Below are 115343 nucleotides of genomic sequence, written 5' to 3'. Positions count from 1 at the left end.
TTGTATACAAAAAATCAACCTACTTACTAAAACAGGTGTACTTCAGTATATAATCGCCCTTAAATACCGCCCTTTGTATACAGTGATGTATTTAGCATTGAAGCATTTATTCCATTTGTATACAATAGAGTTGAGGTGTTCAAACATGACTGCATATGAATATATAAAACAAGCCATCTTACATGGTGAATTTCCACCAAAAATGCGATTAACCGAAGAATTTTTAGCAAAAAAGTTACAAATCAGCCGAACGCCGATCCGCGAGGCTTTGAAACAATTGGAATCAGAAGGACTAACGGTGTCGATGAAAAGAGGCGTACGTGTCCGTCATTTCACGAAAAAGGATGTTCAGCAAATTTATGACTTAAGGACACTTTTAGAGGGGTACGCAGCTGCCCAAGCCGCCATCCATCGCACAGACTCAGACATCCAAGAAATGAAAACAGCCAATGAAGTGTACGAGCAAGCCATCAACAGCTATCTTGAATCTGGCGAGACAACCATTGAATATATTTTAGAGATCAATCACAGATTCCACGACACCATTATAAAAGCATCGCAAAATCAACATATTCATTCTCATATATCTAAAGTTGTCGTCGTTCCGTTAATTTTCCGGTCCTTCTATTGGTTTAACGAATACCAGTTAAGACACTCGCTGGATGTTCATAAAACGATCCTTCAGGCCATAAAGGCACAAGATACGGAGCGGGCTCGCGTGGCGATGCATGAGCATATTTACCATGGAAGGGATCAGGTGCTCATTCACATTGATGATATTGACCACCATTATTCGACGAATGAAGAAGTCCAATGAGTGAATGAATAGTTTTTCCCTAAATATAAAATCTTCTCATTGCTAACAAAAGCAATGAGAAGATTTCATGTAGCTCACTGTTTATGTAAAGTGGATTTGTGCTCAAAGTAGTGGTGCAAATCTACTTTACATACATGACAGAAAAATTTATTTATTTTGTATTACCTCTCGTTTATTCAGCGATTGAATAGGACGGTTATTATTTGGAAAGATTTGTTTGAACTCTTCAATCTGTTCTTTAGACATTTCAATTGGGTTCTCAAAGACAATCCATTTTACACCCTCGGAACATGGTGGTGTTGTTAAAGACCCACTATAATAGAACGTTGAACTACTTTCCGGTATAAGCTTCATTAACTCAATAGATTCTTTCATCTTTATGTCCTTCTCCATCGTTTCCGTTGGAAGTTCACCCCAAATACTAGAAAGCTCCTTGTTCTCTGTCCCTTCTTCTATCATGAGGGTAATCACGGCCAATTCATCATTAGCACTTTGATGAACCAAATGCATTTCCATCGGCAAATTTTCGCCATTAAGCTGGTGCTCACTTGGTGTATGGAAATGAAATTGGTTCAGCTCATACTTTGCCCCATCCATTGTGATAAAATTACTCTTTTTTTCAGCGGGAAGATTGAATTGAATACTATGGCCATTATTGATCACACTTGGTGTGGCTTGTTCATACTGAAATTGGACTTCCGGTACGTTCTGATCTTCCTCCACCTCTGAGAATTTAATGTTTACCGGCGATTGTTTATCACCTTCTTCACATGCAGCAAACTCATTTGATAGATTCCCCAATGTTTGGGACCAGTATCTCCTTCATATGCCCAATCGACTGGTTTAGGTTCTGATGCCTGTTCCGTTTGCTGATCCGTTTGAGCGTTTTCTTTTGTTTCAGCAGGTTCCGTTTCTTCCTCTGTAGTTGTCTTGGAAGAACAAGCTGAGATAACCAAAACTAGGACTAGAAAAATAGTGTAATAATAATACTTTTTCACTTTCCTTTTCCTCCTTCAACAGAATTTAAAATCACTTGAAGGGGTTACTCCTTGAATACTCCATCTATTATAGAACCCCAACCTGATCCCCTAATATTTTCCCATATTAGAAGCACCTCTGAAACCGTGTATTTTTAACTACGTTTCAGAAATGCTTCTTCTACTCTCATTTTTATTTTATTCACAGTCACTTGGATATCACGGCTCAATCACTTCCAGTTATGTTGAAGTCATCTTTCACCGTTGCTAGTACGGTATGTGTGTTTACTTCTTGATTCTCAAGCACTTCCAAAGAAGCTATAAGACCGCTTGTCCCTATTTTTATTTCCTCTAATAACCCATCCTTGTCTTTAACTACAAATAACTTTTCCCACTCATACACATAATCATTTTTCCGTATGAGGATTTTTTCAACTTTACCATTACAAGGACTGTAAACGGTTTCCATATTCTGTTTCAACTCTTATCTTCCTTCCTAATCTATTTATCACAAAATCTCTACCGTCAGGGATGTTGAGACTTAATTCAAGTCGTTTTCAGATGGAAATCACTCCTGTAATCAATGCGACAATAGTCATAACAACAGTTACCAAACCTGCCCACTTTAACATCATTTTCTGGAGGTCACCAAACTCAACACCGGCCATCCCCACTAATAAATAAGTCGAAGGCACAAGCGGACTCAGTAAATGAACCGGCAAACCAAGAAGAGAGGCTCGGCCAATTTCTTCTGGACTAATACCATAGGTGGCCGCCGCTTCTGCAAGTACCGGGAGTACTCCGAAATGAAAAGCATCATTTGACATGAAAAAGGTAAAAGGTGTACTTGCAATCGCTGTTATTACGGCAAAATACGGTCCTAATGCATCCGGAATGACTGTAATTAACGAGTTTGCCATGGCATCGACCATCTTCGTCCCTGTAAGGATCCCCGTAAAGATACCTGCAGCAAATATCAGGGACACAACAGACAGTACATTACCTGCGTATGTCGAAATCCTTTCTTTCTGCTCTTCCATGTGTGGATATCATGAAAACAGCGATCATTAAAAATCCAAGTAAAGCCGACATTATTACTTATTGCTATTCTAAGCGCTTAGATTCCGAAAAATCAAACAACTGCAGTTATTCACGAATGGTTGGTACCGTTTTCAAAGCTTAATTAATACCATAAAGCATCTTTCCTGTTATGTAACGGTTTTGATTGTATTGTCTTTAAAAACTGTTTTGGTTCTTTTTTGTTAATTTTGGCCACAAAAAAGGCACAATGGCTAAAAATCCATTGTGCACATAAAGCAAGTGCTTTGTGCCCTAGCTAAGGTACTTACGTTCTGGTCGGCCCACTGACCCATACTCGACTTCTGAGCGACACTTGTTGATGGAAATTAAATATTCTAAGTACCGTCTCGCCGTAGTCCTTGAGGCCCCATCCTTTTTCCGATTTCCTCTGCAGACAAACCATCCTGACTGTTTCTGAGAACCTCCAATATTTTATGGAGGGTCTCCGCATCAATTCCTGTCGGCAAATCCTGAGACTCTTTTGGCTTAGCTTCTTCCGAATTCTTGAATAGTCTGTCCACATCAGTTTGATTTACTTCCTCTTTGTTCAGTAATACGTTCCTGCTTTGAATATACTTTTTAATCATATCTGTAAAGCGGTCCAGGGGAACGGGTTTAATTAAATAATTTTGCACGCCGTTTCGCATTGCTTTTTCAAGAAATGCTTTATCTGTCGCCGCCGTAATCATAATGACATCAAGGTCTTCAAAATCCTGCCGTATCCTACGGAGAATGTCCGTCCCTAGCTGATCCGGCAAATAGATATCAAGTAATAAAAGGTCTGTTTTGTTAGTACGCAAAAGTTCCAGGGTTTTCTCGGCATTTAACGCCTTGCCCACAACCTCAACCTCAGGTATTTTCTTAAGAAATTTTTCATGAACATCGGCTACACGAAAGTCATCTTCTGCAATTGCCACCTTCACTTTTTTCATCATGATCCTCCTATGATTGTTTTTGGAAGGTATACCGTAAACACTGTACCTGTTCCTATTTCACTGTGAAATTCAACCATCCCTTGAAGTTGATTGACGGCTGCCTTCACATTGGCAAGCCCATACCCTCTCGGCTCAAGAGATTCTTTATCTGTAAAACCTCTGTTAAAAAGTAAGGCCTTATTTTCCTCGGGAATCCCCGCTCCATTGTCGTGGATTTCGAAAATAATATCATTCCCGAGATCAGTAGCAAAGAACGTTACTTGTGGATGTTGATCATGATTCGCAACCGCTTCAAACGCATTGTCTACAAGGTTCCCAATGATCACGATGAGGTGGGTCAAGTTAATATGACTGGGCAGTCCCTGCAGTGAACTGTTTGAATCAATCTCAAATCCAATTTTCTTCTCTGAAGCCTTCCCAATTTTCCCTAGTAAAATCGCTTGGACCTTGCTATCTTCAATTTGGTTAAAAAGAATACGATTTTTCACCTCAACATTCGCCGTTTCATTTTGGATCATCTCAACCGCTTCTTCATACTCACCGAGTTGCAATAAACTTGACAGCACGTACAATTTGTTCGTAAATTCATGGGTTTGGGCTCGTAAATCTTCAGAATAGCTTTTGACTTCAGAAATCGTATGGAGCATTTGTTCGATTTCTGTTTTATCACGAAAAGAAGCGACTACCCCTTTCACCTGATCTTTATGGAAAATCGGTGTCCGGTTTATAATTAATGTCTTATCTTCCAATAACAATTCCTGGTCCATTTGAGGTTTTCCCGTCTTAAAAATTTGATAAAGGTGGGAGCTGGGCAAGAGGTTTTCAATTTTCAAGTGACGAAAGCCTCCAGAAATATTCAATAGCTTTTTCGCGGTCTGATTCATCATCGTTACTCTTCCTGCTTCGTCATAGGACAACAAGCCTTCCCTAGTAGATTGCAAAATGGCATCTTTTTCTGTGTGCAATGTAGCAATTTGGTAAGGTTCCAGCCCCATTGTATCCTTTCGAATATTCCGTGATAACATGACGCTTCCGGCAACCGCTAAGAGGAGTACGATCAATGATTTAAATGAAACCCTAAGCACATTATGAAAAATTTGCTCTTTAATATCCTTCATGAGAAAACCAACCGATACAATCCCAATGACTTGACCATTTTCACTAAAAATTGGGGATTTCCCTCGCAGCGAAGGTCCTAATGATCCTACAGCTCTTGACGTATAATATTCCTCTTCAACAAGAGCCCGGTAATTATCCTCCCCGACCATTTTCTCCCCAATTCGTTCAGGTACAGGGTGGGAATAACGAATGCCTTCTTTATTGCCAACCACAATGAACTCCGCCCCGATTTCCTCTCTAATTCTCTCTGCTGTGGGTTGAATGATTCCTTCAGACCCCTTCGTTTGAAGGGCTTCAATAACTTCAGGCATAAACGAAATCGTCTTAGAAATTTTCAAAGCCAACTGGGCTTTCTGTTTTTCAATCTCTTTCGCCTCCAAATAAGTAAAGGAGGCTGTCAATAGAATGATAATAAAAAGTACAAGTGACAGAACCAGAACTAGTATTTTAGTTTGCAGCGATAGTCTCAAAGATTTCAACTTCCTCCTGCGTCTATATTTCCCTTTTTTCGTTTAATCGCAATTTTGGCAACAGGATTAATTTTTCATTTTTCAAACTCGCTTTTCAAATCCATATTACCATAGAAGAGCAAATGAAGTGCGCACAGCTTTTCATAGAGTTAGATAGACTTTCACTCAGATGTGCGAATCAGTGAAGCTCTACAGAGCATTTATCATAACGCTTTACTCTTTTATGTTAGCTAAAAGGGAATGTTTTCGTTTGTAAATGTACACAAGGCCACTGGATGTAGCGAAAGAAGAAAGCCAAGTTCAGGCGTATTTACACAGAAAGAAGTCTTATAAAGAGTTTTGTGGAAGACAGCAAGTAGCTTCTTCAACATCTTCACATCACAATCAGCTCGTGTTGTTTTCAGTACATAAGCTGTTTCATGAGCAAAATTCCCTCTGGGGACCGGAAAAACCGAGCAACGAAGAAATTCACCGTTTATCATTTGGTGACTTTTTGAACTATTAGTCTAACTATTGAGAAAGTTAAACTAACTAAAGTAATCGAATTAGCACGATGTTGTTCCTTTAAATAAGTACCTTATTATAACAGGACCCTTCTTCATTAACACAATGGCTTTCATGCTATTGTGCATTTTGTGTACACAAAATAGTCAAAATAGTCAAATCATTTTATTAAGCCAATAAACTCACAACCGTTACATAACTCGTGCAATGTTTTATGATCAAAAGAGAGATTAGAATAAAGTAATAGTAGGTTACTCACACACATTTATGTAAGCGTTTTAAGTAACTGTATTTTATCACTAGTGGTTCATTAAACCTCTTTATCAAAAAAATTCGCGTTTTAGAAAGGAGACAATTTATGCTTAGTTTAATTGGATTTCTTACCATACTAGCTATTGTTCTACTCTTAATTAGCGGGCGAATCTCACCGATTGTCGGATTAGTGCTCGTGCCAATAATCGGAGCAATCATTGCTGGATTCAGTGTAGGGGAACTGGGCACCTTTTTTGAAGAGGGTATCGGTTCTGTTATGGAAGTTGTTATCATGTTCGTATTTGCGATTTTATTTTTCGGTGTTATGCAAGACGCCGGTCTTTTTGATCCTATGATTAAAAAAATGGTGGCGGTTTCAGGCGGAAATGTTATTTCAGTAGCTGTCGGAACAGTGATCGTGGCAGCGATCGCTCACCTGGATGGATCCGGTGCTTCAACTTTCTTAATCACCTTACCAGCATTATTACCATTGTATAAACGCTTAAATATGAGTCCTTACTTACTGTTATTACTAGTAGGGACAAGTGCCAGTATTATGAATATGGCACCTTGGGGAGGGCCAATAGGTCGAACAGCTTCAGTCTTAAATATGGACCCAACTGACTTATGGCGCCCTCTCATCCCTCTTCAAATTGTGGGCATGGTGTTGTTAATGGGGATGGCTGTCATTTTAGCGATTCGCGAAAAAAAGCGTATTGCCAGATTCCAATTAGTAGCAAGTTCCTCAGAAGTGGCGGCAGCAACGGAGGCCCCACCTGTTATTGATGGTGGTCAAAATAATACCAATAGCAAAAATAGCTCGCTGTTACGTCCCAACCTAATATGGCTGAACCTCGGCTTGACCTTAGGGGTCATTGGCGTGCTCGTATGGGGTGTTATCCCGGCTGGTTTTGTCTTTATGATAGGGTTAAGCATTGCACTCCCGCTCAATTATCCGCAAGTAAACGACCAAATGAATCGCATAAAAGCACACGCTCCAAGCGCTCTATTAATGGCAGCAATTATCATGGCCGCTGGCTCGTTTTTGGGAATTTTAAACGGAACGGGTATGTTGGAGGCAATGTCAGAGGATCTGGTGAAAATTATACCATCTTTTGTTCTCCCTTATTTACATCTGATTATCGGATTACTCGGAGTGCCGTTTTCCTTGTTGTTAAGCACAGACGCTTTTTACTTTGCCCTATTCCCAATCATTGAACAAATTACTACTGACTTTGGCATTACATCTATTACGACGGCTCACACTATGATTATCGGTAACATTATCGGGACCTTTATCAGTCCATTCGCACCAGCTCTTTGGCTTGCTCTTGGTCTAACTGGCTTAGAGATGGGACGCCATATCCGCTATTCCTTGTTTTGGATGTGGGGATTCAGTGTTGTCTTATTAATGGCGGCTTTTCTAATGGGAATCGTTCCCTTTAGCTGATCGTAAATGAACACAATAGTCAGGGGCCACTGTAAAAGAAAGCAAATCGTCATATAGTGTAATGATTCCACTCAGTGGCTCCTTCAATGGGTCGATTAACCATATTATCAAATTGAAGTTGTATCATCTTCGGGCCTCGATGGCATGCATATACAGGAAGCGATAGCCATTTTCACAGTCAGCATCAAATGAATACTGAAGCTCATGAAGTAAAAAAGGAAGAAATACCTCCTCAAATATGAAACTCCGGTTCATTATTGGGAAAAATATTCCAAAATGAACCAGGGTTTTCGTTTAATTCAATTAACAATCAAACCAAAATCCTGAACGACTCAGCTTTTTTAAATAGAGCCATTATGAAATTGATTCATATATGTCCAAACAGAAAAAAATAAAATGTAGATACCCCTCTTATCTAGAAACATAAAAGCTCACCATTGCTTAGGAAGGCAATGGTGAGCTTTTAATGGTCTGCTATGGATAAAAACTAAATAGAGTTTTAAGTAAGTTTAATCGTGCAGTCCCCCAGTTTTCCTTCACGCCATAACAAAGACAACTCATCCCCATCAGACACCTCGCCCACACCTTGAGGAGTCCCCGTAAAAATCACATCTCCCTCTCCAAGACCTAAGTGCAGCGCAGTATAATCGATCAATGTCTGTAAATCAAAAATTAAATGTTGGATCGTACCAAGCTGAACCTGTTCCCCATTTAATAAAAGGCTGAAATTGCTTTTTTCACATTGCTCCACACCAGGAAAATCAATAAATTCACTTAAGACGGCCGAGTTTGAAAAACCCTTTGCCAATACCCAGGGGTGACCTTTTTTCTTCAAATCACTTTGGACATCGCGTAAGGTAAAATCGATACCAATTGCCATACGATCAACGAGTTCATCAACTTTCATCCCTTTTTTATACGGTTGTCCAATCCGAATCACTAACTCGGCTTCATAATGGACAGCTCCCCGATCGCCTGGAAGAGTAATCTCTTCTCCGTTTGCTTTCACAAGGGAGTGAGTAGGCTTAGAAAAAAGCAGTGGAGATGTGGGAACTTGATTATTGAGTTCATGAGCATGTTCGACGTAGTTTCGGCCAACACAATAAATGTTGCGGATTTCATCCATTCTTATCATCCTTTATTCTTTTACATTCTTTCAATCTACTTTAGCGCTTTTAGTCTAGTAACGATTGCATCTGAAACTTCCGTCGTACTCGATGTTCCGCCAATATCAGGAGTCTTAATCCCATCCTGTAAAACTTCCTCAATCACTTGTAGTAATGTATTTCCTAGTTCATGTTCACCAAAATGATCCAACATCATTTTCCCTGTCCAAATTTGCCCGATTGGGTTAGCAATTCCTTTACCATAAATATCAGGCGCCGAACCATGTACAGGTTCAAACATCGAAGGATATTTTCCATTCATATTAATGTTTGCAGCTGGCGCAATCCCAATGCTTCCCATAATCGCCGCCCCCACATCTGTTAGAATGTCTCCAAACAAATTACTTGCAACAATCACATCAAATTCTTGCGGACGCGTGACAAAGAAGGACGCTAACGCATCAATATGATTAGAAGCCGTCTTCACATCCGGGTATTTCTCTGCAACACTCTCGAAAACACTGTCCCAGAATGGCATAGAATGAACAATCCCATTTGACTTGGTGGCACTCGTCACATGGCCTCTACGACTTTGGGCAAGCTGGAAGCCATACTCCACAGCCCGCTCAATCCCTTTTCTCGTAAAAATAGCATTTTGGATAGCCAGTTCATCTTCCCCACGATGGATCCTTCCCCCAGCTTCACTGTACTCCCCTTCACTATTTTCACGAACCACCATTAAGTCAAAATCATTGGGATGCACTAGTGGGGACTGGATCCCTTTCATTTGCTTAGCCGGCCGAATATTAATTACTTGCTCAAACTCGCGTCTAATCTTAACGAGCAACCCCCACAAGGAAATGTGATCAGGTACCAGATTAGGATCGCCTACAGCACTTAAAAATACGGCATCACTTTCTTGCAACTGATCCAACCCATCCTCTGGCATCATTTCGTTATGTTCTATGTAATAATCACAGCTCCATGGATAATGCTTAAAGGAAAAGGACAGTCCACCGTGAACGTCAGCGACGGTTTCTAGTACTTTAAGGGCTTCCGGCATGACTTCTTTTCCAATTCCATCACCTGCGATAACAGAAACGTCTATCTTTTTCATACGATTCACTCCTCCAAGAAAATTAAATCTTCTTTTATATTCTCATGTTTTCTCAAAATTTAAAAATATTATCTAATTAAAGAATACCAATCGATGCCAACAGAATAACAACAGCAACAGAAATGACCGGGATAAGTACGGCTACAACGAAGATATCTTTGTAGCTGTCTTTGTGGGTCATACCAGTAATAGCAAATAACGTCAATACCGCTCCGTTATGCGGCAGGGCGTCCAGTCCGCCGGATGACAGAGAGGCGATACGGTGGAAGGCTTCTGGGCTAATCCCGGTATTCTGGGCAATTTGATAATATTTGTCCCCTAGTGCTTCGAGGGCGATCCCCATCCCGCCGGAAGCTGAACCTGTTGCACCTGCGAGGACGTTGACGGCGATGGCTTCTGAGATCAGTGGGTTTCCTTTTACGCCCATTAATAATTCCGTTAGACGCTGGAAACCTGGGACTTCTTTTACAACTGTACCGAAACCGACGGCTGCGCTAGTGTTGATAATCGCAATGACTGAGCCGTTGGCGCCGCTGTTGATTGATTTGATGAAGCGTTTGAATTTGGTGACGTTCAACAGCATAATTAAAATGATTCCTGCTATGAGAGCGGTTACAACATCCCATCTAAAAATATTCAATATAATAAGTACGGTTAATAGTGGCAGGATCGACAATAGGAAATTCGGGTCGTCTCCGTCTTCCACTTCAACGATTTTTTTATCTTTTGGTTCTGTGAAGACTTCACCTTTGGCTGTGAGTTTCTTTTCCTGCCAGCGTAAATACAAGTACCCTCCGACAGCCATTATAATCGCAGCAATGATCCCCATGGCTGGTGCGGCCGTCGGATCTGTTTGGAAATATTCCATTGGGATCAGGTTTTGAATTTGTGGTGTTCCTGGAATAGCGGTCATGGTAAAGGTGAAGGCACCTAATGCCACTGTCGCCGGGATTAGTTTTCTGCTGATGTTCGCCTCACGAAAAAGGGAAAGGGCGAGTGGGTAGACAGCGAATACGACGACAAACAGGCTGACCCCTCCATAAGTAAGAACGGCAGCGGAGACGAGCACACCGAGAATCGCTCGACTTGTGCCAATGACTTTTGTCAACGCAACGGCCACCGATCGGGCCATCCCGGTATCCTCCATTAATTTTCCAAAAATAGCTCCAAGCATAAAGACAGGGAACCAGTCTTTCGCAAATCCGACAAATCCGCCCATATAGGTGTCTGTATAGGCTTCTAATAAATCGAGTCCGCCTGTGATCGCCACAACTCCTGCGGCGATCGGAGCCACCCAGATGATGGACCAGCCCAGATAGGCGAGTACCATCAACACGACAAGACCTAGTAAAATTCCAAACATTACGATTCCTCCAATCGTTTAATCGTTGCTAGTAGACCTTTTATCTGTACGATTCTTATAACCGTTACGCTTATGACCTCCCTCGATTCGCGGGGAGATCAGGGGTGGCTAAGTTATTGCGCCGTGTACCCGCCATCAATCACAACAGCCTGGCCCGTGACTCCTTTTGACTTGTCACTTGCCAGAAACAAGGTATAGTCTGCAATTTCCTGAACAGTCAACAGCCGCTTTTGCGGAACGAGCGGGTAAATAACTTCTTCCAGCACCTTCTCGATTGACACGTCGCGATTCTTGGCCAGATCCTCCAGTTGGTTGCGGACGAGCGGGGTGTCGACATAACCTGGGCAGACGGCGTTTACAGTGATGCCATGTTCCGCTCCTTCTAATGCCGTAACCTTGGTTAATCCGATGACGCCATGCTTCGAGCTGTTGTAAGCAGCTTTCCCAGCAAAACCGATCAGCCCGTTGATCGAAGACATATTAATGATTCGGCCTGAACCTTGTTTTTTCATAATTGGGAAGACATGTTTTGTCGCCATAAACGGGGCTACGAGCATGACTTTCGTAATAAATTCGAATTTATCGGTTGGAAAGTCCTCAATCGCGGCCACATGCTGCAAACCGGCGTTGTTAAGCAAGACATCAAGTCTTCCGTATTTTGCAACCGTCTGATCGATCGCTTGTTGTAATTCCTCTTCCTTTGTGACGTCACATTTGAGGCCAATGCATTCATAGCCTGCCTCCGTTAGCTTCTCGACCGCTTCGTTTACTTTTTCTTCATTAATATCACTGAACACGACTTTGGCACCGTTTTTTGCAAATTCAACGCCGATTTCGTAGCCGATTCCACTACCCGCTCCTGTAATAAACACGATTTTGTTATCTACCATTACCCCTCACCTCTCCTTAGGAAAATTGTTAGTATGCCGCTGATAGAAGGTTCTCGCAGAGTGTCAAATCTGCTCCTGTCGAGTTAACCACATCTTCTACCGTCCATCCCTCTGCGACCTCGACAAGTACAAGCCCTTTTTCCGTTACATCAATGACGGCACGGTCGGTAATGAGCCGATTTACCACACATTTACCTGTTAAAGGAAGTTCGCATTCCTTCAATATTTTTGGTTCTCCATGCTTATTTACGTGATCCATGATAATGACGATTTTCTTTGCTCCATGGACGATATCCATTGCACCACCCATGCCTTTGATCATTTTTCCAGGAATCATCCAATTGGCCAAGTCCCCCGATTGCGAAACTTCCATGCCACCAAGAATAGCCAGATCAAGGTGCTCCCCACGGATCATGGCAAACGATTCAGCACTGCTGCAGTAGGAAGCCCCAACGGACGCGGTGACGGTCTCTTTTCCGGCATTGATTAAGTCAGGATCAACTTCTTCCTTGTAAGGTGATCTGCCGATTCCGAGCAACCCGTTCTCTGATTGGAGAACAACCTCTTTATCTGCTTGGATATAATTGGCCACCATCGTCGGCATTCCGATGCCTAAGTTAACGTAGTAACCGCTTTCAATTTCCTGTTCGGCTCGTCTGGCAATCTTTTCTCTCACTATTGCTTTATCCATTGCTTTTCCCTCCTGTTAGGCGTGTTGGCGTAATGTAAGCCGCTCAATTCTTTTCTCTTGCTGCCCTTCGACCAAACCTTGCACGTAAATTCCCGGTGTGTGGATATGTTCTGGGTCTAGTGCTCCTAGCTCAACCAATTCCTCCACTTCAGCAATCGTCATCTGTCCGGCCGCTGCCATCATCGGATTAAAATTACGAGCTGTTTTATTGTAGATCAGGTTTCCATTCCGATCTCCTCTAGCTGCTCGAACTAACGTGAAATCTGCCTTCAATCCTGTGACCAGCATATAATCCTTGCCGTCAAAATTACGGATTTCTTGCCCTTCTGCCAGCGGTGTTCCCACGCCTGCCTGGGTATAAAAAGCTGGGATTCCTGCTCCACCAGCCCGGATTCGTTCGGCCAATGTCCCTTGCGGAGTCAGCTCCACCTCGAGCTCACCCGCCAACACCTGACGTTCAAATTCTTTGTTCTCTCCAACATATGAACCGATCATCTTGTCAATCTGTTTATTTTTGAGGAGTAAACCAAGCCCCCAGTCATCCACGCCACAATTATTCGAAATCACCGTTAGATGCTTCACGTTCCTTTCTACCAACGAGAGTATCAAGTTCTCCGGGATCCCCACCAATCCAAATCCCCCGACCATGATCGTCGAATGGTCTTTGATTTCTTTTACTGCTTCTTCAAATGATGTGTAAATCGTCTTCATCATGTCACACTCCCTTCCACCATCTAATAATGCAAGAAGCGTGCCAACTTTAATTCTATAGATAAAACTAATCATGAAGCGGGATTCACTCCTGAGTAAGGTGTGGTCTCGTTACGGATTTCTGGAAAAGCAGATCAACTCCTACCCCAATAGTAATGAAAACCCTTACTCACAGAGCAAAAAATAAACCATTCCAGCATCTCGGAATGGTTTTTCGGATTTTCGGAATGATTTATAACTCGTACTGCTTATTTTTTTCAAAATTGACACCGTTGAAAGAAGGTTCAAATTTATTCATTGAACTCAACATGGTTTGGATGGCCGACTCATATTACGAGAGAAGCTGTTCAAATTGCTTGAGAACGGGAGGTGAGGCTCCCTGGTAAAACGTTTGAATCACCTCCCTGTCCGTTAAGGGAGCCTTTTAAATCGATGTATACTTGTCTTCACGCGTGCTAAGGGTCAGGCGTCTTTATTCAAGCTCCTTCCCGACGAACTTCTACTCTTAACAGTCCGCTTCCTTTTCTGCTTATTGGTTCTATTCCTTTGAATTATCAGACATGTCGCAATTCCTATACAAACATCAACAAGTAGGAATCCGATCCCCATCAGGGTTGAAAATTCAAAACCAATGATCAGTGTGTAAAGATTTAACACTATAATGGCAGATAATATCATGTAGCCTTTTCTCTTATCTTGAAGGAATATCGTAGAAAATATCACTATTGCCAAACTAAAGGCTACTAGATGCCCTACGAAAGCTGTCGAATAAAATACAATATCGCTGTTCAAGCTACCACCTCCACTTACAACTGGTACTATTTTACCAATTTAACAAACCACCAAGCAATGATCATGATTAAACCAAACTATGTAAAAAATGAACACTTACAAAGAACCGCTTCTTCTAGCCTATTTGTTGTTAAGACTACTTTGTTAAAAAACAAACACCAAGCCTGCCCCTACCCATACGGTGGATTGCACTTTGCTCTTCTTTGTCTTATGTTGAACGTTTTCATAGCAAAGTGAACGTTAATTCCAATTCCTGCAAAAATGATCATGACCTACAATAATTAACTCCCCCCTTCTCTCAGACCACACCACTATACTGGCAGAGCTAAAAAGTACAAAAAGGCATTATCACAGATAATATCTTTATTCGAGACTTAACCCAACATAAATAATTAGAGAGACAGCGATAAATCCCGAGAAAAACATAATTTTGTGGAACCTTAGACCAGTTCTTCATCCACCCCCAACGTTTTCGATCGACATCAACCCAAAAGAAATCAACTAAAACTGCTAACACAATGAGTAAAAAAGCCGAGAAAGCACCCATATGGTTGTTATCCTCCTTGTTCTTGCTCATATTTTAGCTATGGATATCGTTGGTATTTATAATTTTCATCTTCCTGTTCTTCCTGGAATGTATGTTTTTACTCAAGCCACAGCATTACTCCAATCGCTACCATAAAAGTTAACCCAACCTCTATAAGTGAAACCTTGTAATTTACTCGATTCTTAGTAATCTTCCATTCTACATAGGACTGCAAACCAAGTTGACTTATGATTAACACCATCGAAATTAGAAACAAGACACGGTTCTGACCCGGAAATATGATTACGCATCCAATAAGGGACATCACAAAAAAGATTCGTAATGTCCAATCCCAATTTTTGTGAAATTCGTTAATGTGGTTATACGAAAACCAGTTCTTTTTATCGGCCCCCATTTTCCGTCGCAGTAAGGCAGGAATGCCGCCTATAAGAATCGCAACGGCTCCCAGGATGGTAAGCAATTTCAGCCAAAACCAGGGCGGTAGTCCGTAGTGCTCCATGGATCATCAGCTCCTCATTCTCCATTTCCACCTATTTTACGAATGTGGGCGGCTGGAAGTTTCAAGATCCTCGGAGATGCATAAGAAAAACCTGTCACTATTCCAACAAGGAACTTCTCATCACTTTTCACTCCAACGGAAAAAGCGTGACGCTAGGATGGTGGAAACAATTCCTATCACAATCAGAACACTGACTTCTAAGCCATACTCCGTAATAGGGGCTTCGCTCCACGTTCCCCGCAATAATTGAATCACATAATAAAGTGGTAGAGCTTTTGCTGCATATTGAAGAACGGTTGGCATGAATTCAAGTGGAAATGTCGCTCCAGATAAAAATAGCATGAGGTTCAGGAACAAAGCACTGATCGCTGCGGCAGCCTGCGTATTTTTGGCAAGTGATGTCAAAAACAATGCAAATGGGAAAAAGGCGAGAATACTGATGACCAGTCCAAGCAAGGTACTGCCGATGTAGGCTGGTAAGGTGAGATCATACATCAGCATGCCGAACACCAGGAGCAGTATGGCGGATATGGTGAAAATGATGGTTCCCTGAAACGTATGGGCTGCGAGGATTTTCCAAGGCTGGAGCGGGGTCGATTGATACCGTCTCAACACACCTGTCTCCCGATATCCGGCTAATACGGTGCCGAGAGTAAAGAATGATGTTGTCACGATGTTGACACCGATCCAGGAAGGGACAAACATTTCTGCGAAAGCTAACCTGTTCATCTGATCTCCAACGAACATAGAACCGAAGAGCCAGATCATGGCAACTGGAAATAAAAATGTCCAGAACACATTGAGTCGATCCCGAAAAAACATTTTCGTTTCGATAGCAGCGAGCTTCACGAATGCATTCATCTTATTGCCCCTTTTCCAAGTAGTGAATGAATAAATCGTCTAGTGATCCTTTTTCAAACTTGAAGTCGGTCAGGGTGAGCTGCTTATCCTGACAGTAATTAAAAATGTGGCAGGCGGTCTTTTGCTGGTCATCACTATACACTTTAAACCTCCCGCCTTCTCTTTCCACACGTATAACACCAGGCAGCGACACCACATCATCATAGTCTAATCCATCACTTTCACAGATGAGGGACTGCCCTGCTGCCTGATTTAATAAAGCTTCAGGGGTATTGAGCGCCTTTATTTGCCCGTTATAGACCATGGCGACACGATCACAGAGTTTTTCCGCTTCCTCCATATAATGGGTCGTCATAACAATGGTAGATCCTTGCCCTCTCAGCAGTCGAATCATCGACCACATTTCCCTTCGCGCATGTGGATCAAGTCCCATACTTGGTTCGTCCAGAAATAGAAGTTCTGGTTTGTGCAGAGTTGCGAGTGCAAGCGTCACACGCTGCTGCCAGCCTCCGGATAGATCTTCGAAGTGGGCATCCATCTTTTCGTCCAAACCTAATAACTCTATCAAATAATCTCTCTGGGTCGTTTTTTCATAAAAAGACGAAAAAAGGTCGAGCGCTTCTTTTACCTTCATCTTCTTCTGAATAGCCGTCGCTTGGAACTGGACACCAATCCGTTTATTTAATTCCCTTAGGTGCTTACTGGGAACAAGTCCGAGGACTTCAATGTTGCCGTTGGTCGGCTTACTGATCCCTTCAAGCATTTGGAGCGTGGTCGTTTTCCCTGCACCATTTGGACCTATGACCCCAAAGATTTCCCCTTTTTGCACTGAAAAAGACATATCTTTGACTGCCTGAACGTCGCCAAAAGATTTGGATACATTCTTAACCGTTATGACATGCTCCATAATTCCCTCTCCCTTGAATGAAACCGAGATTTTTCACGTATGAAACCCATGCTTACTGCCATGAAAATGTCAGGGTAGGATCGCACAGCTTTTTTAGTAATACGTTTTACGCAGGAGAATGTTTCATGATTTTGTAAAAATAAAACCTCTCACCAGTTAAAACTAATGAGAGGTTTAAAATGCTATTCATTGCATGTAATCCATTAACGCTCCGGAGTCAGGCGTCTTTATTATACGTTCACCTTTTCAGCATATAGAATGTACAAAATCGAATTAAACTGGATGGATTCTACATGATATCCTCGTTTTCTAAACCAGTTTATAAGTTTTGAACGATCGGCGTAATATTCGTCGTGTATCGCCTCAACTGCCTCCCTATTCCCTTCCTGCTCAAACTGTGCCAGTACTCGATCCTTCTCTTCCGCATTTTTAAACATCAAATCTGCTAGAGCAATGCGTCCATTTTCCGCTAAAACACGATCCATCTCGCCCAGTGCCAGTTCCTTCTCCTGGTCAGGAATATGGTGTAAGGCGTAGCTGGAAACGACAAAGTCAACCTTGTTATCCATGACGGGCAAGGACAGAAAATGGCCGTGCCGCAAATCCATCTTAGGATGTTTCTTAGAGCATACCTTTAACATTTCTTCTGACTGGTCGATCCCAATCATATTCGATCCCTTTTCTAAGAATCTGGCTGCTAAATTACCTGTTCCTGTCCCTATATCCACTCCCCATTCCCCGGGCACGGCCTCAATTATTTCATTCACCTTCGCCAACGCCTCGTGATAATGTTCATGAACATTAAAACGATAGCCAGTCGTTTTAAGGGTTTGATCATATTCTTCAGCTTGATCATTAAAATTCCATTGATCCTCCCAGCTTTTACGCAATTGTTTCATAGTTTTGAGCTGATGGGCCAATATAAAAATGTCCTCGGTTGAGAGAGTAGATTCCTTTTGTTTAATTAGCATTTCATCTACAGTTGTAATCATATCCTTGATTTGAAGCCATTCTTCATACAGAACGGAGCGTTGGAGATCTAAATAGGCTTTCCTATCAACCTCGCCTTCCAGCGCTTCTTTGATCTGCCCTGTTGACATGCCTATTTCTCTTAGCGCCAAAATGGTTTGCAGCTTCCACAAATCCACTTCCTTATAATAACGATAGTCATTTTCACCTTTCCGCGGCCTCACTAAGCCTTTTTCTTCATAAAAACGAATCGTTCTAGCCGTCGTATGTAATGTTCTGGCTGCTTCCGTAATTTTCACTTGGTTCATCCTCCCTTTCCTACTCCCAACCATAAAGGTTGCCGTGACGTTAAGGTAAAGCACTTTTTTAAAGAAATTCACAAAAAAGTAAAATTGACGCCTTCCCCGAAGTGAAGACGCCATGTACGTTTTATTCCAATTGACTTTATATAGAGGGATAACCGTTGTGGTCTTCGTAAACATAAGAGGTATCCGTTTCGATAATAACCATCACAACGAATATAATCACGGTCGCCGTCCTTAGAGATTACAATGCTGCCCTCAACATCAAAAAAGAAGGCATACGTTTATTAGCGAATACCTAACAAATAAATAAACTCTTGGAACAAGAGGGTTAGCTTGGTCAACTTAGTCAGCTAATAAAAGTGACTATTACCCAAGAAGCCTACACTTCAAGCAATCCGTAAAGGGGGAAGTGGTGGGTAGTTCACAACCCTAATTTCTCAGTATTGTCTAGTTAACGAAGTCATCTATGCTAAAGACTTTGATTTTCGTGGGAAGTGAGCCTATCCCCCTTGTGAAGCCAATCTATTGTGTACCTCTATTGAAACATGAAACCCCGATAAATCCTTTCCAATCTCCACTACTAAAATGACGCCTCTCGGAATGGTTTATAACCCGTATTTTTTCACTTTGTCGTACAGACTTGATTTTCCTATCCTAAGCAGTTCAGCTGCTTTCGTTTTATCTCCCTGAACTTTTTTTAACGTCCGCTCAATCACCTGGCGCTCCGTCGTTTCCATGATCGCTTTTAAGCTTTGTTGATCATGTAATAGATATGCATCTGGCTTAATATGATCAGGCAAATCGTCAAGCTCAATCATTTCATTACTCGTCAAATGGACGGCAGCCTCAATGACATTTTCAAGCTCCCGAACATTCCCAGGCCAATGATATTGCAAAAAGCAATCATACACCGTTTCCTCGAAATCGATGACCCGTTTCCCGGTGAGTTGAGTCACTTTTTCCAGTAAATATTTTGCCAGTACCCGGAGATCTTCCGGCCGTTTTCGCAATGGCGGTACATCAACCTGTACGACATTGATTCTGTAAAACAAATCCTCGCGAAATTTTTGAACCTCAATCAATCCCTCTAACGGCTGATTCGTCGCCGCGATAATTCTAACATCTACCTTCTGCGGATGAACCGATCCAATTGCGTCCATTTCCCCCTCCTGCAAGACACGCAGGATTTTCACCTGTGCTTGCAGCGGCATATCGCCAATTTCATCGAGAAACAGCGTCCCGCCATTGGCCAACTGGAATTTCCCCGGCTTGCCTCCCTTTTTCGCACCGGTAAAAGCACCCTCCTGATAACCGAACAACTCAGACTCCAGTAAATGCTCCGGAATAGCCGCACAATTAACTTTGACAAACGGCTTCGTATTTCGCTCACTCAAATGATGGATACTGTGAGCAAACAGCTCTTTTCCTGTCCCACTTTCTCCTCTTAACAAAACAGATACATTCCCAGGGGCCACCTTCTTAATTTTGTCTTTCAGAAGGTGCATCTCCGAAGAACTGCTGACGATATCATGCAAGGAATACGAGACACCGCTCAGCTTCTTCATTTGGTTACGATACGTTTCCAACTCCAGCAATAGGTCTCTGATATGACTGTTCAGCTTCAGCCATTCCTCGGTATCACGGAACAGAACCATCCCTAGTGCTCCGACCACTTTTCCATCAGCTCGGAGCGGAATTCGGTGGGCAATCATATAATTTCCCCGAATATATTGGAGATCCGCTATTTCTTCTTTCTCTGTCTGGACCACAAGATGCATCCGGGTATTCTCAATCACTTCCGTGACGTGTTTGCCGGGAACGAGCTTTTTATCCACCTCAAGGAAATCACAATAACTATCATTCATGTAGGAGACGAACCCGTCACGATCGACGACAACGACACAATGATTGACGTTGCCGAAAATGGTTTCCAAGATGCCGTCTCGATAGTTCTCTAGTATCTCTAACATTCCTCCACGCTCCTGCTGAAATCTTTTGTTGTCTATTTTATCATGAAATCGGTTACAAACACTATTTGATCTGAGAGCGTCTTGGCACTGAAGTTGAATGTAGCCAAACTTCATTTAACCTTAGTTCACAGACAAATATTTTATAAGCTATGCTTTCTTAAAAATAAGAAGCACTTTCTGACATAAATAGACACTGGCAACGAAAAATCATATGGTTAGCCGTTGGTTAAATGAAAAATGGTTTCAACGTAAATTTTAGGTTCCCCTTCTTTCAAGCCTAATTACTTCGCTTCATCCTTTTTAAGCTTATCGGAACGAAGATATAAATCCGAAAACCTACCTTAACCCTAGGAAAAGAATCATGGTTCACTCTGAAGAAGGACTGCGCTAAGAGAAATCATTAAGATACAGTCGAAATACAACGTTAAGAACCTATGAAAAAGCCCAATCTCTCTTAGTTTATAAAGAGAAATTGGGCTTTTATATTTCCTTTAGATTCCAGTGAAAAACAGGCTTGATCATCTTGTTCCTACTGTACTGTAGTTCACTGCTTGTTATTGAACTCTACTTGCTTTATCCTCTTCTTCCAAGAACTTAATGAAATAGTTCAACATTTTCAAGGGTTATCCTTTATTTGAGAAATATATTCCTCTTTACTTTGATCTGAAATAAGATGACTCTTCTGAATACGTTCGATGATATAATCCGTACTTCGTTTCTTCATTTCTTTTCTCTGAAGCCTTGCCTCTTTATAAAGTGCCATACCGACTGCCCCAATAAGCGCATAGAAGCCTATTGTAAACATCGAGCTCATATGACTCGGAACAATAAAGACTAAACTAAACAGATTAATGACGGAAATGGCTATTAATAGGAAAGAACCTAACGTATATTTAGACACTTTTTTCATCGTTGGCAAGATGAGTTCCTGTATTTGCTTCAGCTCTCTATTTACAAAATTCGGCATATCTATCTTTGAAAAATTCATAAAATCCCTTCCTTTATTTTAGTAAATGATCATTTTCTCAGGACGATTTATAAACGAGTTCTTGCATTCATAATTATTATCTATTTGGATGAGTTATTACATTGAATTGTTCCTTTTGAAGAATATCAAGATAATTTGGCTTCTTGCATAATTCTACATTTACACCTTGTTTTCGCAAATTAGCAGCCATCCGCTTCATTTTTTCCAGAGATAATTTATATACTTTCAATTTGACACCTCTCCATTTTGGTCATTTTTTCTATTAAAAAAAGCGAGACCTTTGCCACTGATAGGCAAAGGTCTCGCTAAACAATTGCTTGTTAATAAAGCCGATGGTGTTAACCATGTAATGACGACTTTATTTTGGAATTGGTACAACCAACTCCAACGCTACTCCCCTTCAAAAAGTCACCAAATGATAAACGGCAACTTTTGAACATACACTTATATAATTAAGTTAGGTTTCAATTTAATTTTGTACTTCTATCTTATCACAACTATTGCAATTTCACAAAGCATAGACCATCACAGGCAACCTGCCTATGCAGCTAAAAGTATTCCCACTTTCGCCCAAAGCTGCATATACTGTCTCTGTATAATTAGAGGAGGTATGTAGATGTTTAGACACTCACAACAGCCACCCCCATTCATTCCGGCCCAATACCACGATCACCCCAATAACTATGTTCGGCAACGGCCAAATGTACAGGAGGTTATGCAAATCCTCCGTACGCAGCACAACAACTTGTATGCGCAGCTAGAGCAAGCAGGTATGAACCGTGGCATTATTGATTATGTATTTTCCCTTGCTGTCAGCTTTACCCTTAACCAAGCCAACACCAATCAAACGGCCAGCCAAATCTACAATCAATTCCAAAATCGCGTTCCCTGGCTTAATTTTTTCTTCAGGCAATATAATATTTCACCGAATGTCACCCAGCAAATTTTAACACGTGTCATTCAAATCACCTTGGATGCCATTGGAAATGGTGGAGGTCAACCACAACCTGGTCCGAACTGGTCAGAGTGGGAAAGCTTAGGAGGAATCTTAACTTCCGGTCCCGCGGCAGCTTCATGGCAGCCAAATCGTCTTGACGTCTTTGCCAGGGGCACTGGAGATCGTCTGTATCACAAATGGTGGAACGGCCGCCAATGGAGCGACTGGGAGAATCTTGGCGGTACCTTAACCTCATCACCAGCAGCCGTTTCCTGGGACCTAACCGAATAGATGTGTTTGCTAGGGGAACCGATGACAGCCTCTATCATAAATGGTGGAATGGAAACCAGTGGAGCGATTGGGAAAGCCTCGGAGGCACCTTAACCAGTGCACCTGCTGTTTCTTCACGCCGTTCAAACCAGCTTGACGTCTTTGTTAGAGGAACAAATCAGAGACTTTATAAGAAAACATGGAACGGTTCTCAATGGGAAGAATGGGAAGACCTTGGGGCTCTCTAACTTCAGCGCCAGCCGCTGTTTCCTGGGGACCTAACCGAATTGACGTCTTTGCCAGGGGGCAAAATAAAGATTTAATTCACAAATGGTGGAACGGTTCCACTTGGAGCAACTGGGAAAGCCTTGGAGGAACCCTGACATCAGGCCCAGCTGTTTCTTCCACACGTCCAAACCAATTGCAAGTATTCGTTCGAGGAACAAACCGAAACCTTTATCTAAAAACATGGAATGGCTCCAGTTGGTCTAATTGGCAAAACCTTGGAGGGTCACTGAACTCTGAGCCGGCAGCGGTGTCCTGGGGACCAAACCGTACCGATGTATTTGCTAGAGGAAATAATCAAAACCTGATCCACTTATATCGCGGGCAATAATTTAAAAAAATGAGGGTAGCTGTCTTTTCTCACCCGAACGAAACAGCTACCCGGATTTTGTGCCGGGACTTTTTAAACACTCTTCGCCCTCCCTTAAAAGGGAAAGGAACTTAACCTAATAACTTAAGGCTTCTGACTTCCTTTCTAATTCCATCGCCCGGTAAAAACAGACTAAATCTGAATCTCTTTAACTAGTTGACTTAATCGAGCTTCATCCATAGAAGACAGACGATGTTCCACCTCACAAAAGGAAAGTCCATTGGTTACTTCATTAGGAACAATCACACAAGACATCCCCGCCTTTTTCGCTGCCAAAGCACCATTGGATGAATCCTCGAATACTAGGCACTCTTCAGGTTCTACATGTAAAGCCTCGGCTGCCTTCAAATAAAGAGCTGGGTCAGGTTTCACTTTTTCCACATCATCGGCTGTTTTAATACATTGGAATTCATCAAAGATTCCCAAGTTCTTTAAATGGGTAGACACCCATTGATAATGAGAGCTTGAGGCCAGACCAACTCTTAATCCCATTTCCTTTGACTCGCTTAAATAATCCTCTACCCCTGGCCTGCATGCCATCGTTTTCAAACGTTCCCGGAAGCGGTTGTCTGTCTCTCTTTTAAGCAGCGGCCTATCTTAGCAGATATTTTCTTGTCATTTTACATACCGAGATTCACCCTCACTTGTCTTTTGATTTTTCTCTCTCCCATGTTTTAAGTAATAATAAAGATAACAAGCACCAATAAATCCTGCCCCTACAAATAACCCTAATCGTTGGTCAGGATAAAATAATGGCAAAGTGAGTATGACCCCACAAACAGCTAGAGCAAAAAGTGGAAAAAATGGATAAAGGGGGACAGAAAATTTTAAATCATCTACTTTTCCACCTTCTCTCAGAAAGTGCTTTCGAAACTTATATTGTGAAAAAACAATGCCCATCCACGTAATAGTAACGGCAATTCCTGCAACCGAGGTTAACAGAATGTACACTGTGTTTGCTGCCATGAAACTTGTCAACAAAGACAACAGGGAGAAAACCATAGTCAATAACAAAGCGTTTAAAGGTACTTTCCGTTTTGTTAGTTTACCAAAAACACGAGGAACTAAATTTTCATGTGAAAAAACCCATAAAAGTCGTGTTGAAGCATAAAGACAAGAGTTACCGACGGAAAGAATTGCAATCAAGACAACAAAGTTCATAACACTTGCTGCGTAAGGAATACCCACGGCTTCAAGCACTGTAACAAATGGACTTTCAAGCACCCCCAGTTCTTTATAAGAAAATATTGCTGTTAACACTAATGTGGTCGCAATATAGAAAAAGAAAATGCGGAAAACGACATTTCGAATGGCTTTTGGGATATCTTTTTCAGGATTTTCACTTTCTCCCGCTGCAATCCCAATCAGTTCGCTACCTTGGTAAGAAAATACGACATTGAGCATTGTTATAAAAACGGCTGCTAATCCTTCCGGAAATAATCCAAACTCGGTAAAATTTGAAGAAAGAGGTGCAGCCCTGCCTTCCATAGAGATGAAACCAAAAATGGCCCCTCCACCAATGATAATGAAGAGAATCACAGCAAGAACCTTCATACCGGCAAACCAGTATTCCGATTCAGCAAATGCTTTAGTTGTCAGGGCGTTTAATAAAAAAAGAGCAACGATGAATAGAGCACACCATATCCAGACAGGTGTATTCGGGAACCACTGTTGCATTAAAATACCCGAAGCTGTAAATTCAACACCGGCAGTCACAGCCGAACCTATAAAGTAAACCATTCCAATGGTAAATCCTGATGCCGGACCAATATAATTTTTTGCGTACGTATGAAAAGAACCGGTAACTGGCAAATAAACAGCTAATTCCCCAAGACACACCATAACCAAATAAAGTATAAGCCCGCCAAACAGGTAAGCTAAAAGGGCTCCGCCTGGTCCTGCCTGGTTGATGACATAACCAGAATTCAAAAATAAACCTGTCCCAATGACCCCGCCTAATGACAGCATAAATAGATGCCTGCTTTTCATAGTACGCCGTAATTTTTCATTGTGACCAGCCTCTGATTTCACTTTTCCACGCTCCTAACAGAAAATGGTTTTACCAACTGATAACACTACGATCCACATAAGATTGGAGAAGTTAAACAAGTAGGCCGCCCATGCCCATCTCAATCAGGGCATTAAAATTCTATAACCAAATGTATTATGGAAAGCTCTACTGAAGGTACGATCCGTTAATTTTCTCCAGCCAAATTGGGATTCTATTTACTTATTTCGAGATAAAAGGTGAGTCTATGTTTTGGCGTTCGTTTAGAAACCTTTTTGTAGTTTTCCGTATTAATTCAGGCAATGTTACAAAAGAATATGGTTTATACACGCGTTCAGACCACTTATGCCCGTCTTTTCCATAAACGCCCATATTGATGGAAGGGATATCGAACTGCCTGATTGCATCGAATGGGATCCGGTAGAGCTGCTCCCATTCAGGCATGTTATCTAGTAAAGAAGACAGTTGTTCTTCCGTTTCATGAATGGAAAGAAAGCTCCCATCCGCTAAATAAGGGAAAAACTTCTTCACAGAAAATATCTCTCCTGTCTCCGCTTCCATTTCTGCCAAAATACTTGTTAAAGACATTTGGATTTGACGATCCCTGTCATTGTCATTCTTTAAAAAGTTATGAGGCAGAAAAGGTGGAGCAAAAAAGAGAATGACTCTGGCTTGCTCCCTCGTATCAGCTTCCCTTAAGGCTCTGACAATTAAAAAACACAGTTCCCTTAATTCTAATCTCGGGTTTTCATCTAGTACGCTTTCAATGATCGATCGGGTTTCGATTCCTCGCTTTTCAAGCTCTTTTACATACTGTTCATATGTCGATACTTCAATATTCCAAGAAAGTTTGCGTTCAGGTAAGGAAGTAATCATCGAATAGTGGTTGTATTGTTGTTGGAAATACTGTTCCACATGTTCACATATTTTCTCTGTTTCCTTTACTAAAAGAGAAAGAACATCTTCAGGAGTAGATTCGTAAATAAAATAATTAAAATAAAGACGGCTGCTTGCTGCTGTCTGTACCGTGTACCTTTCTTTTGTATCACGTTGTTGCAGACAAGTTGGAGGTAATACCTGTTCCCCGGGAATCTTTTCAGTAAGTTGGTAGTTATTATGAAGACGCTCTGTTAGTTTCGCCGCAATATAGTTAGGGTCGATTCCAGCCAGCGTATCCCCTACATGCACTTCTCTTCCGAATATCGAGAAGGACGGGAGTAGTTTTCCAGCTGTTCCCGTATAAATATACTTTTGCTGATCTCCATCATATAGAGGGGTGACGAAATCTGTATTAATGGCAAGAACATATTCTAGGTTTCTCCCCTCCTTCAACCTTTGTAATTCACTTAGGGCTGACGTAATCCCACGATGCTCACTTTCCTCATCTCCATTAATGACGAGCAAGATGTTTCCTGGCAGCTCTTCTTGATGTTCCGAGAAATAAAGTACGTTTGCAATGTGAACGGCGGCGCCGCTTTTCATATCGAGAGCGCCCCTCCCAAACATCCAGTTTCCCGATTGAGCGTCACCACGAACCTCTTCACGAGAAGCATACGAACGATAATAGTGAAGCAGAGAGCCAGGAGAGAAGGCTTGCTCTTTCAAAAAGCCGAAGTCTTCAATCCCCACTGTGTCGATATGGGCGTGATACAAAATCGTTTTTTTTGATTGAGTATGCCCGCCTACATAAGCGAACAGATTCACGCGTCCTAACGGGTCTTGCGGTACTTTTTGTAACCACACATGAGAAGGATGCTTTTGAAAGTAAGGAAAACCACGTAATATCTGATAGATTTCCTCTACGACTTCAATCTCTCCATAGGTACCATTAATGCTGTTGATTCCTACTAAACGTTCTGTAATCTGTTCGACTTGATCTTTTGTAGGTAAAGAACGAATTTGTTCATACATCTGACATCCCTCCTCTTGTCGTAATCGGTCAAGTTAAAAACGAAGTGAAAGGCAGCTCAAGCCACCATCCTGCTTTTGAAATTCTGACATAGGTACCTCTATTGTTTTAAAGCCGGCCTTGTTTATTTTTTTCTTTGTTTTTGGGAATCCCTCAGGAACAATGACGAAATCGTTCACTCGTATGCAGTTCGCTGTATATTCTTCTTCAGGAGGCACAATGATTTTTTCATATTGATTGAAATCAGGATGATCGATGAATTCCCCTGCAGCCACGATTGTGTGATTGCCCAAGTAGGAAATACCTGTTTTTAAATGGAAGAATTCTTGCAAAGGAATAATGCTCCCTTGATAGCCATAGAATTCTACGATTTCTTGAAGTTGCCTGGCTCCTTCCTCGTTTGTACGATCTGAGAGGCCTATATAAAAGTGATCCTCGATTTGTAATACGTCGCCTCCATCGAGCTTGCCTGGTTCTTCAAGGAAATGGATATCGGAATAATACTCTCGCAAAACAGATTCCATTTCTTTAATTTCCCCATTTCTCGGATCAGCTCCCGGATTGGTGATCACTGCAAATTTCGAAGTGAGGACAGCTGTATCTTCGACGAATGTAGAATCAGGAAATTCTTCATGTGAAGGAAGTTCTCGAACGCTAACACCACATTGTTTCAGTGCCTCTACATAGGCCCCATGCTGAGAAAGCGTTGTATCATAATCAGGTGACCCTAATTCACTCGTTGTTAATCCCTCTACATAGCTGTTACCGGGTTTCTTGACGATTAATTGTTTGAACATCTTCTTCTCCTCCTTGGTTTTATTGCTTTACTAGCCACGGATTACAGGGGCAGTCAAACAGGTAGGACCGCCTGTTCCTTTGTAAGAGATCTCATCCCCCGCATAGGTGTAAACCACCGTTCCGGCTTCTTCTAATTTCCGCTTCGTTTCTTCATTATTTTCAGGAATAATGCACACTCGAGGAGCAAGGGCCAATACGTTGCAACCTAACGTCAGGTACTCCCGCTTTGGTATTTCGATGAGTGATATGCCTCTATTTAGTAAAAGTTGTCTAAAAAACACGGGCATCAATGGGGAATACACGACGGCCAGATCTCGATCCACGATACTAATCAAAGACATGAGGTGCAGACACTCTTCTTCCCCCTGGTCATGGGGCAGCGGTACGATGACAAAATCATCTACCAAATGATTAAGAAGCTCCTTTAATTGGTGGATGCCCTCATCGTTCGTGCGATAGCCACGCCCAATAGCTAGCGTGCGGTCATCTAACCAGACAAGATCTCCTCCATCCGCCATCGCCCCTCCGGTAAGTTCTCCTAGGATAGGGAGATTATTTTTTTGTAAAAAGTGTTTATATTCCTTCGTCTCTGGTTGTCTTGATGCTTTACCAGATCGTAAAAGAACCGCCCCTTCACTTGTGAATTTGACAGGGTCATGGGCATACAAGGAATCAATCCCCGTTTGTTCGGATGCAGGTAGATAGTTAATCTCATCTACGTGTTTTTTCAAAATACCCAAGAATTGTTCATACTCTTCTATCGCTCTCTCATAATGTGGTTCTTCGATATAATGGAAGGATTTCCACTGGTCTTTCAACTGATTTTGACTCAAAAACGCTTCCTTTGGATGTTTGACGATCACTCGCCGAAGAGGCTCATACATTGTTTGAGCACACATTTCCCTCTCCCCTTTTCTTATGACCTTTCGCTTTATAGCACCCCAACTCGTTCCGCAAGTTTCACATAATAATCCACCCCATATTGCAGTGCTTTTTCATCAATCTTGAAATTCGAGTGATGCAACGGGTACACTTTCCCGAGACGTTCATGATGAACACCGATAAATTGCATAGAAGCCGGAACAGCTTCAGAGAAGGAGGAAAAGTCTTCCGTCCCAAACATCGGATCTTCCACCTCAATTAAGCCCTCCTGACCGCATACTGCTTCCACTGCTTCTCTGGAAAAAGCAACAGCCCGTCAACTGTCAGTTCCGGTGTGGAAGCATCTCCCCCCCTGCCCAACTACTTTGATGACAAAATCTTCGGCAGCCGCACATAAAACCCCTTCCCGAATGCAAATGGTTCCCGTCTCTTCATATGGAGTGAACTTTTCTTTACTCCCAAACGAGCTGCCACGTATTTTACCAGGGAATCAATTGCTCCCGTCGCTTGCATAATGCCAAGAGCTCCACCGAATAAGAACACAAAGAGAATGATAGAAGCCCCTTCAATCATTCCTAAATGAAAACTGGTAAACATGTCTAATAAGCCGACAGGGGTAGACTCTACAAACTCAAAGGAATTCGGATCAACTTCAGTCCGATTGCCTGTCTCAATGCGTTCATATTGGCCAGCCGGCACAATGTAAGTCAACATCGTAACCGTAACAATAACTATAAACATGAGCACAAAAGGATTGATGCCTTTCAGCTTAGTTTCCTTTCCTTCCTCAGGGCTATCACTTTTCCGTTCTGATAAAGCATTCAATAGAAAAACCTCCATAGGATGGATTTTTGACTTATACCTCATGCTTTCAAAAGGATCTGCTTACAGGATACAAATGTAGAAAATGCACCCAAGAACAATAATTATTTATCTAACAAATTCAAATAACACCTCTATTTTCCGTATAACGGAAACTATTTCTGTATAAAGGAAAACTTTCAATCATTATAAATAACGGAATATCTGTTGTCAATATTTTTCGAAAACTCAGACTTCCGATTTACTACACTTTTCATCCTGGAATCCATAAGATCAGTCATTTTGACCAAAAGGGAACGTTATCAGTATAATAACCATAAAGGCAGGTGCTGACATGCAATCAATCGACCGATCAATGAAGGTTATTCAGCTATTTATGGAAAAAGGGACGAATCAATTTTTTTCAATTTCTGAATTGGCGAAGGAGTGTGAACTGCCTGTCAGTTCAATGCACCGTTTACTTCAAGCCATGATAAAACATCGAATGATTCAACAAGATACAGACCGAAAACTGTATGGCCTAGGTTCTATTTGGCTCGAATACGGTTTGAAAGCCTACGACACGATGGATTACATAAGTATGATTCGACCAGAACTTGAATCATTAATGAAAGCCGTTGAAGCTAGTGTCTATTTAAATAAACCGGTAGGAAATGAATCAATCATCACCGAACGCATCGATTGTATTCACCAAACGATTCGTGTCCACGATCAACTTGGACTCAGGTCTCCCTTATATAAAGGAGCAGCGAATCTAGTCATCCTTGCTTACATGTCTCCACTACAAAGTGAAAAGGTGTTGGATTCAGAATTGATAAATGAAGATAAAACGAAGATCATAAACGGGCTTGAGAAAATACGGAGAAAAGGTTATGAAGTTACAGATGAGCAAACATCAGGTATAACTACTGTAGCTGCTCCTATCCTGAATCGTTTTAAAGAAGTGGAAGGATCGATCAGTATCCGTGTTGTGAGTTTCCATTTAGATGAAGAGAAACTTGATCACATTATCAAGAATGTCTTGCAAACGGCCCGTGTCATCTCGGGCAAAATGGGATATCCCAATGGACATGATAGGAACTTTGTTTTTTAGTCTCGAATGAGTCTTTTCTAAACTCGGCAAACAAAGAGCCCCAAAGGAGTGATCATTCTCCTCTGGGGCTTAAACGTTTACAAGAATAAAGGGATAGAACGATAAAGCATAAAAAAATGATCTTTGGGTTGATTTTGTAAGCGTTTTCAATTATGATGGTATAAGGTTGGACAACATAAGTGGTTGTTAAGGTGTTCAGCGTAGGCGGTGCTGGCACCAAAATTAATAAAATATTTATCTTTATGGCACTATAATAAGATAATGAATAGAGAAGGAGAAGTTATATACCATTAAGTTTCCAGGGGAGGTCACTAATGAAAGTATCCTTACTTCCCTTCTCTATTCTGATAATCTTAGCAGAAAGTCTGTTAAGGTTAAAGGTAATCTTGCGAAAAATTATGAAATTCAGTATTTTTTGCTTTTTTTTCAAGTTCCCTTTTCTGAATATGTCCGTGTAAAGTAGGTTTTCTAATTTCTGATACAGAAAAAGGAAATCTATTTTTAGTCGAAACATAAACATACGTGAACATCACATTTACGTTTTGAGCTATGTCAGGTTAGATCTGATTGATGATTTATAGCTTTTCCAACTTCCATCACAAATAAAACCACAAACGGTGTACATTTGTGGTTTTGTCTAGACCTTGGATCATTTTTTAATACGTTTAGAACTCTTCGTTTATTAATGCTGCATTCAGCTTATTTCTCCTGTTTAACGTAAATTCTCTCTCAACCTCAACCAATTAAAATGTCTTTACGGCCTCATCATATTTTTAAATTAAAATCAGCCTTTTTAATTGGGCGATTTTCATAAACACACCAATCTCTCCCCAGGCTGTCTACTCACATTAATGGATTTTCAGAAATCAATATCCCATCTTCATCTGCATAAAGATGAAAACCAGGTTCTATGTTTACTCCTGCGAATTGTACAGGAATATTTTCTTGGCCTTTTCCTTGTTTGTTGCTTTTTAATGGGTTTGTACCTATTGCAAAAACCCCTATGTCCATTTCGTTAATCTGGGCGCTATCCCTTATGCACCCATAAACAATAATACCAGATAGTTGTCGAGTAACTGCTATGTGTGCCAAGTTGTCACCAAGAAGTGCACACTTGCGGGAGCCGCCTCCGTCAACAACTAATATGCTTCCTTCAGGTATGCTTTGCAACGCTTTTTTCACAAGTACATTATCCTCGTAAACCTTAACAGTATGAATAGGTCCAGAAAAGGATTTTACTTTCCCGAATAATTTAAACACTGAATCCGCTACCTGAACTTTTTCACGGTGAATATCACAAATATCTGCAGTTTGAACGCTCATCGATATTCATTCCTCCAATCAATCTTTATAATTGTTCCCAATGCAATGTTTGGGTTGAGCCATTAGTAGAATGAGAAATCCTCGACCATTAACTGTTAACATGATTGTATTGTAACAATTAAAAAAATTCAACTCTGTTATATAAATAAAGATACACCTTCAAACTTCCCTTTAGCTTGAGGTGTTATATAGCAAAAGATGGATGATGATTTATATGATATGCTCTTTTTTTATCAAGTATAAATATTGCATTTAAGTTATATATTTATTCGACAATCGATAAAACTTCTTTATTGTAATAGGTTGATGATCAAACTCGGAGACTGTATTATTTTCTTATGCAATCTTTTTGAATATTTGGTTTCAAAAAAAACTGGTTACAAGGACTACAATTGGGATCGTTATTATACTTAATAATGTAGTACATAATGTAACAGAACTCACAGATTGAGCTTCTGTCTTAAACTGAATCGCATACATTGTCGTGTTTGCGGCAGTAGGCGTCGCGGCCATAATAATCATAATTTGCTTAGTTAAAGAATCAATTGGCATCCACCAAACAATAAGTGCTGCAATCACAGGTGCTGCCAGCAACTTAACAACAATGCTGTCGATAGCTTTTTATAGTTAACTGAAGCGACCTTTATGTTCGCAAGTTGCATTCCTAAAGTGATCATGATTAATGGAATGGCTGCATCAGCTATTAAATCGACTCCTTCTTTCACACCTCCAAGAGAGATGCCTGACAAATGAAACACTAAACCCAGAATCGCCCCATAAACCATAGGCATTTTTCTAACAGAACTAATAGCTGTTTTGAATCCGTTTGAACTTTCGCCACCTTTTGCAGCATAGTACACTCCTAAAGTGCTCATTAGAAGCTGGTGCAAGACCATGAGTACAATTGCTGTTTCCATTCCCACTGTACCAAAAAGAAAGAGCACAAGTGGGGTACCATAGTTCCCATTATTCATAAATGCACAGGAAAGAATAAGACCACAACGTTCTGATTCTGTATATCTCCAAAGACGAAAAATATCGGTATTAAAATGGATATAAAGGACATGATTGCCCCCTTTACTTATATATACATACCTACCTCTCTTAATACATCATAATGTTTTTACCTATAATCTATTGTAAGCGTCACCATAAATGCAAGGAAAAATTATATTTTTTGACTTTTAGGTGTTTTTAGCTCGTAACTTGGTATCACTTCTTATTTAAACTTCCTCCCACTGTATAAACGCCATGGAGAATAAGTTGTCATATAAAAAAGCCTGCCATTTGAGATCTTCTCAAATGACAAGCTTCATAAATTAACTTCTTCTCCTAAAACTATTACCGGTAACACATCTATAAAGGCAGGTACCAAACATCAATATATTCCACCGACCTTAATACAACTTGCTCGCTATATTCTCCGTAATCTCCATTTTAACTTTCTCAGCCTCACCATAATTTTTCACCGTCAGCCCCGTACAAATTAAATCAATCAAAAATAGCTGCGTAATTTTCGATACCAATGACCCACTGTCCAAAGGGCTTTCCTTTGCTGACGAAAGTAAAATATGGTCTGCAAATTTTGTTAGTGGTGATTTCGTGTAATTGCTTAAAGCGATGATCGTGGCTTTTTTCTCTTTCGCTATTTTCACAGTGTCGATAATATCCTTGGTACTTCCGGTCAAACTGATGGCAATGACTACTGTGTTTTCATTCATGGAGGAAGCCCTCATGAGCTGGAAGTGAGGGTCTGTCACGACACTGACATGTTTGCCAATTCGCATTAATCGGTTTTGCATGTCAAGTCCTGCAATGCCTGAGGAACCAATTCCAAACACGACGACATCATCCGATGCATCGATGGCATCAACTGCCGCATTCAATCCTTCGGTATCTACAATGTCATAAGAGTCCTCGACAGCTTCAACGATATTATTTCTAATCTTTTCAATAAATGTCTCATCACTATTAGGATCAGACTCTAAAGATACTTCTTGGGCAAATAAGAACTTGAAGTCTTGAAATCCTTTGAATCCGAGCTTACGGAAAAAACGTAACACTGTTGCTTCTGCTACCTCACTAGCTTCTGATAATTCCGTTAATGAATGATAGATCACCTGTTGCTTATTGGCTTGGATGTAGGTATAGATTTTATTTTCGGACTTCGTGAAAATCTGTTTATTTTGCTCCATCAATATAGAAGGTTTAATTCCATTTCGCTGCTGTTTCTCCACCTGTCCCCCTGCTCCTTTCTCCATTATTGGGTCATCAAATAATGCTTGGCTGCCCCCAATAAATTCGCTTTGTTATCATGCTCAGCTAGTTTTACTTGTAAAGAACGCCGATGGTTCGGCATCGTCTTCGGCAAAAGGGAGTCTTGAATCGCTCGTTGCAAAAAGTCTCCCTGTGCTGTAACCCCGCCGCCAATGACAATTAACTCTGGGTTAAATATATGAACAAGCGAGCGCAACCCTATTGTCATATCCTCAATCCAGCTGTCGAAAATCTCCACGGCTAGAGCGTCTCCCTGCTTAGCCGCTGCAAAAAATTCTTTCAGATCAACTTCGTATCCAAACGCTGTCGTCACCATTTCTGCCAACGCTGAACTTGAAGCATAGTTTTCAAAACACCCCTGATTGCCGCACGTACATGGTTTGCCATGAGGATAAAGGTTGATGTGCCCGAGTTCCCCTGCTGAAAAATGGGAGCCTGTATACAGTTTACCATGTAAGAATAATGCACCACCAATGCCTGTTCCAATCGTGACACATAGGAAGTCATCTACACCAACAGCCGCCCCTTTCCAATACTCTCCAAGTGCTGTACAGTTCACGTCATTTTCCACCTTCACCGGCAATCCTGTATGGTTGCTTACTATTTCTGCAACCGGGGTTCCTGTATAATTAGGAATGTTATCCGTTGCAAATACAACCGTTCCGCTTATGCTGTCGATCTGTCCCGCTGAACTAATGGCAATCCCATTGATTTCATAGTCCCCGATTAGCTCATCACCTAGTTTATTCACTTTATTTATAACCTCTACTCCTCCAAGGTAAGCTTCGGTTGGAACAGCGTCTTTGTACAAAATATCCCCTACCTCATTAACTACTCCATACTTGATCGAGGTCCCACCAATATCGAATACACCAAGCAGCTTCATTGTCTTCTCCTTTCTCGCAAAAAGAGAAAAACCCTTATCTAAGGTTTTTCTCTAATAAACTCTAGTTATTTAAAAAGTCAAACGCCATCGATTGATTTTGCTTTTGGAATACAAATAATCGTTTATTGTATTGCGGGTTTTCAGAAGGGTAATCCTCCCGATAATGAGCTCCGCGACTTTCTTTTCGCTCAAGCATAGCCTGAAGTAAAACCTGTGATAGTTTAATAAAATTCCTTGCCTTGATAGCCAGCTTTCGCGAATGCTGCTGTTCGATCAATTTTGCAAAAGGAAAGGCGGCTTCCAACCCTTTAATCTCTTCAAGCGCTTCCATTAATTGTTGCTCGGATCGGACAACATTTCCACTATACCACATGATCTCTTTGATTTGATCAATCATCTGATTAACATTGGTTTCCCCTGCCTGCACGGCTGCCGTACCAGATCGAAGGGTTTGCAAAAACTCATTAGCCTCACGTTCACTTATTGAGCAACCTTCGATCGTCTGCAGATATCTTTCACAATTCTCCGCTGCACGTTTACCGAACACGAGGCAGGCTCCTGTCGAATTGCCGCCAAGTCTGTTTGCTCCTTCGATGTTGGAAGAGAGTTCTCCAATCGCGTACAATCCGTCAACTCCGGTTCGTCCATAGGTGTCGATAAACACACCTCCGTTACTGGCATGAGCAAACGGAGCAATCTTTACCTCATCTTGCGTCAGATGAACGTTTTTCTCTTTTAGCCATTCCAAATAGACGGTATAAAATTCTTCCTTATTTTCGTAAAGTTCCTCATCATATAGGAGGGTAAAGCCTCGTTCATCTTTAGTCATGATAATATTTTTCATCATAGCCATATCAAAATACTTGGATTCAAGCGAGTGAGTAAAAGGCCCATGTGTGCTTCGTATCTTTAAACATTCCTTTTTTGAAATCCCTTCTGGCAAATAACGATCAAGCAGGCTTTCTCCATGTTCATCAACAATATCTTTACAATACATCAGCGTGTGTTCCCCAAACAACGTTTTATATCGGGGAGTCGTAATGCCAGGAATAAACTGAATAAACTCCATATTGACCAACCTTGCGCCTGCTTCCAACGCCAATACGTGTCCTGATCCATCTACATCTGCCGGGTTGAGATTATGTTTATAGATACTTCCAAAACCACCTGAACCTAGAACAACAGCTTTACATTCAACGAACACAAATTGATTCTCTCCATCAAGCAAGATTGCACCTACGACCCTGTTCCCCTTTTTCATCAAAGATACCGCGACCGTTTTCTGCATCAACTTCAGTTTGTCATAATCGTTGAAAATAACGCTGACATTTTCCCGAATTCGATCCCAGTCACTTAACAAGTATATATCTCTCGGGTGATTGGCAAAACAAGCCTTTCGCTCACCAGCCAATTTCTTTGGATGAACACCGATATCTTCGTATTCCTTGACCCTCTCAGGAATTTCATTCACATATACTTCAGCCAGGTCATCTCTATGCATGCCGCGGCTTAAGTCATCTATATCCTGCAAGAAGGTCTGCTTATCGCCTTCATCCTTCGTCACTTGTGTGCCTAATGACGCTTTTAAAGGGTAGAAGCTTGAACCGGAAGCTAGCTTTGTTTTCGTTACCATTAAGACTTCATGGTTGGCCGCGGCTAGTTCTTTGCTGACTTTAATACCAGACAGTCCGCTTCCTACAACCAATACATCTGTTGTAATCTTCCTGTTGATGTTCAAAATTAACACCCACCTGCGTTACACGATTTTTTTGTTGTCCTGTTCATTTGTCTGATCGTATAAGGTAAGTTGCAAGTCTGCATCCTCAGCTTTGCTTTTTCCACTAAAGATTAAGCTAAACACATATCCGAAAACTAGAGAACAGACTAAGTTGATTAGGGAATAGGCCCATAGTGTTGTATCCGTAAAATAGGACACATAGATCGCGACGAGCGATGTAGCAATAAATCCTGCCATTGCCCCCTTCGTATTGGCCCTTTTCGTCAGAACCCCGAGTGTAAAGGTACCTCCAATAATACCTAGAACTAATCCCATTAGACCGTTGAACCACTCGTAGGCTGAGCTAATGTTAGAATAGACGAGAGCGATAGCAAAGGCAATCGACAAAATCCCAACGAGCGTCGAGACGTTTCTCGCGATTCGGGTACTTCTTTCATCATTCATCCCAGGTTTGAACACTTTTTGAATATCCAACGTCCAGCTCGTTGCCACACTATTGAGTCCAGTGGACAGCGTAGATTGGCCTGCTGCAAATAAGCCGGCAATTAATAATCCGGAAATGCCCGCTGGCAGCTCACTTACGATAAAGTTAGCAAAGATCAAATCCGAGTTACCACTCGGGATATTTCCACCCATGGTTTGCATATAAAATACATACATGGCTGTACCGATAAAGAAGAACAATGTAGCTGTACCAAGGGAAAGCACTCCATTACCGATCGTCATTTTATTCATTTGCTTCAAGTCATTCGTCGTCAAATAACGCTGCACCATATCCTGACTGGAAATATAGGAGAAGGCCGTGGACAACCCAGCACCTAAGACGATGATAAACAAGCTGTCGTTCAATAGATTAGGATCGAAGATGACTTCGTTACTAAAGAATTTATTGTCAGCGATCCCTGTTTGAACTATTTCCGAAACCCCGCCATCAACGGAGAAGATCAGAACGATCAGGGCAAAAATTCCTCCGCCAATTAAGACAACTCCTTGAATGAAGTCCGTCCAAAGCACTGATTTTATTCCGCCAAAAGAGGAATAGATGGTTGCAATGACACCCATGAAAATAATGATAGCTACGGCATGGATTCCTGTTACAGCAGATAAGGCGATCGATGGCAAATACATGATGATCGACATTCTGCCCACCTGGTAAATAATAAAGAGCGCACCTGCCAGCATACGAAGATTCTTGTCAAATCGTCTTTCCAAATACTCATAGGCCGTATCCAGATTCAAATTCCGATAAACGGGAAGAAATATAAAAATAGCGGCCGGCACTGCAATAAATAGACCTAACTGAGCAACCCAAAGCTGCCAGGAATCTGCATAGGAGTTACCGGCAAGAGATAAGAAGGAAATAGGACTGAGCAATGTTGCAAAAAGACTCACTGAGGTGACCCACCACGGAATCGTCCCATCCCCTTTAAAGAACTCCTTCCCCTTCATCCCTTTCTTAGCTACAGCCATACCGACATACAGTATAAATAATAGATAAGCAATTAAAATAACATAGTCTATCGCCGCGAAAGTTCCTGTCATGTCAACCATCCCCCTCTTGATTAGTTACAGATATTTCTCGGCAATCTGTTTAGCCTTCGATATACCATCATCCGTAAGCGATTTCATAGGTTTCCTGCATAATCCAGCGTTTACTCCTTTAAAGATTAATATTTCTTTAATCGTCTGGTAGAGACCATTGTCGAGGATTTCAGCAATCAAGTCATTGGTCACTTTTTGTACCTCTCTCGCTTCGTCTATTTGGCCACTTTGAGCTAATTCAAAAATCTGCTTCGCTCGCTTGCCATTGACATTGAAGGTACTACCAATGGCCCCATCCACATTTAAGACACTTGCGGGTAAAAGCATCTCATCAAACCCTGAATAAATCAGTTTGTCAGGAAAGGCATGCCTGATTCGTTCAAGCAAAAAGAAGTCTGGAGCCGTAAATTTCACCCCGATCACTTGTTCATGTTCAAATAGCTCACCGAACTGTTCAAGGTTCATATTTACCCCTGTTAAGGCAGGAATCGAATAAATGATTAAGTCGTTGTCTACATGTTCTAAAATGGTCGTATAGTAGTCTTTGATTTCTTCAAATTCAAATTTGTAATAGAACGGCGTCACCGCGGATATCGCATCATATCCAAGCGATGTCGCAAACTGAGCAAGCTCAATGGCTTCATCGATATTTAATGCCCCGATCTGTGCAATCAGCTTCACTTCGTCCCCAGCTTCATCTTTAACAATGTCAAAAATCTGCTTCTTCTGTTCCTTGGAAATGAGGAAGTTCTCCCCCGTACTCCCATTCACATACAACCCGTCAATCTTTGAAACATCAATATTGTGTCTAACGATCTCCCTTAACCCCTGTTCATTGACCTTTCCTTGTTCGTCAAACGAACACATGAGAGCTGAATATAATCCTTTCATCCTTATCACCCTTCTATTCATAAGTTTTTTCTTTCACAGCTTCAGCAAACTTTTCTGTAATCACTTGCGGCCGAGTAATCGCACTTCCAACGACAACGGCATGCGCCCCTGAATCAAGAGCCTGCCTAGCCTTCTCAGGTGTGTCAAAATTCCCCTCGGCAATAACCGGAATGGATAGATTCCCCACTAGCCGTTGAACTAATTCCAACGGCACGGTCCCTTTTGAATAGGAAGTGTACCCAGCAAGTGTTGGGGCTACAATATCGACCCCAGCCTCTTCTGCCTGGATCCCTTCCTCAAGGGTAGAAACATCTGCCATAAATAATTGTTCCGGGTACTTCGCCTTCACTTCAGAAAAGAACTCCAGGAAGCTCTTCCCGTCAGGCCGTTCCTGCTTCGTTGCGTCAAACGCAATAACATCCACGCCCTCCTGATAGAGTTCATCCACCTCATGAATCGTTGGTGTAATATACACATCACTTTCAGGAAAGTCCTTTTTGATAATCCCGATCATCGGAAGGTCCACTTCCTGTTTAATCGCTTGAATATCAACCACGGTATTGGCCCGAATGCCCGAAGCCCCGCCCTGTTTCGCTGCTAACGCCATCTTGCTCATGATATACGCGTCATGCAGCGGCTCATCCTCTAGAGCCTGACAGGACACAATTAACTTCTTGTTGAGTTGCTCCATAATACACATAACGAATCTCCTTACTGTTGTGGCTACAAATCATCTGTTTAGTTTTTGTAGAAAAGCGCTTTCAGTAATTGAACTATATCATCATGATTATATATTGTCAATTTAATTTTAAAAATGAAAGTAAACAAACATTTTGCAGTCTGCAAAAAAAACACCCACGTACATTTTGTACGTGGATGCTTTTACAGAGGTATTTTATTTCAAAAGTCATCTACCTTAAAAAATTTGCTGCTCCCCTTCCCGCTTCTCCATTCTCACCAAATCACGATCTCCAGCCAATTCTTTTCATCACACTAAGAAGCAAGGAAAGAACTATTCCAGTAACCAAACCTATAAATATATTAATGGTTAACGTCGTTAAGAAGGTAGTCAGAAAAGTAAGGAAATCAAGGGGTGATTGTTCCAAATATTGGGTGAACTGCTTAAAGTTGATTAAACTTGAGACAGCAGTAATGATGATGGCTGCAAGTGTGGCGTTTGGTAAATAGTAAAGTAGTGGTGTGAGGTAAAGTAAAGCGATGAGCATTAGAAGGGCTGTAACAATTAACGAAAGGTTGCTTTTTGCACCGGATTGATGGTTTACAGCTGTTCTTGAAATAGCCCCGGCTACTGGGATAGAACCAACGAATGCACTTGTTATATTTCCCATTCCTAAGCCTATTAACTCTTGATTTGAATCAAGATGTTCCTTTTCCTTGTTCGCTAATGCTTTTGCAATAGCATAGGATTCGGCAAAGGATATACATGCAATCATAAAAGCTACTGGCAACAATGATTGTAACGTATCTAGTGTGGGGATACTGATCGAGAAATTCGGTAACCCTTGAGGGATTTCTCCAACGATCTCCACACCGTTTCTGTCTAACTGAAAGTAATACACGATCATGATAGACACGATAATGACGAAAAATGGACCAACGGAAGCAGGAAATTTTCGCTTCATTACGAATAATAAAAGTAGACTCCCTAACCCGAGACTGATTGTATAGGCGTTCGCTTTCGGAAGTTTATGGAAAATATCTGAAATATACCCTATTAAACTGTGAAAAGAGGGCAGCGAAACACCTAGAATAGACTTTACCTGGTTTAAGGCTATGATAATCGCAGCGGCGGAGGTAAACCCACTAATCACAGCAGGTGAAACATAATCAAAAAGGGACCCAAGCCGAATGAGACCCATAACCAGGTGAATCACCCCGACGATCAATCCAAGAAATATAATCAGCTCTAAAAAAAGAGGAGAATTTGGTTTCGCAATACTGGAAATACTTGAAAAGGCTAAAAGCGAGACAATAGAGACTGGACCGACTGATAGATATCTTGAACTCCCAAATAACGCATAAATAAGTAGAGGGAAAATGGCCGCATATAAACCGAGAGCAATTGGCACTCCTGCAATCATGGCATAAGCCATACTCTGGGGGATTAATAATAATGCGACGACCGTACCTGCCGTTATATCTCCTGACAAATATGAAGGGTTATAGTGGATCAGTTGCTTCGTACCTGGCAATAGTTTGTACAACATCTTTTGCCTCCTCCTATACACTGTTTGTACTTGTATATTTGGTCTATTCGTTGTTTATTCAGTTTAGGACGATTTTACAAAAAAGAATTTGAGGTGACTGAATAAGCCTAATCCCTTGCAACGTACAAGGGATTAGACTTTGATTATAAACCTTGCTCTATGTCCTCATCGCAATGGGGACAGGCATGAGTTCCTTAGATGCGACGGTTGCAGAAACACCAATCAAGGCACCTAATAATCCACCTTCATCATAAAATAGTTCCGTTTGTTCATGTATGAAACTACAGGTTCCAGCCACTAACGCGGCAAAGAAGTTTTGACATATAGTTTTGATGACATACTGATAGAGGAAATTTTATCGAATGATAGCTAAAAAAACCCGCCATCACAAATGTGATGACGAGCTCGAGGATCCCATTCCTTTATCTATTCGTAACCAATTCCTTCTCATGTGCAATAACTGCTTCTTCCAAACACCTCAATCCCAGATCAATCTGCTCCCTCGTCACAATCAACGGTGGAATCATCCGAATCACGTTCGCATGCTTACCACCAAGATAAAACAAGACCCCTTTTTTAAGTGCAAGATTAAGAATAGTCATCATCCCGTCATTGTCAGGTTCGCCGGTTTCCGGGTCGACAATGTCAATCCCAATCATGAGACCCACCCCCGAACACCTCCAACGGATGAATAGTTCTCTTTAAGTGTCTTTAATCTCTCCATGGCATAAGCCCCTTGAGCTTTTGCATTGGCTAGTAATCTTTCCTCCTCGATAACATCAAGGGTGGCGAGCGCTGCGGAACATGCAATGGGATTGCCTCCAAAGGTTGTGGCGTGGCTGCCGAGTGGCCATTGGGACATGAGCTCCTTTGATGCGACGGTGGCACTGAGTGGCAGTCCGCTTGCGATCCCTTTGGCAATCGCCATGATGTCAGGTGTCACGTCGAAGGTTTGGGCAGCGAACCATTCTCCTGTACGTCCAAATCCGGTTTGAACTTCGTCAAATATAAGCAGGATGCCGTGTGCATCACAGATTTCCCTTACTTTTTTCAACCAGCCCGCCGGCGGAACGATATAACCACCTTCACCAAGAACCGGCTCAACGATTACGCAGGCCACTTCCTCAGGTGTCACCTGATGATCAAACAAGCGTTGAAAGTCGTTCTCAAGCTGCTCGATGCACTGCTCTTCAGCGTCGTTCCCACCCTTAAGTTCGGCATAAGGAAGTTGATAAGTCAGTCCATTCGGTTGTTGAAACTTGCGGTATTTACTTTTCGATGTGCTGACACTGAGGGCGCCCATCGAACGGCCGTGGAATCCTCCTGTAAATGACACAGCATACGGGCGGCCGGTTACGTGGCGGGCCAGCTTAAGCGCGCCTTCAATTGCTTCGGCGCCGCTGTTTCCATAAAAGAAACAATCCAATTTTCCGGGCAAAATATCCCCTAGGCGTTTGGACAAATCGAGAATGGATTCGTACATGATCACGCCAGACGGACCGTGGGTAAGCTGATCGGCTCCGTCCTTAATCGCCTGAACAACTTTGGGGTGGCGGTGGCCGACATTGGTCACCGCGATGCCTGACGTGAAGTCAAGATATTCTTTTCCATCTTCCCCGTAATAATAACAACCTTCCTCCTTCACGACAGGCAGGTTAGGGTGATCCTTCGCCATACTTGGCGCGAGTAAATCGGACATTTGCGGGAATAATTCCTTCAATTTATTGGACATGATGAACCTCCATCCTTCTTAAAAAATAATGTGAGCAATGATGACGATGATCGGCAATGTAATAACCGTTCGCTGTAAAAAGATAATCAACAGTTCGCCGACGGTAATCGGAATTTTCGATTTGATCAATAACATCCCAATTTCAGACATGTAGATTAACTGGGTTAATGAGACACAGGCGATTACGAATTTCGTGATTTCCGCTTCAATACCGGCACCGATAACGGCCGGCAAGAACATGTCGGCAAACCCAACGAGCATCGCCGGTGCGGCCTCGGCGGCTTGAGGGATTTGCATGAATTCGAGAATCGGTACGAGTGGATAGGAAATATAATCAAAGATCGGTGTGAATTCAGCAATGATTAAGGCTAGCGTACCGAGTGCCATGACAAGGGGAATCAAGCCGAAGTAGATATCCGCCACGGTTTTCAAACCGTTCTTCACAATTTGACCGCTGCTACGAATCGAGGAAGCTTTCTCCACAGCTTTTTGAAAACCCCATTGGAACTGCGTCACACCGTTTGGCATATCTTCTGAAATTTGCTTACCCGTCCCTTCATAATACGTGTTCTCTTTTCTAGAAAGAGGAGGAATGCGCGGGCAAATAATAGCCGCTACTAGACTTGAGAACGCCACTGTAAGATAGAAAGGAACAAACATATCTTCCAGTCCGATAAAACTGATCACAACTAGACTAAAAGCAATTGAATTGATCGAGAAGTTCGTTGCGATCACCGCTGCTTCCCGTTTTGTATAATAGCCGCTCTCGTATTGTTGAGTGGTAATCAACACTCCGACTGTTCCTGCGCCCATCCATGAAGCAAGGGCATCAATCGAGGAACGTCCTGGAACATTGAACAACGGTCTCATCACTTTTCTACACATGGTACCGAAAAAATCCATTAATCCGAAGTCCATTAACAACGGCATCAAAAAGCCAGCAAACAAAAACCAGGTCGTCAATACGGGGATCAGTGAGTGTAAAACCGTTCCCCCGGTAAGATCCGATTGAATGACGTTCGGACCCATTTGGAAAAGCGTTAAAATCGCAAAGACTGCCCCTAATAAACGGGTAATTACCCAGCCCCAGCCAATGTCAAACATCCCTTTCAAAAAGGGCCTGTCCACAATAAACGCTGGCTTTGCAAGCTTCGCGAAAAGAGCCAGAACGGCAGAAAGCACAAGCACACCCGTCATTGTTTCAACAAGATATCCTTCTAATGCCGCCTGAAACGTCTCCGCAAACACACCGACTCCTATCGTGATCTTTCCATTAAACGGAATCGGAACAAGAAACAGAACGATCCCGAGCAGCGATGGAATAATGAATTTCAACATATCCGCACGCTTTACTGCAGGTTCTTCTTGCATCAAGGTACTTCTCTTCGGTTCCATAGTCATTCCCTCCTCATTTTCTTATACAGCTAGTCACTTTTGAATAAGCTGCGAAAAGCCCCGCCATAGTTGTTGTAACAATCATACTCCTCTCCTCAGACAGCCTTTAAAAAAGGACCTACTATTATTAGTGCAATAATCGTGCCAATTTATTATTTAATTCCGTGTTTTCGTAATTTTCTAAATGCTGAAGGTTGACTAATCCCCAAAACTTCAGCGATTTTCACCGTTGATTTATGTCGCTGCTTCGCCTCCAATAAAATTTGTTTCTCCACTCGATCGAGTGTTTCAGGTAAGGTTTCCTCTAATTGTTTATTAAACCGAACCGGCGTGTTGTTACAATATTCATGCGGCAAATCATCTAAGGTAATGACTTCCCCAGTTGAAGTGACCACAAGCCGTTCAATAACATTAATCAACTCACGGACATTGCCCGGCCAGCGATTCAACAGCAACTCTTGCCACACCACGCCGTCGAGGACTTTCTTTTTTTCGTATTTGTCGGAAACCGTCTCCATAATGTGATCAATAAGAGCCGGAATATCGTCAGGACGGTCACGAAGCGGCGGGATATTGACTGGAACCACATTAATGCGAAAATATAGATCCTCGCGAAACTCATTTTTAGCAATCGATTCGGAAAGATCTCTATTCGTGGCGGTAATCAAGCGGAAATCAGCCGTGATTAACTCACGTCCTCCCACCCGGTAAAATTGCTTCTCATGAATCAGCTTTAACAGCTTGACCTGATTCTGCGGGGAGAGTTCACCGATTTCATCGATAAAAAGCGTGCCACTTTGAGCCATCTCCGCAAACCCTTTACTGCCGCCCGTTTTGGCCCCTGTAAAAGCACCAGCCACATATCCGAACAATTCAGCCTCAAACAGTTGTTCAGATATCGCCCCAGCGTTAATTTCAATAAAAGGGCCTTTCTTGCGCGAACTGCGGTTATGAATAAATTGAGCCAGAGAAGACTTCCCGACACCTGATTCGCCTAGCAGAAGTACATTCACATCGACATCCGCCACCTGCTGGGCTGTTTGAATGATCTGCTGCATCTTGTGACTTTTCGAAACAATGCCCTCCTGGTGAAACCGTTTTTGTTCCACACGATCGAGTTCGTTTTGAACCTGCTTCATTTCATCTTCCATATCGGCAATGTAAGACTTCAGTTCCTTTAGTTCGGTAATGTCATGAGAATAACTCACAACACGATTAATTTCTCCATCGGGCCCCTGAACCGGCAGCGCCGTAACCATCAATTTCTTTTCATCTGCAGCCGTTTGGATGAAGGTGACTCGCTTTTTCATTCGTAAAACCATCGGCGTGGCAAGCGGAGTAAACACCCCATCCTTCTCGAGATCAAACACCGAACGCCCGACTAAATGATCCGCCTCCATCCCGTAAATCTCTCCAGCAGCCTTACTCGCAATCGTGATGGTGCCGTCTAGTTTCGTTACAATAATGTCGTCTTTAAGTGAATGCAAAATGGCTTGGTATTCATTCCAGGTATCTGTTGATAACACGGATTCACCTCCATGAATCTTTATACAAGCAAAATTATTCACAAACGAATAGAAGGACTTTTATTTAAGTTGAAAACACCTTGTATTACTGCCTTAATCACACCTATTCAATTATGAATTTTTAAAAATCTAAATGATGTATTACATTCTACCGTAAAATTCGATAAATTTAAACATTTTATAAAAATTCAATATAACTTTTGTTTATGCATGTGGTGTTCATTGGGAAATCGATTGTTATCCCCTTTTATGATTCATTAAATGAGTTATATGGGTCAGCGAGTGGGAAAGCTTAGGGGGAACCTTAACCTCTATTTAAAAACATGGAACGGCTCCACTTGGTCAAATTGGCAAAACCTTGGAGGGTCTCTGAACTCTGAACCGGCAGCGGTATCGTGGGGACCAAACCGTATCGATGTGTTTGCTAGGAGAGATAATCAAGACTTGATCCATTCATATCGTGGGCAATAATTTTAAATAATGATGAGGGTAGCTGTTCTTTTCAAGTGAACTGAACAGCTGCCTGATTTTTTGTGCTTGGTTAAGTTCCTTCACTTTCTTTTGAATCAAATAGTAATTTACAAATGGATACACGAGATGAATCATGTTAGTGTTCTCCGATATTATGTACCTCTAACTCCTTACACATTAGTCGAGTGGGGACATTTCTTCATAGCACAAGTCTTGGTTGTCTGAGGGATCCTTCTATTTTACTTTTAGTATCGAGAACAATTTTTGGATAAAGGTGAAGGCCTTCTATAAATAGAGGGCCTTTACTGTGCGTACATCTTTACTACTCATGTTGAACGCTGATTGTTCTCCATTCTAGTCCAGCTAGGTGACCTGTCTAATTAAAGAAACTGGCGTGGGGTTTTCCCACTGCTGCTCACCGACTAACCATTTATTACATTAACGTACCGCGGTACTGGCACCAAATTTATCTGTTATCGACAAAGAGGTCGATCTTTGATAGAAAAGCATCGCTAATTTACCGATTTAAGTGAAAAATAAAATTGAAATTTTAGAAAAATTAATTTATAATAATAAAAGAACCGACGTTTCTATATTAGAACCGAAAGGGGACTAAATATGAATCAATCTACTAAAAAAAGACATCCTAGTGCTTTTGCGCCTTTGACACTAGCCTTGAGCATTGTTCTTTCAGTCGGGGGGGCAATTATAGGTTTACAATTAATAACCACTTTAGGTATCTCTGCAAACACATCTATTATAGGTGCTTTATTTGCTATGATCATAGCTAGAATTCCACTAAGGATGTTAATAAAATTCAAATCCGTACATAGACAAAACTTAGTTCAGACATCAATATCTGCAGCTACATTTGGGGCAGCAAACAGTCTGATATTACCAATTGGAATTCCCTATGCTTTAGGGTTGCCTGAGTTAGTTATACCGATTTTTATCGGAATCACTTGCGCTATGTTTCTAGATGCTATTATGCTTTACAAGTTTTTTGATTCTAAAATGTTTCCTGCTAAATCAACATGGCCTCCTGGATTAGCAACAGCTGAAGCAATTAAGTCTGGAGATGAAGGTGGCGGCCGTGCAAAGCTATTAGGAATTGGGATTGGTGTTGGCGTCTTAGGAGCACTTTTAAAAATACCCATGTCAGCGTTTGGTGTAGCATTCATAGGAAACATTTGGGCTCTTACCATGTTTGGAATTGGTTTATTACTAAAAGGATATAGCCTTCCTTGGTTTGGAATTGATTTAGATGCCCTGTATATCCCCCACGGATTTATGATCGGTGCAGGTATCATTGCACTTGTCCAAGTAGGTGTAACTTTATTTAAACAAAGACAAACACTAAAAGATCAAAGTGAACATGAGACTTTTACACGCACGAGTAAAGATATAAGCCAAGGTTTTGGTTGGGGATTTATAGCTTTTATGGGAGTAGCTTTACTCCTTGCCCTACTTGGTGGAGTTATTACTGATATGGGAATAGGGCAATTGATCTTGTTTCTATTATTCGCTGCGTTTGCTGCATTTTTTCACGAACTAATCGTTGGAATATCTGCTATGCACGCGGGATGGTTTCCAGCTTTTGCTGTAGCTCTTATAACACTGATTGTCGGAATGTTGATAGGTTTTCCTGTAAAAGCTTTAGTTATATTAGTGAGTTTTAGTGCCTCAACAGGTGTGGCTTTTGCTGATATGGGATACGACTTAAAAACCGGGTTTATGCTTAGAGGAAATGGAGAGGATATTGAATTTGAGAAGACAGGACGAAGGCAACAACTTTATGCTGCTTTAATTGCTTTTGGTGTAGCCACTGTAGTCGTATTTTTGACCTATCAGAGTTACTTTGATCAAGACCTCATTCCACCTGTAGATCGCGTCTATGCAACTACTATTAAGGCAGGAATTGAAAACGGGGTTGCTCTTCAGTTATTTATTTGGGCAATTCCTGGTGCGCTACTTCAGCTAATCGGTGGTTCAACTCGTCAAATGGGCACACTCTTTGCTACAGGACTCCTTATCATGTACCCTATTGCAGGGTGGACTGTTCTTACAGGAATTATTATTAGATTTCTTACATTAAAGATTAAAAAGGGTAAAGCAGAAACACCTATGACTATTTTAGCTGCCGGCTTTATCGCAGGTGATGCTATTTACAACTTCTTCAACTCTGTATTAAAACTAGGGAAATAATAAAAAAATTCGCTGATATAGGAAGTACTATATCAGCGAATTTTTTTATATGTAGCTTTGGCTGCCTGATTGATTTAGAAACGTTTGAATAGTTTCCGCTTCTTTTAATAAAATATCAACATGACCCTCTACATCACTTTCTGAAAGACGATAAGCAGGCCCTGCAATGGTCAAAGAAGCTAATATCTTTTGGCCTTGATCAAATAGTGGGACTCCTAACCCAAAGACTTGATCAGCAAACTCTCCTACAGAATAAACCCAGCCTTGGTCTCGAATGGTATTCAAATCAGCTCTTAATTCCTCAGCATCCACTATTGTGTTAGGAGTTAGTTCTTCAAGACCTTTCTGAATCAGCTCTTCTTGTTCCTCCTTGGATAAATAAGCCATCATCACTTTACATGACGCCCCCGCATGTAAAGGACTTCGCGATCCTATGTCTACATCGAAACGAATCTGTTGTGAGCTCTCTGCAATATCAACGGTAACTCCATCATGCCCATCTAACCATGTCAAAAATGCAGATTCGTTAGTTTGGTTCGCTACACGTTCCATGATTGGGTGGATGGCCTGTGATATATTGAATTGTTTCTGAACAATTTGGCCATAGCCTAAAAATCGCAATCCTAGATGATATTTCTTTGTAACATCATTTTGATATAAAAATCCATGATTCTCAAAAGTAGATAAAATTCTATACACGATCGTATGATTCATATCCATCTCTTTTGCTAACTCTCTTACTCCCCAGGAAGGAGTTATATTTGTAAAATACTTCAGCACATTAAGAGAATTATCTAATGTTTTTAGAGTCATTGCCACCCCACCGTTTCTATATTAGAACCATTTTCACTATTATAAAATGTAGTCTAATAAATTTCAAATAAAGCAAAAAAGCTTACTCCTATGAAAAGAGTAAGCCCTCCAATAATTACCTATCCGGATAAACTTCTGTAATTTTCCAATTATCAGTTTCAACTTTAACCCCATAAACATCCTCAGCATCTTTTAAAGAAATGTACCCGTTTCTCACATCTTTTAGTACCTGTTCTGGATTACGATGTAAAGGAGAACCATAACCACCCCCGGTAGCAGTTATTAAATGTACAACATCCCCTTTATTTAACTCATATCTGGCTGTAACTCCATAAGGTCCATCTACTTGTTTATTAGATTTCTCAACGGTTACGTAGTTTGGGGACCCTTCATGCCCCCCATTCATCCCCCAAGGTTTAAATGAATGACGACCAAATATTGTAGACAGCTTTTGGCCTGAACTTAACACTTTATAGCTTCTTTGTACTCCACGCCCACCGAGATATTCACCAGCACCAGCTGAATTAATGTGTAATCCATAATTCTCGATAAGAACTCCATAGCGGGACTCCGCAATTTCTATAGGAACATTATAGGTTTCCCCATTTCCCATACAAAATTGTCCACTGACTCCGTCCATTCCTTGTGCAGCTCCCCATCCTCCAACAGAGGGTTCTACTATTAGAAAAGGATTATTTGTTACATGATGGTTGCCAGATAGAACTACAGAACATACTGAACCCATATGACCTGCAGGCAATCGCTCTGGGAGATTCGGGGCCATTGCCTGCCAGATTAAATCCGCTCCCCCTATCCTTCCTTCAAAATTCATCGATACGGGAGCAGGCCGCTCAGCTGAAATGATAGAGCCTCGATCTGTAATTACTGAGAACGGTTCAAAAAAACCGTCATTTACATCAGTAAAAGGCTTTACAATCGCTAAGTACATTGCCCGAACACTTGCTAAAAGACCATAATAAGAACAATTAACCGGTTTATTAACTTGGGGATGACTGCCCCTGAAATCTGCCATAAAGTTAGTTTCAGTAATCGTAACTTTTACTTTGATAGGATATTGTTTATCTTTGCTTGCACCCGCTTCTATATATCCTTCTGCCAGGAACTCTCCCTTTGGAATCTTCTTCAGTTCTTTTAAGGCATAGTTTTTCCCTTGATTTAATAATTGATTTATTGATAAAGTCACTACATTTTCTCCATATTTATCACACATATCACTAAACCGTTTACCTCCGGTTTTTAATGCAGCAATCTGTGCCCACATATCTCCAATAGATAGATCAGGAAACCTAACATTCGACTGAATGATATCCACAATCCCTTGGTTAATTGTACCCTTCTCCACAAGTTTTATCCCGGAGAACTGGAGTCCTTCTTGAAAAATTTCAGTAGAGTCTGTCGTGAAAGATCCTGCATCCTTGCCGCCCACTTCTGTCCAATGCCCTTTATTGGCTGAATAGGCAACTATTTCTCCTTCATAAAAAATAGGCATGACCAGTCCTACATCTGATAAGTGGGAGCCCCCTCCTAAGTACGGATCATTAATAAGTATAATATCCCCTTCATACAACTCCTTACCACCATCAAATTTTTCAATTATAGATTGAACCATAGGACTCAACATTCCAATAAAGCTTGTTACACCATTCCCCTGACTAATCAAACGGCCTTTACGATCAGTAAGACCGCATGCATAATCTAAAACCTCATATATAATGGGACTCATGGAAGACCTGGCAAGAGCTGTGAACATCTCCTCCCCTATAGATAGAAGGTTGTCTTTCACTATTTCAACAGTAAAAGGGTTCACGTTGCTATGTTTATTCATCATCCATCTCCTCCCCTAGTTCAATGATCAAATTCCCAAACTCATCAATCATTGCTTTCTGGCCTTCCTCTAATAAAACAGTTGTAGACTGTTCTTCAATAATTACTGGCCCTTTGATTTCCTGAAGCGGTGGGATTAGATCTTTTTGATAGACATCCACATTGATCCACCCCTTCTCATCAAAATAGACTTCTCTTTGGTTTAAAAAGGCCTCGTCTAATGAGCTTACAATTTCTATCTGCTTAAGTTCAGGAGATTCTTGTTTACTCTTAGCAGTTAAATGGAAGTTTACAACCTCAGTTAAAGTATCATCTAGCCTAAATGTATAATGCTGCTCATGTTGAACATGAAACCTTTCCACTATATCATCTTGATGGTGAATGAGTGACTCCTTCTGTTTGATAGGAACCTTCACAGTATGTTCTTGTCCTGAATATCGCATGTCTACATGCTTTTCTAGGAGCACCTGATCAAAGGGTATTCCTTCTTCTCTAAACTCCTTCGCAGCTTCCCTTTTAAGCTGCTCCCACGTTTTCTCTTCCTCCTGAATATCCAATTGATCGACTACTTGCACATGGGTTTGTATATAATCGTGCCGCACATGAGTCATTAACATCCCCCATGCTGAAAATACAGAGGAGGCAATAGGTACGATAATCTTTTTTATTCCTAGTTCTTTAGCTAAAGCCGGAGCATGTATCGGACCTCCACCACCAAAAGCTATTAACGTAAAGTCCCTAGGATCGTGTCCTTTTCGAACAGAGATTAATTTAAGTGCATTCAACATATTAGAATTTGCTAAACGAAGCACCCCCATGGCTGCATCTTCTATAGAAGAGTTAAATGGTTCAGCAATAGTATGACTGAAGGAGGAGCGAACTAGGTCTAAATTAACATGTGTTTTAAAATTCGTTGGGTTTAGACGACCAGTTATTAAATTAGCGTCAGTGATAGTAGGATTCTCTCCGCCATTGCCATATGCGACGGGACCGGGATAGGCTCCAGCGGATTGGGGGCCAACCTTGAGAGAACCTGTTTCATCCACCTTAGCGATTGATCCCCCTCCATTACCGATCTCAATAATGTCAACTACTGGAGTTTTAATGGGATATCCAGCATACCTGCTTGATCTTTCAATGTAATAATCTGTGGTAAGTGAAATTTCACCTTGATTAATGAGGGAACATTTTGCTGTTGTCCCTCCTACGTCGAATGCAATAATATTCTCTTCCCCAATAATTTTTCCTAGTTTAGCCGCACCATATATACCTGCAGCCGGACCAGATTCAACTAAATGAATTGGTGTGCTTTTAGCATTCTCAAAAATGGTCACTCCACCGTTTGATTGCATTACGTAATTGTTACTCTCTAGTTTTGCCTGTTTCAACTTCGTTTCTAACTGATTCATATAAGAAGAAACAATCGGTTTCACATAAGAATTAAGAACTGAAGTGCTAGATCTCTCATATTCTCTCCACTCTTTAGTAATTTCGTGGGAAGAAGTTACAAATACATCTGACCACTTCTCTTCAATAAGCTCGATCGTACGCCTTTCATGCTCAGGATTAATATAAGCATGCAAGAAAACAACGGCCACAGCCTCTACACCTTGAGATTGCAAATATTCGATTGCCTCCATAACATCTTTCTCATTTAATGGAAGGATAACATTCCCCGGTAATCTAACCGCTCCTCCACTTCGACTCGCAAATGACGTTCCACAAAGGGGGTTGGTTTCTTATACGTAAAATTATATAAATCTGGTCGGTTTCCTCGAGCAATTTCTAACACATCCCGCGTCCCACGCGTTGTTATTAATCCTGTTTTCACACCTTTTCGTTCCGTAAGTGTGTTAATGACTATAGTAGAACCATGAATAAACTCATTTATTAATGAAACATCAACCTCATCCTTTTCAATAACATCTATAACTCCTTGTTCAAAATTCGGAGGTGTTGAATTTGATTTTGAAAAATGGACTTCACCGTTCTTAATGTAAGCTAAATCAGTGAAGGTGCCACCTATATCTGTCGCAACTCTCATTTTACCAGCTCCATTCGTTTCTATATAAGAACCAACGTTTCTATATATAATAAGTGTAGTTTATTCTGAAAATTTTTTCAATGGTTTGGAAAAGAAAAATGTTTTAGTGGACTAATACCAGAGGAAGCTTTACGCTACATGGGTTCCAATGCACACGAACTAATCCATTATTATTGTAGATTTCTAGACAAAAGAAAGCCTCGCAGAGGGTTTACTTCTGCAAGGCTTTCAAACTACTAGACACCGTAACGGAAAAGGAGGGTGAAATATGGTGAAATCAACTAAATGACATTTCTTAAGAAACATGATGCACGTATCTCTCATAGAAGATGAAAAAAGTCCGCGAGGTTGAGTTAAATACTTATTTAATGGACGTTAAAGAGATAGCTCGTTTTCTTCCTTTTTTAAAATCTTTATTCTGACAAATAATAAGAGTGCACCGATAATAACCCAGAAAACCCCCGTAACCTTTCCAATAAACTCCATATTAAACAGGATGTATCCACAAACAATAACCCCTAAAAACGGAAAAACTAAATGAAATAAAAGAGATGTACCTGATCGCTCTTGCCTCTTAACAAAAAACTCAACAAAAACAGACAAATTTACGGAAATGAAACCTATCAATGCTCCAAAAACCATAATGGCGAATATAAAAGATAATGGTAGAAAAAGAGCACCAAAATACCCAAAAAAAGCTAAGATAATGATACTGTAATCCGGAGTCTTATACTTTGGATGTAAATGGCAAAATATAGACGGCAATACTTCATCTCTGCCCATCCCAAATAAAATTCTCGAACCAGAGGATTGTCCTGCTAAAGCAGTTGAAATTCCGGATACCGCTATAATGATAGTAATAATAGTAGCTAAAATACCTCCACCTACAGAAACGGCAACCTCAAAAAATGCAGTATCTTGGGATTGAAAAGAGTTAAAATTTGGCGAGACAAGTGTAGCAAAATAAACCTGACATATATAAAGAAATGAACTAATCAGTAAAGCAAAAATCGCTGACTTACCTACCATCTTACCTGTTACTTGGGAATCTTCAGCCATCGTTGTAACTGCATCAAAGCCCAGGTATGAAAGAACAGCAATGGAAGCGCCGGAAATAAGAGCATCCATTGAAAAAGTACTAGAATTATAAATACCTTCTAAAGAAAAAACACTTCCTATCCCACCAACACCAGTGGTTAAACTTTTAACTGCAAAAGTAATAAATAGAATTAAACTAAAAATCATGGTAATCGTCATGAACAGATTCACTCGGGAAGTTACTTTTGACCCAAAATAATTAAACATTGTAACAGGAACTAAAAATACTAATAACATTCCCCACAAAGGGATAACAGGAAAAAGTTCCATCGTGAATATCGCACTTAACCTGGTAAGAAGAATCGGCATCATTAAATAATCCAGTAATATAGCCCACCCTGCAATAAAACCAATATGAGGATGTATAGCTTGAGCTGTGTAGCTGTATGTGGATCCAGCCTTCGGAAAAGCCCCTGCCATTTTACCATAACTAGAAGCTGTAAAAATCATCGCGATCAAAGCAACTAAGTAAGATAATACAGCATGCCCCTGGGACAATTGGGTTAACTCACCAAAAAGCGTCTGTGCTGAAACTGGAGCCATAAAAACTAATCCAAAGATAACCAAATCTCTTGTTTTTAAAACCTTTTTTAAGTTTTGAGCTCCCTCTTTTCCAGCTTCAGAACCAGAGTATTCAATCGGTATTTTATTTTCTTCCATTCCAATCCCTCCAAAAAGAACTTGAAAACACTTTTCCGATGATGAACATTCCTATCCTACTTGTTATCAAATATAAGGATTAAATGTTAGAGGGGGCTTTCTCATTCCCCCCTTCTACACCCATATCGGGTGGCCTATTTTCTATTGCTTAGTCTAATCATGCTCCATACCAATTAAAATGTTCATCATTTAAATCAACCCAAACGTTTTTCGTTTCTGTATACATCTCCATTGCTTGAATGCCTAATTCTCTCCCAAACCCACTTTGTTTCGTTCCTCCAAACGGGGCAACACTATCGAGCATACTAAAGGTATTAATGTACACTGTTCCTGCTTTTAATCCTTTTGCCATTCGGTGAGCTCTCTTTAGATTCTCTGTCCAAATACCTGACGTTAATCCGTACACTGTGTTATTTGCTTTTCTCAAAGCATCTTCTTCATCTTTAAAACGAATCACCGATAAAACAGGACCAAAAATCTCTTCTTTAGCAATCGTCATATCATTAGTAACGTTCTCAAAAATAGTCGGAGTATAGAAATACCCTTTTCCTTCTATTGTACTTCTTTCCCCCCGAGAGTGAGATCCGCTCCTTCTTCTATCCCAGCTGCTACATATTGCTCAATACGTTCTAACTGCTGTAATGAAACTTGTGGACCCATTTGTGTTTTTGGGTCCAACGGGTTTCCAACCTTAATGGTTTTTGCTTTCTTAATAAATGCTTCCATAAATTGATCATATATACTGTCCTGTACAAACAACCTAGAACCCGAGGCACAGACCTGTCCCTGTCCAAAATAGATACCAAACATGGAACCATTGACAGCGTTTTCAATATTCGCATCATCAAAAATGATATTAGGAGATTTGCCGCCAAGCTCTAAGCTTACAGGTTTTAGATTCTTGCTTGCTGCTTGCATGATAAAACGACCGGTTTGAGTAGACCCTGTAAAGGCTACTTTGGCTATGTCCGGATGTGAAGACAAGGCATTTCCTGCTTCGCCATAGCCAGCAACCACATTTATAACTCCATCAGGAATGCCCACTTCTTGAAAGATCTTAACCATTTCTAAAATACTAACAGGTGTCTGTTCCGCAGGCTTAATAACGATTGTGTTTCCTGCTGCTAAAGCCGGCGCCAATTTCCACATCGTTAACATGAGCGGGAAATTCCAAGGAACGATCGCGCCTATTACACCTAATGGTTCTTTTAATGTGAAATTAAACCGATCGCCAGGAGAAGCCAAAGTCTCTCCTTGGATCTTATTCGCAAGGCCCGCATAGAACTCTAGTACATCAATCATAGCCGGAATGGCAATAAATTTAGTTTCATTAATAGGAAGACCGTTTCCCCTAGACTCCACTTCCGCTAAATAGTCTGCTTTTATTCTTAATTCCTGAGCTGCTTTATTTAATAAACGTCCTCTATCACTGGGAGCCATTTCAGCCCAAGGGCCAGACTCAAAAGCTTTTCTTGCTGCCTTTACTGCTAAATCAATATCTTCTGCTCCACCTTCAGAAACAATATCACTTGCTTCTCCTGTTGCAGGATTAAGTGACCTAAATGTTTTTCCAGATACAGAATCTACCCAATTCCCATCAATAAATAACTGATATGAACGACTCATAGATTTTTCTCCTTTTCTATTAAATAGAGATGTTTATAACTGAACCCTTATAAAGACTAAGTCCGATTTTTATCCTATAGACTGTATCTTTATAACTTGATCAACGGCTTCTTTTTGGTGTTTAGCCAAAATATCGGAAGGAAGCCCTTTGATTGCTTCAAAATAGGGATCTTCCTCCACTTTACTTTGTAATCCACTTAATGACTCCATAATTCTTAACGTACAAAAAGGGACGTATGAAGGGCTATACCCACCTTCGTGACAAACGACTAAACGTCCTTCACAATGACGTTCGGCTAGATGTTTGACAACCGAGGTTATCTCTCCATACCCATCAGCCGTGACCATCATTTGAGCAAGTGGATCAAATACACTTGCGTCTTGTCCGGCTGACACTATAATGAGCTCTGGATTGAATTGATCTGCTTTAGGAATAACTACTTTTTCTAATGCATATAAATATCCAGCATTTCCTGTCCCTGCAGGTAAAGGTATGTTTACGTTGTATCCCTTTCCTTCACTTTCACCGAGATCTTCAGCAGCCCCTCTATCTGGTGGGAAATTAAATTCTTGATGGAGGGAGATAAACAGTACGTTAGGATCATCATAAAACGCATTTTCGGTCCCGTTACCATGATGAACATCCCAGTCTAAAATCATAATACGCTTTAACCCATATTCTTCTCGTGCATATCTTGCTGCAACAGCAACATTATTGAATAAGCAAAAACCCATTCCCTGTTCTTTTTCAGCATGATGTCCCGGCGGTCTTGTAAGAGCATATGCATTGCGAACCTTTCCTTCCATTACTGCATCAACACTTATAATGGCACCTCCCGCAGATAATAGAGCTATTTCATAAGAGCCTCTGCCAACAAGGGCTAATCCCCCTGCATCTCCACCCGTTGTGTCACTTAATTGTTTTACCTCATTCACATAAGAAGGAATGTGATTCAGCTCAATTTCTTCTCTAGTAGCTGGCCGTGGGGTAATTAGCGTTAACTCGTTAATAAACTCACTTCGTTCTAATAAATTTTTCACACGTCGTTTGCTTTTAGGACTTTCACCATGTTCATCTGCTTCAATCCAGCCTCCAGGAGGAAGAAATAGAGCCCCATTTCCTGTGTCATGCCAAAAATAACTTTCATCACAAAGAAATCCGGTTTTTAAGTTAATATAATCCCTCCTTGCGCTTTATGTGGTAACGCTTCCATTAAACAGAACAGCTCTTCCTTACTTTAACACCTTGTTTTCAAATGCTTTAATGGCTCCAGAAAGCCTGTCTATCATAGTTTCGATGTCGCCTTTATTAACTATTAATGGCGGAGCAAGGGCAACAGCATTCATCCCTCCAAAAGAAAGGGGTCTTAAAAGAAGATTTCGGCTTAAACATTCTTCTACAACTTGCTGGGCAGCATGCAAGGATGGGTCAAATGCTTTCCCACTGTCACGATCTGCATATAGTTCAATGGCCCCCAGCAAACCTGCTGTTCTAGATTTTGCCGTCACCTGATGTTGTTCTTCGAGATACGCTAACCCCTTCAACAACTCATCCCCCATATGCTTAGAATTCTGGACAAGCTTCTCATTTTCTATAATCTCTAGATTTTTTAATCCAACGGCACAGGCGGTTGGGTGTCCACTGTAGGTAAAGCCATGGAAAAATACGTCATCCGACATTTCTGCTAGTTCATCCCTAAGTTCTGATTTAAGAAGAACTGCGCCCAACTGCATATATCCACTTGTTATGCCTTTAGCTACTGACATTAAATCAGGAACGACTTCCCAATTATCTACACCAAACATTTCTCCTGTTCTACCAAAACCACAGATTACTTCATCTGCAATCATATAGATTCCATATTCATCACATAATTCACGAACAGCTTTTAGATATCCTTCAGGAGGGATGTTGATTCCTCCTACACCTTGAATGGGCTCTAGAATGACTGCTGCTACTGTTTCAGGCCCTTCTTTCTCAACAATGCCTCTAATACTGCTTTCATAGTCAGGCTGGGACTTGTCACCTTTTTCACAATCTGTCAGATAGGGTTTTGCATGCAAAAATCCTGGGGCTGAAGAAGTAATCATATGATCAAATTCACGTACACCGGTTGCGCTCGTCGCCCCCATCGTCACCCCATGATAGCTTAAATCAAGGGCAATAATTTTTGTCCGTTCAGGTCTCCCTTTTAGTTTCCAGTAATGACGTACAATTTTAAATGCCGATTCGTTGGATTCCGATCCTCCAGAAGTAAAAAAGCTCACATCGAGATTCCCAGGTGTTAGCTCCGCAAGTTTTTCAGAAAGCTGTATAACTTGATCATTAGAGTTATTAAAAAATGACGAGCCGTAAGAAAGTCTCATCATTTGTTGTTTAGCTGCTTCCGCCATTTCTTGACGCCCATACCCTATATTTACATTCCATAAAGAAGAAACCCCATCAATATAAACATCATCATACACATCCGTTACATGAATACCTTTTCCCTCTTTAATTATCAGCCCCGGGCCATTTTCCTGATGTAGTTTCAGTGGTGTTGTTGGATGAAAATAATGTTCCTTATCTAATTTTCTCAAATATTCAGGTTGCCTTGTTTCCTTCACAAATTGCTCGTTCACTTTTACTTCTCCCCTTTCATAAATTTAACTGACGAACGTTCGTCAGTTTTAATTGTACGAAATTTTCCGAATACTTTCAATGAAAAATTGTTAACTTTTTCATTCTGCCCGTAGGTTGAAAGAAATTGGCTCCCCTAATAGTTCTAAATGAGAGACATTTCAAAAGCATGATATAGTGTTCTCCTAGTGATAACTAAGCTTATTTCTACTTTGTTATCCCTCGCCAATAAATCTCCCAGGAGACATTAAATCTTTTTTCGAAGCTTTCTAAATTCGAATAAATTAACTCTACGAGTAATCCGTCAATAAAATTCAGAAAAGAAATCGTTCCCTTTTCAGCTTCCATAATTAATCTTTGTTCATGAGAAACAAATACTTCCTCTACATATTTATGTAATTTTTTGTAATATGTAAAGACTCTTGAAATAACAATTTCTTGTAAGTGATTTGGGGGTGTAAACATCATCCTAAGTAAAAATTTCACATTCCATTCCCCGTCAGATGTATATCTTTCTTTTAAATGAAGTATAAAATTATACAATACGTTATCAAGGGACTCATTTTTTTGCTGATAAAAGTACTCACTCAATTCTAAAATCCCTTCTTGAATGACTTGGTTCATGACTTGTAAAAATAGATCATCTTTATTTTTAAAATGTGCGTATATAGATTGCTTTTTTATTCCCACCTCTCTCCCAATGTCTGTAAGAGAAGTACCATCATACCCATATTCAACAAAAAGAGTTAATGCGCTTTTCTTAATTTTATTTGCCGTTATACTAGTCATTTGTTTCCTCCTATGTGTCGCCAATGTAATAAAGCTAGCTTAAGTTAACTTCATCGACAGTTATTAACAATTTACCATTCAATGCGATTGATATCTATCACTTCATACTAAAAACATACTTTTTTCGGCTACGGTACTTAAAAGGGAAAAGTTACCGTGTGGATTTAAACCACCCAGATTGTACAACAGTGGGGCACACCAAAAAACCACATTTCAAAAGAAAGTGGTTGGTCCCAAAGATCATATGTATATGAATGAAATAATAGAGGATTAACTAAAATCTATTATTCCACACAGATCCCCCGCCACTTCCCTTCGCTAGTATTACCTAGATCAGGTAGTTAGGGTCGAGATCCATTATCCCTCTCAGCTCGAAAGCCCCCTAGTGTTTGGTGAATGACATTAAATTTTTACTATAGGATATATTCACCATAAATTCAAAATCTATGAACTATTCAAAGTTATAATCCCTACTTTGCCTTCGATTTACTATAAGAAATTAAACCTCCTTGAAAAATTAAATATTTAATGTAAACTTAAAATTGTTTAGGTTAACATTAATTGCGAAAGGGAGAAATTTAAACTAGGATTTACAGAGTTCATTACGATGGAGGCTGATTGAACTGATACAAGATAACGGATTATACAGCTTAAGAATGAGAGCTGCACTTGGCGGTCCCCATGAAGAAGGAGGAAAACATATATCAGGTGGAGAACACCTTTCCTCAAAAGCTGATATGCAGGTAAAAGCAGTTGAATTAATTGATAAGGCCTTTTCCCATACACAAGGTGAGCCGACTTTCTTCCAAATGACAATTGATAAGGTTGAGGAGCATTTACAAGCTATCAAGCCGTTATCTGTTTCTACCATTGATGCGACCGATGCCGCACAGGGAAGAAAATTAGCACGTTCTCTCCTTGCCGATCACGGAATATCAGATGAAGTTATTAAAAAAGCTATGAATCTATTAGAAAGTAGCAATGACAACAGAGGAGCACTGATTATTAATGCAAAAACTGGCGAACGTCTCGATGAGCGGAAGGAAAAGGGAGTGCGTGTCTCCCATCTGTATTGGGAAAAAGAAAACTTTGAACAGTGGTGTAAGCAAAAAGAACTGGTGGTAAATCAACGCATGAAGGAAGCACTGACTTTGGCAACAAAGGTGTGCTCCCACCCCTTAACGATAGCAGAGCTGTGCTGGAGTGATGATCCTGACTATATTACAGGGTACGTTGCTAGTGCTGCAAAAGGGTACCAGAGAATTACAAAAGTAAAGGAATATGGTGACGAAGCTGGTGGACGCTTGTTTTTCGTCAATGACGACCAGTCGATTGATTCGTACATTCACTATCTAGAGAAAATACCGGTCTCAATAGGAACGGAGGAGAATTATGAACTTAATTGAGAAAAGTAAAAAGTATTTATGGCTGCCATTTACACAAATGAAGGATTATGATGAGAACCCATTAATTATTGATAGTGGAAAAGGAATTAAAGTGAAGGATATTAATGGGAAAGAATACTATGATGCTTTTTCTTCTGTGTGGCTAAATGTACATGGACATCGAAAGCAAGAGTTGGATGAAGCTGTTCGTGAGCAGTTAAATAAGATTGCACATTCCACCTTACTTGGAATGACGAATGTACCCGCTACCGAATTGGCGGAAAAATTAGTCAAGATTGCTCCTGATTCCTTAAGCAGAGTCTTTTATTCCGACAGCGGTGCAGAAGCAGTTGAAATTGCGGTAAAGATGGCTTACCAATATTGGCAAAATATCGGTGCAACGAACAAACAGAAATTTATCTCTGTAAAAAATGGCTATCACGGGGATACAATCGGGGCGGTTAGTGTTGGTGCCATTGACATTTTTCACAAGGTCTACGGCCCTTTAATGTTTGAAGGGTTTAAAACAACGGTTCCGAATGTCTATCGCCACCCTACAGAAGATCCAGAGAAAAGCCGTGATGAAGCACTTGAAACACTTGAGACTTTATTAAAGGAGCATCATGAGGAGATTGCCGGGTTAACTATCGAATCTATGATCCAAGGTGCTGGCGGTATGATTGTTATGCCTGAAGGTTACTTATCTGGTGTTCGGGAGCTGTGTACCAAATACAATGTCCTAATGATTATTGATGAAGTGGCTACAGGCTTCGGACGTACCGGTAAGATGTTTGCCTGCGAACATGAAGATGTCGAACCGGATCTTATGGCAGCAGGAAAAGGAATTACCGGGGGTTACCTGCCTGTTGCCATCACATATACAACGGAAAATATTTATGAGGCATTTTATGATGACTACACAAAGCTGAAGACTTTTTTTCACGGTCATTCTTATACCGGAAACCAGCTTGGTTGTGTAGCAGCTTTAGCCAACCTGAAACTGTTTGAAAAGGATCATATCGTTCAGCAGGTTACCCAAAAATCTGAATGTTTACATGAATTGTTTGGGGAAATAAGCAGCCTCCCACATATCGGGGACATCCGTCAGCTTGGTTTCATGTGCGGGATTGAGCTCGTTTACGACAAAGCAACGAAAGAGCCTTTTCCCTTCGAAAGCAGAGTAGCCTATAAAGCATCATTAAAGATGCGGGAATTAGGACTTTTGACAAGACCTACCGGAGATGTGGTCGTCTTTATGCCGCCTCTTGCCAGTACAGAAGAAGATTTAAAAGAAATGGTCCAGATTATGAAACAGGCCATTGTAAGTATTACATCAGGGGAGGCGCTTCAGATTGCTGCGGCTAACTCATGAATGGCTCGAACAGGAAGTTGACTTGATTAAGGATCAGGGGTTATATAGACAGCTTAGAACCATCTCTCCCCCATCCGCGAAATCTTATATAGATGGAAGTGAAAGCATCATAGCCTCTTCCAACAATTACTTAGGCTTAGCGGGAGATAAAAGACTGACCGATGAAGCTGTGGCTATTATGAAAGAGTATGGGGTAGGAAGCACCGGCTCAAGATTGACGACCGGTAACACAATCTGGCATGAAAAGTTAGAGAAACGTATCGCAGAATTCAAAAAGGAAGAGGCAGCACTCGTCTTCTCAAGTGGATACCTTGCCAATATTGGGACGGTTTCCAGTCTGGCAGGATTAAATGATACGATTTTAAGCGACCAGCTCAATCACGCAAGTATTATTGATGGATGCAGTCTCAGCAAGGCGAAGACATGTGTTTACCGTCATATGGATATGGAAGATTTAAGAGAAAAGTTAATCCATAGTCAACAATTCAAACGGAGATTTATTGTAACGGATGGTGTTTTCAGTATGGACGGGAACATTGCTCCATTACGTGAAATCAAAGTTTTAGCAGAAAAATATGATGCCTGTGTAATTGTAGACGATGCTCACGCCACAGGTGTTTTAGGAAAAAGCGCCAGAGGAACGGCTGATCATTTTGATGTTCCTGTGGATGTTACAGTGGGAACTTTTAGTAAATCCATCGGTACCGAAGGAGGATTTGTCGCTGGGTCAAGACCGCTGATTGACTATTTAAGAAACCGGGCACGACCATTCATTTTTCAAACGGCTCTCCCACCCAGCATGATGGCTGCTACAATTAAGGCCATCGATATTATCGAAAGCAGTCCAGAACTCCATATTCATTTGCAACACTTAAGCCGCTTCATCCGAGCTGAATTACTCGATTATGGCTTTGACGTGAGGGGGAACAAACCCCTATTTTACCTGTCGTTATTGGAGAATCCGAACAAGCGATGGATTTTTCAGAAGCTCTGGAAAAGGAAGGAATATTTGCTCCAGCCATTCGACCACCAAGTGTTCCAAACGGGGAGAGCCGGATTCGAATGACGATCATGGCGACACATACAGAGCAAGATATTCAACAAATCTGCAAGGCCTTTTATAAGGTCGGAAAAAAGCTCGAGGTGATTTAAATGGGAAATGGCATTTTCGTTACAGGAACGGACACAGGCATCGGGAAAACATTTGTTGCGGGGGGAATCGCAGCCGCTTTGTCAGAAAAAAATGTTGATGTCGGTGTCTTCAAGCCGATGTTAAGTGGTGACAATAGAGAAGATCCAGAAAGTGACACCATGATCTTAAAATCAATGTCTGGTGACGAGTCCCCATCATCAGACATAACCCCCTTTCAGTTTGATGAACCGTTGGCCCCCTATCTAGCCGCTAAACGACAAAAGATTTCTGTAAAACAAACCGATGTGATAAATACTTGGAATCATATAAAACATCGCCATTCCTTTTATATTGTTGAAGGGGCAGGCGGCATTGCAGTACCTTACGGGAAAGACTTTCTCGTCAGTGATGTAATGAAGGATATAAATCTCCCTGTGATTGTGGTCACCCGACCAAATCTAGGCACAGTCAACCACACTTTTTTGACGGTCGATTATGCCCGTAGATGCGGATTAAATGTACTCGGTGTGGTCATAAATGGTTTTAACACTGAAAAAGCAGGAATTGTGGAACATACCAACCCTGAACTGATCGAGCAATTCTGCAAGGTACCGGTGCTTGGAATCATTCCGCAAATTGATAAAAAGGACAGGAAGGCGCTGGCGGAGTTATTCTATACTAAGGTAAATCTATCCTCCTTTATGTAAGCAGGCGTTTACTGAAACCATAAATAGGTATTGATGACTCCAGAATTTTTCTCAGTTAATTGTTACCGTTCAAGGTATAAATTATTACAAACCTCTGATATCACCTATATCCGTCATTAACTTGCCATCATTAATAAAAGCCCCCAAAAGAGCATTGAAAAGGCTCCTTGGGGCTGAAATTATCATTTAGAAATCTGAATTCCTAAATGTATTAATCGTGTATTTCTATTAAAAAACTTATTACACACCTTCCCTTATATAACCCAAGCTTCCCAAATGAATGAGACCTAAATTAAATTTTTTCATAGACACATGAACTAACTGAGTTTAGGGTTAGTAGATATACATAGGAACTTAACAACAGAGTTTGTCCGATTAAACCAATAATGCTGAACTGTAGAGTCAAAATGAATACAATCTTTTGGATGAAGTTTATGCTCCTCCCCTTCAATCAATACGATAAGCACTCCTTCTAATACATACAAAAACTCTTGTCCTTTATGAGAAAGGGGGTTGCCATTATTGTCCCCAGGTTTAAGCGTAACTAATATCGGTGTAAATAACTGCTGCTCGAAGTCCCCGGATAAATCTTTATAAATAAAGGGATTTATAGGAATGTCTTCTTCAGATAAAATGTCTCGTTTTATCGAAGCTTTTGACTCACTCGGAAAAAAATAACTAGGGTTTACATCAAGAACCTCTGATATCTTCTTTAAAGATTCAAGTGTGACGGATGACTTTAATCGTTCAACTTGTGATAAAAAGCTTATGGAAAGGTTCGTTTTTTCTGAAACCTGTTTTAACGTGAGCCTTTTTTGCTTTCTTAAATCTTTTATTTGGCTTCCAATAATATTTTTCATTTAAATGCACCCTTGTATAAAATGTGATATAAAACTTTTTACAGATTGCTTTGGGTAACTATGTATAAAGAACTGAAAACCTATCCCTTTATTTAATATACAATAAGAAGGAAAAAATGTAACGGTGATCAAACTATCCTCATTACTTGAATAAGGGATTGAGCATATTTCAGAAATATCTTAATATTGACACAAGTATTTTTTAGAGTTAAATTGAAGTATCACTTCAATTTTTTAAGCTTTAGCTAAAATTTTTTTATTAGGTTAACTGTTCAAAAGGAAGGAGAATCACAATGCAATATATCACGCAGCACGAGATTCAATCCGTTTATTCGATGGACGATTGTATAGGAGATTTAAAGGAGGGATTTAGGTTATATTTGGAAAATAAAACACATGCACCAGTAAGAACCGTATTGCATCATTCACATTCTGAGGCTAACACACTTTTTATGCCTTCTTATATAGAAGGACTAGAGTATGAAACAGTGAAGGTTGTAAGTATTTTTCCAAATAATCCTGAAGCAGGAATCCGAACGTTGCAAAGTGTCATTTTATTAACGGAAACGGAAAATGGCCATCATCTTGCAACTATTGAAGCAAGTGGTTTAACTGTGATGCGGACAGGGGCCGGTGCTGGTGTGGCGACAGAATATCTTGCTAAAAAAAATGCTCGTAAGCTTTCTATTTTAGGATGTGGAGCTCAGTCAAGAGGACAGCTTCAGGCTGTTTTGGCTGTCAGACCGATCGAACGTGTATTTCTATGGAATAGAACAAAAGAAAAGGCCTTTACATTTAAAGAAGAAATTCAGCAATCAGGATGGCAAGGTGAAGTCATCGTTTGTGAAACGGCTAACAAAGCAGCATCGGAAGCGGATGTTCTGTGTTTAAGTTCAAAGTCTCAGGAGGCATTATTTGATGTGGATGCTCTACAACCGGGCGCTCATATTAATGCCATAGGTTCCTATCGTCCCGATCTAAAAGAGTTCGGTGCTGATACACTAGAACAGCTTGACCAGCTTTGGGTAGACACATTGGAAGGAACCCAACATGAAGCAGGCGAACTCATTCAAGCAGCGAATCAAGGAGCATGGTCCTGGGATAAAGTGAACGGTGAATTAGCGGAACTCGTAACAGGAGATAAGCCAGGACGTCTGAATGATAAAGAAATGACTTTATATAAATCGGTCGGAGTGGCCTATATGGACACAATTACAGCAGCGAGAGTTTACGAAAAAGTCACAAAAAACCCTGCAAATAAACATAAGTAATAGGGTTAAATCATTATAAGCGTTTTATTGAATTGAATGACAATAATAGGGAGGAAAAACTATGAATAAACAGTTAAGTCGGAAAGTTTTAATTGCTAGTTTAACTGGGAGTTCAATTGAATGGTTTGATTACTTTTTGTATGGAACTGTTGCTTCGCTGGTGTTTAATGAATTGTTTTTCCCAAGTTTTGATCCTTTGATTGGGTTACTATTAGCTTACGCATCATTTTCTTTAACCTTTTTTATTCGTCCTCTAGGCGGTGTGATATTTGCTCATATCGGTGATAAAATTGGTCGAAAGAAAACGCTTGTATTAACGTTGTCTCTCATGGGTGGAGCAACTGTGTTAATCGGTTTACTCCCTACTTATGCTCAAGTCGGTGTATGGGCGCCAATTTTACTGATTACCCTTAGATTAATCCAGGGATTAGGTCTTGGTGGTGAATGGGGTGGCGCCCTTTTACTAGCTGTTGAATATGCACCTGAGGAGAAAAAGGGATTCTTCGGAAGTATCCCACAGATGGGCGTTCCGATTGGACTACTCTTAGGAACATTTGCTCTCACTTTAATGAGTTTACTTCCCGAGGCAGCATTTATGACATGGGGGTGGCGCGTCCCGTTTATCTTAAGTTCGGTCCTCGTCTTTGTCGGTTTATGGATTCGTAAAGGCATTGATGAAACACCAGCATTTAAAGAGGCAAAGAAATCAGGTGAGCTCTCCAAAATGCCGATCGCCGAAACGTTTAAATATCATTGGCGGGAAGTATTAATTGCAGTTGGAGCAAAAGTTGTAGAAACAGCTCCATTTTATATTTTTGCGACATTCGTGGTCAGTTATGCAACAGGTACGCTTGGCTATAACCAGATTAACGTTTTAAATGCTGTTACAATTGGGACGCTTATCACTGCGGTTATGATCCCTCTCATGGGGAAACTGTCCGACAGAATTGGTCGAAAACCAGTCTATATAGCCGGTTCAATTGGAATGGCTTTATATGCCTACCCTTATTTCCTATTGTTATCTATTGGTGAGACTTGGGCTGTTATTCTGGCAACGGTGATTGCTCTAGGAATTGTTTGGCCACCGATTACAGCAGTACTAGGGACCATGTTCTCAGAAATCTTTTCAACAAGAGTTCGTTATACAGGGATCTCACTAGGGTATCAAATAGGTGCTGCTCTAGCCGGCGGGACCGCACCATTGATAGCAACCTGGCTATTAAGCAAATTTAATAATTCATGGTCGCCTATTGCCATATTTATCATAGCGACAGCCATCATTTCACTCATTGCTGTTAAGTTTACCAGTGATTCCAAAACAACATCCGTTTCAACACAGTCACGAGAAGAGCGTAACACAATATAATTTCGATAACTTATTTAAAGCTTCTGGAATATCTAGATCAAGATCGATAACAATGTCCCTCTTAGCTCTAACCCCTATGGTTTAGTGAATGATGTTTAGTTGTTACCATAGGATAGGGTTATCATGAATTTAAAAATCTACCGCTAAGTTGCAAATTAAAAAACCTGCCCCCTTTATATAAGCAAGTAGAAACTTGTAAATGATCCCACCTCAGGTCATCCAAAATCTGGATGACCTGAGGTGGGTTTTAATGGTAGCGTTTATTCTCTTTATTCAATTAAAAAATCTGATGTCCTAGAACAGACGTCAGATTTTCGTAGTGAGTATATGGTGATTTCGATTGGAGCACCAAGTTATGACATCCATTTCGGGGCGTATTTTTCTCCCAATAGACCTCTCCAATCGAGTGATGCTCCACAAAGTTATCCGCATTTAAATGATAGTGGAAGTTAAACCAGTACCCATCACCTGGCCGTTTATCACGCCTCACATGGAATCTGGCTACCTCCTCATTGGTTTGATGATTGTAAAGATTGAAGATTTTCTCCCCATACCCTGGCGACAGCTCCTCAACTATTTTATAATAAGGAACCTCATCTTCATCCACATCAGCCAAAATCATTTCAACAACTTCTTCAATTTTAGGCAAAATGTCATTCGTCATATCTGTATCCACTTTCTTATTAATTCTTGGCCCCATTTTTGTCAACGTTTGTTCTTTAGCCTTTTTCGTTAGAACTTGTATATAGTCCTCATCTGAACCCGGACCGTCTTCAAGAAAGCTATCCAGCTCAACTGCTCCGGCTTCATCAGGTAACCCTTCATCATTAGGTGTTAAATATGTACTCTCCCTATCTTCAGAGGCTACCCTTTTACTATCAGCTGCATCTGTAAATGAATGTGCAGGCGGAACATACATTCCTAATGTAAGGACGGAAACAAGGACGACGAATATTTTTCTTCCCCATAATCTCATTGTTCTATCTCCCTTACGGATCTCTACATATAATTTTATCATTTTAGAGAGAGGAGTTTATACATAAATGCTTTAATATTTCACAATTGTACGCCTTATTAGAAATAAAACCCACCTCAGGTCATCCAGAATCTGGATGACCTGAGGTGGGTTTTAATGGTTATGACTGATCAATCATTCTTTTATTTATAGGAGAAAATACATGGCAATACCTACCCCAATTAACACAAAAAGTTACTATACTCCCTTGCCTCCCCCATTGATGGGAGGCCGATCAACCCTTAGCTTTTTTTGGCCAAATGAAATTACTAATTGCAATTACAAAGTCAATACCTAATACCAGAGTCCATAGCTTTAACACTCCTTCTAATGCATCAGTACGAGAGGGATCATTAATAAAGTAAATCAGGCTGACTAGAAAACCTGCGCCAATCAGATAAGCAAGCACATGTTGGCCCCAACTTTTAAAATAATGTTTAGCATAGTCCATACCTACACGCTTTATCGGCGGCGAACCTTGTCGGGTTATATAATATTGAAATCGTACGTCTGCCCACTCAATCATACTTTTACCAAATGCTATGGAAACACCGATGTAAACCGCAGCGATAGCATGTGCTTTTGTGGCCGTAGATCCACGGAATAAGTCTATACTTGTGGTGACTAGTAAGATCAAATCAATTAGTGGTGTTAAAGCTAAAAAGAACAGTCCCATCTTTCTTAATTTAAACACATACCTCATAACTAGACCTAATGCGATAACCACCCAAAACCCAATTTCACTCGCAACAATCATCCAACCAATTAAATTCAAATGCCCCAACTCCCACTTTTTTTATAAACGACGAAATGTTGTTCACATGTACTCCTTTATTAATAAAATGTATGTTACTCTCACTATAATGGGTTACGTTGCGTAACCTTCAACTATTTTTTTCATGGAATGAATTTAAATTGAAATATTATACTTCAGGCGACGTTTCCCACTACCTCAACATCTCTGTCCGAACGTTACGTTATTACGATCAAATTGACTTAGTCCCACCTGCCCGAATAGAGGAATCAGGTAAAAGACTTTATACAAGCAGAGAAATACTTTTACTGGAAAAAATAGTGCTGTTAAAGTCATTAGCCATGACATTAGAAGATATCAAGAAAATCATTAATCAAATAACAATAGAAGAAATCTTAACTCTACATAAAGAAAAGCTGGAAAATAACATTCTACAGCTGAAGGAATCGCTAAAAAATACCCATACATTAAGTAACACCCTTAAACTGGAAGGAAATTTGAATTGGGGTCATCTGCTTCCATTAGTTAAAGAAAATGCTAAAATGGCTGGGAAAAACGAGTGGGGGAAACACTTCAGTGAAAAGGAACAAAAGACATTAAAAGAGGCTATGCCAAAAATGGAACATCCGTCTACACGGAAATGGATAAATATCATTAAACGAACCAATTTTTGTTTACGACGAAATCTTGCGCCACATTCTGAAGAGGGACAAACGCTTGCAGAGGATTGTTTATTACTGTCTGAGGACTTTTTTAAAGGAGACCAAAAGCTAGGCGAGAAATTTTGGAAAGCTAGAAAATCCGAAAGAGCTTCTAAGGAAATGGGGCTTTACCCTATTTCCTCGGAAATCCTTGAGTTCATGGATGAAGCCATTAATTACTATGAAGAACATTATCCAAAGCTTACAAATAAAAAAGGGTAGTATAAATGGTATGTTCTTTGTCACTAGGGAGTCTGCCTCTCGGTGTTATCCTTCATTCAGTATTGCACTTCGATTCATGAGCCAACGAATACGGATTCATCATGGGTTCCGGTACATTCGTCAGGTTCTTCAAGTTCACTTTCTATAGCTCTTACTACTTTTCCTGTTGCTTCAGCGAGAAATCCTATATGTGTGAAAACACCCAGCTTCAACCATCCTCTGCTTCGTAATATTCTCGAACCCGTGATTGAAACTCAGTAACGTTTCCTATATAAACCTCCTTCGTCTAGTTTTTAAGTATGGAGAAGAAACCTATACTGGACATACTAAAAAGGACGGGAGTCAATGAACCGTCCTTTTATATACAAAACACTATACATAAACTTCCTTTGTGATACCTTTATTCCAGGGGTCATTGACCAGCTTTGGACCTTCTTTGGTTTTTAATAATATAGGAAACTCATTCCGTGCGTATTCCCTTAATGAAATTGCTCCATTAGGTGTTTCAACTTGAACATCTACCACTACAGGAAGCTCGCTAAGTCTAGCAACCAGGGTCTCTGCCTTTTCGATAGGGAAGAAATCTTCTGCATACACCACGATATCTAAATCACTATTCTCTGTGACCGTATCCCTGCGACTAACTAATTCAAACCCTACACTTCCCGCAGGTCCCCAAACCATTTCATAAGAGTGGAGTATATCATTCACTTGCTCCAATGCCTGAATAGCAGGCATTAAGTTATTGCGTGAATGTTCCAGCCATTTCTCCCCTTTTACGATTTGATTAGGAGGAATATGCTCTAGCACGTCTTCCTGTCTGATATAAGTTCCAAATCGTTGATTGCGTTGGCTGCCGCGAACACCGATAGCGAGCTTCCCTTCGATTATTGGGGCACGACGTACAACAGCAAATGGAGCGGACTGCAAGGATGTGGTAACCCATTCTGGTATATCTGAACACATTGTAAGTTCTGTCCCCTCTCTAATTCTCAATAGATCATGGGGGCTAATTACCATAACTCTGTTAACCTCTCTCTAACTTTTATCGATGCCGATCGATTTTCCCTAGCTTGTAGAGATTGCAGCCGATTGCTTAAATCAAAAGGCTCTGATCTAGCACTTCTGATCGCTTCTATGATTCTATCTTCTATTTTTTCTATATCTTCACTTCCTGGGTGATCTGCATCAACTCCATCAATCAGTTCATGAAGAGCGCCAAGGGTTGCAAAAGATTCAACATCATACGCCATGGCAGGTGTTTGTTTCGTCGCTTTCTCTAGTTCTTCAATGGAACGACGGGTAATACGGGCGGCGGATTGCTTTGACATGACATGGACATTCACTCCCTCATCATTCAGAGCAAGGAGATGATTAGACTGGAGGCCATGGGTTAGAAATCCGCCGGAAATGGCATTCCCTACAATAAGTGTGATTACAGGATGGCCCGCCTGTCTTGCTTCCACATAAGCGTCAACGGCTGCTGCCCCTGCTTGATGTAATCCTAATAACTCTTCATTGAATCCATAAGCTTGGCTGGGAACGTCCACGATCGCGACAATGGCACGACGTTTCCCTTCTTCATCATTCTCGATGGCTTCCCTTACATAACGGGCAATAGCCCATCCCTCTGCTAAGCCTACCTCACCCTTACGAGCACGGGGAAAGCGATTACTCGAGTCTGGTACAACGGCAATATAGCGGACCCGTTCTTTATCAACGGTTTTGTCTGTACACAATACGGAAGGGACATCATCACTTTTCGTTTGATCTGTTAGAGCTGTAAACCAAGTCTTCCCTCTGCTTTCATCAGGAATGCCCTCAGAACTCCCAGACTCCTTATTACTCGTTTCTTTTCCAATTGTTTCGTTCCATACTTTTTGTACATCTTTATGAGAGAAGGGTTGTGAGGGATCTATTTTTTGAAGACGTGATCTAAACAGGTCCACTTGTTCACTTCGAAAACAGTGCGTATCGTTGTGATCTAAATGATCTCTGATGATCTCCTTGAGCGTCTCCACATTATCATCCACAAGATGATCAATGAATCCTAATGAATAGCGCTGTTCCCCGCCAATTGTATTCCATATCAAGCGCCGATCCTGAGAATCAAATTCTTCAATTCCCGCTTCCTGCTCAATCACTTCCGGTCCATTTAATGTGAGCCTGCCCTCTTTCGTCATGATCAGTGTACTGCACAAGCCTGCCGTTAAGGACATGCCGCCAAAGCAACCGATCTTTCCAGGGATCACTCCAATGACAGGGACGTATTCTCGTAAGGCTACAATTGCAGCACTAATTTCAGCGATAGCCAACAAGCCGTAATTGGCTTCCTGAAGCCTCACGCCCCCTGTGTCATACAATAGGATTGGACGGGTCGGGATGCCTTCTTTGTTGTCACGAAGAGCCAATTCAAGAGCTCCAGCTATTTTTGCCCCAGAGACTTCTCCAATACCCCCGCCTTGAAAATTTCCTTCAATAGAAATGACCACGGCCGGCTCTTGAGCTACTTTGCCTTTAGCGACCACTACTCCGTCATCACTCTGGGGAACGATATTCTGGCGTTCCAAGTGAGGGGATTCAAATCCGTCAAAAGGATCAAGCAGTTCACGAAAAGTTCCTTCATCTAGTATGGCTTTTACACGCTCACGTGCATTGAGTTCTACAAAGCTTACTTTAAGAACGTTCATATTGTTCACTCACCTCCAAAGCTTGAGCTAATCGTAGGGAGACAACTCCGGGTGTTGCTCCGAAATCGTTCACTTTTATGGTCGCCTGTGCTGCGTGTACATTAAAAAAACGTTCGATCACCCTTTTCCAAGTATCGTCGAATCCTGTCATCCCTGTTCGGACTTCGACTCTAGTTCTAGGTTCATCTGAAGGAGTAACCAGGACTTCTAAATCTCCGGACCCAACGACACCTACGTGCGCTTTGTGGGCTATTTTTTTCGTGGCTGGGTATTCAAAAAGCATGGTTTCCAATGTGACACCCTCCTTTTAAGTAGTTAAAAAAACCTTTTTATCGACATAATGAACGCTTTCTATTTGATCCAAAAATAAAGTGGCAGCTAACAAATCCGCACTCCCTCCAGGTGAAGCGTTAGATTCTAGTAACGATTGATTAAGTTCTTCTAGTTTTCTCCATCCCTCTGCCATGGACACCCCTCCATTTTCTAAAATAGCCTTCGCTTTTTGCTTTGCCATCTGTAAAGCAGGTAATCCGCCTCGATGAAGAATACATGTATCGTCTAAGTGAGCAATCAATGCCACGAGAGCTTCCAATCTTGCAAGAGGTTCAGAGATTCCTCTCTCCCTCGCTTGCACCAGCTTAGGCAAGGCAATTTTTATAAGATGAGGAAATCCTGATTCAGCCTCTCCTCTAGCCCCCTTCACGCCAAATCTTGCAAAAACGCTAGAACCATGAGTCGGAATGTCGGGGATATAGCGATCTGGATAGCAGGCGATTTCAGAAGCGGTTTGAATCATCCGTTTCACGTCCTGCCCCGGTTGGTGCAATGCTGCACCAGACGTCAGAAGTCCAAGCACCCAAATGGCTCCTTTATGCGTGTTGATCCCACCAGTGACGTGCATCATTTTCCTTTCACCTTGGCGACCGATAGCGGCGATTTCTTCACGTAGCTGTTGGTCAGGCTCCCTAAGGTAAGAAGCTTCAGCGATCGACTCAAAGGTTTCTCGTAAAGAAGCAGCCGAAGCAACCAATAAATCAAACGTCATGTCGGCGTGTGATCCAGTATCTTCGGGATCGACAAGTCCTGGTTTTGGAGAAAGCTCAGCTTCAGCGATAAGAGCCTGAACAGCCCAATTGCCGAGAACTTCACCACATTCTTTTGCGTTATTCCAAGTCATCTGACCATCCCTCCCTTACCAGCTCCGAAATTTCTCTGGAGGCTGGTAGAGTCCGCCTGACCATTCCACAAGCTCCTCCACATTTTTAGCAGCAAGCAAAGAACGATTGGCTTCAGAGCGGCGGATCCCTAAATCTTCAGGCCATGCCACAATCCCCTCTTCCCGAAGACGGTTGATATTTTCAGGGGAATGTTTAATCCCTACTGGGGTCACTCCTGCAATCGCAGCCAAAGCTTCTCGCCGTTCTTCTAAACTTTTTGCTTTATATAAGTAAGCGATGCCTTCCTCTGTGACAACATGGGTGACATCATCGCCATAGATCATCACCGGAGCTGTCGCTAGATTGGCTTCTTTTTTCACATCAATCGCATCCAGAGACTCTACGAAAACCGGTGTGTTCCCTGTTTGATGTGTTTCGACTACTTGAACGACTAGTTTCTTGCCCCGCACAAGTGGCTCATCAGAATTGATCATATTTAACCATGCTGGAGTGGAGTGCCTCCGTCCACCAGGATCATGTCCCATGTTCGGAGCTCCACCAAACCCGGCAAGTCGTCCGTTTGTAACGGTCGAAGAATTTCCATAGGCATCGATTTGCAAGCTAGATCCAACAAACAAATCAACCGCGTATTGACCGGCCAGCTGTGAGAGCGTTCGATTGGAACGAAGACTCCCATCGCGTCCGGTAAAAAACACATCAGGCCGTTTTGAGATGTACTCCTCCATCCCCACTTCTCCCCCGAAACAATGAATGCTTTCCACCCAGCCGGATTCGATCGCAGGGATCATCGTAGGGTGAGGATTCAATGCCCAGTGTTTGCAGATTTTACCTTTTAAACCTAACGACTGCCCATAAGTAGGGAGCAGCAACTCAATAGCTGCCGTATTGTAGCCAATGCCATGATTGAGAGACTGCACTTGATGCTTTTCATAAATACCGCGAATCGTCATCATTGCCAAGAGTATCTGGATATCTGTGATATGTCTCGGATCTCTCGTAAAAAGTGGTTCCAATTGATAAGGGGCATCTGCTTCAACAACGAAATCAATCCATGAGCCAGGGATATCCACACGCGGCAGATCCTCTGTGATTTCATTGACTTGAGCTATGACAATCCCGTCTCGAAAAGCTGCAGCTTCTACAAGTGTAGGTGTTTCCTCTGTATTTGCCCCTGTGTACAGATTACCCTCACTATCGGCTTTATCAGCAGCAACCAATGCCACAGATGGGATTAAGTCAATAAATAACCGCCCATATAACTCGATATAGGTGTGGATTTCGCCCATGGTCAGTTGTTTATCCTCAATCATTTGAGCCATTCGAAGACTTTGAGGCCCGGCATAAGCAAAGTCCACCTTTTCAGCGATGCCAGCTTCAAAAATATCTAGATGCTCAGGCCTTGAAATACTGGATAAGATCATATGCAGATCATGGACCTTACCAGAGTCCACCTGGGAAAGTGCTTCGGAAAGGAAGGAGGCCTGTTTTTGATTATTCCCCTCTAATACGACTCGGTCACCAGGAACAAGAACTTCCTCTAAAACTTCAACGATTCGATCCGTCGGAATGACCCTCCCATCTGTCATCTTCATCACTTGATTGACTCGTTTATTTTTGGCATCTCGTCTTGTTGTCCAGCTTCTTTTGGTTTGTTCTGTTTGCTTAACATCTGTCATGATCCATCGTCTCCCTTCCATTTAGTTCGTTCGTGTACGATCAACAAGAATGGCAGCTGTTTTAATCCCATTGCCTGAGATGGAAATTGCTCGTGCTGTTGAAAATGCATTGTTAACAAGTCTCTTAAGCACATTACCAGGAAGCATTTCAACAAATAGTCGAGTTCCGAGCTCATATAACAAGGACATCGATTCGTGCCAGCGAACAGAATGAGATACATTCCATGCTAAGTCTTTTTTAATCGCTTCACCCTTTTTTAAAGCTCGTGCTGTCTGATTTCCTATATAAGGAATAGTGGGGTCTCTAAAGGAAATGTCATTCAGCTCAGCATCTAAGCGTAAGGACACGTCCTGTAGTAACGGACAATGTGACGGTACACTAACATCCAACAACTCAGCCTTTTGGGCACCGTTTGCAAGAGCTGTCTCCATAAGGTTTCTCAAGTCTGGTATCGCTCCAGCTATGGTCATTTGCCGTGGACAATTAATATTGGCAAGGTAAACAGGTTTTTCCTTAGTTGAGTGTCCTTCAATCAACTTTGATAGCTGTTTTTCACTGAGCCCTACCACAACGCACATTCCATATCCCTTTGGAAAAGCTTTTTCCATCCACTCCCCACGCCACCTCACTAAGCGAATGGCATCTCTGAAATCTAAAGAACCAGCAACGACGGCAGCTCCGAAAGCTCCAACCGAATGGCCCGCCACATAATCTGGAACAGCCTTTTCCTCCATCAACAGACGCGCTGATACTACTCCCGAGACAAGCAGACATACTTGAACAGCTATAGTCGACCTAAGCTTTAGTTCGGTATCCCACAAGACAACGCTTTCATTTAATGCCTCGCTCGCCTCAGCTAAGGTTTCTGTAACGAGGGGGTGATCAGGCAAATGACGTAACATATGAGGTTGTTGTGACCCTTGACCCGGGAAAAGAAATGCAGTACTCATCTTATCGTCCTTTCTTTAACAATCAATTCAGTCGTCAGTCGACTAAATATATATTTAAAAAGAAAGAGGGGCGCATCTCCCCTTCCTCCTCTAATACACATCCGATTGAGTATCTTGACTTTGATGCTCAAAAAGCCGCCTTTGAATGCTCGTGATCACATCCTGGTTATGCTGCTGTAAGACGGTTGTCGCCTCTTCTATTTTGCCTTCCTTAAGAAGATTAACAAGGGTTAAATGCTCCCTTACTGACTTTTCTACATTTCCTTCAGCTGCAAAAGAAATATTTTGCACCCTCAGTAAAGGTAATTCTAAACGAGTGTACATTTTCTTAATGGTTTCACTCTTACTCATTTCAATCAAGCAAAGATGAAATTTATGATTAAGCTGGGTATAATGCTGGATATCCTTCTCTCCACTCATCTCCTGATATAACGTTCCCATTTTGTTCAGAACTTCTTCGTCGATCCCGTTCTCTTTGATTCGTTTCATGGCAAGGGATTCAAGCATAATTCTTATTTCGAGTAAATCATAAATTTCGTTTTCTGTGTGTTCCTTTACAACGGCTCCTTTTCTAGGAATTCGCTCAACCAGCCCCTCAATGGTGAGGAGATAGATAGCCTCGCGAACCGGAGCACGACTCGTTCCATACTCTGTAGCATACGTATTCTCAACAATTTTTTCACCAGGCTGCAATTCGCCTGTAATAATTTGTTCGGTAATGTGTTCCGCAATATGATTAGATAATGCATTATGATTAAGGTTTGGTTGATTCACAAAAAGACCTCCTAACGTATCCATTGTCGACTGTCGATTAAATTGTACAACAAACCCATTTATTATTCAATAATTTAGAAAATTTTAAAAAGTGTTTGCAATTCTGAGCTTATTTATCTATGATGGAAATTATGAAATGGTCGACAGTTGATTATCGCCTAAATTGTAAACGCTTTCTCTGAAAGGAGGGAAAATTCTCTGGTCGTACATTTGTTACATGCCTTAAACAATACAGTCTAAATCCTACCATTGTTTCTAAGTTTCTGTGATTTGTAGATATTGTCCGTCTAGTGTTGTTGAAGTAGCAAACACAAGTGGTTATAAAACAAAGGGAGTGATTCAACTGGTTATCTATGGAGTGGCATTGTTGGCTGTATGCTTATTGGCTGGTGTTTTGTTAGGTGAACTGCTTGGGACAGCTATCGGGATTGATGCAAATGTCGGTGGAGTTGGCATTGCTATGCTCATCCTCGTGTTAGTTGTAGATTACTTAAAAAAGAATAACAAATTGAACATCAAGTCACAGGAAGGAATGGCCTTCTGGGGTGCCATGTACATCCCAATCGTCATCGCGATGGCAGCCAAACAGAATGTGGTAGCCGCCGTTGATGGAGGACCCTTGGCCTTAATGGCAGGTGTTTCTGCCGTTATAGTGAGCTGGGCCATGGTTCCTCTCCTAAGCAGCATCGGAAAAGATACATCCACTCTTTCTGATGAAGAGTTAGGAGGAAGCGATGATGTTCGAAATATTAAGTGACACGTTTGTAGAGAATGGCTTGATTGTCTCTTTCGCGGTGGTTGGAATCACTATTTATCTTTCTTACATGATCTCCGATAAACTCACCAATGGAAAAATTCATGGATCTGCGATCGCTATCATTATGGGCCTCGTACTCGCTTATATTGGAGGCATCAATACTGGCGGCGAGCAAGGGTTAGCAGATATCGGAATTTTTACCGGGATAGGACTAATGGGCGGCGGCATGCTTCGTGACTTTGCGATCGTCGCGACGGCCTTTGGAGCAAGTCTGGATGAAATTAAAAAAGCCGGTTTACCAGGAATCATCTCCCTCTTTGCCGGCGTCATCGTCTCGTTTGTCATCGGTGTGGTGATCGCCTTTGCTTTCGGATACACCGATGCCGTCAGTTTAACGACAATAGGCGCAGGCGCAGCGACCTATATCGTCGGTCCCGTCACGGGAACAGCACTTGGCGCAAGCTCTGAAGTGATTGCCTTAAGTATCGCAGCCGGCTTAATCAAATCCATTCTTACTATGATCGGTACTCCCTTCGTAGCTAAATATATTGGGCTAGATAACCCACGATCAGCCATTGTTTACGGAGGATTGATGGGTACGACGAGTGGCGTAGCTGGTGGATTAGCCGCCACCGATCCAAAACTTGTCCCTTATGGAGCGATGACAGCAACCTTTTATACGGGGCTTGGCTGTTTGATGGCACCGTCTGTTTTATTTTTAGTGACCAGAACCATTTTTTGATAAAGGTAAAGGCTTTCTGTTAATTGCTTTAGTATCTATTGCTTAACGACCAAGGAAATCAACGATTCTTGCTGAAGGTTGATTTAGGACACACTGGTTTCGAGTTTCCTGAATTCACTATAGTCGCCAGCTGACTATATATAGTTAGGAGGGTAGTTTTAATAAAAATACAGTGTTTATATCTACAAATTCTATATTAGTAGGGAGTTGCAAAAGTATGGATCATTATAAAAATTTTTCTACAGCACGTCATCTTGCTAAGGCCATTCAAAAACGTGAATTATCTGTCCGCGAAGTTGTTGAAGCGCACCTAGCACAGATAGAAAGAGTAAATCCCGAGGTCAATGCGATCATTTCACTGGATGAGGATCATGCATTAAAAGAAGCGAATAAAGCTGACGAGATACTTGCCACTGGAAAGAAAGCGGGCCCCCTTCATGGTCTGCCCATTGCGATTAAAGACACGCATAATGCAAAGGGTTTTCCAATGACAAGCGGATCCCTCGCATTAAGGGACAATATTTCTACTGAAGACGATCTTATCGTGGAACGACTGAGGAATGCTGGTGCAATCGTTATTGGAAAAACAAATGTCCCAGAATTCGGAGCGGGTGCTCATACCTTTAATGAGGTATTTGGCGTAACAAGAAACCCTTATAATCTTAATCGTACTGCAGGTGGAAGTAGTGGTGGTGCGGCCGCTGCGGTTGCAAGTGGTATGCTCCCGCTTGCAGATGGCAGCGATATGGGAGGGTCCTGTCGTTTTCCAGCCGCTTTTAATAATGTTGTAGGAATGAGAACCTCACCTGGACGTGTGCCTATGTACCCTAAAGCTGCCCTCTACTCTCCCCTTGTAACTCAAGGACCGATTGCACGAAATGTAGAAGATGCATCCTTCATGCTGTCCGTTCTAGCAGGACAAGACAACCGATCACCCATTTCAATTGCGGAGTCTGGTGAACAATTCCTTAACCCATTCGACAAGAATTTAAACGGGCTTCGTATCGCCTGGTCTGCTGATTTTGGAGGAATCCTTCCTGTAGATCCTGCCGTAAGCAGCAATATGGAGGAACAAATGAAAATCTTCACGGACTTGGGATGCCATGTCGAGGAAGCGTGTCCGGATTTAGTAGAAGCAGATGAAGTTTTTCATGTATTTCGAGCTTGGGAAATCGAAATGTCAAATCATGAATTGTTTGATCGATTTGAGGAAGTTATGAAACCAAGTTTCAAATGGAATTTTAATAAAGGCCGTAAACTACGTGGGATAGATATCGGGAGAGCTGAGAGATTACGTAACCAACTGTATCATAGAATGCGTGTTTTTTTCGATCAGTATGATGCTCTTATATTACCAGTCAGCCAGGTCCCTCCGTTCGATGTGAATCTGGAATACCCTGAACAAATAAACGGTGTACCTATGGAAACCTACATTGATTGGATGCGTTCAAGCTATTACATTTCTGCCCTTGGTAATCCTTCCTTATCGGTACCAAGTGGATTTACATCGGACAGACTTCCACTTGGACTGCAAATCGTTGGACCACACCAAGCAGATTATGAAGTATTGCGAATCGGCCATGCATTTGAACAGGCTACCCATTACGGGGAAAAGCGTCCCAAAATAGCTCAGTCAAAGGATGGCCATATTCCAGGCAGATAGCCTTACTGTAAATGTTTAACATGTAAAGTTTTATCACTAGTTGTGATGATAAATAGCCCAAGTTCCACTATCTTAAACTTTAATAGGAAAGGATTGGTATTCATGAAAGAAAAACTTTTTTCTAGATTAGAGGAAGTTTATCCAGATTTAGTAGCATTCAGAAGGGACCTTCATATGTACCCTGAACTCTCACATACGGAAGTGGATACACCTGAAAAAGTTGCGGACTTTCTAACTAATTTAGGATTAGAAGTGAAAACAGGTGTCGGTGGTCGTGGAGTTGTCGGTACTTTAAAAGGTAGTAATCCTGGTAAAACCGTTGCTTTGCGTGCGGACTTCGATGCACTTCCTATCCAAGACGAAAAAGATGTTGAGTATAAATCCCGTGTTCCAGGCATCATGCATGCTTGCGGGCATGATCTGCACACGGCTGGGTTACTCGGGGTCGCCAAGGTACTAAGTGAAAACCGGGAGACTTTAGCAGGAAATGTCGTGTTTATTCACCAGTTTGCAGAAGAAGTTATTCCTGGTGGCGCCAAATTCATGATTGAGGATGGGTGCCTCGACGACGTAGATGTTGTATATGGTGCACATGTTAGTTCTACAGATTCTCTTGGAGCCGTGGGAGTTAAAGAAGGAAATGCCATGGCAAATGGAGACACATTTGAAATAGAAATTTCTGGTAAAGGCGGGCATGCAGCTTCTCCACATTTAGGAATTGACCCTCTAATCGTTGGCAGCCAATTGCTACTAAACTTGCAGCAAATAGTAAGTCGTCAGGTGGACCCCATAAAGTCAGCGGTTGTATCGGTTACCTCTTTTAATGGTGGCGAAGGATTTAACGTTATCCCTGATAAAGCAAAAATTAAGGGAACCGTACGAACGTTTGATGATGATGTTCGTGATTGGATTGAAGAGTCTATTGAGAAAATTGCAGTATCAACAAGTAATAGTTTCGGAGCAAGTGTCAAGTACAATTATGTACGAGGCTATCCAGCTGTCGTTAACCACCCAGAAGAAACTGAGCGAGTTAAAAAAATCGCAATAGATTTATTTGGGGAAAGAATGGTCCGAGATATCTCTCCCCAAATGGGTATGGAAGACTTCGCTTATTATTTAAAAGAAGTACCAGGTACGTTTTTCTGGGTTGGAGGAGCTAGGGAGGAACCAAGTGAGGTCTATCCACACCACCATCCTAAGTTTAACGTTCAAGAAAAGGCAATGATGTATATTGGAAAACTGTTTATTTCAACAGTTTTAGATTACTTATCAAATAAAAAAAGCCAAGGTTTGAGACAGAAAGAATCTAGCAAATAAGGTTATCTATTTTAAAGTCTTTTAATCTAAGTATGTAAAGGAGGAAACTTGTTTTGAATGAGGATGTAGCTAAAGTTGCCAGTAGTACTCCACTTTGGATTATGGCCTTTATTTTCGTGGGTATCGTTATGTTTCAAGCCTTGATTTTTTTAAAAGTAGCAAAGAAGTCTGCACCAGATGTAGGGATGACTTCAAAGGAAGTAAAAACGGCCATTAGAACTGGCTTTATTAGCTCTTTAGGACCGTCGTTTGGGATTGCAATCGTTCTAATTTCCTTGATTGCATTGCTCGGCTCCCCTCTAACCTTAATGAGAATCGGGATCATAGGATCTGCAGCTACTGAATCAGCGGCGGCTGGGATTGGGGCAAATGCTTTTGGTATGGAATTAACCTCTGAAAATTTTTCAACCCAAGCCTTTACAACCGTCGTCTGGACGATGTGTCTAGGCGGAATGGGATGGCTGCTTTTTGCTGCCTTATTTACAAAATCACTCGGAAATACACAGAAAAAAATTGAGAAGAAAAATCCAAAGGCTATGAAGATTATTTCTTCGGCTGCCATGTTAGGAGCATTTGGTTATCTGGCAAGTGAACAAATGGTAACTAGTGTTACCCATACTATAGCAGGCATTGCTGCTTTGTTCTCCATGGTTGTGATTATGATCGTTGCTGAAAAAGGAAACTTTTCTTGGTTAAAAGAGTCGGCTTTAGGGATTGCCATGGTTATTGGGATGGCAAGTGCCTATTTCACAACCTTATTTTAAGTTTTAGGCGCCTATGGAAATAGCCTATGAAATAATTATATAAGGGAGGAAAATAGATGAGCCTGAATCCAGAAAAGATAACCCAGAAACCGTAGGAACCGAAACGACAAATGGCATGGAAGAATTCCATAAAAAGGTCCACTTCTGGGGACGTTTGACTCTTTTCACGTTAATCCTCATGTGCTTAGTACCACCTTTGTATCTGTCTTTTATTTTAGATGCTCATCCAGGTTGGGGGCCTATTTTCACAGGACTTGTCGGCTACGCAGGATTTATAGGAATCATGTGGGTGTTAGAACCAATTACCTACTACCCTACCCTTGGAATTGCTGGAACCTATTTAGCCTTTTTGACCGGTAATATTGCTAACATGTGCCTCCCTTGTTCCGTTTCAGCTCAGAAGGCAATTGGAGCGGAAAGCGGTTCACGCAAAGCAGAAATTGCCGGTGTCTTTGGAATCGCGATCGCTTCCTTAGTAAATATAGTAGTGATCGTTTTAATCATTTTAGCCGGAACCTATATCCTTTCTATCATACCACCTGCAATAGAGAGTTCATTTGCGTTCGTTCTCCCTGCTATATTTGGTGCTGTTTTAGGTCAGTTTGCCTATAAAACACCAACGTATGGGGTCATTGCGGTTGTGGTTGGCATGGCTGTGCTGTTTGCTCCAATCTTTAGCTTAATTAAAATTGCACTATGCGTTGCCCTAATGATATCAATTATTCTGTATATGGAAAAACAAAAAGATAAAAAGGAAAATACTAATTAGTCAGGCTAAAAAACTAATACAGAAGGGCGACTGATAATTATGGCGCTAGACCAATTATCGATTAACAAGAAAAGATTGAGCGAGAACATTGGCGCCTCATGGGATTAGATGCACCCGAATTAATGAGTAGGCCGTTCCACGATGCTCTCGTAATGACTGATGTATGTGATTACGGCATGATCTTTTTACGTTGCAAAGAGGGAATCAGTCATAACCCAAAGGAATTTTCAAGTCATGAAGATATAGGATTGGAACGGAGTTATTGTTACGTAATACTCTAAGAATGACAAATACAAAAACAAATAGATGAGTTTGGTCATAAGTAATGTAAAAATACAATTATCTCGTAATACCATCATTCTGAAAGTGACTACTTATAATCTCACTGCGCCCTGGCAAGTTAATACTAAAGTGCCGGGGTCAGGCACCTTTATAAAGTGGTCATGCTTCAAGAATCCCAGTGTGCCAACGTCAAACTGACCCGCTTCCTGCGAGTCCAAGCAAATGCCTTAGTGGGGTGACCTTCCCCCACTAAGGCAGGTTACTTATGTCACGAGGGTCTGTTCCTCGCAGCTAGACAGTAAAAAAAAGTAAAAAAATAGGATCCGCCCCTTTTAAGTGGGGTTGGATTTTTAACTTTATCGAAGAGTGGATATATGCAATGAAGTGAAACACACCTAAATACAATATTCTATATTTCGTGCAATTATCGCAATCCCAATATCATCCACTCAAGCATCTAAACTGTCTTTTTTCATCCATTCCATGGAAAGATCTCAATTGGCCAGGCAAGGTTAACCCTTACTTGGAATTGTTCAATACTCTCCTCTAATCGTTCAAAATTAACAGGACCTTACCCATTATTTTCACCTTGATAAACTTTATATTATAGATATTGTATCGCCCTTATTGGTTTATTTTAACTGACTTATTTTGCCTCCAAAAGTAAGCTCTGATTATCATTTTGTTTCGTTAAAAACGAAACAATAATCAATGTTAGAATAGATAGCGGCAAGCCAATAAATACCGGATGGATGCCGAACGGATGACCCGAAACTTGCCAAATAACTGCTACGATTAAACCAAGCCACATCGAAGTTACACCTGCTTTGCCAGTCGCCCTTCTCCAAAATAACCCAAACAATACAGGCGCTAATAAACCAGACACCAGCATAGCAGTACCCGTTACCCAGAGGTTAACCAATTGAGGGATGTAAAGGGAAAGCATAAGAGCAACAATTGAGACGATTACTACCGACATACGGCTGTATAGCAGCATTTTCGAATCACCAACATTTTTTACTCTTGGCTTAACAATATCGTTTACTATAGAAGACGCCCCTGCCATAAAAAAGGAATCTGCACACGAAATAACTGTTGCCATAAGCGCGACAATCATAATAACAACGACAGGGAAAGGTAATACATTTCCAATAATCTCATAATAAATTAACGTTGGATCGATATTTCCCAAATTTAATCCGTACCGCCCCATTACACCAAGTGTAACGACGAAAACACCTGTTAAAAAACTAACGATTATACTAATCCAGAACCCATTCATGGTTGTTTTGAAATCTTTAGCGGCCCAAAACCGCTGCCAAACATCCTGCCTGACAAATTGATACCCGCCAATTGTCAGAACATATACAAAAAGTTCCGTCGGAGATATGTTAAAAATACTTAACATGTTCCCCTCATTAAGAGAGTGAGCATTTTGAGAAATATTTTCCCAACCACCGGCGGCAATTAAAACGACAGCAAACAAGATGAAAATACCTACTGTTTGTATCGTACCATGAAAGGCGTCTTGCCATATAACAGCCTTCAGCCCACCGAAATACGTTTTTAAAGTTAATAAAGCCCAACTTATGATAATACCACTTGTTATACTTAAACCTATTGTTAAATTTAAAAGTGTTGCTATAGCAACAAACTGCATCCCTGTTATTGCACAATACGCAACCAAGATACTAATGACGGTAGGAAGACGAGCTCCTTCTCCATAACGTAATGCCGTATAGTCGCCGATAGTGACCATGTTATATTTTTCACCAAGTCGCCTAATGCGTTTGACGAGGAAAAAGAGGATTAGAATGGATGTAAAAATCGAGCCAAATTTCAACCATTGTTGGCCCATCCCGAAATTATACCCATTCTCCATAAAACCTAATAACGTTGATCCTCCTATCGCCGTACCTACAAATGTCAAAATTAACGGGAAAATGGAAACAGATCTTCCGGCTACATTATAGTCATCGTACGTTTTTATTCTTCTGTTTATATATAGTGAAATCCCAAACAGAAAGGCAAAATAAATAACTACGATAATCCCCAAGATCATGCGTTCCTGCCCGTTAAACATAGGCTTCATCCTTCCTTGATTCACTATATACTAATCTTCCACCTATAAATGTACGTTCAACTTTTATATCTTTTAACTTTTCATTTTCTATCGTTAACGGGTCATCAGAAACAACGATGAGGTCAGCTTTTGCTAACGGTTTAATCACTCCAATCGATTGCTCTTCAAAAGAACTATACGCCGCATCAACTGTATATGCTTTCAAAGCATCCTGCACCTCAATGTTTTGCGTATCATCCAGAACTTGTCCACTTAACGACTTCCTTGTTACGGCACCATATATACCTGTCCAAGGATTACCATCTGTAACAGGTAAATCCGAATTCCCTGGGGCAACAATGCCATATTCTTTGAATGACTTATGAGGATAAACACGCTTCATTCTTTCAGTTCCTAGATTCTTTATATAACTATCACCAATATGGTACAGAAACCCGACCGAAGAAGCAGCCATCAACTCTAGCTTTTTCATTCGACGCAAATGATCATTTGTAGGAAGCGCGCAATGTTCAATGCGGTTGCGCAAATGAGATATATCTATCGACTCGCTCGCTTCCTCAAGCGATTTAATAGCAACCTCTATAGCCCTCTCGCCGATTCCGTGAATAGCTACCCGAAGACCCGCTGCAAGCGACTGTTTTATAAAGGGAGACACCTCTTCAACAGTATTGTACAAAATACCAGTTTGATCATCATCCTCATAGGGTTCCGCTACTGCAGCTGTCCTGCCGCCTATACTCCCATCAAGCATAAATTTCATTCCCTGTATTTTGATCATGTCATTGCCAAAACCACTTCGAATACCTACAGATAACACTTCATTGAGAAGACCCGTCCAACCATTTTGATCGACTGCCCAAATCCACGGTCTTATCCTGACGTTTAATTCGTTTTGCTCCAAAAGATATTGATATACTTGCAATTCAGCGGTCTGGGTTGACATATCATGCACTGTTGTAATTCCCCATTTGGCAAAATCCTTTTGTGCAAGTTTCATACCTTTAACCATATCATCAAAACTGTAGTCAGGAAGTGCTGCCATCCCTTGAGCCTTTTCTTGAAGTAAACCTGTTAAAGCTCCTGTCCCTATTTCACGTTCCAATTTCCCACCTTTTGGATCTTTTGTATCCTCAGAAATACCACTTAGTTCTAATGCTTTTGAATTAACAACAGCCATATGACCGCAAGTCCGTTTAAGAATAACTGGATGATTAGGGGCAGCCTTATCTAATTCCCAACGGAGCGGGTTACGTCTTTCTGTAAGCTTGCTGTCATCCCAGCCCCAGCCTCTAATCCATTGGCCATCTTGAGCTGATTCCGCCGCCATACGAACCTTTTCTAAAATCGTTTCAATTGAGGAGGTGTGTTTGGGACGACAATCTAGCTCTAGTAAATTCAATGCATAATGAGCAGGGTGTAAATGACTCTCTACAAATCCTGGTAACATTGTTTTCCCTTTAAGATTAATAACCTCTGTATTGCTCCCAAGCCATGATAGGGCCTCTTCTTTATCCCCGACAAACAAAATCGTTCCATCCTTCACCACAATCGAGTTTGCACTTGGTAACTCCTCATCCATTGTAATAACATTTCCGTCTACTAGAATTGAATCAGCTTCTTTCACATTATTCCTCCTTAGAATGTTATAGGAACAGTTCATCATTCGATCAGAAAAACAAATATTTGAAACCGATTTCAAATAATCTCATTAAACTAGAATATTAGGATTCTTCATGTAAATATTAAAAAGCCAGTTATATCGACAGAGAAATACACACAGATGTCCTCGTCTATATAACTGGCTCTAATCTAGGGTTTGCTCCACCTCTTCAGTAGAGTCTAGTAGATTTGACAGTTGATTATATATTATAATAACAGTCCTTTTAAATAACTGTCAACGGATTTCTGAATGTTTAGAATAATCCGTTTCGATAAGTAATGAACAAGATCATGCTTGGAATGTCTTAACATAAACGATTAGTAGATCCTCATAGACTTGCCCCTTAAAACGGGATGGGATTGAGGTCTTTTTTTAGAAAAAGAGGATGGCGGGGATGTTTGCCATTTTTCGTTTTTTTAATACAATGAAGATCATATCCCTTCAACATTTCCAAGACTTCCGCCTTTCTATTCCTTATCGAAGCGTATTTTTCTCCCCATGCCAATACAGTTGTTTCAGATTTTTCAGCGGCATCCAGTATGTAGTGGTCATTCTCGACACCTATTGGATCCCTATGGGTTAATAGTCTTTTAGGATTCGTTGAAACTAAGGCGTACAAATTTACGATATACATACCTCCATAGCCCCAACTTCTCGTATAGTTCACGCATCTATTTAATGTGGTATCACATATGTCCGAATTAGCGGCGCTTGGGTTGAGCATAACAAACGTTATTTTATTCTTACTCTCATCAAACGTGCATTCCAATAAGTATCGATAGGTCGAAGTTCTATCAAAAATCACACGTACTTGTTCGTCTTCCCTCCAATTACGATAACTCGCCTTCATAAGCAGCCCCCTACTTAGTTATTTTGACATCTTAAAACTCTGTCATTAACCAATGTATGCAAGACAGCTTTGATTCATTTTCCGAATCATCCTTCCTCCTGGAGATCAACCGTTTTATATCATCAAAAATTAAGATATAGTCATAAGTCTGAACGGCGCTCCCATCACCATTCAGCCTAATAATAGCCCTTCAAGGGAGCGGCTCACATTAGAGTTTTTGGAATAATCATCCTAAATGCTTACCAGAAGCTAGGGTGATTATTTTTTGTTTGACAATCTCGCAACAGCTAACGCCGCAAATCCTGTCACCAGGATGTTTTGCACAGACAAAGACATTTACTTTCATCGTCTGAAAGCCGCATGACTCCATTGGCTTCGTCCCAAGTCATCGAACAGTTGGTCAGAATAAGGTTCATTATATTATTAGTAAAGTGGCTATTACCGAATTGAAATTGCAGCTGTAGGCGCAGTCTTAAACGGAAATATAGGTGAAGGAATATCTTTGCTCTACTTATTATCTATGTTTAAGTTATATAAAGGGAAAAATTCACACCTCATCATCCTCCCATAAACAATTAAAGAATGGAAAACGAATTCTTTTCGATTTATTCCATACTGGAGTTCCTACAAATGGTATTTAACTCGTAATGTAATTCGGCCAATTGTTTGTTTCGCTTTACATTGAGAAGTTTCAGCTGGTTTTCCTGTTCTCCTGGAATAAACAACGGAATTCCACGCCCAATGATTGAAGGAGCAATTTGAATAATAAATTCGTCTATGAGTTTCTCTTGAAGAAGTGGATATAACACTTCTCCACCTCCAACGACCCAAATCCGTTTCCCAGGATGTTTTTTCAATGATTTCGTAAACTCCACAATATTCTCATTGATGAAATCCACTAAGTCATTTGATCCTGTTGATGTACGAGAAAAAACATAGCATTGCTTCCCCTTATAAGGAAATTCACCAGGTGCATGATTCAAGATTTGATCATAGGTTTTTCTGCCCATCAAAACAATGTCAATGGTAGCGTAGAAATCCTCATAACCAATTTCTTCTTCTCCTTCAGTCCCCAATAACCAATCCAATGAATGATTATCTCGTGCAATGTAGCCATCTACACTTACTGCTCCATAAAATACTAACTTCGTTCGAACATCCCCCATTTGTCAGACCTCCATTATTCATGTTATGTTCTCAATTTCTAATGCAATTGCACATCATTCGGTTTTTCAGGTGGCCATGTTGCTCTACATTGAATCCTAAAATATTTTTGTACCACTCCACGGCTTTTCCAAGGTCTTTAACGTTAGCTCTAACATGCTTTAATCTAGTTTTCTCGTGTAAACACTCCTACTGCTCAGATTTTATACCATGTTTTTTGGTCTTAACTGTTCCCACCATCTTTAGTAAATAAATCAACTATGTATATAAGGAAAAAGTATGCTCCAAGTGCAATTACTAATGCTCCAATAATACTAAACTTGTCTCTTAAAAATGGGCTAGCTACTATTACAGCTAAGATGTAAATAAAGCGAGCTATATCCTTTCTTTTATCTCTTTTTGAGATGTTTTTTCTTTTATCGACCATATATTTTACATCCACTTAAAATCGTGTTGTTATATAGATTGTCTTTATTTTCCTCACAATTAAACACCCTTCCTAAGGAATACGCTCAACTAATTAACTTCGCTAATCCTCTATTAAATACCTTTAATTTCCACTTAAAGTCCTCAACAATCCTGCCCGAAGCCTTTCTTATTATTAAATCTTTTTCTTCTTTAGCAACAGGGTTTTAGTTCTTTCACGAAACTTGATAGAATGAATCATATGTATAATTAAAAAGTGGGTGTTTAAAATGGAAGAAGTCGAAGTAGAATTGTTAAAATTAATTGAGAATAACGCTAATTTGGAAGTAGAAAAAATTGCGAAGTTAATGGGGAAAAGTATTGATGAAACCCGGGAACTGATTGATAAGCTTGAGAAGAAGAAAGTCATTCTTGGCTATTCCACGCTCATTGACTGGGCAAAGGTTTTGAATGAGGAAGAGGTTACGGCTATGGTGGATGTAAAAGTGACCCCCGCTCGTGATGTCGGTTTTGATAAAGTGGCTGAGCGTATTTATCGTTTTCCAGAAGTTAAAGCCGTTTATTTAATGTCTGGCACTTATGATTTGTCCGTTTCAGTGAAAGGAAAAACGATGATGGAAATTGGACATTTCATTTCTGAAAAATTGTCTGCGCTGGATTCCGTACTATCTACAACGACCCATTTTGTTTTGAAAAAATATAAGCATGATGGCATCATATTACAGGATGCAGACGAAGGTGATAAAAGAATTGTGGTATCACCATGAGCCAAATCTCTTACATATCCAAGCAGGTAGCGGATTTAAAACCTTCGGGCATTCGACGTTTTTTTGATTTAGCGGCCCAGATGGAAGATGTCATTTCCCTCGGAGTAGGCGAGCCTGATTTCGTAACGCCGTGGAATGTTATCGAACAAAGCTTTCATTCCCTTGAACAGGGATACACCTCCTATACTGAAAATGCGGGTATGATGGAGCTACGTCAGGAAATTAGTAAATATCTAAGTGGAAGTTATCACTTGACGTATGACCCAAGTGACCAGTTGATTGTTTCCGTTGGAGCAAGTCAGGCGATTGATCTTGCTCTGCGGGCGGTTATCGATCCAGGAGATGAAGTTATAGTTGTAGAACCGAGCTTTGTTGCTTACGTGCCAACAGTCAGGCTGGCTGGAGGAATACCTGTAACAGTTCAAACGGAAGCAGAAGATGAGTTTAAACTAAAACCTGAACAAATTGAAGAGGCCATCACATCAAAAACAAAAGCGATCATACTATGTAATCCAAATAATCCAACTGGAACCCTTTTATTGCAAGAAGAATTAGAGCAACTGGCGATAGTGATTGAAAAGCATAACCTACTCGTTTTGTCTGATGAGATCTATGCCGAGCTAACGTATGACGATGCTTACACAAGTTTTCCCACTGTTCCTAAAATGAAGGAGCGAACAATTTTAATTAGTGGATTCTCAAAGGCATTTGCCATGACGGGCTGGCGACTCGGTTATGCAGCAGGACCAACTGAAATAATTGCCGCCATGGTGAAAATTCATCAGTACACGATGATGTGTGCCCCTACGATGGCACAGCACGCTGCCCTAGAGGCCATGAAAAACGGAAGGCAGAGTGTCGAGTCCATGTTTGAAAGCTATAAACAGAGAAGGAATTTTATAGTGAGTAGCTTGAATGAAATTGGGTTGCAATGTCCAAATCCGGGCGGAGCGTTTTATGCATTCCCATCCATTAAAGCAACCGGATTAACCTCAGCTGAATTTGCAGAGCAGTTGTTGCAAGAAGAACAAGTTGCTGTCGTACCCGGCTCTGTATTCGGAGCAAATGGCGAGGGATACATCCGCTGCTCCTACGCGACATCACTTAAACAACTTGATGAAGCTTTGAATCGTATGAAACGATTTGTGCAAAAACGAATGTAAGAGGTGCCTGACTTTCTCACCTCTACAGTTATAAAGAGATTTCATGATTAGATTGAATAGGAATCGCAGTCAGCCAAACCCCTAGACTTTACATTAGAAACAAAAAATAGGAAATTCCACAATTGAGGAATTTCCTATTTTTTGTTTTTATGAAAGCCCCGACCGCTTAAACATGTTATAAGCTATGGTTATACGAACTATCTAGAATATTTTCGCAAGATCATCAAACTTCTCAAGAACATCATCATATTCACTTACTTGTCCAAATCCGTATTTTGCATATACAAATGGAATTCCAGCATATCTAGCTGCTTTTAAATCACCTTCCGTGTCCCCAACATAAAACGGTTTGGATAGGTTATTCCTTTCGATAATTAAGTTAATATTTTCTCCTTTTGAAAGTCCGGTTCTCCCTGGATTTTCAAAATCTAAAAAATATCTTTCAAGGTTATGATACTTATAAAAAGCTTCAATGTAGCCCGATTGACAATTGCTAACGATGTATAGTTTATATTTCTGTGAAAGCTCCTTCAGAACATTCTCCACGTTTTTATAAAGAACACCACCTTGTTTTTCCAAATATTCATTTTCTACATTGCAGCACTCTTTTATTAATTGTTTCCGAGTATCATCATCTAAATATGGAAACAGTTTTCTACTTATATCATTCATCTGTAACCCCATTGTCCCTTCAAGGTCTTTCCTTGTTAATTCCCTCTTTATTTGATCATTTTCCTTTATTGTACTGTTCCACGCATTGAGGACCGTGTCTATAGAATCCCAAATGGTGCCATCTAGGTCAAAAATAATACTATCCATATGTATTTTTTCCTCCATCTTAGTTTAATAAAAATTGACGTTCTTCCCTATGAGCAGTTTCAAAATTGTTCCACAATCCTGCTCTATAGACTTATAAAATCAGTAAAACGGATTGTTTTAGAAGCCCTTTATTCAACTCTTTCGCCCTACGGAAGACGTTTCAAAGACTCAATTGAAGAAAGCCACCCGTTAAATAAAAAACCTATCCTTAAGTCCACTCTTTCCCATGTTCACGAATAAATTTAATATCGTTTTGATAATGTTCAAGATGCTCTTCATCTATCATTTTTTGAAAAGCAATGTCACCTTCACTGGCTTTTCTTGTAATTGTTTGACATAACCCTTCTAATCGGAGCAATACCATCTCCAAATATTCTTCTTCTATTCCCTCACCGTAAGATTCAAAAAACAATCTAACTCTTTGTTTTATACGGGTAGCATGCTGTTGTGATTTATAATAAATTTTCTCACCTGTTTCAGAGAGATACAACCTACTTAAGGGGACACAAGTATAAAGAGTATAAGCTATGTCCCAAAGTCTTGGACCAGGCCCGGCAACATCATAATCAATAATCCCTATTGGTCTTCCATGATTAAAGATAAAATTGTATCTAGCAAAGTCATTATGGCATAATATCTCCACCTTGTGTGGCGTATTATCTATCGGTTTCCAGTCATCTGATAATGGAAAATCACTCGGAGCATCTTCGCCATATCTTTTAAAACATCATCAGACCACATGTATTCTTTTAAAGGATCGTTACCAGCTTCTCCTTCATTAAAGGATAATATTTCTCTTCCTTTATCATCAATACCTAAAAACTTTGGTGCATAATTAAAACCTTTGTCTTCCAAATGCTGTAATAGCTTATGAATTTTGGGACTACCTGGCTTTAATTCTCGTCGGACAGTATCTCCAGAACGATAAACGTTAGAGACATTTCCTCGTTTTCATGGTTTGACATCTATATATCCCCTCTTAATGGCCCTTTTCATTAGAAAGGGCACAAATCCTAATTTTCAGGATTGCGCCCTATTACTAAAGATATTAAACTGCCAACTGACGACTAATCTCATAACTTTATTTTATATTCAATTATTTCTTTGACAATCGATTCATTCGATTCGCCTGCTTCCACCAATTCATTCAAATATTTTATTAAACTACTTTTTTCAGAGGTGCCCATTCGATCCATTTCAAAATCTAACCTAGTCAATATTGTAGATGCATTATATGTTAAAACTCGATCAATCGATGTCCCTTCCTCATATCCAATTGCTTTTAGATTAACGTTTTCCCCTTCGGTAACGATTTTTTTATGTGCCTCGATAACACTCATAAGCAAAGTGTCTTTGAAATACGTTTCCAATTCGGAACTTCCCTTCAACTCTTTCCTTTCATTATAACATGGATAAGAATGATCTATCCCAGATTGTGATTCGAGCACATTACATTGGGACTCGTTTACTAACGGAACACCTCATAAATTTCCTTCAAAAATACTTAATAAAGGCCCTCCTCTGGTTCGATAAACGTGACCCTTTAATGGAGCAAATGTTAGTATGTATTAATAAATAAGAGTAAAAACAATAAGCCAGCAAAAAGAAGTACAAATGAATATCCCGTTCCAACTATTTTATTTTTATCGCCTAACAATCTCCTAATAACTTCCTCGATAATCAAATAGACCCCCGAACCAATCAATATGTAAAGAATCAACAACAGGGCACTCTTAATAGAAGGCTCGAAATCTAGAGAATTCGGTAAATAAATAAATAAAACCATAAAAGGAAAAGTTAAAAGGGATGCTATATCACTTTTTTTGTTGTCTTCTACAAATAACCTTTTTAAGAGTTTCTTACCAGTTTTAATCACTCATCACTCCTGACATCACTTACTAAAATACTGCTCCATAGCGGAAGACTATTGATATTCAATATGTTAGTTAATGCTCTATTTTTGGAATAACGCTTCCACAGAATTTGCAGGTTCTTCTTTCTTTTTGTGGATTTCACACGCTACCTGCTTAGCCTTTGATAATCTAAGATTGAAAAAGACCGGTGAAAATGATTCGTAAAGACTATAAATTAATTAGTTAGAAAAAAACAGGGCGATTAATAAAATTAAAACCAAAATTATCAAATAAAATACAGTTCCTTTGAGGAATTGGTTTCCCTTTAGCTTTTTCTCATTTTTTGAGTGTCGATAAAAATTTGGAAAGAACAGAATCATAATCCATTGAGGAAGCGATACACCAATCATGATCGGCAACGCAAGCTCCAACCGAAACGCTTCACCTTCAAACAAGGTAATAATATAAAGGGTTATGGCTACTACAATTGGACAAAGTATTATATAAAAGAGCTTTTGTAATTTTGTATTTAGAATAAACTTTTCATTATAATGTTCCCTCATAATCTCCCTCCCCTGATAAGCAGAAAAAAGACGTGACCTTTACTCCTGAATCGCGCGCGATTATATAGCAGAAGATTGCTATACGTTATGTTGACAGTAATGACCTTCAACTTCGCGAATCTGCTTGAAATCATTCAATGAGTAAATTTGCAAACACAAACATTATTAATAGTACCCCGATAGCTAATGCATGAATGCCATATTGCTGCCATTCTGAAAGCTCTTCTTTTCCTTGCATAATTCTCCAATCTGGATAAAGAAAGCCAATAATAGGTGCAAGGATCAAACCGATTGATATTAATATCACTGCTAACACTTTCACCCTAAAAGATCTCCCTTTTTAAACTTATGTTACCTTGTTCAATGATGAATAAACACTGTATTCAATTACTTCCAGAAAATCTCCCTTTAGTGGAACAAGCAATTGAGCCATTCTATCCATTTATCTCTTGTAGAGAGTCGCAAACATCTTTCATGACCAACCTCTTCTTCAATAAGAAGGTTAACTTTTTTGAACCAACAGCTTTTAGATTGTTATAAGTGTGTGTTCAAAAAGTCAACGAATGAAAACGTCGACAGAGATCGCACACCCTTTGACAAAGTCGACACTAGCACGTCCTGTGCGTCGCAGTGTTTTGAATGACCACAGCGTATGCCTTTACTACGTGAGGACCGGAAAAACCGAGCAACGAAGAAATTCGCCGTTTATCATTTGGTGACTCCTTTAACATCCGATAGCCACATTATCGCGTCAAAGAATATGGTTGTTTAAACCATAAAGCTGGATAAACAAGTTGTTTAATCACTGTCCAATTAAGGTGTGCAGACTGTGATATAGTGGCCATCTAAATTACGCACCGTGAATTCGTTGTGCCCACCAATGGATTAAGATGAGGTTCCTCCTCAATCGTCGTTACGAGGGATTGAGTTCTTTTTCACGCCTCATCAAAGTAGCAAACGCGGAAAAGAGCAAGAGTCGTTCCCTACTTCGCTCTTTAGGATCCATTAACGATTAGTGATCATAATCAACCCAATTCAGTAAGTTTTATTGGGCTTTAATAATAACTGATTATTTAGGGCTGTCTAGTCAAATAATAACCAGAGAACAAGATGGTAAGATATCTGTTCTCTGGTTATTTAATGGTTTTAAAATTGATGGAAATAGAAGACAATTATTCTCTCGTAATAGTCAGGATTACAATTGGTTTTGTTGATCCTATGAATGCTTAATGGAAATTTCCTCATCACCCATCTGCATGAAACGCTTTCTACGGGAATGAATCCATTTGGCTGATAGAGCACTGACAATACCAGAAAAAACAACATACAACGTAAGTAGTAGAGGGGACCCATTGTTATAACTAAGTAAAGTTGTAGCAATAATTGGCGTCATCCCACTCGCAAAAATACCGGAAAACTGATAAACGAACGACATTCCTGTGTATCTAACCTCTGCATCAAATAGTTCTGCAAATAAGGCTGCCTCTGGTCCATAGACGGAAGCATAAAAAATGCCAAAGGGTATGATGATGGACAGCCAAATCAATAAAGTGTTCCCGCCGCTAGTTGACATTAACCAAAAAGCGGGTAGAGCTGAAAAGCCAGTAATTAAACTCCCCCAATAATAGGTCCGAGTTCTGCCTACACGGTCAGAAATATGTCCAAATAGAGGGATGAAAAAACACATAACAAACGCAGCAGCTGAAACCCCCAGTAAAGCAGTGGTACGAGAGATTTGAATCGTATTTGTCAGGTAAGTAATCGAAAATACACCCATGACATTAAAGAAAACCCCATCAATGTACCTTGCTCCCATACCGGCTATAACGTTTCCAGTATGCTTGCGCCACATGTCTTTAAACGGGACACTAGATTCTTTTTTACTATTTTTAACGTCTTGGAACTCAGGGGTTTCTGACACTTTTAAGCGTATCCATAAGCCTAAAAATATTAATACAACACTTAAACCAAAGGCAATGCGCCAACCCCAGGCCATGAACTGCCCGTTTGACAATTGAGATGATAGCAGGCCGACAATACCTGAAGATAATAAAAGACCAATGGATAAGCCGATTTGGGGCAAACTAGCGTAGAACCCTCGCTTTGAAAGTGGTGCATGTTCAAAGGTCATGAGGATAGCTCCTCCCCATTCACCACCTAAACCGAGACCCTGAAGGATTCGTAAAGTGAGTAGACAAATTGGTGCCCAAATCCCTATCTGTTCGTAAGTAGGTAAGAAGGCAATTAACGCCGTACTAACCCCATAATTGTTAACGTGATGATAAGCATGCTTTTACGGCCAACTTTGTCTCCAAAATGACCAAAGATGATCCCGCCTAATGGTCGAACAACAAAGCCAACCGCGAAGGTTACGTAGGCAAGAAGTGTAGAAACTAAAGGATCCCCTGAAGGAAAATACAACTCATTTAACACGATACCAGCTACAACACCATACAGAAAGAAATCATACCATTCAATAGTCGCACCAATTAAGCTTGAACCCACGACACGTTTAAGCATTTTATCATTAGTGTTCATAATTCCCCTCCAAGATTAAATTTCCCTTGTGTCATTAATTACGCTGTGAACTCTTCTTACTCCTTCATTAGAAAGCGCTTTCAACAAATTTCGAAAAAAGTTTACAAATCCTTAAAAATCAGGGGAAGCTTGAAACCCAAGCTTCCCCTATTTATCTACCAATTTCTATGGTCTAAGTGAGAGTATTTATCTAATAAGCGTTCTGGTTTGTTCAATGCATCTTTTCTAAAAGGCGGGGCCAATTGTGTACCATCAACATGAATGTTTAAAACAGTTGGTTTATCCGAGGCAAGCGCAGTTTCAAATGCTTGATTTAAATCTTTTGGTCGTTCTACACGAATACCATTGGCTCCCATAGATTTAGCTACCTCTGCAAAATCCGGCCCTTCAATATCAGACCCAACAAACCGGTTATTGTAAAAGTCCACCTGGTTCTTCTTCTCAGCAGACCAAGCACCATTATTGAAAACACAAGCCACAACCGGGATATTTTGTTCAACAGCTGTACTCACTTCATGTAAGCTCATGCCCCATGCCCCATCACCGACAATCGCCACAACAGGACAATCTGGTTCAGCTATTTTTGCACCGATGGCAGCAGGGTAAGCAAACCCACAATTACCAAAGGTTAATGCGGCAATATGCTTACGGCTTTGTGTGAAAGTCATGTAAGCATTTGCTGTTGAAGATACGTTGCCAATATCACTAGTTACGATGGCATTTTCGGGAAGCGCTCTCGATAACTCTAACAAAGCACGGCGTGGGTTAATCGGCTTTCCTTCCTCCATAGCAAGGGAAATGAGCTCTTCATTCCATTTCTCCTTTTCTGAAGTCACTTCAGCGAGACGTGAATGATTAGCAGAATTAGACATTTTCGCTTTCAAGCGCTTGAAAATTTCCTCACTGGCTTCACGAGCGTCCCCGATCACACCGACTTCTACCGGATGGGTCCGAGCAATGTTTCGCGGGTTAATGTCTACCTGAATGATATTAGCTTGTTTTGGAAAATAATCAATATCATAGCAAGGTAATGTACCGAAAACAGAAAGCCTTGTGCCGATCGCAAGCACAACATCTGCTTTTTTCAATAAATTCATTGCTGCCTTTGAACCCATGTATCCGATCGGACCGACAGCTAGCGGATGATCTGCTGGAAATGAGTCATTATGCATGTAAGAATTTGCAACAGGTGCTGTTAAATGTTCGGCTATATCTTTGACTGATTCAATCCCATCAGCATCTACAGTCCCTCGTCCGGAAATGATCACTGGATTCTCTGCCCTGGATAACAATTCAGCTGCTTTATCCAACTGTTCAGGTGAACCGGCACCGCGTGAATCGATCCTGTATTGATAGGGTTCAAGAATGTAATCTTCAACCTCGCCATAAAAGTAATCGCGGGGGATGTCAAATAGGACTGGTCCCCTTTCAGCGTAAGCAATCCGAAACGCAGTGCGCAGGCAATCTGCTACTCGACTTGGATGCGTCACTTTTACGGTAGATTTTGTAATCGATTCAAATACAGATACTTGGTCACATTCTTGAAAACCGTCCCATCCAATCGAAGGAGTTCCAGCAGATGGAGAAATAACAATCATCGGTGTATGCGCCATGTTCGCCGCCGCTACCGATGTCACCATATTGGTGATTCCAGGACCATTTTGCCCGATCACTACTCCTGCCTTCCCTTTGACTCGGGAGAAGGCGTCCTCCATATGGGCTGCATTCTGTTCATGTCGCACAGGGATGAATTCTATGCCAGCAGTCGGTAAGAGATCCAACATATCCATAAAGGCAGAGCCTAGAATCCCGGAAATGTGTTCAACCCCTTCAGCTACCAATGTTTCTACAATTGCTTCACTAGGCGTCATTCTTATCTTCTGTTTCTTTAAAACGTTCTCAACCTTTTCCATTTTAATAACCTCCTAAAATATATACTTAAACTCTGCTGGTACATAGAGACAAACTGTTATGTACCAACAGTTGTTTCAGCCAATTTTTCTGATAAAGATGTATAAACCTTCTCTATATCCCCATAGGAAGGTACTTTTCTATTCGTGTTAATTCCATTTCCGGACAAAGCATCTTCAACGAGTAACGGAATAGCTTTATTTAAGTCATCCATATTCTTTATATAGTTCCTTGCTGCCTCCCAGATCCCAAACTGTTCATTGTAATCTTTGACGATCTTAACGGCTGATTGAGCCAGTTTATTACGATCTTCCGAAGCATCTGCCCCCAAAGCAACAGCAATATCTGCATAGAGATCGTCTGAAGTTTCCAGGCCAAATTGCATAACGAAAGGGAGTAAAAGAGCAACACTTAAACCATGAGGAATATGAAACCGAGTTCCTAAGGGACGTCCGGCAGCGTGAGCTAAATTAGTTGAAGAATTGGAAAAGGCAATACCTGCATAGCAGCCTGCCAAAATCATTTCCTGTCTTTCTTTGAGGTCAGAACCATCGTTGTACACCTTTGGCAATGATTTGCCTATCATGCGAATCGCCTCTAAAGCATACAAATCGGTCATGGTTGTCGAACGGTTGGAAACATAGGCTTCAATGGCATGCGTCAAAGCATCCAAGCCAGTAAATACGGTGAAGTGTTTGGGGAGACTGATCGTTAGTTCAGGATCTAAAATCGCTACATCTGGAATCAAGTGATCATGACCCGGGTTCATTTTTACCTCAGCTTGAGTATCAGTAATGACCATCACCCGAGTTGCTTCAGAACCTGTACCTGCTGTAGTTGGAACGGCTATTAACGGCATCCGATTCAAACGGGACTGTATAGGAATGTCATTCCACTTGATTTCTGGATTCCACCCAAAAAAGGAGACCGCTTTGGAGATATCAATGGCACTGCCGCCACCCACGGCAACAATACAGTCAGCACTACATTGATCTAAAAGGTTAAGAGCATCTTGAACATGATCCACTGTAGGTTCCCCGGTATAGTCACTGAAGAATGTACATTCTAATTGATCGTGGTGAAGTATAGAACGGATTTTTTCGTGAAGATTTAAAGGAGCTTGTGCTAGAAAAGAATCAATAATAATTAAGGGTTTTGTTCCGCCATTTGCTAAGACTGCTTTGCCCAACTGATGAATACTTCCAGGATCAACCTTTATTTCTCTTGGTAAAGATAAGGTGGACATTCATTTTCCTCCTTCTAAACAAGATTTTTTAACGAGCTAACTTTGCCGCTATAGAAATGAAGCAACCAACTCATACCTACTCGTTACTACCAGTTGTATTTAAGTCAGATTAAATCACTTTTTCGTTCAGTTGTCAATAAATTCTCACTATTTTATTTGAAATTTATGGATAAAAAAAACAGCACCTCTTAATGAAGTGCTGAACCTTATACCCTATCTAATTATTCTCTAGTCCGCATCATTTCAATGCTAAAGGAGTACATATCCGGTCTAAAAGAACTCCTTAAAAATTCCACCGGTTTACCGTTTGGATCTGAAATTAAACGTTCACTTTGTAAGACACTCGAAGAATCATCCAGCCTTAAATAGTCAGCATCCTGTTTAGAAGGCTGACCACTAGTTATCTTTTGTTTAGCTTTCCATAAAGAAATACCGAGCGTTGATTCTAACAGATCATATAAAACTGCTGAATTTAAATCAAATCTTTTCAGCTGATTTCCGATTTCCAAAGGATAATAATGTCTTTCAATAGCCAAAGGGAGATCATCAGCAAACCTCAATCTTTCAATTAAATAAAATTCATCCACTTCTAAGAGCTCTTTAATTTTGTCAGGACTTGATTTTTTTCCATGAAAAAGTAATTGAGAATCTGGATTCATATCCATGTCCTGCACGGTTTCAGTAAAACTTCTGAAAGATCCAAGCCAATCCTGCACAGAAATGCTGGAAATGAAGGTTCCTTTCCCATGCCTTTTCTCTAAAATTCCCTCATGGACAAGTTCTGACACAGCCAAGCGAACGGTTGTCCTGCTAAGCGAATAACGATCCATTAACTCTCGTTCACTAGGAATCTTTTTCTTATAATAGCCCTTTATAATTTCGTCCTTTAGTAATTTTTTTAATTGTATGTGCAATGGTACAGGACCATCAAATTCCAACGACATTGGATAACCTCCGATTGTAACATATAGGTACCAGTCTGTATTATAAATCTAATTAAACCAAAAGGGACCTTTATTGTCAAAGGCTCCCTTACTCATTCCAGTTGTCATGGATTTAAGCTTCCTATATAATCGCAGGACAGGGCAGTCCGCAGATGAAAACAAACGATAAAAATGCAATCCCGTGGTTTTTATTTGGTTTTCTGGGCGTAATGGTGAATAATACAATCGTGATTATCCCTGAAACAGTAACGAATAGTCTTTTAGCTCTAAGTGTCTTTTTATATGCCCCCATGTGTATCCTCAAAATCATCGTCTTCTGCATCGTCAATTACAACTCACATGGAACGTGGATTCTTTAAATTTACAAAAAAATCAGGCTTCCGAATTTCTCGACAGCCTGAGAAGCCATTTATCCTTCTTTAGTTATTTTCGAAAGTTTTTCCTTATCATCTGGTATCAGATGGTAAGAAAACGTTAACAACAGGGATGAATGCGATAAATTCTATCTCTTCAAGTTGTTATGGGGCCCCACTCTGTCCCCCCCATAAAGGTATATAAATTGTAAATTTATAAATATTATACAATTACTTTTGAAGTTAGATGAAAAAAGGGAAGAGGCCCTCTTAAACCGACCTTGTTTCCCTTGATTTCTTCTCCCTTTCTATTCAGATCTTTTAACATCTTTTTACCTGGTAAATACAAGTACGTTTGAAGAACCCGAAAGAATTCCCAAGGTGTTTTCGTCGACTTGGTTTGTAGTTTTCTGTATCTACCCGACTCAACTCTTTCCATTCTACCGATGTATTACTAAAACTCTATTTCCTTAATAGGTAGAGTTGACACACCTGATCCTATATTTACATCACTTCATAATTCTATATAACCTATCTACAGCCTCATTGATATCCTCATTTTGTATACTTGCAAAACCAATTACTAACTCAAGTTTATTATATTCTGTAACCCCTTTTAACATAAACCGCTTTATCGTATAGATTTCCAATTGTTCCTGTTTTGCTCTTGCCTCAATTTCCTCATATCCCCTCTCTGTTTTAAACTCAGCAAGAAAATGAAGCCCGGCTGGTATATTTTTTATCGTTATACCGTCTTGGAATCTCAGTCGCAGCTGCTTTATTAAATTCTTTCTTTTCATTTCATAATGATGATTCATTCGCTTAATGTGTCTCGCGTAGGCTTCGCTTTTAATAAAATAGTGGAGAGTGTACAAAGTAAATGAATTACTGCCTTGTATCCAACTCGAATAATACTTCTTATATACCCGCAACAGATTCGGTGGTAATACCATATAGCTGATCCGGAAACCGGGCAGCAGCGTTTTTGAAAATGTACCCGTATAGATGACCCGCTGATTTCGATCCAGACTTTGCAGGGACGGAATGTTGTCTGTTCCGTATTTAAATTCACTGTCATAGTCATCCTCGACAATGTATCGGTCATTCGAAAGCGCGGCCCAGTTAAGGAGTTCAATTCGTCTTGAAATAGGCATAATAATGCCGGTTGGAAACTGATGTGAGGGTGTAATAAATAGAAAGTTCGGATCAATCTCCTCTACTTTGTTTATATTGATCCCCTTTTCATCTAATGGAGCGGGGGATACATCATAGTTCATACTTTTTAACAATTGATAAATACGGAAGTAGCCGGGGTTTTCTATGGCAACCCTGGTATCATTCCTCTGTACGTCCATTAATTGACGAATTAAAGGTTGTGTTCCTGTCCCAATCACAATTTGCTCAGGTTCACACATGACACCGCGTGTTAATGCGATCATACGGGCGATGGTTTCTCTTACAATATAAGGCCCTTGGGGGTGGGCAATTTCTGAGAGTTCCTGTTTATGATTCTTTACCGCCTTATTCTGGCATTTCAACCATTCTTTGAACGGAAACATAGACACATCCGCGGTCATATGTGATAGGGATAGCCAGCCTTCCTTATGACTGGCATGCTCTTTTAAGTCACTTGGTAAATTAGGCTTGACCGTGTCTTGTTGATTAATAAACTCGGTAATATTTTCGACATAGTACCCTTTTCTTTCAATCGTGTAAATATATCCCTCGGCCAATAATTGTTCATAGGCGTTTGAGACAGAGTTAATGCTTACATTTAATTGCTCCGCCAAATTCCTTTTCGAAGGCAGCTTTTCGTTGCTAATCATTTTTTGTCCTAATATGCCTTTTTTTAATTCTTCATAAATCTGTTGATAGATATAAGTAGAGTTGTTTTCTTTATTTAATTTTATAAAAATCATCAGCCATCTCATCCTTCTGGTACCATAAATAATTTCCACCTGGTTCTTTTCAGTATACCAATTAATTGTCACACTAGTCGATATACTCTTAAAAAACGAGGAGGTTCGATGATGGCAGTAGTTAATCTAACGACAACGGAAGAACTTCAAAATAAACGAAACAAATATATCCCTAAAGGGGTAAGTAATGGGAATCTGAATATTGCGCACCATGCAGAAGGGGCTACGATAACAGATTTAAATCAAAATGAATGGATTGATTTTGCAGGGGCCATCGGAACATTGAATGTGGGCCATAGTCATCCAAAGGTCACAGAAGCAGTAAATAAACAGGTTGAGAAATTTTTGCACCCAGGATTTAATGTCATGATGTATGAGGGGTATATTAATCTAGCCGAAAAACTATGCCAAATTACACCGGGTGATTTTGATAAACAGGCCATGCTGTTTAATTCAGGTGCTGAAGCGGTAGAAAATGCGATAAAGGTTTCCCGTAAATATACCGGCAGACAAGCTGTTGTATCCTTTACTCGCGGCTTTCATGGAAGAACAAATTTGACCATGGGTATGACCAGTAAAGTGAAACCATACAAATTTGGATTCGGTCCATTTACACCGGAATTATACCAGGCTCCCTCTCCTTATCTGTATCACAAGCCAGAGAATTTGACTGATAACGAATATATTGATTTAAAAATTGAAGAATTCAAAGAGTTTTTCACGGCCACAGTTGCTCCGGAAACCGTTGCCTGTGTAGTAATGGAACCTGTTCAAGGTGAAGGTGGATTTGTTATTCCTCCTAAGAGATTCGTTCAGTTTGTAAGTGATTTCTGTAAAGAACATGGCATGACCTTTGTTGCCGATGAGATTCAGACAGGTTTTGGCCGAACAGGGAAGTTATTTGGAATCGAACATTTTAATGTGACCCCTGATCTCATGACGGTTTCTAAATCATTGGCTGCTGGCTTGCCATTAAGCGGAGTTGTCGGCAGAACAGAGATTTTAAATGCAGCGAACCCAGGTGAATTAGGTGGAACGTATGCGGGAAACCCTGTTGCCTGTGCGGCTGCATTAGCTGTCATTGATGCTATCCAAGAAGAAGATTTGCTGGCAAAGTCGGAAAAGCTTGGACAGAGCATTGAATGTAAACTGAAAGAATTACAAGACAGGCATGAATACGTGGGAGAAATTCGCCGCTTAGGTTCCATGGCTGCGGTTGAAATCGTTGATAACCGTTCGAACAAGTTACCTAATAAACATAAAACAGCTGAAATTACCAAATATGCAAACGAACACGGACTACTGCTGCTTTCTGCCGGATTAAATGGAAATGTGATTCGGTTTTTAGCACCACTTGTGATTACAGATGAAGAGTTATCAAAAGGACTATCGATAGTAGAAAAAGCTTTTGACTAAAACGATGGCTAAAGGAGGTTCAAATGTATGGCAACATCCATCAACGTAACAAATCCTGCAACAGGAGAACTCATTCAAGAAGTGAAGGCAAATACGGAAACAGAGATAAATCAGGCCTTAAAAAAAGGTTATGAAAGTTTTCAAAAATGGTCCAAAGTAAATGCTCATGAACGTTCAAGATTGTTACAGGATTGGTCACGAAAGGTAAAGGAAAATAAAGAAGAAATCGCAGAGCTTATGACACTAGAAAGTGGAAAACCTATCAAGGAATCGCTCGGTGAGGTCGACTATGCCGCAAGTTACATTGATTGGTATGCGGAAGAAGCCAAACGAGTATATGGACGTACGGTTCCCACCCATTCTGAATCAAAGCGAATTATCGTAAGCAAGCAGCCCGTAGGATTAGTTGCAGCCATTACCCCATGGAACTTCCCTGCAGCCATGATGACAAGGAAGGCCGCGCCAGCTTTGGCTGCCGGCTGTACTTTTGTCATCAAACCGGCAGAAGAAACACCCTTAACTACGATAAGATTAATCGAACTTGCTCATGAGACTGGTATCCCGTCTGATGTGTTGCAATGCGTCAATGGCTTCGGCAGTGAAGTTGGTCCCCTATTTACAGACAGTGAATATGTAAGAAAATTGACGTTCACTGGTTCTACACCTGTTGGAAAGTTACTAATTAAAAACAGTACAGATACGGTGAAGCATGTTTCCATGGAATTAGGTGGTCACGCGCCGCTGATCATCGCCGAGGATGCTGATCTTAATCTGGCCGTTGAGCAAACTATCGCTTCCAAATTTAGAAATGCCGGGCAAACATGTATCTGCGTCAACCGAGTCCTTGTTCATGAAAGGATTGCAGAAGAATACGCAGAAAAATTAACGAACGAAGTACGCAAATTAAAAGTGGGCGATGGACTGGAGAAAGATACCCAAGTAGGACCCGTGATTAATGAACAGGGCTTTGATAAAATTGTGTCCCAGGTCAATGATGCGATTGATAAAGGGGCTGAAGTGCTGTACGGTAATCACTATCAGTCTAATAAGGAAAGAGGCTGCTTCTTCGTTCATCCAACTATTTTGAAAAATGTAGATGTGAACATGAAGATCATGCATGAAGAAACGTTCGGACCAGTGATCCCGATTACAACCTATCAAGAAAATGAGCAAGCTGTGACGATTGCCAATAGTACTCCCTTTGGACTTGCCGCCTATTTCTTTACGAATGATTATAGAGTAGGTACGTTCTTCCATGAACATTTAGATTTTGGCATTATCGGATGGAACGATGGGGCTCCTTCCGCTGCTCATGCACCTTTCGGGGGCATGAAAGAAAGCGGTCTTGGCCGTGAAGGCGGCTCGGAAGGAATCGAGCCGTACTTAGAAACAAAGTATGTATCGATCGGGAATTTGTCATAAGAGATGATCGCTCTAGTTTAAGATTCACTGTATAAAGATGGATGATAGTAGCATAATGACACGGCATTCAGTCAGTCCCTGAATGTCTAGTTACACAGTGAAAACCGAAATCGCTTACAAATTCATAATGGCGAAAAGGAAGAGTTTATGATGAAAGAAGAAGTAACCGCAGTAATACAGTCAGGAATAGTTACACTAAGTAATTAGTGATCTATGGGATGAACCACAGCTTTTTCTAAAACATTGACACACTAAAGAGTATGTATATTCACTTATCATAAAAAAGGAGTCTATACTATGGATAAAAGTTTTTCAAAGTCCATGTCATTGGTGGATGTTCTGTTCCTTTCCATGGGCGCGATGCTTGGCTGGGGATGGGTTGTCCTTTCCGGTCAGTGGATATCCACAGCCGGATTTGCTGGAAGCGCTATAGCGTTTCTTTTGGGAGGATTACTCGTTATTTTTATCGGTCTTACGTATGCAGAACTAGCTTCTGCCATTCCTGAAACCGGTGGAGGTCTAGTCTTTGTATTACGTGCTTTTAATAAAAAACTTAGCTTCATGTCTGCCTGGGCTGTCTTGTTCGGCTATGTATCTGTTATTACCTTTGAAGCAGTAGCGTTGCCAACAGTAATTGATTTCATCATTCCCTTCGAACACCAAGGATATCTGTGGACATTAGGGGGATGGGATGTTTACCTTACTTGGGTATTAATCGGATCGATTGGAGCCTTTCTACTGACATCGCTAAACTATTTTGGAATTAAACCAGCAACTATCCTTCAGAGTGTTTTCACAATTATAGTTGTTCTGATTGGCCTATTACTAGTCTTCGGTGCTATAAAGAACGGGGATGCGGAAAACATGCAGCCATTATTTGATAATGGTTTTGGAGGTATAATGTCAGTTCTCGTGATGATCCCGTTTCTATTTGTCGGTTTCGATGTCATTCCGCAAATAGCCTCTGAAATAAAATCCCCCCCAAAGTTCATCGGCCGGATATTGATCATATCGATTATTACATCGATCATTTTTTACGTGCTGATTGCTTTTGGTGTTTCAATTGGATTAACGCCATTTGAACTTATGACCACTGAACTTGCTACTGCCGACGCAATGGTCAACCTATTCAGGAGTCAGCTGTTCGGAACCATTCTTGTTTTAGGCGGTGTTGCAGGTATTATCACTAGCTGGAACGCCTTTATAATTGGCGGAAGTCGTATCCTATATGCAATGGCTATTAGGGATATGATCCCTAAATGGTTTGCTCACGTCCATCCTAAATACAAAACACCGACACACGCTATTGTTTTTTTAGGCATTCTTGCTTTCTTAGCGCCACTATTAGGCCGATCTGCTCTAAACTGGTTCGTAAATGCTGGCGGTGTCGGAATTGTTGTGGGATATTTGATTGTTTCCATATCCTTTTTGAAACTCAGAAAAATAGAACCTGAGTTGATACGCCCCTACAAGATAAAGTATTGGAAAACAACCGGCATACTTGCCATTATGTTAAGTACCCTCTTTATTAGTTTTTATTTTCCAGGCATGCCATCAGGACTTCTTTGGCCAATGGAATGGGCTATCTTAGGCGGATGGTGCTTACTTGGTTTTGGTTTATATTGGTTTGGAGTTAAAAGAACTAGACCAACGAAAAGGGAACTTTCAACTGATGCTGATAAGAGGCAAAGCAGCTGACAATGATGAGTTGGTCGTGAGATATTCTCATCCCATTCCTAACCATTGGGGCTGCCAGTCTCAAATGAAAAAAGAGCAGACAGACTCCAGACTATTACTCCTAAGTAGATTGATAGTTATTGCTATGTCGATCTTTTCTCTACTATTGGCACTAGCTATTCCTAGATTGGTAGAACTTTGGATGACAGGATCAGCTATTCTTGTCGCCGGCCTTTTGGCTCCCATCTTAATCGGACTTTTTTGGGACAAACCCGATAATTGAGCAGGCGTTGCTTCTATGTGGTCAGGGATTATTCTAGCTTTAGGCTGGCAGTTTGCAGGGGATCCTTTCGATATACATCCGGTTTTCGTCGGGTTCCCTCTTTCTCTTATCATGTTGTTAACCCTTACGTTTATGCCTTCTACTGCAGAAAAAGTACAAGTTGAAGAAAAGGTCGAATAAATAAGTAAATCATAAGCCCAAAGGATATTAGGGCTTATGATTTTGCGTTGTAAAAAGGGGATCAGTCAGTATATGTTTCGCCACGATGCATCACTCTTTAAAGGCAACGTAACACCCTCACTCTAAAAGTGTCTACTTTAAGGGGATAATCTCACTGTCCCCCAATGCTTTTGAGCACTGAGAGACAGACCCAGAACCACAGTTGCTATTAAAAATCTTAGTGCATATTGGTCTTAGGTTATAGCTATCCTATTTATATTTAATAGCTACGTTTTTCAATTGAGTATAATTTTTCAATGCAATCAACCCTTTTTCTCTGCCAAAGCCACTTCTTTTATATCCACCAAAAGGCATTTGAATTCCTCCACCTGCTCCATAGTTATTAATAAATAATTGGCCCGCAAGAACTTTGTCTGCTATTCGGTGAGCCTTCCCGATATTCTCAGTCCAAATTCCGGTCACTAACCCATAGTCGGTACCATTAGCTAACTCAACGGCCTTTTGTTCATCTTCAAATGGAAAGACCGATAAAACCGGACCAAAAATCTCTTGTTGAGCTATATCACTCTCATGGGATATGTGGTCGATAATGGTAGGCTGCAAATAATAACCATCTTCGAAACCTTTTATATTTACCCTTTCCCCTCCTGTTATAACCTCTCCTTCCTCCCGAGCCTTTTCAATGAAAGAAGAGACTTTATCAAATTGATTTTTTGATAGAATAGGTCCTAAATCATAATCATCTTTGCCAGGTCCAATTGTAACTTTCTTAAATTTCTCTTTTAATAAAGAAAGGAATCTATCTTTATAGTTATCTTCAATAAGTAGCCTCGATCCAGCTGAACATGTTTGTCCTGCGTTCTGAATTATAGATCTCACCACACCATTAAGTGCTTCCTCTTCATTACAGTCTGCAAATACAATATTGGGAGACTTGCCCCCTAACTCTAATGTGACTGGAACAATATTTTCAGCAGCTGATTTCATAATTTGCTTACCTGTGGCCACAGACCCTGTGAAAGTAATGTGGTTTACATCAGGATGTGTAGACAAGGCTGCCCCTGCCTCGTGACCCAGTCCAGTGATGACATTGAAGACTCCTCTTGGTAAGTTGGTTTCGTGAAAATACTCTGCTAGTTTTAATGCTGTTAGTGACGTATCTTCAGCTGTTTTAAGAACCACTGTATTTCCAGTGGCTATAGCCGCTGCCGTACTTCTGGAGCTAATTTGAATCGGATAGTTCCAAGGGATAATATGAGCGGTAACACCAATCGGATCACGAACGGTAAAATCAATGATTCCATCCTCTATAGGAATCGTTTCCCCCATTATCTTATCTGCTGCTCCTGCATAAAATTCAAAATATCTTGCCGCAGCTTCTACGTCTGAATAAGCTTGCGATAAAGGCTTTCCCACATCTAACGTTTCGAGATTTGCTAGTTCATCTTTATTGAACCTAATTTTGTTAGCCATTTCCGTTAATATATAGCCTCTTTCGTGAGGTTTTATGGTTCGCCAAAGCTCACTTTCAAAAGCTTTCCTTGCAGCTGACACGGCAGTATCGACATCAACCTTCTCACCTCTTGGTATAGTCCCAAGCGGTTGTTGGTTTGAAGGATCCAAAAACTCAATGGTCTTACCAGAAAGACTAGCTTTCCATTCCCCATCTACATACATCAAGAGATTATCCATTTTTTCACCTTTCTCTCTTTATATTCCTCTTCCACCATCTACATTTAGGGTAGCACCTGTCACCATGTCCGCTTCCTCAGATAGCAGAAAAACGATTGATGAAGCAATGTTCTCGGGCGTAAGCAGTTTTCCCATAGGGACACTTTTCTTAAATATGTCCTCTTTAGCCTTTTCCATATCCGTACCTTCAGCAGCAAACTGTTCAAGCATATTCGTATCACATGGACCTGGATGAACCGTATTAACTCGGATATTTTCATGCGCTAATTCGATAGCTAGCGCCCTTGAAAAACTTTCTGCACCGCCCTTAGATGCAATGTATGATTGTAATCCAGGACGAGGCCGTACAGCCGATATGGATGCAACATTGACTATCGTTCCATTCTGTTGTTTCTTCATATAATTGACCGCTTCTCTACAGCTTAAAAATAGTAGAGTCATATTAATATCTAATAGATTATGCCACATATCTAGTGTAGTTTCCTCTATGGGAGTGGCTTGTTGAGCCATACCCGCCGCATTAACCAATCCATCAATCTTCCCAAAACGTTCATTGGCTTTGGAAAATACGTGCCGGACAAATGACTCCTCTAGTAAATCCCCTTCAAAAATCACTAGCTTTTCTTGTCCCAACCCTGTTAATTGATCACCTTTCAAATCACAGCCTACTACTTGGGCTCCCTCTTCAAGTAATTGTTTAACGACAGCTATTCCCATTCCTCCATTGGCTCCAGTCACCACAATCGTCTTACCTTGAACTTTCATACTTTTCGGCCCCCAACAAGTTTGACTTAACTTGATCTCGAATGGCTTTTCCTACCTGTTTAGTCGTGCAAGTTCCTCCCAAATCCGGGGTTACGATCCCTTCTTGAATAACATGTTGAATCGATTGCAAAATGGCATCAGCGGGTTGTTCGTATCCTAAATGTTCGAGCAAAAGAGCTAACGACCAAACTTGTGCAATTGGGTTTGCGATTCCTTGGCCTGCAATGTCCGGAGCAGATCCATGGACAGGCTCAAACATGGATGGGTAGTTCCCCTCAGGATTAATGTTGGCTGAAGGCGAGACTCCTAGACCACCCACAATAGATGAACCTAGATCAGATAAAATATCGCCAAACAAATTCGATGCTAAGACTACCCCAAACTCCTCAGGTCGTTGGACAAAGTAAGCCGTTAAGGCATCAATATAAACAGACTCAAAATGGATATCTTCATAATTGCTAGAAACGGATGCCACTTCCCTATCCCAGAGCTTCATTGTATGCAAAATCGCATTAGATTTCGTAGCACTCGTTACTTTTTTATAATTCTTTGACCGGGCATATTTAAAAGCAAAGGCACTCGCCTTCTTCACGCCTTCACGCGTCATGACTGTGTTCTGGACAGCCATTTCCTGAGATGTACCTTGATAGAGGTTTCCTCCCATATTGGAGTATTCCCCTTCTGCGTTCTCACGAATGATAACAAAGTCAATGTCCTTATCAATTTGTAGAGGAGCGTTTATACCTGCTAATTGTTTTATCGGCCGAAAGTTAATATATTGCTCAAACCCCTTACGAATGGGCATGATTAAATCCCATATGGACACTTCGTCTGCAACACGAGGGTCACCGATGGCTCCAAACAATATAGCATCATACTTTTTTAAGGTGTCCAGACCATTCTTTGGCATCATTTCTCCATGCTGCAAGTAATATTCTGAACTCCAACTAAATATTTCCCATTCGATGGTAAGGAGAGAATTAGTCTTGCAAATTTCTTCTAATAGGCATAAGGCTTCCTCCATAACTTCCCGCCCAATTCCATCACCTGGAATCACAGCAATGTTATGCATTAATAGTCACCATCTTCATTAAGAAAGTTCAAGCATGCTTGGCGATAGATTTGGGTGGTTTCAGCTAATTCTTCTATATCCACATATTCATTAATTTGATGGGGAATTTCTCGATCACCAGCTCCAATAGTCACTATAGGAACTCCAGCAATATGAAGAAAGGTCCCATCGGTAGCTCCCGGAACTCCATTATATTTAGGTTCTTGTTTCATCACATCTTTTACAGCTTTGGCGACCGCTTCCACCACAGCCTCTTCTTTATCGGTTTCTGTCCAAGGACGATCCTCTATCACTTCAAAATCTGCTTTGAAATATTCATCATCTTTTTTAAGTCTTGTAAAAATCTCAAGAATCTCCTGTTTAAGTTCCTCGTGGTCTTGGCCCGGCACCGTCCTTATATCTAGTGTTGTCATACACTGTTCCGGAATAACATTAATTTGTGCCTCGCCTTTGACTGGTGCAGTTAAGATCGTTGGGGTAATACTCGGCCACCCTAGTGTTGGATGCTTACCTAGACGCTCTTGCTCTTTCTTTTCTAGCCTTTCAAGTTCAACAATTATTCGTGCCATCCTCCAATTAGGATTTATGCCACTCCATGAGATCGCACCATGAGCCATTTTCCCGTACGTTTTCAGTTCTATCCTCATAGCGCCGCGTTGACTTATACATACTTGATTTTCCTCAGGTTCACAAATAATGGCACCATCTACTCTATCGGCCCAGCCATTTTTAATAAAATGTTTGATTCCAATCATCATGCTTTCTTCATCACAAGGGATACATAAAATAATTTTACCTGTAAATTCTTCCTCATCTTGCAAGATAGAGTCTACAGCTGTAATCATACAGGCCAGATTTCCTTTCGTATCATTCGTTCCTCGTCCATACATCCTTCCCTCGACAATTTCAGCTCCGAACGGATCATATCTCCATGCACTATGATCCCCCTCTGTCACCACATCCGTATGCCCCTCAAGAAGGAGCGTTTTCCCAGGTTTGCCAGAATCCACAACACCTATGACATTTGGCCGCCCCGGTTCAACTTCTTCTATATGAACTTCAATTCCCTTTTGCTTCAAATAGTCAGCTACATAATTGGCTACCTTTTCTTCATTCCCACCCTCTACTCCCGGGCGGTAAACACTAGGGATTCTGACTAATTCTTGAGTTAGTGATATGACAGCTTCACGATCTCTCGTTTGTTGAGAATGGAGTTGATTTGTTTTCATTTACATGCTCCTTTCCATTTTTTGTTGGGCGATATAATCATTCACAGCTACATTTTTTGTTGCTAAACTAACGACTACGTATGCAATAAAGGAGAAAATAACTGGTAAAACGACACTGTGCATACCAAATGGTGATGTAAAGAAGAGATCGATGATAATATAAGAGCCGATCCCAACTGCCATAGAGGAGAGTGCCCCGTATTTATTGCCAGTTTTCCAATAAAGTCCCATGACAACCGGCCAAATAAACGTTGCTTCCAAACCGCCAAACGCAAATAGGTTAAGCCAAATTAACAGGTCTGGTGGATTAAGTGCCATTAAGAAAACGAGTACCCCTAAGACAGTAGTCACTCCGAAGCTTAAGTTTTTTACTCTTTGGTGTGACGCATCTGGTTTGATATAGTTTATATAGATATCTTTAACTACCGATGAGCTAACTAAAAGAAGTAAAGAGTCTACTGTTGACATAATCGCAGCCATAGGGGCGGCTAAGACAATCCCGGCTAGCCAAGCAGGTAACACTTCTAACGAGATCAGCGGCATAACTTTATCCCCCACTTCAATTCCTGGGAGGATCGGACGCGCAAAGACACCAAT

General features: G+C 40.8%; 101 protein-coding genes, 9 pseudogenes and 1 riboswitch (1 of these 111 only partly in view). Of the genes and pseudogenes, 30 read left to right on the top strand and 80 right to left on the bottom strand.

Annotated elements, in window-relative coordinates:
* Positions 1-145: 145 nt before the first annotated feature.
* On the top strand, positions 146-817 hold the full coding sequence (locus tag MUO14_RS18155) for a GntR family transcriptional regulator (RefSeq protein WP_244751982.1): 672 nt from the start codon (positions 146-148) through the stop codon (positions 815-817).
* Between the two features lie 147 nt (positions 818-964).
* Here MUO14_RS18155 and MUO14_RS18150 read toward each other — a convergent pair whose 3' ends face one another.
* The 6 genes and pseudogenes from MUO14_RS18150 to MUO14_RS18125 all read right to left on the bottom strand — a co-directional run bounded on the left by MUO14_RS18150 (position 965) and on the right by MUO14_RS18125 (position 5398).
* The gene (locus MUO14_RS18150; protein ID WP_244751981.1) at positions 965-1618 is read right to left on the bottom strand and encodes a carbonic anhydrase; all 654 of its coding nucleotides are present in this window, start codon (positions 1616-1618) and stop codon (positions 965-967) included.
* Positions 1558-1815: a hypothetical protein gene (locus MUO14_RS18145; protein WP_244751980.1), complete on the bottom strand. Its 258-nt coding sequence runs from the start codon at positions 1813-1815 to the stop codon at positions 1558-1560. Before MUO14_RS18145 ends, MUO14_RS18150 begins: the two co-directional genes overlap by 61 nt.
* Before the next feature lie 205 nt (positions 1816-2020).
* Entirely contained in the window at positions 2021-2275 is a 255-nt protein-coding gene (locus tag MUO14_RS18140; RefSeq protein ID WP_244751979.1) for a biotin/lipoyl attachment domain-containing protein, read from the bottom strand.
* A 76-nt stretch (positions 2276-2351) separates the two neighbouring features.
* Positions 2352-2843: pseudogene (locus MUO14_RS18135) on the bottom strand (SLC13 family permease); the annotation flags it as partial.
* Between the two features lie 283 nt (positions 2844-3126).
* Positions 3127-3806: pseudogene (locus MUO14_RS18130) on the bottom strand (response regulator).
* A complete protein-coding gene (locus MUO14_RS18125; RefSeq protein ID WP_318035979.1) occupies positions 3806-5398 on the bottom strand; it encodes an ATP-binding protein in 1593 nt (530 codons plus the stop codon). The pseudogene MUO14_RS18130 and the gene MUO14_RS18125 overlap by 1 nt, the downstream one beginning before the upstream one ends.
* 256 nt (positions 5399-5654) lie before the next feature.
* On the opposite strand from MUO14_RS18125, the gene MUO14_RS18120 reads away from it, so the two are divergent.
* Positions 5655-5903 carry a hypothetical protein gene (locus MUO14_RS18120; protein ID WP_244751977.1) on the top strand — a complete coding sequence of 83 codons (249 nt, stop codon included), beginning with the start codon at positions 5655-5657 and terminating at the stop codon, positions 5901-5903.
* A 357-nt stretch (positions 5904-6260) separates the two neighbouring features.
* On the top strand, positions 6261-7604 hold the full coding sequence (locus MUO14_RS18115) for a CitMHS family transporter (RefSeq protein WP_244751976.1): 1344 nt from the start codon (positions 6261-6263) through the stop codon (positions 7602-7604).
* Between the two features lie 499 nt (positions 7605-8103).
* On the opposite strand, the gene MUO14_RS18110 is transcribed toward MUO14_RS18115, so the two are convergent.
* The 12 genes from MUO14_RS18110 to MUO14_RS18055 form a co-directional block, all read right to left on the bottom strand.
* A complete protein-coding gene (locus MUO14_RS18110) occupies positions 8104-8730 on the bottom strand; it encodes a fumarylacetoacetate hydrolase family protein (RefSeq protein ID WP_244751975.1) in 627 nt (208 codons plus the stop codon).
* Between the two features lie 35 nt (positions 8731-8765).
* Positions 8766-9827, bottom strand: coding sequence for a tartrate dehydrogenase (locus MUO14_RS18105; RefSeq protein ID WP_244751974.1), 1062 nt, complete (start codon positions 9825-9827; stop codon positions 8766-8768).
* A 76-nt stretch (positions 9828-9903) separates the two neighbouring features.
* On the bottom strand, positions 9904-11190 hold the full coding sequence (locus MUO14_RS18100) for a GntP family permease (protein ID WP_244751973.1): 1287 nt from the start codon (positions 11188-11190) through the stop codon (positions 9904-9906).
* Between the two features lie 113 nt (positions 11191-11303).
* Complete coding sequence (locus MUO14_RS18095; protein ID WP_244751972.1) at positions 11304-12080, bottom strand: 3-hydroxybutyrate dehydrogenase; 777 nt, start codon at positions 12078-12080, stop codon at positions 11304-11306.
* A gap of 28 nt (positions 12081-12108) precedes the next feature.
* Positions 12109-12771 (bottom strand): 3-oxoacid CoA-transferase subunit B, encoded by a 663-nt coding sequence (locus MUO14_RS18090; protein ID WP_244751971.1) that lies wholly within the window; start codon positions 12769-12771, stop codon positions 12109-12111.
* Positions 12772-12786: 15 nt separating this feature from the next.
* Complete coding sequence (locus tag MUO14_RS18085; protein ID WP_244755656.1) at positions 12787-13482, bottom strand: CoA transferase subunit A; 696 nt, start codon at positions 13480-13482, stop codon at positions 12787-12789.
* A 1436-nt stretch (positions 13483-14918) separates the two neighbouring features.
* Positions 14919-15320: a DUF4181 domain-containing protein gene (locus MUO14_RS18080; protein ID WP_244751970.1), complete on the bottom strand. Its 402-nt coding sequence runs from the start codon at positions 15318-15320 to the stop codon at positions 14919-14921.
* Positions 15321-15440: 120 nt separating this feature from the next.
* Positions 15441-16181, bottom strand: a complete 741-nt coding sequence (locus tag MUO14_RS18075; protein ID WP_244751969.1) for an ABC transporter permease — start codon at positions 16179-16181, stop codon at positions 15441-15443.
* A 1-nt stretch (position 16182) separates the two neighbouring features.
* Positions 16183-17088, bottom strand: coding sequence for an ABC transporter ATP-binding protein (locus MUO14_RS18070; RefSeq protein WP_244751968.1), 906 nt, complete (start codon positions 17086-17088; stop codon positions 16183-16185).
* Positions 17089-17318: 230 nt separating this feature from the next.
* Positions 17319-18356 carry a MerR family transcriptional regulator gene (locus tag MUO14_RS18065; protein WP_244751967.1) on the bottom strand — a complete coding sequence of 346 codons (1038 nt, stop codon included), beginning with the start codon at positions 18354-18356 and terminating at the stop codon, positions 17319-17321.
* 611 nt (positions 18357-18967) lie between these two features.
* Positions 18968-20332, bottom strand: a complete 1365-nt coding sequence (locus MUO14_RS18060; RefSeq protein ID WP_244751966.1) for a sigma-54 interaction domain-containing protein — start codon at positions 20330-20332, stop codon at positions 18968-18970.
* Between the two features lie 616 nt (positions 20333-20948).
* Positions 20949-21320 (bottom strand): DUF5392 family protein, encoded by a 372-nt coding sequence (locus tag MUO14_RS18055; RefSeq protein ID WP_244751965.1) that lies wholly within the window; start codon positions 21318-21320, stop codon positions 20949-20951.
* A 616-nt stretch (positions 21321-21936) separates the two neighbouring features.
* Here MUO14_RS18055 and MUO14_RS18050 point away from each other — a divergent pair.
* Genes MUO14_RS18050 through MUO14_RS18045 form a run of 3 tightly spaced genes read left to right on the top strand, consistent with a single transcriptional unit; the run spans position 21937 to position 23143 of the window.
* Positions 21937-22548, top strand: coding sequence for a DUF8189 domain-containing protein (locus MUO14_RS18050; protein WP_244751964.1), 612 nt, complete (start codon positions 21937-21939; stop codon positions 22546-22548).
* Positions 22455-22775: a DUF8189 domain-containing protein gene (locus MUO14_RS24860; RefSeq protein WP_396265716.1), complete on the top strand. Its 321-nt coding sequence runs from the start codon at positions 22455-22457 to the stop codon at positions 22773-22775. The genes MUO14_RS18050 and MUO14_RS24860 overlap by 94 nt, the downstream gene beginning before the upstream one ends.
* The gene (locus MUO14_RS18045) at positions 22751-23143 is read left to right on the top strand and encodes a DUF346 domain-containing protein (protein WP_244751963.1); all 393 of its coding nucleotides are present in this window, start codon (positions 22751-22753) and stop codon (positions 23141-23143) included. The genes MUO14_RS24860 and MUO14_RS18045 overlap by 25 nt, the downstream gene beginning before the upstream one ends.
* Before the next feature lie 171 nt (positions 23144-23314).
* Here the strand turns inward: MUO14_RS18045 and MUO14_RS18040 are convergent.
* The 7 genes and pseudogenes from MUO14_RS18040 to MUO14_RS18010 all read right to left on the bottom strand — a co-directional run.
* Positions 23315-23746: pseudogene (locus MUO14_RS18040) on the bottom strand (HAD-IA family hydrolase); the annotation flags it as partial.
* Positions 23747-23797: 51 nt separating this feature from the next.
* Positions 23798-25171, bottom strand: a complete 1374-nt coding sequence (locus tag MUO14_RS18035; protein ID WP_244755655.1) for an amino acid permease — start codon at positions 25169-25171, stop codon at positions 23798-23800.
* 241 nt (positions 25172-25412) lie between these two features.
* Positions 25413-27101: a M20/M25/M40 family metallo-hydrolase gene (locus MUO14_RS18030; protein ID WP_244751962.1), complete on the bottom strand. Its 1689-nt coding sequence runs from the start codon at positions 27099-27101 to the stop codon at positions 25413-25415.
* Positions 27102-27134: 33 nt separating this feature from the next.
* Positions 27135-27896 (bottom strand): dimethylarginine dimethylaminohydrolase family protein, encoded by a 762-nt coding sequence (locus MUO14_RS18025; RefSeq protein WP_244751961.1) that lies wholly within the window; start codon positions 27894-27896, stop codon positions 27135-27137.
* 30 nt (positions 27897-27926) lie between these two features.
* The gene (locus MUO14_RS18020) at positions 27927-28796 is read right to left on the bottom strand and encodes a dimethylarginine dimethylaminohydrolase family protein (protein ID WP_244751960.1); all 870 of its coding nucleotides are present in this window, start codon (positions 28794-28796) and stop codon (positions 27927-27929) included.
* A gap of 32 nt (positions 28797-28828) precedes the next feature.
* A pseudogene (locus MUO14_RS18015) lies at positions 28829-29077 on the bottom strand (M20/M25/M40 family metallo-hydrolase); the annotation flags it as partial.
* Positions 29078-29139: 62 nt separating this feature from the next.
* The gene (locus MUO14_RS18010) at positions 29140-29604 is read right to left on the bottom strand and encodes a hypothetical protein (protein ID WP_244751958.1); all 465 of its coding nucleotides are present in this window, start codon (positions 29602-29604) and stop codon (positions 29140-29142) included.
* A 331-nt stretch (positions 29605-29935) separates the two neighbouring features.
* Here MUO14_RS18010 and MUO14_RS18005 point away from each other — a divergent pair, with 331 nt between their 5' ends.
* Complete coding sequence (locus MUO14_RS18005; RefSeq protein ID WP_244751957.1) at positions 29936-30694, top strand: IclR family transcriptional regulator; 759 nt, start codon at positions 29936-29938, stop codon at positions 30692-30694.
* Between the two features lie 843 nt (positions 30695-31537).
* Here MUO14_RS18005 and rraA read toward each other — a convergent pair.
* The 13 genes and pseudogenes from rraA to MUO14_RS17940 all read right to left on the bottom strand — a co-directional run bounded on the left by rraA (position 31538) and on the right by MUO14_RS17940 (position 46232).
* On the bottom strand, positions 31538-32017 hold the full coding sequence (rraA, locus tag MUO14_RS18000; protein WP_244751956.1) for a ribonuclease E activity regulator RraA: 480 nt from the start codon (positions 32015-32017) through the stop codon (positions 31538-31540).
* A gap of 363 nt (positions 32018-32380) precedes the next feature.
* On the bottom strand, positions 32381-32596 hold the full coding sequence (locus MUO14_RS17995) for an AEC family transporter (RefSeq protein WP_244751955.1): 216 nt from the start codon (positions 32594-32596) through the stop codon (positions 32381-32383).
* Positions 32593-32934 carry an AEC family transporter gene (locus MUO14_RS17990; protein ID WP_244751954.1) on the bottom strand — a complete coding sequence of 114 codons (342 nt, stop codon included), beginning with the start codon at positions 32932-32934 and terminating at the stop codon, positions 32593-32595. Before MUO14_RS17990 ends, MUO14_RS17995 begins: the two co-directional genes overlap by 4 nt.
* 480 nt (positions 32935-33414) lie before the next feature.
* Entirely contained in the window at positions 33415-34278 is an 864-nt protein-coding gene (locus MUO14_RS17985; protein ID WP_244751953.1) for a MurR/RpiR family transcriptional regulator, read from the bottom strand.
* Positions 34278-35180 (bottom strand): ROK family protein, encoded by a 903-nt coding sequence (locus MUO14_RS17980; RefSeq protein ID WP_244751952.1) that lies wholly within the window; start codon positions 35178-35180, stop codon positions 34278-34280. Before MUO14_RS17980 ends, MUO14_RS17985 begins: the two co-directional genes overlap by 1 nt.
* Before the next feature lie 61 nt (positions 35181-35241).
* Positions 35242-36927, bottom strand: coding sequence for an FAD-binding protein (locus tag MUO14_RS17975; protein ID WP_244751951.1), 1686 nt, complete (start codon positions 36925-36927; stop codon positions 35242-35244).
* Between the two features lie 9 nt (positions 36928-36936).
* Complete coding sequence (locus tag MUO14_RS17970; protein WP_244751950.1) at positions 36937-38460, bottom strand: sodium:solute symporter family protein; 1524 nt, start codon at positions 38458-38460, stop codon at positions 36937-36939.
* Positions 38461-38484: 24 nt separating this feature from the next.
* Positions 38485-39351, bottom strand: a complete 867-nt coding sequence (locus MUO14_RS17965) for an N-acetylneuraminate lyase (protein WP_244751949.1) — start codon at positions 39349-39351, stop codon at positions 38485-38487.
* A gap of 13 nt (positions 39352-39364) precedes the next feature.
* A complete protein-coding gene (locus MUO14_RS17960) occupies positions 39365-40051 on the bottom strand; it encodes an N-acetylmannosamine-6-phosphate 2-epimerase (RefSeq protein ID WP_244751948.1) in 687 nt (228 codons plus the stop codon).
* Positions 40052-40313: 262 nt separating this feature from the next.
* Positions 40314-41579, bottom strand: coding sequence for a SulP family inorganic anion transporter (locus MUO14_RS17955; RefSeq protein ID WP_244751947.1), 1266 nt, complete (start codon positions 41577-41579; stop codon positions 40314-40316).
* Between the two features lie 422 nt (positions 41580-42001).
* Positions 42002-43311, bottom strand: a pseudogene (locus tag MUO14_RS17950) (aspartate aminotransferase family protein).
* A gap of 18 nt (positions 43312-43329) precedes the next feature.
* Positions 43330-44706, bottom strand: a complete 1377-nt coding sequence (locus tag MUO14_RS17945; RefSeq protein ID WP_244751946.1) for a YjiH family protein — start codon at positions 44704-44706, stop codon at positions 43330-43332.
* Between the two features lie 152 nt (positions 44707-44858).
* Positions 44859-46232, bottom strand: a complete 1374-nt coding sequence (locus tag MUO14_RS17940) for a sigma-54 interaction domain-containing protein (protein WP_244751945.1) — start codon at positions 46230-46232, stop codon at positions 44859-44861.
* 1089 nt (positions 46233-47321) lie between these two features.
* Here MUO14_RS17940 and MUO14_RS17935 point away from each other — a divergent pair.
* Positions 47322-48908: an OPT/YSL family transporter gene (locus MUO14_RS17935; protein WP_244751944.1), complete on the top strand. Its 1587-nt coding sequence runs from the start codon at positions 47322-47324 to the stop codon at positions 48906-48908.
* Positions 48909-48953: 45 nt separating this feature from the next.
* Here MUO14_RS17935 and MUO14_RS17930 read toward each other — a convergent pair whose 3' ends face one another.
* The 8 genes and pseudogenes from MUO14_RS17930 to MUO14_RS17895 all read right to left on the bottom strand — a co-directional run bounded on the left by MUO14_RS17930 (position 48954) and on the right by MUO14_RS17895 (position 60403).
* Positions 48954-49721: an IclR family transcriptional regulator gene (locus tag MUO14_RS17930; protein WP_244751943.1), complete on the bottom strand. Its 768-nt coding sequence runs from the start codon at positions 49719-49721 to the stop codon at positions 48954-48956.
* A 115-nt stretch (positions 49722-49836) separates the two neighbouring features.
* The gene (locus MUO14_RS17925; RefSeq protein WP_244751942.1) at positions 49837-51570 is read right to left on the bottom strand and encodes a hydantoinase B/oxoprolinase family protein; all 1734 of its coding nucleotides are present in this window, start codon (positions 51568-51570) and stop codon (positions 49837-49839) included.
* Positions 51560-53610 (bottom strand): annotated as a pseudogene (locus MUO14_RS17920) (hydantoinase/oxoprolinase family protein). Before MUO14_RS17920 ends, MUO14_RS17925 begins: the two are co-directional and overlap by 11 nt.
* Before the next feature lie 375 nt (positions 53611-53985).
* Positions 53986-55368, bottom strand: a complete 1383-nt coding sequence (locus tag MUO14_RS17915; RefSeq protein WP_244751941.1) for an APC family permease — start codon at positions 55366-55368, stop codon at positions 53986-53988.
* Between the two features lie 157 nt (positions 55369-55525).
* A pseudogene (locus MUO14_RS17910) lies at positions 55526-56994 on the bottom strand (aldehyde dehydrogenase family protein).
* A 69-nt stretch (positions 56995-57063) separates the two neighbouring features.
* Positions 57064-58170 carry a class II histone deacetylase gene (locus MUO14_RS17905; protein WP_244755653.1) on the bottom strand — a complete coding sequence of 369 codons (1107 nt, stop codon included), beginning with the start codon at positions 58168-58170 and terminating at the stop codon, positions 57064-57066.
* Between the two features lie 57 nt (positions 58171-58227).
* On the bottom strand, positions 58228-59616 hold the full coding sequence (locus tag MUO14_RS17900) for an aminotransferase family protein (protein WP_244751940.1): 1389 nt from the start codon (positions 59614-59616) through the stop codon (positions 58228-58230).
* A 205-nt stretch (positions 59617-59821) separates the two neighbouring features.
* Complete coding sequence (locus MUO14_RS17895) at positions 59822-60403, bottom strand: TetR/AcrR family transcriptional regulator (RefSeq protein WP_244751939.1); 582 nt, start codon at positions 60401-60403, stop codon at positions 59822-59824.
* Positions 60404-60696: 293 nt separating this feature from the next.
* A riboswitch (TPP riboswitch) is annotated at positions 60697-60797 on the bottom strand.
* A gap of 220 nt (positions 60798-61017) precedes the next feature.
* Between MUO14_RS17895 and MUO14_RS17890 the strand changes: the two genes are divergently transcribed.
* Genes MUO14_RS17890 through bioD form a run of 5 tightly spaced genes read left to right on the top strand, consistent with a single transcriptional unit; the run spans position 61018 to position 64999 of the window.
* Entirely contained in the window at positions 61018-61809 is a 792-nt protein-coding gene (locus MUO14_RS17890; protein WP_318036045.1) for a 6-carboxyhexanoate--CoA ligase, read from the top strand.
* A complete protein-coding gene (gene bioA / locus MUO14_RS17885) occupies positions 61796-63160 on the top strand; it encodes an adenosylmethionine--8-amino-7-oxononanoate transaminase (RefSeq protein WP_244751937.1) in 1365 nt (454 codons plus the stop codon). The genes MUO14_RS17890 and bioA overlap by 14 nt, the downstream gene beginning before the upstream one ends.
* Entirely contained in the window at positions 63141-64226 is a 1086-nt protein-coding gene (locus tag MUO14_RS17880; RefSeq protein ID WP_396265715.1) for an aminotransferase class I/II-fold pyridoxal phosphate-dependent enzyme, read from the top strand. The genes bioA and MUO14_RS17880 overlap by 20 nt, the downstream gene beginning before the upstream one ends.
* Positions 64223-64312: a hypothetical protein gene (locus MUO14_RS24855; RefSeq protein WP_396265714.1), complete on the top strand. Its 90-nt coding sequence runs from the start codon at positions 64223-64225 to the stop codon at positions 64310-64312. The genes MUO14_RS17880 and MUO14_RS24855 overlap by 4 nt, the downstream gene beginning before the upstream one ends.
* Complete coding sequence (gene bioD, locus MUO14_RS17870; RefSeq protein ID WP_244751935.1) at positions 64313-64999, top strand: dethiobiotin synthase; 687 nt, start codon at positions 64313-64315, stop codon at positions 64997-64999.
* Positions 65000-65316: 317 nt separating this feature from the next.
* Here the strand turns inward: bioD and MUO14_RS17865 are convergent, their stop codons facing one another.
* The gene (locus MUO14_RS17865) at positions 65317-65859 is read right to left on the bottom strand and encodes a helix-turn-helix domain-containing protein (RefSeq protein ID WP_244751934.1); all 543 of its coding nucleotides are present in this window, start codon (positions 65857-65859) and stop codon (positions 65317-65319) included.
* 293 nt (positions 65860-66152) lie between these two features.
* Here MUO14_RS17865 and MUO14_RS17860 point away from each other — a divergent pair, with 293 nt between their 5' ends.
* Both MUO14_RS17860 and MUO14_RS17855 read left to right on the top strand, forming a co-directional pair.
* Positions 66153-67130 (top strand): ornithine cyclodeaminase family protein, encoded by a 978-nt coding sequence (locus tag MUO14_RS17860; protein ID WP_244751933.1) that lies wholly within the window; start codon positions 66153-66155, stop codon positions 67128-67130.
* 61 nt (positions 67131-67191) lie between these two features.
* Positions 67192-68496: an MFS transporter gene (locus tag MUO14_RS17855; RefSeq protein ID WP_244751932.1), complete on the top strand. Its 1305-nt coding sequence runs from the start codon at positions 67192-67194 to the stop codon at positions 68494-68496.
* A 277-nt stretch (positions 68497-68773) separates the two neighbouring features.
* Here MUO14_RS17855 and MUO14_RS17850 read toward each other — a convergent pair whose 3' ends face one another.
* Together MUO14_RS17850 and MUO14_RS17845 are read right to left on the bottom strand one after the other, a co-directional pair.
* Positions 68774-69472, bottom strand: coding sequence for a YpjP family protein (locus MUO14_RS17850; protein WP_244751931.1), 699 nt, complete (start codon positions 69470-69472; stop codon positions 68774-68776).
* Between the two features lie 274 nt (positions 69473-69746).
* Positions 69747-70286: a hypothetical protein gene (locus MUO14_RS17845; protein ID WP_244751930.1), complete on the bottom strand. Its 540-nt coding sequence runs from the start codon at positions 70284-70286 to the stop codon at positions 69747-69749.
* A 140-nt stretch (positions 70287-70426) separates the two neighbouring features.
* Here MUO14_RS17845 and MUO14_RS17840 point away from each other — a divergent pair, with 140 nt between their 5' ends.
* Positions 70427-71188, top strand: a complete 762-nt coding sequence (locus MUO14_RS17840; protein ID WP_244751929.1) for a MerR family transcriptional regulator — start codon at positions 70427-70429, stop codon at positions 71186-71188.
* Between the two features lie 74 nt (positions 71189-71262).
* Here MUO14_RS17840 and MUO14_RS17835 read toward each other — a convergent pair whose 3' ends face one another.
* The 8 genes from MUO14_RS17835 to MUO14_RS17800 form a co-directional block, all read right to left on the bottom strand.
* The gene (locus tag MUO14_RS17835) at positions 71263-71400 is read right to left on the bottom strand and encodes a hypothetical protein (protein ID WP_244751928.1); all 138 of its coding nucleotides are present in this window, start codon (positions 71398-71400) and stop codon (positions 71263-71265) included.
* Between the two features lie 160 nt (positions 71401-71560).
* Complete coding sequence (locus MUO14_RS17830; protein WP_244751927.1) at positions 71561-72208, bottom strand: malonate decarboxylase holo-ACP synthase; 648 nt, start codon at positions 72206-72208, stop codon at positions 71561-71563.
* The gene (gene mdcD / locus MUO14_RS17825) at positions 72202-73878 is read right to left on the bottom strand and encodes a biotin-independent malonate decarboxylase subunit beta (RefSeq protein WP_244751926.1); all 1677 of its coding nucleotides are present in this window, start codon (positions 73876-73878) and stop codon (positions 72202-72204) included. The genes MUO14_RS17830 and mdcD overlap by 7 nt, the downstream gene beginning before the upstream one ends.
* Complete coding sequence (locus tag MUO14_RS17820; RefSeq protein ID WP_244751925.1) at positions 73865-74170, bottom strand: malonate decarboxylase subunit delta; 306 nt, start codon at positions 74168-74170, stop codon at positions 73865-73867. Before MUO14_RS17820 ends, mdcD begins: the two co-directional genes overlap by 14 nt.
* A gap of 15 nt (positions 74171-74185) precedes the next feature.
* Positions 74186-75055 carry a triphosphoribosyl-dephospho-CoA synthase gene (locus MUO14_RS17815; RefSeq protein ID WP_244751924.1) on the bottom strand — a complete coding sequence of 290 codons (870 nt, stop codon included), beginning with the start codon at positions 75053-75055 and terminating at the stop codon, positions 74186-74188.
* A gap of 15 nt (positions 75056-75070) precedes the next feature.
* Entirely contained in the window at positions 75071-76732 is a 1662-nt protein-coding gene (mdcA, locus tag MUO14_RS17810; protein ID WP_244751923.1) for a malonate decarboxylase subunit alpha, read from the bottom strand.
* Between the two features lie 21 nt (positions 76733-76753).
* Positions 76754-77683, bottom strand: a complete 930-nt coding sequence (mdcH, locus tag MUO14_RS17805; protein ID WP_244751922.1) for a malonate decarboxylase subunit epsilon — start codon at positions 77681-77683, stop codon at positions 76754-76756.
* A gap of 90 nt (positions 77684-77773) precedes the next feature.
* Entirely contained in the window at positions 77774-78457 is a 684-nt protein-coding gene (locus MUO14_RS17800; RefSeq protein ID WP_244751921.1) for a GntR family transcriptional regulator, read from the bottom strand.
* A gap of 343 nt (positions 78458-78800) precedes the next feature.
* On the opposite strand from MUO14_RS17800, the gene madL reads away from it, so the two are divergent.
* From madL to MUO14_RS17770, 6 genes are all read left to right on the top strand, one after another.
* Complete coding sequence (gene madL, locus MUO14_RS17795) at positions 78801-79214, top strand: malonate transporter subunit MadL (RefSeq protein WP_244755651.1); 414 nt, start codon at positions 78801-78803, stop codon at positions 79212-79214.
* Positions 79195-79956, top strand: a complete 762-nt coding sequence (madM, locus tag MUO14_RS17790; RefSeq protein ID WP_244751920.1) for a malonate transporter subunit MadM — start codon at positions 79195-79197, stop codon at positions 79954-79956. Before madL ends, madM begins: the two co-directional genes overlap by 20 nt.
* 217 nt (positions 79957-80173) lie before the next feature.
* On the top strand, positions 80174-81619 hold the full coding sequence (locus MUO14_RS17785) for an amidase (protein ID WP_244751919.1): 1446 nt from the start codon (positions 80174-80176) through the stop codon (positions 81617-81619).
* Between the two features lie 102 nt (positions 81620-81721).
* Entirely contained in the window at positions 81722-82936 is a 1215-nt protein-coding gene (locus MUO14_RS17780) for a M20 metallopeptidase family protein (protein WP_244751918.1), read from the top strand.
* A 53-nt stretch (positions 82937-82989) separates the two neighbouring features.
* Complete coding sequence (locus MUO14_RS17775; protein ID WP_244751917.1) at positions 82990-83700, top strand: DUF5058 family protein; 711 nt, start codon at positions 82990-82992, stop codon at positions 83698-83700.
* A 178-nt stretch (positions 83701-83878) separates the two neighbouring features.
* Positions 83879-84469 carry a small-conductance mechanosensitive channel gene (locus MUO14_RS17770; protein WP_244751916.1) on the top strand — a complete coding sequence of 197 codons (591 nt, stop codon included), beginning with the start codon at positions 83879-83881 and terminating at the stop codon, positions 84467-84469.
* 928 nt (positions 84470-85397) lie between these two features.
* Here the strand turns inward: MUO14_RS17770 and MUO14_RS17765 are convergent.
* The 6 genes and pseudogenes from MUO14_RS17765 to MUO14_RS17745 all read right to left on the bottom strand — a co-directional run bounded on the left by MUO14_RS17765 (position 85398) and on the right by MUO14_RS17745 (position 90935).
* A complete protein-coding gene (locus MUO14_RS17765; RefSeq protein WP_244751915.1) occupies positions 85398-86834 on the bottom strand; it encodes a sodium:solute symporter family protein in 1437 nt (478 codons plus the stop codon).
* A complete protein-coding gene (locus MUO14_RS17760) occupies positions 86827-88458 on the bottom strand; it encodes an amidohydrolase (protein WP_244751914.1) in 1632 nt (543 codons plus the stop codon). Before MUO14_RS17760 ends, MUO14_RS17765 begins: the two co-directional genes overlap by 8 nt.
* Positions 88459-88837: 379 nt before the next feature.
* Entirely contained in the window at positions 88838-89344 is a 507-nt protein-coding gene (locus MUO14_RS17755) for a DUF1643 domain-containing protein (protein WP_244751913.1), read from the bottom strand.
* Between the two features lie 605 nt (positions 89345-89949).
* Positions 89950-90510: a dihydrofolate reductase family protein gene (locus MUO14_RS17750; protein WP_244751912.1), complete on the bottom strand. Its 561-nt coding sequence runs from the start codon at positions 90508-90510 to the stop codon at positions 89950-89952.
* Between the two features lie 31 nt (positions 90511-90541).
* Positions 90542-90664 (bottom strand): annotated as a pseudogene (locus MUO14_RS24850) (VOC family protein); the annotation flags it as partial.
* A 67-nt stretch (positions 90665-90731) separates the two neighbouring features.
* Entirely contained in the window at positions 90732-90935 is a 204-nt protein-coding gene (locus tag MUO14_RS17745) for a hypothetical protein (RefSeq protein ID WP_244751911.1), read from the bottom strand.
* Positions 90936-91203: 268 nt separating this feature from the next.
* Here MUO14_RS17745 and MUO14_RS17740 point away from each other — a divergent pair, with 268 nt between their 5' ends.
* Both MUO14_RS17740 and MUO14_RS17735 read left to right on the top strand, forming a co-directional pair.
* Complete coding sequence (locus MUO14_RS17740) at positions 91204-91701, top strand: Lrp/AsnC family transcriptional regulator (protein ID WP_244751910.1); 498 nt, start codon at positions 91204-91206, stop codon at positions 91699-91701.
* Entirely contained in the window at positions 91698-92864 is a 1167-nt protein-coding gene (locus MUO14_RS17735; RefSeq protein WP_244751909.1) for an aminotransferase, read from the top strand. The genes MUO14_RS17740 and MUO14_RS17735 overlap by 4 nt, the downstream gene beginning before the upstream one ends.
* Before the next feature lie 201 nt (positions 92865-93065).
* Here the strand turns inward: MUO14_RS17735 and MUO14_RS17730 are convergent, their stop codons facing one another.
* The 11 genes and pseudogenes from MUO14_RS17730 to MUO14_RS17680 form a co-directional block, all read right to left on the bottom strand.
* Entirely contained in the window at positions 93066-93683 is a 618-nt protein-coding gene (locus MUO14_RS17730) for an HAD family hydrolase (protein WP_244751908.1), read from the bottom strand.
* Positions 93684-93891: 208 nt separating this feature from the next.
* Positions 93892-94628: pseudogene (locus tag MUO14_RS17725) on the bottom strand (phosphotransferase); the annotation flags it as partial.
* A 128-nt stretch (positions 94629-94756) separates the two neighbouring features.
* On the bottom strand, positions 94757-95053 hold the full coding sequence (locus MUO14_RS17720; protein ID WP_244751907.1) for a hypothetical protein: 297 nt from the start codon (positions 95051-95053) through the stop codon (positions 94757-94759).
* A gap of 188 nt (positions 95054-95241) precedes the next feature.
* Entirely contained in the window at positions 95242-95559 is a 318-nt protein-coding gene (locus MUO14_RS17715; protein ID WP_244751906.1) for a hypothetical protein, read from the bottom strand.
* 216 nt (positions 95560-95775) lie between these two features.
* On the bottom strand, positions 95776-96099 hold the full coding sequence (locus MUO14_RS17710) for a hypothetical protein (protein ID WP_244751905.1): 324 nt from the start codon (positions 96097-96099) through the stop codon (positions 95776-95778).
* Between the two features lie 130 nt (positions 96100-96229).
* On the bottom strand, positions 96230-96421 hold the full coding sequence (locus MUO14_RS17705; RefSeq protein ID WP_244751904.1) for a hypothetical protein: 192 nt from the start codon (positions 96419-96421) through the stop codon (positions 96230-96232).
* Between the two features lie 894 nt (positions 96422-97315).
* Entirely contained in the window at positions 97316-98299 is a 984-nt protein-coding gene (locus tag MUO14_RS24400) for an MFS transporter (RefSeq protein WP_255822209.1), read from the bottom strand.
* A 44-nt stretch (positions 98300-98343) separates the two neighbouring features.
* Positions 98344-98637 carry an MFS transporter gene (locus MUO14_RS24395; RefSeq protein WP_255822130.1) on the bottom strand — a complete coding sequence of 98 codons (294 nt, stop codon included), beginning with the start codon at positions 98635-98637 and terminating at the stop codon, positions 98344-98346.
* 155 nt (positions 98638-98792) lie between these two features.
* Positions 98793-100550, bottom strand: a complete 1758-nt coding sequence (xsc, locus tag MUO14_RS17690) for a sulfoacetaldehyde acetyltransferase (protein WP_244751903.1) — start codon at positions 100548-100550, stop codon at positions 98793-98795.
* A 56-nt stretch (positions 100551-100606) separates the two neighbouring features.
* Complete coding sequence (locus MUO14_RS17685; protein WP_244751902.1) at positions 100607-101794, bottom strand: iron-containing alcohol dehydrogenase; 1188 nt, start codon at positions 101792-101794, stop codon at positions 100607-100609.
* Between the two features lie 221 nt (positions 101795-102015).
* A complete protein-coding gene (locus MUO14_RS17680; RefSeq protein WP_244751901.1) occupies positions 102016-102738 on the bottom strand; it encodes a GntR family transcriptional regulator in 723 nt (240 codons plus the stop codon).
* Positions 102739-102863: 125 nt separating this feature from the next.
* On the opposite strand from MUO14_RS17680, the gene MUO14_RS24845 reads away from it, so the two are divergent.
* The gene (locus tag MUO14_RS24845; protein WP_396265853.1) at positions 102864-103097 is read left to right on the top strand and encodes a putative sulfate exporter family transporter; all 234 of its coding nucleotides are present in this window, start codon (positions 102864-102866) and stop codon (positions 103095-103097) included.
* A 503-nt stretch (positions 103098-103600) separates the two neighbouring features.
* Here MUO14_RS24845 and gabR read toward each other — a convergent pair.
* Positions 103601-105010 (bottom strand): MocR-like transcriptional regulator GabR, encoded by a 1410-nt coding sequence (gene gabR / locus MUO14_RS17675; RefSeq protein ID WP_244751900.1) that lies wholly within the window; start codon positions 105008-105010, stop codon positions 103601-103603.
* A 111-nt stretch (positions 105011-105121) separates the two neighbouring features.
* Between gabR and gabT the strand changes: the two genes are divergently transcribed.
* From gabT to MUO14_RS17650, 5 genes are all read left to right on the top strand, one after another.
* Positions 105122-106426, top strand: a complete 1305-nt coding sequence (gabT, locus tag MUO14_RS17670; protein WP_244751899.1) for a 4-aminobutyrate--2-oxoglutarate transaminase — start codon at positions 105122-105124, stop codon at positions 106424-106426.
* Positions 106427-106453: 27 nt separating this feature from the next.
* On the top strand, positions 106454-107848 hold the full coding sequence (locus MUO14_RS17665) for an NAD-dependent succinate-semialdehyde dehydrogenase (RefSeq protein WP_244751898.1): 1395 nt from the start codon (positions 106454-106456) through the stop codon (positions 107846-107848).
* Positions 107849-108145: 297 nt separating this feature from the next.
* Positions 108146-109546 carry an APC family permease gene (locus tag MUO14_RS17660; protein WP_244751897.1) on the top strand — a complete coding sequence of 467 codons (1401 nt, stop codon included), beginning with the start codon at positions 108146-108148 and terminating at the stop codon, positions 109544-109546.
* Positions 109521-109808 (top strand): hypothetical protein, encoded by a 288-nt coding sequence (locus MUO14_RS17655; RefSeq protein WP_244751896.1) that lies wholly within the window; start codon positions 109521-109523, stop codon positions 109806-109808. The genes MUO14_RS17660 and MUO14_RS17655 overlap by 26 nt, the downstream gene beginning before the upstream one ends.
* 15 nt (positions 109809-109823) lie before the next feature.
* Complete coding sequence (locus MUO14_RS17650; RefSeq protein ID WP_244751895.1) at positions 109824-109988, top strand: hypothetical protein; 165 nt, start codon at positions 109824-109826, stop codon at positions 109986-109988.
* A 249-nt stretch (positions 109989-110237) separates the two neighbouring features.
* On the opposite strand, the gene MUO14_RS17645 is transcribed toward MUO14_RS17650, so the two are convergent.
* The 5 genes in view from MUO14_RS17645 to panF are tightly spaced (at most 18 nt apart) and all read right to left on the bottom strand, a layout consistent with a single transcriptional unit that may run on beyond the window.
* Positions 110238-111680 carry an aldehyde dehydrogenase family protein gene (locus MUO14_RS17645; protein ID WP_244751894.1) on the bottom strand — a complete coding sequence of 481 codons (1443 nt, stop codon included), beginning with the start codon at positions 111678-111680 and terminating at the stop codon, positions 110238-110240.
* Positions 111681-111698: 18 nt separating this feature from the next.
* Positions 111699-112445 (bottom strand): SDR family NAD(P)-dependent oxidoreductase, encoded by a 747-nt coding sequence (locus MUO14_RS17640; RefSeq protein ID WP_244751893.1) that lies wholly within the window; start codon positions 112443-112445, stop codon positions 111699-111701.
* Complete coding sequence (locus MUO14_RS17635) at positions 112429-113517, bottom strand: tartrate dehydrogenase (RefSeq protein ID WP_244751892.1); 1089 nt, start codon at positions 113515-113517, stop codon at positions 112429-112431. Before MUO14_RS17635 ends, MUO14_RS17640 begins: the two co-directional genes overlap by 17 nt.
* Positions 113517-114746, bottom strand: a complete 1230-nt coding sequence (locus MUO14_RS17630; RefSeq protein ID WP_244751891.1) for a M20 family metallopeptidase — start codon at positions 114744-114746, stop codon at positions 113517-113519. Before MUO14_RS17630 ends, MUO14_RS17635 begins: the two co-directional genes overlap by 1 nt.
* Positions 114747-115343, bottom strand: the 3' portion of a protein-coding gene (panF, locus tag MUO14_RS17625) for a sodium/pantothenate symporter (RefSeq protein WP_244751890.1). 873 nt of this gene lie beyond the right edge of the window; the window shows 597 of its 1470 coding nt (coding positions 874-1470); its start codon lies beyond the right edge, outside the window; its stop codon occupies positions 114747-114749.

It is taken from the genome of Halobacillus shinanisalinarum (assembly GCF_022919835.1).
GTDB classification, from domain to species: domain Bacteria; phylum Bacillota; class Bacilli; order Bacillales; family Halobacillaceae; genus Halobacillus_A; species Halobacillus_A shinanisalinarum.
Note: the sequence above shows the minus strand (reverse complement) of the source record. Positions and strands in the feature narration are given on the sequence as shown.

Coding starts and splice junctions, on each gene's coding strand:
- MUO14_RS18155 (WP_244751982.1), top strand. CDS start 146: ATGACTGCATATGAATATATAAAACAAGCCATCTTACATGGTGAATTT.
- MUO14_RS18120 (WP_244751977.1), top strand. CDS start 5,655: ATGTACACAAGGCCACTGGATGTAGCGAAAGAAGAAAGCCAAGTTCAG.
- MUO14_RS18115 (WP_244751976.1), top strand. CDS start 6,261: ATGCTTAGTTTAATTGGATTTCTTACCATACTAGCTATTGTTCTACTC.
- MUO14_RS18110 (WP_244751975.1), bottom strand. CDS start 8,730: ATGGATGAAATCCGCAACATTTATTGTGTTGGCCGAAACTACGTCGAA.
- MUO14_RS18105 (WP_244751974.1), bottom strand. CDS start 9,827: ATGAAAAAGATAGACGTTTCTGTTATCGCAGGTGATGGAATTGGAAAA.
- MUO14_RS18100 (WP_244751973.1), bottom strand. CDS start 11,190: ATGTTTGGAATTTTACTAGGTCTTGTCGTGTTGATGGTACTCGCCTAT.
- MUO14_RS18095 (WP_244751972.1), bottom strand. CDS start 12,080: ATGGTAGATAACAAAATCGTGTTTATTACAGGAGCGGGTAGTGGAATC.
- MUO14_RS18090 (WP_244751971.1), bottom strand. CDS start 12,771: ATGGATAAAGCAATAGTGAGAGAAAAGATTGCCAGACGAGCCGAACAG.
- MUO14_RS18085 (WP_244755656.1), bottom strand. CDS start 13,482: ATGAAGACGATTTACACATCATTTGAAGAAGCAGTAAAAGAAATCAAA.
- MUO14_RS18080 (WP_244751970.1), bottom strand. CDS start 15,320: ATGGAGCACTACGGACTACCGCCCTGGTTTTGGCTGAAATTGCTTACC.
- MUO14_RS18075 (WP_244751969.1), bottom strand. CDS start 16,181: ATGAATGCATTCGTGAAGCTCGCTGCTATCGAAACGAAAATGTTTTTT.
- MUO14_RS18070 (WP_244751968.1), bottom strand. CDS start 17,088: ATGGAGCATGTCATAACGGTTAAGAATGTATCCAAATCTTTTGGCGAC.
- MUO14_RS18060 (WP_244751966.1), bottom strand. CDS start 20,332: ATGTTAGAGATACTAGAGAACTATCGAGACGGCATCTTGGAAACCATT.
- MUO14_RS18055 (WP_244751965.1), bottom strand. CDS start 21,320: ATGAATTTTTCAAAGATAGATATGCCGAATTTTGTAAATAGAGAGCTG.
- MUO14_RS18050 (WP_244751964.1), top strand. CDS start 21,937: ATGTTTAGACACTCACAACAGCCACCCCCATTCATTCCGGCCCAATAC.
- MUO14_RS24860 (WP_396265716.1), top strand. CDS start 22,455: ATGGTGGAACGGCCGCCAATGGAGCGACTGGGAGAATCTTGGCGGTAC.
- MUO14_RS18045 (WP_244751963.1), top strand. CDS start 22,751: ATGGGAAGACCTTGGGGCTCTCTAACTTCAGCGCCAGCCGCTGTTTCC.
- MUO14_RS18035 (WP_244755655.1), bottom strand. CDS start 25,171: ATGAAAAGCAGGCATCTATTTATGCTGTCATTAGGCGGGGTCATTGGG.
- MUO14_RS18030 (WP_244751962.1), bottom strand. CDS start 27,101: ATGTATGAACAAATTCGTTCTTTACCTACAAAAGATCAAGTCGAACAG.
- MUO14_RS18025 (WP_244751961.1), bottom strand. CDS start 27,896: ATGTTCAAACAATTAATCGTCAAGAAACCCGGTAACAGCTATGTAGAG.
- MUO14_RS18020 (WP_244751960.1), bottom strand. CDS start 28,796: ATGTGTGCTCAAACAATGTATGAGCCTCTTCGGCGAGTGATCGTCAAA.
- MUO14_RS18005 (WP_244751957.1), top strand. CDS start 29,936: ATGCAATCAATCGACCGATCAATGAAGGTTATTCAGCTATTTATGGAA.
- rraA (WP_244751956.1), bottom strand. CDS start 32,017: ATGAGCGTTCAAACTGCAGATATTTGTGATATTCACCGTGAAAAAGTT.
- MUO14_RS17990 (WP_244751954.1), bottom strand. CDS start 32,934: ATGGAAACAGCAATTGTACTCATGGTCTTGCACCAGCTTCTAATGAGC.
- MUO14_RS17985 (WP_244751953.1), bottom strand. CDS start 34,278: ATGGAGAAAGGAGCAGGGGGACAGGTGGAGAAACAGCAGCGAAATGGA.
- MUO14_RS17980 (WP_244751952.1), bottom strand. CDS start 35,180: ATGAAGCTGCTTGGTGTATTCGATATTGGTGGGACCTCGATCAAGTAT.
- MUO14_RS17970 (WP_244751950.1), bottom strand. CDS start 38,460: ATGACAGGAACTTTCGCGGCGATAGACTATGTTATTTTAATTGCTTAT.
- MUO14_RS17965 (WP_244751949.1), bottom strand. CDS start 39,351: ATGAAAGGATTATATTCAGCTCTCATGTGTTCGTTTGACGAACAAGGA.
- MUO14_RS17960 (WP_244751948.1), bottom strand. CDS start 40,051: ATGTGTATTATGGAGCAACTCAACAAGAAGTTAATTGTGTCCTGTCAG.
- MUO14_RS17955 (WP_244751947.1), bottom strand. CDS start 41,579: ATGTTGTACAAACTATTGCCAGGTACGAAGCAACTGATCCACTATAAC.
- MUO14_RS17945 (WP_244751946.1), bottom strand. CDS start 44,706: ATGGAACCGAAGAGAAGTACCTTGATGCAAGAAGAACCTGCAGTAAAG.
- MUO14_RS17935 (WP_244751944.1), top strand. CDS start 47,322: ATGAATCAATCTACTAAAAAAAGACATCCTAGTGCTTTTGCGCCTTTG.
- MUO14_RS17930 (WP_244751943.1), bottom strand. CDS start 49,721: ATGACTCTAAAAACATTAGATAATTCTCTTAATGTGCTGAAGTATTTT.
- MUO14_RS17925 (WP_244751942.1), bottom strand. CDS start 51,570: ATGATGAATAAACATAGCAACGTGAACCCTTTTACTGTTGAAATAGTG.
- MUO14_RS17915 (WP_244751941.1), bottom strand. CDS start 55,368: ATGGAAGAAAATAAAATACCGATTGAATACTCTGGTTCTGAAGCTGGA.
- MUO14_RS17895 (WP_244751939.1), bottom strand. CDS start 60,403: ATGACTAGTATAACGGCAAATAAAATTAAGAAAAGCGCATTAACTCTT.
- bioA (WP_244751937.1), top strand. CDS start 61,796: ATGAACTTAATTGAGAAAAGTAAAAAGTATTTATGGCTGCCATTTACA.
- MUO14_RS24855 (WP_396265714.1), top strand. CDS start 64,223: ATGACGATCATGGCGACACATACAGAGCAAGATATTCAACAAATCTGC.
- bioD (WP_244751935.1), top strand. CDS start 64,313: ATGGGAAATGGCATTTTCGTTACAGGAACGGACACAGGCATCGGGAAA.
- MUO14_RS17865 (WP_244751934.1), bottom strand. CDS start 65,859: ATGAAAAATATTATTGGAAGCCAAATAAAAGATTTAAGAAAGCAAAAA.
- MUO14_RS17860 (WP_244751933.1), top strand. CDS start 66,153: ATGCAATATATCACGCAGCACGAGATTCAATCCGTTTATTCGATGGAC.
- MUO14_RS17855 (WP_244751932.1), top strand. CDS start 67,192: ATGAATAAACAGTTAAGTCGGAAAGTTTTAATTGCTAGTTTAACTGGG.
- MUO14_RS17850 (WP_244751931.1), bottom strand. CDS start 69,472: ATGAGATTATGGGGAAGAAAAATATTCGTCGTCCTTGTTTCCGTCCTT.
- MUO14_RS17830 (WP_244751927.1), bottom strand. CDS start 72,208: ATGGTAATTAGCCCCCATGATCTATTGAGAATTAGAGAGGGGACAGAA.
- mdcD (WP_244751926.1), bottom strand. CDS start 73,878: ATGAACGTTCTTAAAGTAAGCTTTGTAGAACTCAATGCACGTGAGCGT.
- MUO14_RS17815 (WP_244751924.1), bottom strand. CDS start 75,055: ATGACTTGGAATAACGCAAAAGAATGTGGTGAAGTTCTCGGCAATTGG.
- mdcA (WP_244751923.1), bottom strand. CDS start 76,732: ATGACAGATGTTAAGCAAACAGAACAAACCAAAAGAAGCTGGACAACA.
- mdcH (WP_244751922.1), bottom strand. CDS start 77,683: ATGAGTACTGCATTTCTTTTCCCGGGTCAAGGGTCACAACAACCTCAT.
- madM (WP_244751920.1), top strand. CDS start 79,195: ATGTTCGAAATATTAAGTGACACGTTTGTAGAGAATGGCTTGATTGTC.
- MUO14_RS17785 (WP_244751919.1), top strand. CDS start 80,174: ATGGATCATTATAAAAATTTTTCTACAGCACGTCATCTTGCTAAGGCC.
- MUO14_RS17780 (WP_244751918.1), top strand. CDS start 81,722: ATGAAAGAAAAACTTTTTTCTAGATTAGAGGAAGTTTATCCAGATTTA.
- MUO14_RS17770 (WP_244751916.1), top strand. CDS start 83,879: ATGTGCTTAGTACCACCTTTGTATCTGTCTTTTATTTTAGATGCTCAT.
- MUO14_RS17765 (WP_244751915.1), bottom strand. CDS start 86,834: ATGTTTAACGGGCAGGAACGCATGATCTTGGGGATTATCGTAGTTATT.
- MUO14_RS17755 (WP_244751913.1), bottom strand. CDS start 89,344: ATGAAGGCGAGTTATCGTAATTGGAGGGAAGACGAACAAGTACGTGTG.
- MUO14_RS17750 (WP_244751912.1), bottom strand. CDS start 90,510: ATGGGGGATGTTCGAACGAAGTTAGTATTTTATGGAGCAGTAAGTGTA.
- MUO14_RS17745 (WP_244751911.1), bottom strand. CDS start 90,935: ATGGTCGATAAAAGAAAAAACATCTCAAAAAGAGATAAAAGAAAGGAT.
- MUO14_RS17740 (WP_244751910.1), top strand. CDS start 91,204: ATGGAAGAAGTCGAAGTAGAATTGTTAAAATTAATTGAGAATAACGCT.
- MUO14_RS17735 (WP_244751909.1), top strand. CDS start 91,698: ATGAGCCAAATCTCTTACATATCCAAGCAGGTAGCGGATTTAAAACCT.
- MUO14_RS17730 (WP_244751908.1), bottom strand. CDS start 93,683: ATGGATAGTATTATTTTTGACCTAGATGGCACCATTTGGGATTCTATA.
- MUO14_RS17710 (WP_244751905.1), bottom strand. CDS start 96,099: ATGAGGGAACATTATAATGAAAAGTTTATTCTAAATACAAAATTACAA.
- MUO14_RS24395 (WP_255822130.1), bottom strand. CDS start 98,637: ATGAACACTAATGATAAAATGCTTAAACGTGTCGTGGGTTCAAGCTTA.
- xsc (WP_244751903.1), bottom strand. CDS start 100,550: ATGGAAAAGGTTGAGAACGTTTTAAAGAAACAGAAGATAAGAATGACG.
- MUO14_RS17685 (WP_244751902.1), bottom strand. CDS start 101,794: ATGTCCACCTTATCTTTACCAAGAGAAATAAAGGTTGATCCTGGAAGT.
- MUO14_RS17680 (WP_244751901.1), bottom strand. CDS start 102,738: ATGTCGTTGGAATTTGATGGTCCTGTACCATTGCACATACAATTAAAA.
- gabR (WP_244751900.1), bottom strand. CDS start 105,010: ATGATTTTTATAAAATTAAATAAAGAAAACAACTCTACTTATATCTAT.
- gabT (WP_244751899.1), top strand. CDS start 105,122: ATGGCAGTAGTTAATCTAACGACAACGGAAGAACTTCAAAATAAACGA.
- MUO14_RS17665 (WP_244751898.1), top strand. CDS start 106,454: ATGGCAACATCCATCAACGTAACAAATCCTGCAACAGGAGAACTCATT.
- MUO14_RS17660 (WP_244751897.1), top strand. CDS start 108,146: ATGGATAAAAGTTTTTCAAAGTCCATGTCATTGGTGGATGTTCTGTTC.
- MUO14_RS17655 (WP_244751896.1), top strand. CDS start 109,521: ATGCTGATAAGAGGCAAAGCAGCTGACAATGATGAGTTGGTCGTGAGA.
- MUO14_RS17650 (WP_244751895.1), top strand. CDS start 109,824: ATGTGGTCAGGGATTATTCTAGCTTTAGGCTGGCAGTTTGCAGGGGAT.
- MUO14_RS17645 (WP_244751894.1), bottom strand. CDS start 111,680: ATGGATAATCTCTTGATGTATGTAGATGGGGAATGGAAAGCTAGTCTT.
- MUO14_RS17640 (WP_244751893.1), bottom strand. CDS start 112,445: ATGAAAGTTCAAGGTAAGACGATTGTGGTGACTGGAGCCAATGGAGGA.
- MUO14_RS17635 (WP_244751892.1), bottom strand. CDS start 113,517: ATGCATAACATTGCTGTGATTCCAGGTGATGGAATTGGGCGGGAAGTT.
- MUO14_RS17630 (WP_244751891.1), bottom strand. CDS start 114,746: ATGAAAACAAATCAACTCCATTCTCAACAAACGAGAGATCGTGAAGCT.